This is a genomic window from Sphingomonas sp. FW306-1B-B10E (assembly GCF_058782005.1).
The window spans coordinates 110,632-192,774 of the sequence record NZ_JBYSXG010000001.1 but is presented as its reverse complement, the minus strand read 5'-3'; the positions used below and the strand labels follow the sequence as shown (position 1 = coordinate 192,774).

General features: G+C 67.4%; 81 protein-coding genes and 1 riboswitch (1 of these 82 only partly in view). Of the genes, 48 read left to right on the top strand and 33 right to left on the bottom strand.

The annotated features are described in order from the left end of the window. Positions 1–50 precede the first annotated feature (50 nt). The gene (locus AC3WJI_RS00965; protein ID WP_492755354.1) at positions 51–1,343 is read left to right on the top strand and encodes a homoserine dehydrogenase; all 1,293 of its coding nucleotides are present in this window, start codon (positions 51–53) and stop codon (positions 1,341–1,343) included. A gap of 113 nt (positions 1,344–1,456) precedes the next feature. Here the strand turns inward: AC3WJI_RS00965 and AC3WJI_RS00960 are convergent, their stop codons facing one another. After that, the gene (locus AC3WJI_RS00960) at positions 1,457–1,801 is read right to left on the bottom strand and encodes a hypothetical protein (RefSeq protein ID WP_492755353.1); all 345 of its coding nucleotides are present in this window, start codon (positions 1,799–1,801) and stop codon (positions 1,457–1,459) included. Positions 1,802–1,943: 142 nt separating this feature from the next. Between AC3WJI_RS00960 and glpX the strand changes: the two genes are divergently transcribed. After that, a complete protein-coding gene (gene glpX / locus AC3WJI_RS00955; RefSeq protein WP_492755352.1) occupies positions 1,944–2,912 on the top strand; it encodes a class II fructose-bisphosphatase in 969 nt (322 codons plus the stop codon). A gap of 282 nt (positions 2,913–3,194) precedes the next feature. Further along, complete coding sequence (locus tag AC3WJI_RS00950; RefSeq protein WP_492755351.1) at positions 3,195–5,048, top strand: CocE/NonD family hydrolase; 1,854 nt, start codon at positions 3,195–3,197, stop codon at positions 5,046–5,048. A 174-nt stretch (positions 5,049–5,222) separates the two neighbouring features. Here AC3WJI_RS00950 and AC3WJI_RS00945 read toward each other — a convergent pair whose 3' ends face one another. From AC3WJI_RS00945 to AC3WJI_RS00925, 5 genes are all read right to left on the bottom strand, one after another. Next, positions 5,223–5,474 carry a GNAT family N-acetyltransferase gene (locus AC3WJI_RS00945; RefSeq protein WP_492755350.1) on the bottom strand — a complete coding sequence of 84 codons (252 nt, stop codon included), beginning with the start codon at positions 5,472–5,474 and terminating at the stop codon, positions 5,223–5,225. Between the two features lie 379 nt (positions 5,475–5,853). Continuing rightward, positions 5,854–6,624 (bottom strand): ABC transporter permease, encoded by a 771-nt coding sequence (locus AC3WJI_RS00940; RefSeq protein WP_492755349.1) that lies wholly within the window; start codon positions 6,622–6,624, stop codon positions 5,854–5,856. After that, positions 6,621–7,571, bottom strand: coding sequence for an ABC transporter ATP-binding protein (locus AC3WJI_RS00935; protein ID WP_492755348.1), 951 nt, complete (start codon positions 7,569–7,571; stop codon positions 6,621–6,623). The genes AC3WJI_RS00940 and AC3WJI_RS00935 overlap by 4 nt, the downstream gene beginning before the upstream one ends. Before the next feature lie 205 nt (positions 7,572–7,776). Continuing rightward, complete coding sequence (locus AC3WJI_RS00930) at positions 7,777–8,535, bottom strand: DsbA family protein (RefSeq protein WP_492755347.1); 759 nt, start codon at positions 8,533–8,535, stop codon at positions 7,777–7,779. Next, a complete protein-coding gene (locus AC3WJI_RS00925) occupies positions 8,532–9,884 on the bottom strand; it encodes a M48 family metalloprotease (RefSeq protein WP_492755346.1) in 1,353 nt (450 codons plus the stop codon). Before AC3WJI_RS00925 ends, AC3WJI_RS00930 begins: the two co-directional genes overlap by 4 nt. A 105-nt stretch (positions 9,885–9,989) precedes the next feature. Here AC3WJI_RS00925 and AC3WJI_RS00920 point away from each other — a divergent pair, with 105 nt between their 5' ends. Beyond that, on the top strand, positions 9,990–10,766 hold the full coding sequence (locus AC3WJI_RS00920; protein WP_492755345.1) for a hypothetical protein: 777 nt from the start codon (positions 9,990–9,992) through the stop codon (positions 10,764–10,766). A gap of 54 nt (positions 10,767–10,820) precedes the next feature. Here AC3WJI_RS00920 and AC3WJI_RS00915 read toward each other — a convergent pair whose 3' ends face one another. Then, positions 10,821–13,484, bottom strand: coding sequence for an Rne/Rng family ribonuclease (locus tag AC3WJI_RS00915; RefSeq protein WP_492755344.1), 2,664 nt, complete (start codon positions 13,482–13,484; stop codon positions 10,821–10,823). A 492-nt stretch (positions 13,485–13,976) separates the two neighbouring features. Here AC3WJI_RS00915 and AC3WJI_RS00910 point away from each other — a divergent pair, with 492 nt between their 5' ends. The 4 genes from AC3WJI_RS00910 to AC3WJI_RS00895 all read left to right on the top strand — a co-directional run bounded on the left by AC3WJI_RS00910 (position 13,977) and on the right by AC3WJI_RS00895 (position 19,832). Further along, complete coding sequence (locus AC3WJI_RS00910) at positions 13,977–15,224, top strand: N-acetylmuramoyl-L-alanine amidase (protein ID WP_492755343.1); 1,248 nt, start codon at positions 13,977–13,979, stop codon at positions 15,222–15,224. A 116-nt stretch (positions 15,225–15,340) separates the two neighbouring features. Next, positions 15,341–17,866, top strand: a complete 2,526-nt coding sequence (locus AC3WJI_RS00905; RefSeq protein ID WP_492755342.1) for a penicillin-binding protein 1A — start codon at positions 15,341–15,343, stop codon at positions 17,864–17,866. Positions 17,867–17,940: 74 nt separating this feature from the next. Continuing rightward, positions 17,941–19,068, top strand: coding sequence for a peptide chain release factor 2 (gene prfB / locus AC3WJI_RS00900; RefSeq protein WP_492755341.1), 1,128 nt, complete (start codon positions 17,941–17,943; stop codon positions 19,066–19,068). Continuing rightward, positions 19,065–19,832, top strand: coding sequence for a class I SAM-dependent methyltransferase (locus AC3WJI_RS00895; protein ID WP_492755340.1), 768 nt, complete (start codon positions 19,065–19,067; stop codon positions 19,830–19,832). Before prfB ends, AC3WJI_RS00895 begins: the two co-directional genes overlap by 4 nt. Here the strand turns inward: AC3WJI_RS00895 and AC3WJI_RS00890 are convergent. Beyond that, complete coding sequence (locus AC3WJI_RS00890) at positions 19,824–20,222, bottom strand: JAB domain-containing protein (RefSeq protein WP_492755339.1); 399 nt, start codon at positions 20,220–20,222, stop codon at positions 19,824–19,826. The genes AC3WJI_RS00895 and AC3WJI_RS00890 overlap by 9 nt on opposite strands. 663 nt (positions 20,223–20,885) lie before the next feature. Here AC3WJI_RS00890 and AC3WJI_RS00885 point away from each other — a divergent pair. From AC3WJI_RS00885 to AC3WJI_RS00865, 5 genes are all read left to right on the top strand, one after another. Next, positions 20,886–21,680 carry a thymidylate synthase gene (locus AC3WJI_RS00885; RefSeq protein ID WP_492755338.1) on the top strand — a complete coding sequence of 265 codons (795 nt, stop codon included), beginning with the start codon at positions 20,886–20,888 and terminating at the stop codon, positions 21,678–21,680. Continuing rightward, complete coding sequence (locus AC3WJI_RS00880) at positions 21,680–22,489, top strand: glutaminyl-peptide cyclotransferase (RefSeq protein ID WP_492755337.1); 810 nt, start codon at positions 21,680–21,682, stop codon at positions 22,487–22,489. The genes AC3WJI_RS00885 and AC3WJI_RS00880 overlap by 1 nt, the downstream gene beginning before the upstream one ends. Continuing rightward, the gene (locus AC3WJI_RS00875; protein WP_492755336.1) at positions 22,489–22,977 is read left to right on the top strand and encodes a dihydrofolate reductase; all 489 of its coding nucleotides are present in this window, start codon (positions 22,489–22,491) and stop codon (positions 22,975–22,977) included. The genes AC3WJI_RS00880 and AC3WJI_RS00875 overlap by 1 nt, the downstream gene beginning before the upstream one ends. Continuing rightward, the gene (locus AC3WJI_RS00870) at positions 22,974–24,140 is read left to right on the top strand and encodes a dipeptidase (protein WP_492755335.1); all 1,167 of its coding nucleotides are present in this window, start codon (positions 22,974–22,976) and stop codon (positions 24,138–24,140) included. Before AC3WJI_RS00875 ends, AC3WJI_RS00870 begins: the two co-directional genes overlap by 4 nt. Positions 24,141–24,318: 178 nt before the next feature. Further along, the gene (locus AC3WJI_RS00865) at positions 24,319–25,245 is read left to right on the top strand and encodes a bifunctional riboflavin kinase/FAD synthetase (RefSeq protein ID WP_492755334.1); all 927 of its coding nucleotides are present in this window, start codon (positions 24,319–24,321) and stop codon (positions 25,243–25,245) included. 85 nt (positions 25,246–25,330) lie between these two features. Here AC3WJI_RS00865 and AC3WJI_RS00860 read toward each other — a convergent pair whose 3' ends face one another. Further along, positions 25,331–25,501 (bottom strand): hypothetical protein, encoded by a 171-nt coding sequence (locus AC3WJI_RS00860; protein WP_492755333.1) that lies wholly within the window; start codon positions 25,499–25,501, stop codon positions 25,331–25,333. A gap of 126 nt (positions 25,502–25,627) precedes the next feature. On the opposite strand from AC3WJI_RS00860, the gene ileS reads away from it, so the two are divergent. The 3 genes from ileS to AC3WJI_RS00845 are packed head-to-tail and all read left to right on the top strand — an operon-like array spanning position 25,628 to position 29,629. Continuing rightward, positions 25,628–28,702 carry an isoleucine--tRNA ligase gene (ileS, locus tag AC3WJI_RS00855; RefSeq protein WP_492755332.1) on the top strand — a complete coding sequence of 1,025 codons (3,075 nt, stop codon included), beginning with the start codon at positions 25,628–25,630 and terminating at the stop codon, positions 28,700–28,702. After that, entirely contained in the window at positions 28,702–29,220 is a 519-nt protein-coding gene (gene lspA / locus AC3WJI_RS00850) for a signal peptidase II (RefSeq protein WP_492755361.1), read from the top strand. Before ileS ends, lspA begins: the two co-directional genes overlap by 1 nt. Further along, positions 29,213–29,629 carry a DUF3035 domain-containing protein gene (locus AC3WJI_RS00845; protein ID WP_492755331.1) on the top strand — a complete coding sequence of 139 codons (417 nt, stop codon included), beginning with the start codon at positions 29,213–29,215 and terminating at the stop codon, positions 29,627–29,629. The genes lspA and AC3WJI_RS00845 overlap by 8 nt, the downstream gene beginning before the upstream one ends. 59 nt (positions 29,630–29,688) lie before the next feature. Here the strand turns inward: AC3WJI_RS00845 and AC3WJI_RS00840 are convergent, their stop codons facing one another. The 4 genes from AC3WJI_RS00840 to AC3WJI_RS00825 form a co-directional block, all read right to left on the bottom strand. Continuing rightward, positions 29,689–30,480 (bottom strand): TorF family putative porin, encoded by a 792-nt coding sequence (locus AC3WJI_RS00840; protein WP_492755330.1) that lies wholly within the window; start codon positions 30,478–30,480, stop codon positions 29,689–29,691. A gap of 188 nt (positions 30,481–30,668) precedes the next feature. Beyond that, a complete protein-coding gene (locus AC3WJI_RS00835; protein WP_492755329.1) occupies positions 30,669–31,136 on the bottom strand; it encodes a RidA family protein in 468 nt (155 codons plus the stop codon). A 7-nt stretch (positions 31,137–31,143) separates the two neighbouring features. After that, positions 31,144–31,779 carry an HAD family hydrolase gene (locus tag AC3WJI_RS00830; RefSeq protein ID WP_492755328.1) on the bottom strand — a complete coding sequence of 212 codons (636 nt, stop codon included), beginning with the start codon at positions 31,777–31,779 and terminating at the stop codon, positions 31,144–31,146. Further along, positions 31,776–32,042: a DUF3572 domain-containing protein gene (locus AC3WJI_RS00825; RefSeq protein ID WP_492755327.1), complete on the bottom strand. Its 267-nt coding sequence runs from the start codon at positions 32,040–32,042 to the stop codon at positions 31,776–31,778. Before AC3WJI_RS00825 ends, AC3WJI_RS00830 begins: the two co-directional genes overlap by 4 nt. Positions 32,043–32,078: 36 nt before the next feature. On the opposite strand from AC3WJI_RS00825, the gene AC3WJI_RS00820 reads away from it, so the two are divergent. Both AC3WJI_RS00820 and AC3WJI_RS00815 read left to right on the top strand, forming a co-directional pair. After that, complete coding sequence (locus AC3WJI_RS00820; protein WP_492755326.1) at positions 32,079–32,516, top strand: response regulator; 438 nt, start codon at positions 32,079–32,081, stop codon at positions 32,514–32,516. 52 nt (positions 32,517–32,568) lie between these two features. Continuing rightward, positions 32,569–33,084: an EF-hand domain-containing protein gene (locus AC3WJI_RS00815; protein WP_492755325.1), complete on the top strand. Its 516-nt coding sequence runs from the start codon at positions 32,569–32,571 to the stop codon at positions 33,082–33,084. A gap of 80 nt (positions 33,085–33,164) precedes the next feature. On the opposite strand, the gene AC3WJI_RS00810 is transcribed toward AC3WJI_RS00815, so the two are convergent. Genes AC3WJI_RS00810 through AC3WJI_RS00800 form a run of 3 tightly spaced genes read right to left on the bottom strand, consistent with a single transcriptional unit; the run spans position 33,165 to position 36,084 of the window. After that, a complete protein-coding gene (locus tag AC3WJI_RS00810; RefSeq protein WP_492755324.1) occupies positions 33,165–34,607 on the bottom strand; it encodes a S41 family peptidase in 1,443 nt (480 codons plus the stop codon). Between the two features lie 60 nt (positions 34,608–34,667). Then, a complete protein-coding gene (ung, locus tag AC3WJI_RS00805; RefSeq protein ID WP_492755323.1) occupies positions 34,668–35,366 on the bottom strand; it encodes a uracil-DNA glycosylase in 699 nt (232 codons plus the stop codon). Between the two features lie 31 nt (positions 35,367–35,397). Next, complete coding sequence (locus AC3WJI_RS00800) at positions 35,398–36,084, bottom strand: endonuclease III domain-containing protein (protein WP_492755322.1); 687 nt, start codon at positions 36,082–36,084, stop codon at positions 35,398–35,400. A gap of 84 nt (positions 36,085–36,168) precedes the next feature. Between AC3WJI_RS00800 and AC3WJI_RS00795 the strand changes: the two genes are divergently transcribed. Beyond that, complete coding sequence (locus tag AC3WJI_RS00795) at positions 36,169–36,516, top strand: GFA family protein (protein WP_492755321.1); 348 nt, start codon at positions 36,169–36,171, stop codon at positions 36,514–36,516. On the opposite strand, the gene AC3WJI_RS00790 is transcribed toward AC3WJI_RS00795, so the two are convergent. Beyond that, positions 36,495–36,920 carry a DUF1810 domain-containing protein gene (locus AC3WJI_RS00790; protein WP_492755320.1) on the bottom strand — a complete coding sequence of 142 codons (426 nt, stop codon included), beginning with the start codon at positions 36,918–36,920 and terminating at the stop codon, positions 36,495–36,497. The genes AC3WJI_RS00795 and AC3WJI_RS00790 overlap by 22 nt on opposite strands. 43 nt (positions 36,921–36,963) lie before the next feature. Here AC3WJI_RS00790 and AC3WJI_RS00785 point away from each other — a divergent pair, with 43 nt between their 5' ends. Together AC3WJI_RS00785 and AC3WJI_RS00780 are read left to right on the top strand one after the other, a co-directional pair. Continuing rightward, positions 36,964–37,977: an ATP-dependent DNA ligase gene (locus AC3WJI_RS00785; protein WP_492755319.1), complete on the top strand. Its 1,014-nt coding sequence runs from the start codon at positions 36,964–36,966 to the stop codon at positions 37,975–37,977. 157 nt (positions 37,978–38,134) lie between these two features. After that, positions 38,135–38,506, top strand: a complete 372-nt coding sequence (locus AC3WJI_RS00780; protein ID WP_492755360.1) for a tRNA-binding protein — start codon at positions 38,135–38,137, stop codon at positions 38,504–38,506. Positions 38,507–38,560: 54 nt separating this feature from the next. Here the strand turns inward: AC3WJI_RS00780 and ubiG are convergent, their stop codons facing one another. Next, on the bottom strand, positions 38,561–39,292 hold the full coding sequence (gene ubiG, locus AC3WJI_RS00775) for a bifunctional 2-polyprenyl-6-hydroxyphenol methylase/3-demethylubiquinol 3-O-methyltransferase UbiG (RefSeq protein ID WP_492755318.1): 732 nt from the start codon (positions 39,290–39,292) through the stop codon (positions 38,561–38,563). Between the two features lie 57 nt (positions 39,293–39,349). Between ubiG and AC3WJI_RS00770 the strand changes: the two genes are divergently transcribed. Genes AC3WJI_RS00770 through AC3WJI_RS00755 form a run of 4 tightly spaced genes read left to right on the top strand, consistent with a single transcriptional unit; the run spans position 39,350 to position 43,420 of the window. Continuing rightward, positions 39,350–40,630, top strand: a complete 1,281-nt coding sequence (locus AC3WJI_RS00770) for an aspartate kinase (RefSeq protein ID WP_492755317.1) — start codon at positions 39,350–39,352, stop codon at positions 40,628–40,630. Positions 40,631–40,683: 53 nt separating this feature from the next. Beyond that, complete coding sequence (locus AC3WJI_RS00765; protein ID WP_492755316.1) at positions 40,684–41,490, top strand: transporter; 807 nt, start codon at positions 40,684–40,686, stop codon at positions 41,488–41,490. Positions 41,491–41,542: 52 nt separating this feature from the next. Continuing rightward, positions 41,543–42,337 (top strand): hypothetical protein, encoded by a 795-nt coding sequence (locus tag AC3WJI_RS00760; RefSeq protein ID WP_492755315.1) that lies wholly within the window; start codon positions 41,543–41,545, stop codon positions 42,335–42,337. Positions 42,338–42,388: 51 nt separating this feature from the next. After that, entirely contained in the window at positions 42,389–43,420 is a 1,032-nt protein-coding gene (locus AC3WJI_RS00755; protein WP_492755314.1) for an NAD(P)H-dependent flavin oxidoreductase, read from the top strand. Between the two features lie 2 nt (positions 43,421–43,422). Here AC3WJI_RS00755 and AC3WJI_RS00750 read toward each other — a convergent pair whose 3' ends face one another. Both AC3WJI_RS00750 and AC3WJI_RS00745 read right to left on the bottom strand, forming a co-directional pair. Then, positions 43,423–44,379 carry a hypothetical protein gene (locus AC3WJI_RS00750; protein ID WP_492755313.1) on the bottom strand — a complete coding sequence of 319 codons (957 nt, stop codon included), beginning with the start codon at positions 44,377–44,379 and terminating at the stop codon, positions 43,423–43,425. Then, positions 44,379–44,720 (bottom strand): PadR family transcriptional regulator, encoded by a 342-nt coding sequence (locus tag AC3WJI_RS00745; RefSeq protein WP_492755312.1) that lies wholly within the window; start codon positions 44,718–44,720, stop codon positions 44,379–44,381. Before AC3WJI_RS00745 ends, AC3WJI_RS00750 begins: the two co-directional genes overlap by 1 nt. A gap of 171 nt (positions 44,721–44,891) precedes the next feature. Here AC3WJI_RS00745 and AC3WJI_RS00740 point away from each other — a divergent pair, with 171 nt between their 5' ends. From AC3WJI_RS00740 to AC3WJI_RS00710, 7 genes are all read left to right on the top strand, one after another. After that, positions 44,892–45,554: a hypothetical protein gene (locus tag AC3WJI_RS00740; protein ID WP_492755311.1), complete on the top strand. Its 663-nt coding sequence runs from the start codon at positions 44,892–44,894 to the stop codon at positions 45,552–45,554. A gap of 59 nt (positions 45,555–45,613) precedes the next feature. Further along, positions 45,614–47,890 carry a phosphoenolpyruvate--protein phosphotransferase gene (gene ptsP / locus AC3WJI_RS00735; protein ID WP_492755310.1) on the top strand — a complete coding sequence of 759 codons (2,277 nt, stop codon included), beginning with the start codon at positions 45,614–45,616 and terminating at the stop codon, positions 47,888–47,890. A gap of 108 nt (positions 47,891–47,998) precedes the next feature. Further along, positions 47,999–48,850 (top strand): helix-turn-helix domain-containing protein, encoded by an 852-nt coding sequence (locus tag AC3WJI_RS00730; RefSeq protein ID WP_492755309.1) that lies wholly within the window; start codon positions 47,999–48,001, stop codon positions 48,848–48,850. A 75-nt stretch (positions 48,851–48,925) separates the two neighbouring features. Next, on the top strand, positions 48,926–49,870 hold the full coding sequence (locus tag AC3WJI_RS00725) for a hypothetical protein (RefSeq protein ID WP_492755308.1): 945 nt from the start codon (positions 48,926–48,928) through the stop codon (positions 49,868–49,870). After that, positions 49,848–50,957 carry a tRNA lysidine(34) synthetase TilS gene (tilS, locus tag AC3WJI_RS00720; protein ID WP_492755307.1) on the top strand — a complete coding sequence of 370 codons (1,110 nt, stop codon included), beginning with the start codon at positions 49,848–49,850 and terminating at the stop codon, positions 50,955–50,957. Before AC3WJI_RS00725 ends, tilS begins: the two co-directional genes overlap by 23 nt. Before the next feature lie 78 nt (positions 50,958–51,035). Beyond that, a complete protein-coding gene (gene ftsH / locus AC3WJI_RS00715) occupies positions 51,036–53,009 on the top strand; it encodes an ATP-dependent zinc metalloprotease FtsH (protein WP_492755306.1) in 1,974 nt (657 codons plus the stop codon). A gap of 65 nt (positions 53,010–53,074) precedes the next feature. Then, a complete protein-coding gene (locus AC3WJI_RS00710; RefSeq protein ID WP_492755305.1) occupies positions 53,075–53,446 on the top strand; it encodes a hypothetical protein in 372 nt (123 codons plus the stop codon). Between the two features lie 135 nt (positions 53,447–53,581). Here AC3WJI_RS00710 and AC3WJI_RS00705 read toward each other — a convergent pair whose 3' ends face one another. After that, positions 53,582–54,646 carry a DUF3667 domain-containing protein gene (locus AC3WJI_RS00705; protein ID WP_492755304.1) on the bottom strand — a complete coding sequence of 355 codons (1,065 nt, stop codon included), beginning with the start codon at positions 54,644–54,646 and terminating at the stop codon, positions 53,582–53,584. 46 nt (positions 54,647–54,692) lie between these two features. On the opposite strand from AC3WJI_RS00705, the gene AC3WJI_RS00700 reads away from it, so the two are divergent. The 11 genes from AC3WJI_RS00700 to AC3WJI_RS00650 all read left to right on the top strand — a co-directional run bounded on the left by AC3WJI_RS00700 (position 54,693) and on the right by AC3WJI_RS00650 (position 62,040). Further along, positions 54,693–55,952 (top strand): glutamate-5-semialdehyde dehydrogenase, encoded by a 1,260-nt coding sequence (locus AC3WJI_RS00700; protein WP_492755303.1) that lies wholly within the window; start codon positions 54,693–54,695, stop codon positions 55,950–55,952. Positions 55,953–55,983: 31 nt separating this feature from the next. Further along, entirely contained in the window at positions 55,984–56,235 is a 252-nt protein-coding gene (locus tag AC3WJI_RS00695) for a CopG family ribbon-helix-helix protein (protein ID WP_492755302.1), read from the top strand. After that, positions 56,232–56,510, top strand: a complete 279-nt coding sequence (locus AC3WJI_RS00690) for a type II toxin-antitoxin system RelE/ParE family toxin (protein WP_492755301.1) — start codon at positions 56,232–56,234, stop codon at positions 56,508–56,510. Before AC3WJI_RS00695 ends, AC3WJI_RS00690 begins: the two co-directional genes overlap by 4 nt. Continuing rightward, a complete protein-coding gene (locus tag AC3WJI_RS00685; protein ID WP_492755300.1) occupies positions 56,507–57,166 on the top strand; it encodes a nicotinate-nucleotide adenylyltransferase in 660 nt (219 codons plus the stop codon). Before AC3WJI_RS00690 ends, AC3WJI_RS00685 begins: the two co-directional genes overlap by 4 nt. 9 nt (positions 57,167–57,175) lie before the next feature. Continuing rightward, positions 57,176–57,556 (top strand): ribosome silencing factor, encoded by a 381-nt coding sequence (gene rsfS / locus AC3WJI_RS00680; protein ID WP_492755299.1) that lies wholly within the window; start codon positions 57,176–57,178, stop codon positions 57,554–57,556. A 17-nt stretch (positions 57,557–57,573) separates the two neighbouring features. Beyond that, complete coding sequence (locus AC3WJI_RS00675) at positions 57,574–57,996, top strand: 23S rRNA (pseudouridine(1915)-N(3))-methyltransferase RlmH (protein WP_492755298.1); 423 nt, start codon at positions 57,574–57,576, stop codon at positions 57,994–57,996. A gap of 3 nt (positions 57,997–57,999) precedes the next feature. Further along, a complete protein-coding gene (locus tag AC3WJI_RS00670) occupies positions 58,000–59,169 on the top strand; it encodes a murein hydrolase activator EnvC family protein (protein ID WP_492755297.1) in 1,170 nt (389 codons plus the stop codon). A 65-nt stretch (positions 59,170–59,234) separates the two neighbouring features. Continuing rightward, complete coding sequence (locus AC3WJI_RS00665; protein WP_492755359.1) at positions 59,235–60,566, top strand: S41 family peptidase; 1,332 nt, start codon at positions 59,235–59,237, stop codon at positions 60,564–60,566. 3 nt (positions 60,567–60,569) lie between these two features. Then, the gene (locus tag AC3WJI_RS00660) at positions 60,570–61,055 is read left to right on the top strand and encodes a disulfide bond formation protein B (protein ID WP_492755296.1); all 486 of its coding nucleotides are present in this window, start codon (positions 60,570–60,572) and stop codon (positions 61,053–61,055) included. Continuing rightward, positions 61,052–61,585 (top strand): demethoxyubiquinone hydroxylase family protein, encoded by a 534-nt coding sequence (locus tag AC3WJI_RS00655; protein WP_492755295.1) that lies wholly within the window; start codon positions 61,052–61,054, stop codon positions 61,583–61,585. The genes AC3WJI_RS00660 and AC3WJI_RS00655 overlap by 4 nt, the downstream gene beginning before the upstream one ends. Positions 61,586–61,635: 50 nt before the next feature. Next, positions 61,636–62,040: a hypothetical protein gene (locus tag AC3WJI_RS00650; RefSeq protein WP_492755294.1), complete on the top strand. Its 405-nt coding sequence runs from the start codon at positions 61,636–61,638 to the stop codon at positions 62,038–62,040. A gap of 67 nt (positions 62,041–62,107) precedes the next feature. On the opposite strand, the gene AC3WJI_RS00645 is transcribed toward AC3WJI_RS00650, so the two are convergent. Beyond that, the gene (locus AC3WJI_RS00645; RefSeq protein WP_492755293.1) at positions 62,108–63,376 is read right to left on the bottom strand and encodes a hypothetical protein; all 1,269 of its coding nucleotides are present in this window, start codon (positions 63,374–63,376) and stop codon (positions 62,108–62,110) included. Between the two features lie 77 nt (positions 63,377–63,453). Here AC3WJI_RS00645 and AC3WJI_RS00640 point away from each other — a divergent pair, with 77 nt between their 5' ends. The 3 genes from AC3WJI_RS00640 (at position 63,454) to AC3WJI_RS00630 (ending at position 66,632) form a co-directional block, all read left to right on the top strand. After that, on the top strand, positions 63,454–64,701 hold the full coding sequence (locus tag AC3WJI_RS00640; RefSeq protein WP_492755292.1) for a putative DNA modification/repair radical SAM protein: 1,248 nt from the start codon (positions 63,454–63,456) through the stop codon (positions 64,699–64,701). Between the two features lie 62 nt (positions 64,702–64,763). Continuing rightward, entirely contained in the window at positions 64,764–65,246 is a 483-nt protein-coding gene (locus AC3WJI_RS00635; RefSeq protein ID WP_492755291.1) for a hemerythrin domain-containing protein, read from the top strand. A 3-nt stretch (positions 65,247–65,249) separates the two neighbouring features. Beyond that, a complete protein-coding gene (locus AC3WJI_RS00630; protein ID WP_492755290.1) occupies positions 65,250–66,632 on the top strand; it encodes a UdgX family uracil-DNA binding protein in 1,383 nt (460 codons plus the stop codon). 162 nt (positions 66,633–66,794) lie between these two features. Here the strand turns inward: AC3WJI_RS00630 and AC3WJI_RS00625 are convergent, their stop codons facing one another. From AC3WJI_RS00625 to AC3WJI_RS00590, 8 genes are all read right to left on the bottom strand, one after another. Beyond that, the gene (locus tag AC3WJI_RS00625; protein WP_492755289.1) at positions 66,795–67,601 is read right to left on the bottom strand and encodes an aldo/keto reductase; all 807 of its coding nucleotides are present in this window, start codon (positions 67,599–67,601) and stop codon (positions 66,795–66,797) included. A 29-nt stretch (positions 67,602–67,630) separates the two neighbouring features. Then, positions 67,631–67,909, bottom strand: coding sequence for a hypothetical protein (locus tag AC3WJI_RS00620; protein ID WP_492755288.1), 279 nt, complete (start codon positions 67,907–67,909; stop codon positions 67,631–67,633). Then, a complete protein-coding gene (locus AC3WJI_RS00615; protein WP_492755287.1) occupies positions 67,843–68,340 on the bottom strand; it encodes a DJ-1/PfpI family protein in 498 nt (165 codons plus the stop codon). The genes AC3WJI_RS00620 and AC3WJI_RS00615 overlap by 67 nt, the downstream gene beginning before the upstream one ends. A gap of 18 nt (positions 68,341–68,358) precedes the next feature. Continuing rightward, positions 68,359–68,439, bottom strand: a riboswitch (ZMP/ZTP riboswitch). A 33-nt stretch (positions 68,440–68,472) separates the two neighbouring features. Next, positions 68,473–69,255, bottom strand: a complete 783-nt coding sequence (locus tag AC3WJI_RS00610; RefSeq protein WP_492755286.1) for an N-acetylmuramidase domain-containing protein — start codon at positions 69,253–69,255, stop codon at positions 68,473–68,475. A gap of 99 nt (positions 69,256–69,354) precedes the next feature. Next, positions 69,355–70,968, bottom strand: coding sequence for an alpha-amylase family glycosyl hydrolase (locus tag AC3WJI_RS00605; RefSeq protein WP_492755285.1), 1,614 nt, complete (start codon positions 70,966–70,968; stop codon positions 69,355–69,357). Then, complete coding sequence (locus AC3WJI_RS00600; protein ID WP_492755284.1) at positions 70,965–72,755, bottom strand: alpha-amylase family glycosyl hydrolase; 1,791 nt, start codon at positions 72,753–72,755, stop codon at positions 70,965–70,967. Before AC3WJI_RS00600 ends, AC3WJI_RS00605 begins: the two co-directional genes overlap by 4 nt. Continuing rightward, a complete protein-coding gene (locus tag AC3WJI_RS00595; RefSeq protein ID WP_492755283.1) occupies positions 72,752–74,263 on the bottom strand; it encodes a tryptophan halogenase family protein in 1,512 nt (503 codons plus the stop codon). The genes AC3WJI_RS00600 and AC3WJI_RS00595 overlap by 4 nt, the downstream gene beginning before the upstream one ends. 24 nt (positions 74,264–74,287) lie before the next feature. Continuing rightward, the gene (locus AC3WJI_RS00590) at positions 74,288–77,104 is read right to left on the bottom strand and encodes a TonB-dependent receptor (protein WP_492755282.1); all 2,817 of its coding nucleotides are present in this window, start codon (positions 77,102–77,104) and stop codon (positions 74,288–74,290) included. A 274-nt stretch (positions 77,105–77,378) separates the two neighbouring features. Here AC3WJI_RS00590 and AC3WJI_RS00585 point away from each other — a divergent pair, with 274 nt between their 5' ends. Together AC3WJI_RS00585 and AC3WJI_RS00580 are read left to right on the top strand one after the other, a co-directional pair. After that, positions 77,379–78,407, top strand: a complete 1,029-nt coding sequence (locus AC3WJI_RS00585; protein WP_492755281.1) for a LacI family DNA-binding transcriptional regulator — start codon at positions 77,379–77,381, stop codon at positions 78,405–78,407. Between the two features lie 155 nt (positions 78,408–78,562). Next, on the top strand, positions 78,563–80,056 hold the full coding sequence (locus AC3WJI_RS00580) for an MFS transporter (protein ID WP_492755280.1): 1,494 nt from the start codon (positions 78,563–78,565) through the stop codon (positions 80,054–80,056). Here AC3WJI_RS00580 and AC3WJI_RS00575 read toward each other — a convergent pair. The 3 genes from AC3WJI_RS00575 to thiD form a co-directional block, all read right to left on the bottom strand. Beyond that, positions 80,053–80,886 carry a TIGR00266 family protein gene (locus tag AC3WJI_RS00575; RefSeq protein ID WP_492755279.1) on the bottom strand — a complete coding sequence of 278 codons (834 nt, stop codon included), beginning with the start codon at positions 80,884–80,886 and terminating at the stop codon, positions 80,053–80,055. The genes AC3WJI_RS00580 and AC3WJI_RS00575 overlap by 4 nt on opposite strands. Positions 80,887–80,987: 101 nt before the next feature. Further along, positions 80,988–81,632, bottom strand: a complete 645-nt coding sequence (gene rnhB, locus AC3WJI_RS00570; protein ID WP_492755278.1) for a ribonuclease HII — start codon at positions 81,630–81,632, stop codon at positions 80,988–80,990. Continuing rightward, positions 81,625–82,143, bottom strand: partial view of a bifunctional hydroxymethylpyrimidine kinase/phosphomethylpyrimidine kinase gene (gene thiD, locus AC3WJI_RS00565; protein WP_492755358.1) — the final stretch only. 639 nt of this gene lie beyond the right edge of the window; the window shows 519 of its 1,158 coding nt (coding positions 640–1,158); its start codon lies beyond the right edge, outside the window — the gene reads right to left on this strand; it ends in the stop codon at positions 81,625–81,627. The genes rnhB and thiD overlap by 8 nt, the downstream gene beginning before the upstream one ends.

The following is an 82,143-nucleotide window of genomic DNA, read 5'->3' as shown; positions in this document are numbered from 1 at the left end:
CCCCCAACCCCTCCCCTGAAGGGGAGGGGCTTTTTCATGCCGAGGATTGAATGACCGAACCGCTTCGTATCGCACTTGCCGGCCTGGGAACCGTGGGCGCGGGGGTGATTCGTCTGCTCGACGCGAACGGCGCGCTCATCGCCCGGCGTGCGGGGCGGCCGATCGAGGTCGTCGCGGTCTCGGCACGCGACCGCACCAAGGACCGCGGCGTCGACATCACGCGCTTCGACTGGATCGACGACCCCGCCGAGCTGGCGCGGCACCCCCAGGCCGATGTCGTGGTCGAACTGGTCGGCGGCTCCGACGGCCCCGCGCTCGCGCTCGCCCGCGGCACGCTCGCTGCCGGCAAGAGCCTGGTCACCGCCAACAAGGCAATGATCGCGCATCACGGGCTCGAGCTCGCGCGCGTTGCCGAGGCCGCCAATCTCGCGCTCAAGTTCGAGGCCGCGGTAGCGGGCGGAGTCCCCGTGATCAAGGGGCTGCGCGAAGGCGCCGCCGCCAACGAGATCGCCCGCGTCTACGGCATCCTCAACGGCACCTGCAATTTCATCCTCTCCAAGATGGAAGCCGAGGGTCGCGACTTTGCCGAGATCCTCAGCGAGGCGCAGGCACTGGGCTATGCCGAGGCGGATCCCAGCTTCGACATCGACGGCGTCGACGCCGCGCACAAGCTCTCGATCCTGGCCAGCGTCGCGTTCGGCGCGCAGCCGGCATTCGATGACGTCGCGATCACCGGCGTCCGCCACGTCATCGCCGCCGACATCGCCGAGGCGGCGGCGCTCGGTTACCGAATCCGCCTGCTCGGCGTCGCCGATGCCGGCCCGCACGGGCTTTTCCAGCGCGTCCATCCGCACCTCGTTCCCTTGAGCCACCCGCTCGCACACGTCCTCGGCTCGACCAACGCCGTCGTCGCCGAGGGCAATTTCGTCGGCCGGCTGCTGTTCCAGGGCGCCGGCGCGGGCGACGGCCCGACCGCGAGCGCGGTCGTCGCCGACCTGATCGACATCGCCCGCGGCGAGTTCGGCCCGCCCTACGCGATGCCCGCGGATGCACTCGCCAAACAGATCGCCGCCGACAGCGGCGAGCGCAGGGCGCGCGCCTATGTCCGGCTGACCGTCGCGGACAAGGTCGGGGTGCTCGCCGAGATCGCCGCGGCGATGCGCGATGCCGGGGTGTCGATCGAGAGCCTGATCCAGCGCGGCGCCCAGCCCGACGGCAGCGTCCTCGTCGCGATCGTCACCCATGAAGGCCCCGAACGCAGCGTCGCCCAGGCGCTGGAAAAGCTGCGCGGCTCGCAGAGCCTCGTCGGCGAACCGATGTGGATGCACATTCTGGGGGAGTAAAACCCGCCGCCTCCACCCGTTCGTGCTGAGCTTGTCGAAGCACGGCTCTCCCCAAGCAGATCGCTCGCGGCGCGCCGCCCTTCGACAAGCTCAGGGCGAACCGGGGGGAAGGATCACGGCGCCAGTTCGCGCTTGACCCATTTGAGCCCGCGGCCGCCGCCCGCCGAGACGCTGACTCCCACCGACCCGCAATGCGCAGTGAAGGCGCCCTTGCCGCATTCGGGCTCGGTCCGCCCGCCCACCAGCCGCGCGACGCGCTGGTCAGGCAATTCCTGGCGCGACGGCGGCACGAACGGCACGCGGTAGCGATCGGCATCGCGGAGCGCGCAGATCACGACCTCGTCCGAATCCGCCGCAGCCTTGCACTGGACGTCGCCCGCGGTCCTGGCGCGATATTCGGCGATCGCCGCGGCCACCGCGGGCGCCTCCTGCGCAAGCAACAAAAGGGGCAGCAGCATCCACGGATCCTTTCGCTTGCGACGAAGCGAGGCTGGCGCACGGTTGTAGCAGAATTACGAAAGGCCTGACAGCGCTAGCAGCCTCGACAGTGCAACATCGGGCCCCTATCGCGACCGCAACATGTAAGGGGATTACCAGCCGATGACGACCGCCAGCACCGTTCTCGATCGTGTCCTCGTGCTCGAGATGGTGCGCGTCACCGAGGCCGCGGCGATCGCCGCCTCCAGCCTGGTCGGGCGCGGCGACGAGAAGGCGGCTGACCATGTCGCGGTCGAGGCGATGCGCGAGGCGCTCAACTCGCTCTACATGGACGGCACCGTGGTGATCGGCGAGGGCGAGCGCGACGAGGCACCGATGCTCTATATCGGCGAGAAGGTCGGCAGCGCGATCGGCAAGGGCCCCAAGATCGACATCGCGCTCGATCCGCTCGAGGGCACGACGATCTGCGCTAAGGCCGGCCCCAATGCGCTCGCGGTGCTCGCGGTCGCCGAGCATGGCGGGCTGCTCAATGCCCCCGACGTCTATATGGACAAGATCGCGGTCGGACCCGGCTATCCCGACGGCGTGATCGACCTCGCCAAGTCGCCGAGCGACAATGTGCGCGCGCTCGCCGCAGCGAAGGGCGTCGCGCCCAACGAGATCATCGTCTGTGTGCTCGATCGCCCGCGCCACGAGAAGATGATCGCCGAGCTCCGCGCGCTGGGCTGCGGCATCGTGCTGATCGGCGACGGCGACGTCGCGGGGGTGATCGCCACCACCAACCCGGACACCACGATCGACATCTATATGGGCTCGGGCGGCGCCCCCGAGGGCGTGCTCGCCTGCGCGGCTTTGCGTTGCGTCGGCGGCCAGTTCAAGGGCCGGCTGGTGTTCCGCAACGACGACGAGCGCGCCCGCGCGCGCAAATGGGGGATCGAGGATCTCGACAAGATCTACGACCTCACCGAGCTTGCCCGCGGCGACTGCATCTTCGCGGCGACCGGGGTGACCGACGGCTCGCTGCTCGAAGGCGTCAAGCGCGTTCGCGGCAAGATGACCACCGAGAGCGTGGTGATGCGCGCCAGCTCGGGCACCGTGCGCTGGGTCAAGGGCGAGCACCGGCTGGGCTGAGCGGCGACGCATAGTGCTCCTGCGAAAGCAGGAGCCCAGGGTAGTGCAGTACTCCGTCATCCTGGGCTCCTGCTTTCGCAGGAGCACTGGAGGTCCGGTGTTCGCCGGGATGACGATGATATCCCCACCCCGTTCGCCCTGAGCTTGTCGAAGGGCCGTTCTTCTCTTCCACAGCGGGAGAAGAAAGGACGGTGCTTCGACAAGCTCAGCACGAACGGAGGGAGACGCTTGCCCCTTCATCCCTAGCGCCTTACCCCTCCCGGCATCATTCGGGAGGACGGCATGCGCAGGTTGGGTTTCGTGGCTCTGGCGGCGCTTGCCGTCCCGCTCTCCGCTGCGCCCGCACGCCAGCAAGCAACCGCCCCCGCCGACTCCCCCTTCACCTACGAAGAGATTTTGGTGCCGATGCGCGACGGCGCCAAGCTGCAGACCGTGATCCTCCGCCCGCGCGGCCAGGCCGGCAAGCTGCCGATCCTGCTTCAGCGCACGCCGTACGGCGTCCCCGGCCAGGCACCCGCGAGCGTCCCCGCCTCGATGCGCTTCCTGATGCAGGACGGGTATATCCTCGTCTTTCAGAACATGCGCGGCCAGTTCAAATCGGACGGCGACTTCAACATGTCGATGGCGCTCGACGCCAAGGGCGCGAAGGGCGTCGACGAGGCCACCGACGCCTATGACACGGTCGACTGGCTGGTGAAGAACGTCGCGGACAACAACGGCAAGGTCGGCATGTTCGGCGTTTCCTATCCAGGCTACGCCTCGGCGGTAGCGCTCGCCCGCCCGCACCCGGCGCTCAAGGCGGTCAGCCCGCAGGCAGCGTGGAACGACTGGTGGATCAACGACGATCTTCACCGCTACGGCGCGATGCGGCTGTCCTACGCGACCGACTGGCTGTTCAGCCTCCAGAATAACGATCAGGGCAACGACTTCGACTATGGCGGCAAGGCCCCGGTCGACAGCTACGACTGGTTCCTCAAGCTGGGCCCCGTAGCCAATCTCGACAAGCTCTACTTCAAGGGCTCGGTGCCGCAGCTCACCGCGATGATCGAGCATCCCGATTATGACGCTTTCTGGAAGGGCCAGCGCTGGACCGAACGGCTTGGCCGCACCACCGTGCCGACGCTCCACGTCGCCGGTTTCTGGGACCAGGAAGATCCGCTCGGCACTTGGAAGATCTACGAGAAGATGGAAGCGCAGGACCCCGACCATCTCAACATGATCGTCGCCGGCCCCTGGGCGCACGGCACCTGGCACACCAATGCCAGCGATGTCGGCTATCTCAAGTTCGGCAAGGACAGCGGCGTCGATTTCATGCGCGACATCGAGGCGCCGTTCTTCGCTTATTGGCTCCATGGCAAGGGGACCAAGCCGACCGGCGAGGCGCGGATGTTCCAGAGCGGCTCGTGGGAATGGAAAAGCTACGCCAAATGGCCCGCGCCGGGCGCGACGCTGACCAACCTTTATCTGCAGGCCGACGGCACGCTCTCCTTCACCCCGCCCGCCGAGCCGGGCCAGTGCCGCGAGTACGTCTCCGACCCCGCCAATCCGGTGCCCTTCCGCGAGCGCCCGATCTCGCGCACCTATCCCTCGCTCGAATGGCGCTGGTGGGAGGCGGCCGACCAGCGCTTCGCCGATCACCGCCCCGACGTGCTGAGCTATACCAGTGCGCCGCTCGACACCGACCTCACCGTGACCGGCGAAATCGCGGCGAAGCTGATGGCCTCGACCTCGGGCACCGACAGCGACTTCGTCGTCAAGCTGATCGACGTGCTTCCCGACGATTACGAGCCCGCGCGCGGCGGTGCGCTGGGCGAATATCCGCGCACGATGAACGGCTATCAGTTCCCGATCGCGATGGAGATCCGCCGCGGTCGCTACCTGCGGAGCTTCGAGAAGGCGACGCCGCTGACGCCCAACCAAGTGGTTGCCTGGGACGTGCCGCTGCGCAGCCACGACCATGTCTTCAAGAAGGGCCACCGCATCATGGTCCAGGTCCAGTCGAGCTGGTTCCCGGTAATAGACCGCAACCCACAGAAGTTTGTGCCGAATATCTACAAGGCGGCGCCCGAGGACTTCGTCAAGGCGACCCAGCGGGTGTGCGGCGGATCGCTGGTCGCGCTGCCGGTGATGCGCTAATCGCGCGCGGCAAAGTTTAGAAAGTTGCGGTCCTGGCGCGGGTCCGCAACTTTGCCGCCCAAGACGCGCGGCGGGGACGCCGCCGGGCGCGCAATCGCGGCGTTGACGGAGAACCAGCTGGCGCATCGGCCAGGGTAGATCAGACCAAATCCTACATTGGAAGAGGGCGCGCGGTCAGCTTGGGAGAACCGCGCCGAGCATCAGGTACGCGCCGTCGCCATAGGACGGGTCGACCGTCCGCGGAACGTAAGCAAAGCCCTGGGCGGTCCAGTATCGATCGGCGCCGCCGACCGCCATCAGCGCGATGTCGGACAGGCCGAGCGCACGCGCCTGCGCCCTGACGAAGTCGAGCGCCGCCTTGCCCGCCCCGCTCCCGCGCGCGGCGGGCAACAAAGCGATGTCGTGGAGATAATAGGGCGTCTGCATCGGGCGGGATCGCGCCGAGCATCGCGCCCAGCTTGGGCGGGTCTTCGCGATGCCAGGGGTGGCTGATCAGATAGCCGACGACGGCGCCACCCTGTTCGAACACGCGGCAGCCTTCGGAATATAGCGCCAGCCGCTCGGCATAGACCGCCATCGGTTCGGTAAAGCGGCCATGCACCGCGTCCGAGATCGCCGAGACCGCGGGGAGATCGCCTTCGCGCATCGGCCGCCAGGCGCCGGTCAACAAAATGTGCCCTGTTCCCCGGCGAAGGCCGGGGCCCAGTTGCAACTGCTCTCCAGGACAGCACGCGCTCTCGACTTCGTCGATACTGGGCCCCGGCCTCCGCCGGGGAACAAGCGGGTTCTGGCCAACGGGAGATCCCTAGTTCTTCAGCCGGTACCCCGTCCGGAAGATCGCGACGATCAGCCCGAGGCACAGCACCAGGAACAGCCCCGTCACCCCGAGGCTCCACCCCACGCTGACGTCGCCCGCGCCGAAGAAGCTCCAGCGAAAGCCGCTCACCAGATACACGACCGGATTGAACAGGCTCACCGTGTGCCAGGGCTCCGGGAGCATGTCGATCGAGTAGAAGGCGCCGCCCAGGAAGGTCAGCGGCGTCACTAGCAAGGCCGGCACGATGTTCAATTGCTCGAAGCCCTTGGCCCAGATGCCGATGATGAAGCCGAACATGCTGAACGTCACTGAGGTCAGCATTAAGAACGCCAGCATCGCCGCCGGGTGGTCGATCCGCAGCGGCACGAAGAAGGCCGAGGTGACCAGAATGATCAGCCCGATCACGATCGACTTGGTCGCCGCCGCACCGACGAAACCGATCACCATCTCGACCGCGGAGATCGGCGCCGACAGCAGTTCGAACACCGTGCCGGTGAATTTCGGGAAATAGATGCCGATCGAGGCATTGGCGATGCTCTGGGTGAGCAGCGACAGCATGATCAGCCCGGGCACGAGGAAGCTGCCGTAATTGACGTCGCCGATCGACTGGATCCGGCTGCCGATCGCCCCGCCGAACACGATGAAATAGAGCGACGTGGTGATCACCGGCGTCGCGACGCTCTGCCACAGCGTGCGCAGCGTGCGCGCCATCTCGAACTTGTAGATCGCCCAGATGCCGTGGAAATTGACGCCGGTCATGCCGCGGCTCCTTCGTTCGACGCGTGCTTGGTTTCGACAAGGTCGACGAAGATATCCTCGAGGCTCGACTTGCTAGTGTCGAGATCCTTGAACGCGATCCCCAGCTCGGAGAGCTTGCGAAGCAGCGACGGAATGCCGGTGCGCTCGGCCTGTGCGTCGAACACGTAGCGCAGGCGGTGTCCCTCATCCTCGAGGCTGAGATGCCATTCGTCGAGCTCGGCGGGCACCGCGGTCATCGGCTCGACCAAAGCGATGTCCATCTCGCGCTTGCCGAGCTTCTTCATCAGCGCGGCCTTTTCCTCGACGAGCAGCAGCTGGCCCTTGTTGATCACGCCCACCCGGTCGGCCATTTCCTCGGCCTCCTCGATATAGTGCGTGGTGAGGATGATCGTGGTGCCGCGCTCGCGCAGCTTGCCGATCATCTTCCACATGTCGCGGCGGAGCGACACGTCGACCCCCGCGGTGGGCTCGTCGAGGAAGAGCACGTCGGGCTCGTGGCTGAGCGCCTTGGCGATCATCACGCGGCGCTTCATGCCCCCGGACAATTCCATGATCTTGGCGTCGCGCTTGTCCCACAGCGACAGGTCCTTGAGCACCTGGTCGAGATGCGCCTGGTCGGGCTTCTTGCCGAACAGCCCGCGCGAGAAGCGCAAGGTCGAACCCACGCTCGAGAACATGTCGACCGCGATCTCCTGCGGCACCAGCCCGATCCGGCTGCGCGCCTCGCGCGGATGGGTGATCGCGTCATGCCCGTCGACGAGGATCGTGCCGCTGCTCGGCGTGACGATCCCGCAGATGATACTGATCAGCGTGGTCTTGCCCGCGCCGTTCGGCCCGAGAAGTGCGAAGATCTCGCCGCGGCGGATTTCGAGATCGACATGGTCGAGCGCCTTGTGGCCCGACCCATAGGTCTTGCTGACCTGGGAAACCGACAGGATGGATTGCATTCGGGATGGCCCCCGGAAACGGAACGGAGCCGTTACGTAGGAGCGGGGGTGCCGCGGGACAAGCGGGGGGCTGCAAATCCTCCCCCGGAGGGGGAGGGGGACCGCGAAGCGGTGGAGGGGTAGTTGCCCCAAAGGTTGAACCATCGCCCGTGGAGACTACCCCTCCACCAGCTTCGCTGGTTCCCTCCGGGGGAGGATTGGGGAGCTACTTCCCCGCCCGTACCGCCGCCACCGCCTCCGCGAGCCCGGCATAATCGCGCGCGCCGGACATCAGCTTGCCGCCGATCACCCAGGCCGGCGTCCCCGTCATCGCCAGCGTCTCGCCGAGCTTGTGGTTGGCGGTGATCTCCTGCTCGACCGGCTCGGCCGCGATCGCCTTCGCGGCCAGCGCCTTGTCGAGCCCGGCCTTGTCGGCGGCACCCGCGATGTTCTCCGCGCTCAATTGCCCGGCGGCATAGAGCGCATCGTGGAACGCGCGGAACTTGCCCTGTTCGGCGGCGGCCAGCGCCCAGCGCGCCGCGGTGACGCTCTCGGGCCCGAGCACCGGGAATTCGCGATAGACCACGCGCACCCCCGGATCCTTGGCGAGCAGCTCCTCGAGCCCCGGCAGGCTGGCGCGGCAATAGCCGCACGCATAATCCATGAACGCCACCACGGTGACGTCGCCCTTGGGATTGCCCGCCCAGGCGCCGGCATAGGGCTTTTGCAATTCGCCGAGATGCTGCGGCACGGCCGCCTGCGCTCCCTGCTGGACCTTTTCGTAGCGCGCATTCTCGCGCGCCTGGAGCCGGTCCATCGCCTCGGGCAGTATTTCGGGATGCTCGAGCAGATAGCCGCGGATCGCGGGTCCGGCGAGCCCGGGCATCCAAGCCAGCAACAGCGCGAACACCCCCGCGCCGAGCAACGCGGACGCCAGCATCGCGCCGGCGAGCGCCAGCGGGCTGCGCAACAGTCGCTCGCTCATCGCCGCCGCTTCTTCTCTTCGTCCATCGCGGTCTGCGCGACCATCGAAATGTCCTGCGCGCGGACCCAGTCGACCGAGCCCTGCGGCAGGTTCGCCATCGCCGAGCGCGCGCTGATCAATGCCGTCCGCATGTCGCCCATCAGGTGCGCGCGTTCGGCCGTGGCGAGCGCGGTGCGCGGCTCGTCGCCCTTGCGCTCATAGACGGTGCCGAGCTGCATCCACGCGAACGGATTCTCCTTGTCGCGCGCGACTGCCTGACGCAGCACGCTCTCGGCCTCGGCGAGGTTGGCCTTGTCCTCGGTCGCGAGCAGCGCATGGCCGAAGGTCGCGGCGATCAAGGGCGAATTGTTCGAACGCCGCGTCGCTTCGCGCAAGGGCGCGATCGATTCGGCGGGCTTGCCCGATTCGAGCAGGATCTGCCCTTCGAGCTCGAGGAAATAGGGATCGTCGGGCGCGGTCTTGACCAGAGCCGCGGTCTCCGCCGCTGCCTGATCGGGATAGCCCGATTTGTGATAGGCATAGGCTCGCGCATAATGCGCCGGTGCCGACTGGTCGGTCGTCGGATAGCGGCGCAAGGTCGTCTCGGGCTCGGCGACATAGCCGCGCAGCTTGGCCTGGACGCGCTTGAAGCGCCGCTCGATATTCTGGTCGATCGGCTTGCTCCACGACGGCGCCGATTGCAGGTCCGCCTTGAGGTTCTCGACGCGATCCTGCGACATCGGGTGGGTTTGCGCGAACGGATCGACCTCGGGATTGGTCGAATAATAGCCGTAGCGGTGCATCTGCGCGGTGAGCTTGTCGAAGAAGCTGAGCATGCCGCGGCCGCTGATCCCGGCGCCGTTGATGAAGCGTGCGCCGGCGGCGTCAGCCGAGGATTCCTGGATGCGGCTGAACGCGAGATACTTCCCGATCGCGGCGCGCTGGCCCATCATGAGCAGCCCGGTGCCCGCCTCGCCCGCGCCCGCCGCCATCGCCGCGGCGCCGAGCAACAGGCTGAGGATCGAGATGTTGGTATAGCCGCCGTCATTCTGGAATACGGCATGGCCGCCGACGATATGGCCGATCTCGTGCGCGATCACGCCCTGGACTTCGTTGGCGGTGTCCGCCGCGTCGATCAGCCCCGAATGGACATAGACGATCTGCCCGCCCGCGACGAAGGCGTTGATCGACGGATCGTTGATCAGCACGACGCGGACATTGTTGGGCGACAGGCCCGCCGCGATGATGATCGGCCGCGACATGTCGGCGAGCAAAGCCTCGGTCTCGGCATCGCGCAGGATCGACTGCGCGACGGCAGGCTGGACCCAGAGCAGCAGGGCCGCCGACAGCAGGACGAGGATGCGCTTCATGGCAGTTCGTATCCCCCGATTCCCGACGGCGATCAATGGCGTTGGCCGTGCCGCTGCCCCGATGAACCGCTGGTGAAGGCGAGGATCACGCGATAGCATCCGATCATGCGATGGATGCTGCTGGCTGCAATATTGGCGCTTCCCGCGGGTGCGGAGGCACAGCAACGTATGCGCGCCGGCGAATTCCGCGCGCTGGCGCCGCAACGGATCGCCGAAGCACTGCTGCCGGCGGATCATATGCCGATCGCAGCGGTCGTCTTTGAGCGGATGGGCGAGCCGAGATTGCCGGCGCCGTACAACGCGATCCACCATGTGCGCTTCCTGAGCGCATCGTCGCCCCTCGCTGCCGACTTCTGCGTGCAGGATGAGATCGTCGCCGAGATCACCCCGATGCCAGATGCCGACGGCGCCTGGCTCGACAGCCCGCCTCGGCTGGTGCGCGCAAACCCGGCACCCAGGCTGTACCGCTATCGCCAGCCCGGCGCGGCTTGCGACGGCACGCAAAGTCACTTCGGCATCTACGACATCTCGGTCGAGCAGGGGCTCGGGGCGTTCCGCGCATTGGTCGGCGCAGTGCGTCTGGCCGAGGCACGACCACGCCGGCCGCTGCCCTTCACCGTCTCGTGCGATGCGATGCGGTGCGGCGGCGCCCATGCCGTGCTAGGTGCCTTGAATTACAGCGAAATCGTCTCCGTCGAGGCCCTGCGTGACAGCGACATAACCGGACGAGATACATTCAGCCGATGGGGGCGCTTGCCGAACCGCGTCGCGGTGAGGTTCAGCCTGCCAATCTCGGGGACGAACCAGACGGCCGTTCGCGCCATCGTCTTCCGGGGCCGCATCGAGCATCTCGCCGTGGAAGAACACAACATCGTCTTCTGAACGAAAAAGGGCGCCGGTCCATCGGACCGACGCCCCTTTTCTCAGGCCTTTGGATCAGGCGCCGAAGGTGCGCTGCCACCAGCCGCGGCGCGGTTCGCCTTCAGGCGCGGCCTCGGCTTCGGCTTCGCCAGCCTCGGGCGCGAGGTCCTGCGTCACGGGCTCGGCGGCGGGCGGCGCTTCGGCTGCGACATCGGCCTTCTTGCGGCGGCTGCGCTTGGGCTTTTCGGCCGGCGCTTCCACGACGGCTTCCGGCGCAGGAGCGGCAGGCTCGGCCGGCGCGGCTTCGGCATCGGCCTTCTTGCGGCGGCTGCGCTTGGGTGCCGGCGCGGGTTCGGCTTCGGCGGCCGCCTCGACCGCCGGAGCCTCGGGCGCTGCTTCGGCGACGACCTCGGCATCGGCCTTCTTGCGCCGCGTGCGCTTGGGCTTTGCCGGGGCTTCGACTGCCTCAGGCGCCGGCTCGGCTTCGGCCTCGACCGGTGCGGCGACCTCTGCGACCGGCTCGGCCGCTTCGTCGTCGCCCACCGTCTCGGCATTGGCCTCGTCGGCATGGCCGCGGCGTCCGCCACGGCGACCGCGCCGGCGCCGCTTGCGGCCGCCTTCGCCCTCGCCGCCTTCGCTGCGCTCCTCGCCGGCATGCTCGACGGCCTCGGTCTCGGCGATCGCCTCTTCGCCTTCGCCTTCGCTCTCGTCGTCACGACCGGCTTCGGCGTTCGCGGCGCCCTCGCCCTCATGCTCGCGACCGCGACGGCCGCGACCGCGACGGCGGCGGCGCCGCTTGCCGCGGCCTTCGCCCTCGCCTTCGTCGCGCTCGCGCGCTTCGCGCGGCTGGCGATCGCGCGGCGCCTCGGCCTCTTCCTCCTCGGCCTCTTCCTCTTCGTCGACCTCCTCGACATAATCGTCTTCGGGCTCTTCGACGAGGCGCTCGAACTTCGGGGCATAGGCCGGCGGCGGTCCGCCCGCCTCGACCGACATGCGCGCGCCCTCGAGCTCGCCGTCCGAGGCGATCTCGATCGTCACGCCATAGCGCTCCTCGATCTCGGCCAGCTCGGCGCGCTTGCGGTTGAGCACGTAGAAAGCGGCTTCCTGGCTGGCGCGGAGCAGCAGTTGCGAGCCGCGGCCGCGCGCGGCCTCGTCCTCGATCATACGCAGCGCCGACAGGCCGGCCGACGAGGCGGTGCGGACCAGGCCGGTACCCTCGCAATGCGGGCACTGGACGGTCGACGCTTCGAGCACGCCGGTGCGCAGGCGCTGGCGGCTCATCTCCATCAGGCCGAAGGCCGAGATGCGGCCGACCTGGATGCGCGCGCGATCGTTCTTGAGCGCCTCCTTCATCGCCTTCTCGACCTTACGGACGTTCGATCCGTGATCCATGTCGATGAAGTCGATGACGACCAGGCCCGCCATGTCGCGCAGGCGCAGCTGGCGTGCGATCTCGTGCGCCGCTTCGAGGTTGGTCTGCGTCGCGGTCTGCTCGATATTGTGCTCGCGCGTCGAACGGCCCGAGTTGATGTCGATCGAGACGAGCGCCTCGGTCGGGTTGATCACCAGATAGCCGCCGCTCTTCAGCTGGACGACCGGATTGTACATCGCCGAGAGCTGGTCCTCGACGCCGGCGCGCTGGAACAGCGGCACCGCGTCGGCATATTGCTTCACCTTCTTGGCGTGGCTCGGCATCAGGAGCTTCATGAAGTCCTTGGCCTGGCGATAGCCGTCCTCGCCTTCGACGATCACTTCGTCGATGTCGCGATTGTAGATGTCGCGGATCGCGCGCTTGAGCAGGTCGCTGTCGCCATAGACCAAAGCCGGCGCCGAGGAGCGCAAGGTCTCCTCGCGGATTCCGTCCCACAGCCGGGCGAGATAGTCGAAGTCGCGCTTGATCTCGGTCTTGGTGCGCTGGAGCCCCGCGGTGCGGACGATGCAGCCCATCGTCGGCGGCAGCTTGAGGTCCGCCATGATCGTCTTGAGGCGCTTGCGGTCGGCAGCCGAGCTGATCTTGCGCGAGATGCCGCCGCCATGCGCGGTGTTGGGCATCAGCACGCAGTAACGGCCGGCGAGGCTGAGATAGGTGGTCAGCGCCGCGCCCTTGTTGCCGCGCTCTTCCTTGACGACCTGAACCAGCAGCACCTGGCGGCGGCGGATCACGTCCTGGATCTTGTAGCGGCGGCGCAGGTTCATGCGGCGCTGGCGCAGCGCCTCGGCCTCGTCTTCCTTGCCGCCGCGCCCGCGACGACGGCCGCGCCCACGGCTGCGCCCACCGTCGCCTTCGCCTTCGCTGCCTTCGTCCTCGGCAGTCTCGCCGTCGGACTCTTCGTCATGTTCGTGATCGTCGTCGTCGTGCGGACGCTCGAGCACCTCGACGCCGTCCTCGCCTTCGAGATGATCCTCGTCGTCGCCGTCGTCCTGCGCGCGCAGCGCGGCTTCCTCGGCGGCGTGCTCGGCCTCTTCGCGCAGCAGCGCTTCGCGGTCTTCCTTGGGGATCTGGTAGTAATCGGGGTGGATTTCGCTGAAAGCGAGGAAGCCGTGGCGGTTCCCGCCGTAATCGACGAACGCCGCCTGCAGCGACGGCTCGACACGGGTGACCTTGGCTAGATAGATATTGCCCTTGAGCTGCTTGCGCTCGGCGGACTCGAAATCAAACTCCTCGATCCGGTTTCCCTTGACGACGGCAACGCGGGTTTCCTCCCGGTGCCGTGCGTCGATCAGCATACGCATGGTCATTTATTAGTCTCCGGGCGCGCCGGCCTGGACCCCTGAAGGCAGTAACCCTGAAGGGCTGGAGCGCGAGCGCGCGATACAAATTGCGGCCTGGGCCGGCGGCGCCGGCTGTGGTCTCGCAGGTTTCGAAAAATGCTGCTGCTCGCAGGGCACGCCCGGACGCGTGGTCCGGAAGCTCCGCCATCGTCACGCGGCCGGCCGCAAGGGCCTGGCGGGTGGGACGATGGGGAAATTGCCTCATGCAAGCGTCAACCTGAACTGTCGCGGCAGATGTGGCCGCGAAACCCGTCCGATACAAGGATCGGAGCACAGGCTTGCTAGCACCCCCCGCGCCACGCGGCAACCGCACCCGATACGAATAACGCAGCGTCTTCGCGGCGGGAATTTGCCGGCAACCGGCAAATTTATGCCGATTAACCAAGCTGTTTCACCGAGACTTGAGGCGCGCTGCCTAAAAGGGACTCGTCAGCGAAGACGTGTCTCAGAGTTAGGATCATGCATTTGGGCTGGACCCCTCATGGCCCGGCGCGGCATATCGCGCGGGTGCTATTCCTGCTTGCCCTCCTCTCCGGCTGGTTGACCGGAGTGCCGAGCTGGGCGGGCGTGGTGCAGGATGTGCGCGTGCAGGGCGACCGTGTCGTCGTCCGCTTCGACGCTCCGGTGACCCAGGCCAGCGCGTTCGTGCTCGCCGGGCCGCAGCGCATCGCGCTCGACCTGCGCGGTGCCGAGCCGGGCCGCGTCGCGACCGCGGGCGGCGTCGTCGCCAATATCCGCCAGGGTGCGCAGGGCGACGGCGCGCGCGTCGTCTTCGATCTGGCGCGCCCGGCGATCGTCATCGAGGGCAGCTTCGCCAAGGACGGCCGCACCCTGACGCTGCAGCTCAAGACCGTCGACGACGAGCGTTTCGCGCAGGCCGCGGCGGAGAACCGGATGCGCTTCCTGCCGCCGTTCAACTATGTCCAGCCGGCGCGTCGCCCGAGCTATAGCGTGTCGATGAAGCTGCCGGCGCGCACCGCGCGCGCGCCATTGCCGCGCATCTATGGCGATTCCGGCCGACCCCTGGTGGTGATCGACGCAGGCCATGGCGGGCATGATCCCGGCGCGATCTCCGCCGACGGGACGCTGCGCGAGAAGGAAGTCACGCTCGAAGTCGCTGAAGCGATCAAGAACGCGCTGCTCGCCTCGGGCCGCGTCCGCGTCGCGCTCACTCGCGAGGACGATCGCTTTCTGATCCTTCAGGAGCGCTACGGGCTCGCCCGCCGCCTCAAGGCCGACCTGTTCATCTCGGTGCATTGCGACAGCGCGGGCAATCCCGAGGCGACCGGCGCGACGGTCTATACTTTGTCCGAAGTCGCCTCCGACAAGGAAGCCGCGCGCTTGGCGGCACGCGAGAACAAGGCCGACATCCTCGCCGGGGTCGATCTCGGTGTCGCCAGCCCCGACATCTCGTCGATCCTGATCGATCTCACCCAGCGCGAGACGATGAACATGTCGGCGAATTTCGCGCGGCTGCTCGGCCGCGAGGCGCAGCCGCTGATCCCGATCAAGGCCAATTACCACCGCATGGCCTCACTGATGGTCTTGAAGGCGCCCGACATGCCCTCGGTGCTGTTCGAGACCGGCTATATCTCCAACCTCGCCGACGCCGCGTTCCTCGCTTCCAACGAAGGGCAGCAGAAGGTCGCGCAGAGCGTGCGCAAAGCGGTCGAGATCCACTTCGCCACGCGCCTGGCCTCCCGCTGACTGCATCTTTCCGGCCACGCTCATGCGATCATTATAGACGCGAAACGGACGAGTTGATTTCGCACGCGTTTTGATCGGGTTTCATCGTGCCAGAAACTTGCTACACCGCACCCCGCATGGCGGACGGCAGCATTTCTAGCGAGAAAGTGACGATCAAGCGCGGGGCCGGGGGAGTCCGCGGCTGGTTCGGCCGTATCCGCCGGCGCTGGTGGTTCCGCATCCTCGCCTGGCTGGCCTTGCTCGCTGGGTTGTTCTGGCTGGCGATCTGGGCGCTGATCGCGCGCAACCTGCCGTCGGTCGACACGCTGCGCGCCTATGAGCCGCCGCTGCCGACCAACGTCCGCTCGGCCGAAGGCCTGCCGATCCACTCTTATGCCCGCGAGCGCCGCGTCCAGCTGAGCTACGCCGAATATCCCAAGCAGCTGGTCGAGGCGTTCCTCTCGGCCGAGGACAAGACCTTCTTCAGCCACCACGGCGTCGACATCCCCGGCACCGCCGGCGCGGTGGTGGATTACGTCACCAAGATGGGCAGCGGCCAGCGCGCCCGCGGCGGATCGACGATCACGCAGCAGGTCGCCAAGAACCTGCTGATCGGCAACGAATATTCGGCGACGCGCAAGATCAAGGAGGCGATCCTCGCCTACAAGATCGAGAGCACGCTCTCCAAGCCGCAGATCCTCGAGCTCTACCTCAACTCGATCGAGCTCGGCCGCAACGCCGGCGGGGTCGAGGCGGCGAGCCAGGCCTATTTCGGCAAGGAGCTCGACCAGCTCACCTTGCCGCAAATGGCCTATCTCGCGATCCTGCCCAAGGGTCCGTCCAACTACGATCCCGACCGCAACACCGAGCGCGCGCTCGAGCGCCGCAATTGGGTGCTCGGCGAGATGCACGACAACGGCTTCATCAGCCTGGCCGAGCGCGACGCCGCGCGTGCCGAGCCGCTCGGCACGGTGCCGCGCCAGACGCCCAAGTTCGAGCGCGTCGGCGGCTATTTCATCGAGGAAGTCCGCCGCCAGCTGATCGACAAGTTCGGCGAGAAGGCCGAGGACGGTCCCAACAGCGTCTATGGCGGCGGCCTGTGGGTGCGCACCTCGCTCGACCCCCGCCTCCAGCAATATGCCCAGAAGGCACTGCGCGACGGCCTGCTCCGCTACGATCGCGGGCGCGGCTGGAGCGGCCCGCTCGATCACAAGGACATCGGCAGTTCCTGGCAGCAGACGCTGCTCAACACCAATATCGGCGTCGATTACGAGGATTGGCGCGCCGCGATCGCGATTTCGCGCAATGGCGGCAGCTGGGAGATCGGCTTCGACAACGGCCAGACCGGCACCTTGCCGCGCAGCCTCGCGTCGATGCCGGTGCGCGGCAAGGGCGGCGAGGCGTTCGCGGCGATCGAGCCCGGCGACATCATCGCCGTCGCGCCCGAGGGCAGCGCCTTCGCGCTCCGCTCGGTCCCCAGGGTCTCGGGTGGGATGGTCGTCGAGGATCCGCGCAACGGCCGCGTGCTGGCGATGCAGGGCGGCTTCGATTCGCGCATCTCGGCGCTCAACCGCGCCACCCAGGCGTTCCGCCAGCCCGGCTCGACGATCAAGCCTTTGGTCTATGCAGCAGCAATGGAGCAGGGCCTGACCCCCGCGACGATCGTCGTCGACGGTCCCTTCTGCGTGTGGCAGGGCGCCGGGCTCGGCAACAAATGCTTCAAGAATTTCGGCAACATGCGCAGCGCCGGCCCCAAGACCTTGCGCTGGGGCGTCGAGCAGTCGCGCAACCTGATGACCGTGCAGGTCGCCAACCAGATCGGCATGGACAAGGTCGTCGACCTGATCCAGCGCGTCGGCATCTCGCGCCAGAAATTCCCGCCTTATCTGAGCTACGCGCTCGGCGCCGGCGAGACCACGGTGATGCGGATGGTCAATGCCTATTCGATCCTGGTCAATCACGGCCGCGCGCTCGATCCGACCGTGATCGACTTCGTCCAGGACCGCCGCGGCGCGGTGGTCTGGCCCGAGAATTGGCGCGCCTGCGACCGCTGCAATGCGCGCGACTATGACGGCGGCGCGATGCCCCGCCCGATCACGCGCGCCCGCCAGCTGATTGATCCGCTCTCGGCCTATCAGATCGTCCACATCACCGAAGGCGTGATCCAGCGCGGCACCGCGGTGGTGCTACGCGATCTCGGCCGCCCGATCATGGGCAAGACCGGCACCACCAATGGGCCGACCGACGTGTGGTTCGTCGGCGGCACCCCGCAGATGATCGGCGGGCTCTATCTCGGCTATGACAGCCCGACCAATCTCGGCGGCTATGCCCAGGGCGGATCGATCGCCGCGCCGATCTTCAAGCAGTTCGCGATCCCCGCGTTCAAGGACATGGAGGTCCTGCCCTTCACCGCCCCCGCCGGCATCCGCATGATCCGCATCGATCGCGCCAGCGGGCGACCGGTCACCGGCGGCTGGCCGACCAATGATCCGCTCGCCTCGGTGATCTGGGAGGCGTTCAAGCCCGAAGTCGAGCCGCAGCGCCGCCGCCGCACCGGCGAGGACGATGCGGTCGAGACCAAGGCGATCCAGAAAAAGGCCGCGCCGGCGACGCAGGCGCCGAGCGACAGCGACTTCTTGCAACGCGAGGGCGGAATCTACTAGCGCGCCCGCTTCGTTCCTATCTTGCACTTGCGTGGCCAGTGATCGGCCCGCCGATGGTAGTTTTGGAGAATATCATGCGCGCCGAAGCGCAGGCTCATGTCGACAAGATCAAGGCGGCGCTGGCGCTGCTGCGCCGCTTCCTCGATTGGGACCGCGCGCTGCGCCGACTCGACGAACTCAACGCGCGCGTCGAGGACCCGACTCTGTGGAACGACGCCAAGCAGGCGCAGGACGTGATGCGCGAACGCCGCCGCCTCGACGAGGCGGTGACGGCGACGCGCGCGATCGAGACCGAGCTCAACGACACCGCCGAGCTGATCGAGATGGCCGAGGCCGAGGGCGACGAGGAGATGGCCAGCGAAGGCACCGCCGCGCTCGCCGCGCTGGCGGAGCGCGCCGAAGTCGACAAGGTCAAGGCGCTGCTTTCGGGCGAGGCCGACCCCAACGACACCTATATCGAGATCAATTCGGGCGCCGGCGGCACCGAGAGCCAGGACTGGGCGGGCATGCTCCAGCGCATGTACACGCGCTGGGCCGAGCGCCATGGCCTCAAGGTCGAGCTGATCGACTATCATGCCGGCGAGCAGGCCGGGATCAAGTCGGCGACCCTGCTGGTCAAGGGCGAGAACGCCTATGGCTATGCCAAGACCGAGAGCGGCGTCCACCGGCTCGTCCGCATCTCGCCCTATGACAGCGCCGCGCGCCGCCACACCAGCTTCTCGTCGGTATGGGTCTATCCGGTGATCGATGACGACATCCAGGTCGAGTATAATGAGAGCGACCTGCGCATCGACACCTACCGCGCCTCGGGCGCCGGTGGGCAGCACATCAACACTACCGATTCGGCGGTGCGCATCACCCACATCCCGACGGGGATCGTCGTGCAGTGCCAGAACCAGCGCAGCCAGCACAAGAACAAGGCGGAGGCCTATAATCAGCTCCGCGCCCGCCTCTACGAACGCGAGCTGGCGATCCGCGAGCAGGCTGCCAATGCCGAGAACGCGACCAAGACCGATATCGGTTGGGGCCACCAGATCCGCTCTTACGTCCTCCAGCCCTATCAGTTGGTCAAGGACCTGCGCACCGGCGTTACCTCGACTGCGCCGGGCGACGTGCTCGACGGGGATCTCGACGCCTTCATGGCGGCTGCGCTATCGCAGCGCGTGACCGGCGAGACGGTCGAAGTGGAGGATGTCGATTGAGAGCTGCCCTCGCACTGGGCATTGCCGGGCTGCTCCTCGCCGGTTGCGACGGCGGCAGCGCCGTGCCGCGCGAGCGCAAGGTGCAGACCAAGAATACCGGCTTCCCCGCTGCCGACCGCCCGGTCGCGACGATCGTCTCGGCGCGCTGGTCGACCGAGGAAGCACGCGACCGCCTGAACGAGGCGGGCCAGGTGATGAATCTCGCCGGGATCAAGCCGGGGATGACCGTCGCCGATATCGGCGCGGGCGAGGGCTATTACACGATTCGGCTCGGCCAGCGCGTCGGCAAGGAGGGCCGCGTCGTTGCCGAGGACATCGTCCCCGAGGTTCGCGACGCACTGGCGACGCGCGTCGTGCGCGAGCGGCTTGACAATGTCAGCGTCCGGCTCGGCCTCCCCGCAGATCCGCGCCTGCCCGAAGCGAGCTTCGATCGCGTGCTGATGGTCCACATGTACCATGAGATCGAGAGCCCCTACGAATTCCTGTGGCGACTGCGCCCGTCGCTGCGCCCCGACGGGCAGGTCATCGTGGTCGATGCCGACCGGCCGACCGAGCATCACGGCACCCCGCCCGACCTGCTCAAATGCGAGTTCGCCGCGGTCGGCTATGCGATGGTGTCGATGCGGCCGATGCCCTCGGCGGGCGGTTATATCGCCATGTTCCGCGCCGTCGGCCAGCCGCCCGAGCCCGGCATGATCAAGGCATGCAAGAGCGGCGCGCGCGCCACCCCCGCGGCGGTCCAGCACGGCCAGGGGTCAGAGTAGACCGAGCCGGCGAAAGCTGGTGACGCCGTCCCGCGCGACAACGAGATGGTCGACCAGCCGCATCTCGAGCGTCGCGAGCGCCCGCGCCAGCAGCCGCGTCGCCTCGCGGTCGGCGATGCTCGGGGTCGGATCGCCGCTCGGATGGTTGTGCGCGATCACCACCGCCGCCGCGCCGAACGCCAGCGCGTCGGCAGCGATCGCGCGAATCGGCAGGATCAGCCGGTCGATCGCGCCGGAACGGGAATGCCGCATGCCGAGCACGCGCTGATCGCCGTCGAGATAGGCGAAGGCCATCACTTCGGTGGACTCGTCGGCAAGACACGCGAACAGCGCGACCGCGGCATCGGGATCGGCAAGGCGGCGCGGCGCATCGAGGGCCTCCAGCGGCATCGCCGCGTGCTGCCAGCTGATCGTCGCCGGTCGAAGCGCTTGCTTATCGGAAACGGACGCATCGTCGTCGCGCGCCGCGTCAGTTCGAGAGCAGTCATCGCCTTCTAGCCCTCTCCCGCTTTCGCGGGAGAGGGTTGGGTGAGGGTCTTCTTTTCTTTTACTTCTTACTACATGCGACGCCCGTCTCCGGCAGACAAATCGTCATGCGTCGCAGCTCCGCAGGATGCGACTGATGCCGAGCGCCTGCTCTGGGCTTCGCCGCGCAATCGAGGGCTGGCCGGATACAAGTTCCGCTTCCCACCCCATCGAATTGGTCGGCAGCCAACATGATGTTGAAGTCGATGCCCGGCGCACGCAGTTCTGGCGAGCTGAAGCTATCGGGTCCTGCGTTTTGGAACAACGAGGTTCGGGCGAATCTGGAAGGCGTCTGCAGCTCGTCACAGCTGCGCTGGACGCGGATCTGCTTAGCTAATGAAGCAAAAGGAAGAAGACCCTCACCCAACCCTCTCCCGCGAAGACGGGAGAGGGCTCGAAGAAGAGCCGGCCGCCATTGGGGCGCTTGCGGACGGGCCGCTTCGGAGGTTGACCGCCCACTGCGGCCAATCGCAAACCGCATGCCGCGCGTCCTTGCCGCGCCCCCGTTCCTGCCGCTAGGCTGACGCAATGCGTCAATATCTAGACCTTATGGAACGCGCGCTCACCCACGGCGCGGAGACGATGGACCGCACCGGCACCGGCACCCGCTCGGTGTTCGGGCACCAGATGCGCTTCGATCTCGCCGCGGGGTTCCCGCTGCTGACCACCAAGAAGCTCCATATCCGATCGATCATCATCGAATTGCTGTGGTTCCTGCGCGGCGACACCAATGTCCGCTGGCTGCAGGAGCGCAAGGTCAGCATCTGGGATGAATGGGCCGACGAGGCGGGCGATCTCGGCCCGGTCTACGGCAAGCAGTGGCGCCGCTGGGAGACCGCCGACGGCAAGGAGATCGACCAGATCGCCGAGCTGCTCGACACGATCCGCACCAACCCGGGCTCGCGCCGCCAGATCGTCAGCGCCTGGAATCCCGGCGAGCTCCACGCGATGGCCTTGGCGCCGTGCCATTGCCTGTTCCAGACCTATGTCGCCAACGGCAAGCTCAGCCTCCAGCTTTACCAGCGCAGCGCCGACATCTTCTTGGGCGTCCCCTTCAACATCGCCAGCTATGCGCTGCTCACGCATCTCCTCGCCCAGCAGGCCGGCCTCGACGTCGGCGAGTTCGTGTGGACCGGCGGCGACTGCCACCTCTATTCGAACCATCTCGACCAGGCCCGCGAACAACTCGGCCGCGACCCCGGCCCGCTCCCCCGGCTCGAGATTCTGCGCCACGCCCCTTCGATCCATGCCTATGACTATGAGGATTTCGTGATCCACGACTATCAAGCCCAGCCGCACATCAAGGCGGCGGTGGCGGTCTGATGCGCACGCTGACCACGCTCGCGCTGCTCGCCCTCGCCGGTTGCGGCGCGCAAGAGGAGATGCCCAAGGTCCAGACCGTCGAGGTGGTAAAGAGCTACCCGCACGATTCGCAGGCCTTCACCGAGGGCCTGTTCCTCGACAATGGCACCTTGTTCGAGAGCACCGGCGAGGAGGGCACGTCGGGCTTCCGCAAGGTCGATCTCGCCACCGGCCAGGTCACTGCGCAGGTGCCGCTGCCGCCGCCTTATTTCGGCGAGGGGATCATCGGCTGGAAGGACAAGATCTATCAGCTGACCTGGAAGGACCAGAAGGGCTTCATCTACAACCGCGCCGACTTCAAGCCCCTGGGCGAATTCGCGTACAAGGGCGAAGGCTGGGGCCTCACCCATGACGGCAAGTCGGTGATCATGAGCGACGGCACCGACAAGCTTCGCTTTCTCGATCCCGAGACGATGGCACAGAAATCGACGCTGGCGGTCACCGCCAATGGCTGCCCGGTCAAGGACCTCAACGAGCTCGAATATATCCAGGGCGAGATCTGGGCGAACATCTGGCGCACCGATCTGATCGCGCGGATCGATCCCGCCACCGGCAAGGTCAAGGGCTTTGTCGACGTCTCGGCGCTCGGCCCGCCCAATCCGAGCGAGGACGAGGTCCCCAACGGCATCGCCTACGACGCGCAGGCCAAGCGCATCTTCGTCACCGGCAAGATGTGGCCGCAGCTCTACGAAGTGAAGCTCGCCGACGGCCCGGCCAACGGTTCCGCGCAGGACGCCGCCGCCGCCCTGATGCGCTGCCAGCCGAGCTGATGGCGCGCGTCACCTTCCACCTCGCCCGCGCCGACAACGGCGTGATCGGCAGGCAAGGCAAGCTCCCCTGGCACCTCCCCGCCGACCTCAAGCGCTTCAAGGCGCAGACGATGGGCAAGCCGATGGTGATGGGGCGCAAGACCTTCGAGAGCTTCCCCAGCCCTCTCCCCGGCCGCCGCCACATCGTGCTCACCCGCGATCGCACCTGGTCGGCCGCGGGCGCCGAAGTCGCGCATTCGCCGGACGAGGCGCTTGCGCTCGCCGGCGACGAGGCCGCGGTGATCGGCGGCGCCGAGATCTTCGCGCTGCTGCTCGACCGCGCCGATGCGATCGAACTCACCGAAGTCCATCTCAACGCCGAGGGCGACGCCACCGTCCCCGCCTTCACCGGCTGGCGCGAGACCGCGCGCGAGGATCACCCGAGCGAAGCCGGGCGTCCCGCCTACAGCTTCGTCACCCTCGAACGGAGCGGAGCGCGCACCGCATGAAGAAATGGCTCTGGGGGCTAGCCATCGTCCTCCTCCTCGCCGGCATCGGCTTTTTCGGGATCACCCCGCCGATCGTCGAGGCGGGGATGAACAAGGTCGTCCGCACGCCGCTTCCCAAGGTCACCGCGCAGACCCGCCAGCTCCACGCCTCGCTCCAGATCGTCGACATGCACGGCGACACGCTGCTCTGGCGCCGCAGCCTGCTCGACCATGCCGAGCGCGGCCAGGTCGACCTGCCGCGGCTGGCTGAGGGCAATGTCGCGCTGCAGGTCTTCTCGTCGGTGACCAAGACCCCCAAGGGCCAGAATTACGATTCGAACGGCGCCGACACCGACAACATCACCCTGCTGACGATCGCGCAGCTCCAGCCGCCGCGGACCTGGACCTCGCTGCTCCAGCGCTCTTTGTGGCATGCCGAGAAGCTCGACCGTGCGGCGGCGGGGTCGGCGGGCAAGCTGCGCGTGATCCGCTCCGCGCCCGAGCTCGACCGCCTCCTCGCCGATCGCGCCGCGGGCAAGCCGGTGGTCGGCGGAATGCTCTCGATCGAGGGCCTCCAGGACATGGAGGGCAAGCTCGCCAATCTCGACCGGCTCTATGCCGCGGGCTTCCGCATGGCCGGCCCGGCCCATTTCTTCGACAACGAGATCGCCGGATCGATGCACGGCGTCCGGAAAGGCGGGCTCACCCCGCTCGGCGTCCAGACCATCCAGCGGATGGAGAAGCTCGGCATGATCGTCGACATCGCGCATTCGAGCCACCAGACCATCGCCGAGATAGTGAAGATGGCCCGGCGCCCGGTGGTGTCGAGCCATGGCGGCGTCCAGGCGACGTGCAAGGTCAACCGCAATCTGACCGACGACGAGATCCGCGGCGTCGCCCGGACCGGCGGCGTCGTCGGCATCGGCTATTGGGACGCGGCGATCTGCTCGACCGCGCCCGAGGCCATCGCCCGCGCGATCGAGCATGTCCGCGACCTGGTCGGGATCGACCATGTCGGGCTCGGCTCGGACTTTGACGGCGCGGTCACCACCGGGTTCGACACCTCCCAGCTCGCCGCGGTCACCCAGGCGCTGGCCGATCGCGGCTTTTCGTTGGAGGAGATCCGCAAGGTCATGGGCGGCAACGCACTGCGCCTGATCAGGGCCGGGATCGTGCCGCAATAATCCCTCTCCCACCGGGAGAGGGAGGGAGCCGACGCAGTCGGCGGAAGGGTGAGGGCGAGTGGGATGCCTTCGCCTCACCCTCACCCTTCCCACCGCCTTCGGCGGCGGGCCCCTTCCCTCTCCCGATGGGAGAGGGAGTTTGTTGGCATCGGCCCCTCCCCTCCCTATAGCCCACCCGATGGAGCGTCTGGACAACGGCTCGCCGGTGCCGGCGCAGCTTCGCGGCGGGATCGTCGCGCTCGGCAATTTCGACGGGTTTCACCTCGGCCACCAGGCCGTGGTCGGCCGGGCGATCGCGCGCGCGCGCGCCGAGGGCCGCCCGGCGATCGTCGCGACCTTCGATCCGCATCCCAAGCGCTTCTTCCAGCCCCACACCGACCATTTCCGCCTGACCACGCTCGACCAGCGCGCGCGGCTGTTCGCCGCCGCGGGCGCCGACGCGATGCTGGTCTTCCGGTTCGACGCGGGGCTGGCAGGCCTGTCCGCGCGTGCATTCGCCGAGCGCCAATTGGTCGAGATCATCGGCGCCGGCGGGGTGGTGACCGGCAACGACTTCACCTTCGGCAAGGGCCGCGAGGGCGACGTCGCGACGCTCGCCGCTTTGGGCGAGGAACTCGGCTATGCGGCCGAGATCGTAGCGCCGGTGACGCTGGATGGCGACACCGTCTCGTCGAGCCGCATCCGCGAATTGCTCCGCGCCGGCGATCCGCGCGGCGCGGCGCGGCTGCTCACCCGGCCCTTCGCGATCCAGGGCCCGGTCCAGCACGGCGCCAAGCTCGGCCGCCAGCTCGGCTATCCGACCGCCAACATGGACCTCGCCCATTATCTGCGCCCGGCCTACGGCATCTACGCGGTGCGCGGCCGGCTCGCCGACGGCCGCGTGTTCGACGGCGTCGCCAATTGCGGCATCCGCCCGAGCATCGAGCCGCCCGAGGAACTGCTCGAAAGCTTCTTCTTCGATTTCCAGGGCAACCTGTACGACCAGGTGATCGAAGTCGCGCTGATCGACTATCTCCGCCCCGAGGCCAAGTTCGATGATCTCGACACGCTCAAGCTCCAGATGGACGCGGACTCGGTGGCGGCGCGCGCGGCGCTGACGCGGTAACCTGCTGTTCCCCGGCGGCCACCTTTCAAAATAGGATTTCGTCTGATCTAGTCTGGTCGATGATCCCCTGCCCCGCCCCAATCGATCAAACCCATGTCGCGCCGTCGCCGCGTCGTCGACGCGCGCGCGTCGCCCAGGCGGCGCTCGCCTGGCGCGCCAGTGTCGCGCAGCCGGCGCCGGACAGGCGCGCCGGTGTCGCGTCGGCGGCGCGCGCCTGTCGCGTCGATGCGGCGTCGGTGGCGCTTCGATGGCGCATCCCAGGCGCAAAGGGCGCAACGCCGCGCCAAGCCCACAACTTTCTAAACTTCGCATGCCGCCCAGGGCCCCCGACGAGCAAAGCCGCTTCCCGATTCGCTTCGCACCCGCTACTCCCCGCCGCCAAATGACCGACACAACCGACTCCACGCGCGACTGGCGCGACACCGTCTTCCTGCCGAAGACCGATTTCCCGATGAAGGCCGGGCTCGCCGCCAAGGAACCGGCGATCCTCGAGCGCTGGGCGAAGATCGACCTCTACCGCAAGCTCCGCGAGGCCCGGCAGGGTCGCGAGACCTTCCTGCTCCATGACGGCCCGCCTTATGCGAATGGCGACATTCACATGGGCCATGCGATGAACAAGATCCTCAAGGACATCGTCGTGCGCAGCCAGACCCTGCTCGGCAAGGACGCGCCCTACGTCCCCGGCTGGGACTGCCACGGCCTGCCGATCGAGTGGAAGGTCGAGGAAGCCTATCGCGCCAAGAAGCTCAACAAGGACGAAGTCGACCCCGTCGCGTTCCGCGCCGAATGCCGTGCCTATGCCGAGAAATGGGTCGCGGTGCAGCGCGGCCAGTTCGAGCGGCTCGGGGTGATGGGCGACTGGGACACGCCCTATCTCACGATGAACTATCAGAGCGAGGCGATCATCGCCGGCGAGCTCTTGAAGTTCGCAGAGAGCGGCCAGCTCTATCGCGGCGCCAAGCCGGTGATGTGGTCGCCGGTCGAGAAGACCGCGCTGGCCGAGGCCGAGGTCGAGTATGAGGACGTCGTCTCGACCCAGATCGACGTGGCGTTCGAGATCGTCGAGGCGCCGAACGCGCCCGAACTGGTCGGCGCGCATGCGGTGATCTGGACGACTACGCCGTGGACGATCCCGGTGAACCAGGCGCTCGCTTATGGGCCCGAGGTTGAGTACGCGGTCTTCGAAGCCATCACCGTAGTTCGTAGCGTCGATCCCATCGATCCGTTCGAGAACCCTGCGTTCAAGTTCTTCAAGCCTCGAAAATTTCTGATCGCCAATGATCCAACTCTGCTCCGTAACGTCGAAGCGAGACTTACCCGTGCATGGAGCGAGTTCGGCGTTGGCATTCACCTGAACGAAAAGCGGGTGATCAAAGCTTCCGACCTCGCCGGCGCCGTAGCCCGCCACCCGATGCACAAGCTCGGCGGCTTCTTCGCCAAGCCGCGCCCGTTTCTGCCCGGCGAGTTCGTCACCACCGATGCCGGCACCGGTCTCGTCCACATGGCGCCCGATCACGGCGAGGACGACTTCCTGCTCTGCAAGGCGCACGGCATCGATCCGGTGTTCGCGGTCGACGGCGCGGGGATGTACCGCGCCGACTGGCTGTGGCTCGGCGGCCAAGGTTCGGTGATCAACAAGAAGTTCGTCGCCAGCGACGGCCCGATCTGCACCGACCTGCGCGAAGCGGGCGCATTGCTCGCCGCCTCGGACGACTTCGCTCACAGCTATCCCCACAGCTGGCGGAGCAAGGCCAAGATCATCTTCCGCGCGACCCCGCAATGGTTCATCCCGATGGACGTGCCCAATGCGCTCCCCTTCCGCTTGCGGGAGGGGTCGGGGGAGGGGCCGGCCGTAGGCGCTGAACTCGGTGAGACACCTTCCCCTCCCCTAACCCCTCCCGCAAGCGGGAGGGGAATTGAAGGCAATGGCGCCACCCTGCGCGGCATCGCGCTCGACGCGATCGAGAACACCCGCTGGGTGCCCGAGCGCTCGAAGAACCGCATCCGCTCGATGGTCGAGGGCCGCCCCGACTGGGTGATCAGCCGCCAGCGCGCCTGGGGCGTGCCCATCGCGCTCTACGTCAACCGCGCCACCGGCGACTATCTCCGCGATCCGGAAGTCAACGCCCGCATCCTCCAGGCCTTCACCAATGGCGGCGCCGACGCCTGGTTCCAGGCCGACCACCAGGCGCTGCTCGGCGAGCGCTACAACCTCGCCGATTACGAGGTGATCACCGACATCCTCGATGTCTGGTTCGACAGCGGCTCGACCCACGCCTTCGTCATCGAGGCGCGCTACGGCCAGGACGCCCGCGCCGACCTCTATCTCGAAGGCTCGGACCAGCATCGCGGCTGGTTCCAGTCGTCGCTGCTCGAGAGCTGCGGCACCCGCGGCCGTGCCCCTTACGGCGCCGTGCTCACCCACGGCTTCGCGCTCGACGGCAACGGCCGGAAAATGTCGAAGAGCCTCGGCAACGTCGTCGATCCGCTCAAGATCATCGGCGAGAGCGGCGCCGACATCCTCCGCCTCTGGGTCGCGCAGACCGATTATTTCGAGGACGTCCGCATCGGCAAGGAAGTGCTCGCCGGCACCGGCGACACTTACCGGAAGCTCCGCAACACCTTCCGCTATCTGCTCGGCGCGCTCGACGGGTTCGAGGACAGCGAGAAGGTCCCGGTCGCCGACATGCCCGAGCTCGAGCGCTACGTGCTCGCCAAGCTCGCCGAGCTCGACGCCGAGTTGAAGGCCGCAGCGAACGATTTCGAATTCAACCGCTACAGCCGCGCGCTGACCGACTTCGCCAATGAGGATCTCTCGGCCTTCTTCTTCGATATCCGCAAGGATTGCCTCTATTGCGAGGCGCCCTCGTCGACGAAGCGCCGCGCCTATCGCACAGTCCTCGACACCTTGTTCCACGCGCTCGTCCGCTACGCCGCGCCGATCCTCGCCTTCACCGCCGAGGAAGTCTGGCAGGCGCGTTTCCCGAGCGAGGACGGCTCGGTTCACCTGCTCGAATGGCCTGTGCTGCCCGAGGTGGAGGCCAACGGGCTCGCGAGTAGGTGGGAACGCCTTCGCTATTATCGGCGGCAAGTTACCGAGGCCATCGAGCCCTATCGTCGTGAGAAGACCATTCGATCCAGCTTGGAGGCCGAAATCGGATTCAGCTTCGTGCAAAACCACGACATTGAGACCGCTCTTCCTGACGAACTCGCTGAATACTTCATCGTTTCCAAGGTCACGCATGGCCGGGTCGATGCTGACAACACCGCTCCAGCGGGATCACCGCCGCAGCTTGTCCCGCATCACCCGTCGAATGCGTCGGTTTCGCCCGACTCGGCTCTCGGCGTCACGGTGACGCCTACCGATCGCCACAAATGCGGCCGATGCTGGCGCCATCTTCCCGAGGTTGCGGAAGACGGTCTGCTGTGCGACCGCTGCGCCGGGGTGGTGAAGTGATGAATGTGCGTGTGCTCGGGCTGCTCGTCGCAGCCGCGGTGTTCCTGGTCGATCAGGGCATGAAATATTGGGTGACCGGTCCGCTCGGGCTCAACGTGCAGGACGCGTCGCTCACCGTGCTGCCGATCTTCGACCTGCGCTTCGTCAAGAATGTCGGTGTGTCGCTGGGCCTGCTGCCGGCGAGCGGCGCGACGATGCGCTGGCTGCTGGTGCTGCTCACCGGCGCGATCGCCGTCGGCGTGCTCTGGTGGATGCTGCGCGAGAAGAAGCGCCCCGACGTGATCGCTTTGGGCCTCGTCCTCGGCGGCGCGCTCGGCAACATCCTCGATCGCACCCGGCTCGGCTATGTCGTCGATTTCGCCGACCTGCATTTCGGCGAGTGGCGCCCTTTTTTGGTCTTCAATGTAGCCGATGCGGCGATTACCATCGGCGTGCTGATCCTGTTGATCCGCGCCCTGTTCGTGCGCGATAAGCAGGCCGGGACGCCTGCTCCTGTGGAGAATGAAGTCAATGCGTAAGTTGGTTCTGATCGCTACGGGCGTCGCGCTCGTCGGCTCGCTCTCCGCCTGCGGCAAGAACGGCTATGATCGCGCGCGTCCCGACGAATTCGCCGTCGCGCGCGCCGCGCCGCTGGTGATCCCGCCCGATTTTGCGCTCGTGCCGCCGCGTCCCGGCGCGCCGCGTCCGCAGGACACCTCGCCCTCGGCACAGGCGCTCGACGCTTTGTTCGGCGGCTCGCAGGCGCGCAGTGCGTCGGAGAATGCGACGCTCGACGCCGCTGGGCGCACCACTGCCGAACCCGGCGCGCGTAGCACCGTAGGCAGCCCGACCACGAACGTCGTCGACAAGGGCACCACGACGCGCGACATCATCGCCGCCCCCGAAGGCGACGGCCAGACCGCGCGCACCAGCGCCACGCCCAAGTAACAGGCAATAAAAAGGCCGGCCGCTCGACTTGAGCGGCCGGCCTTTTTGATTTCAGAGGGTTAGAAAGCGAAGGTCAGGTAACCGAGAAGGGTCTGGTTCCCACCGACGAGTCCGTTGAACCGATCGCCACCGACCCGCTGCGACGTGATGTCGGTGTCGACATATTGCAGGCCGAGGGTGAAGCCCTTCTGGGTGACTTCGGCACCGAGCGACCAGTCAACATAGCTGTCGTCATCGGCGTCGAGGTTGAATGCGCCGAGTGCACCCTTCGAACGGCCGACATGGCCGAGTAGCTTGACCGGGGTGTTGGGAATCGTCGCGGCGACATTGCCGTAGAGGTAGAGGCTATCGTCGTCGCCGAGTCCCGCTTGGCCGCTCCAAGCGTAGTTGCCACCAACCTTCACGTTCACCGGCCCGAGCGTGTAGTTCACCGAGGCATAGGGCTCGAAGAAGTCGGTATTGTTCTTTGCGCCGGCAATACGGTTGGGCGCGTCGACATAGTAATAATAGAGAAGGCCAGCGTCGAAGCCGAAACCATTGTCGAGCGTCTTGGTGAAGCCACCATAGAGGTCAACCTCGGCATCGCCATAACCGGGCAGCGAGGTCTGGTCATCGAGCGTCGACACCCAAGTGCCGACATACAGGCCCGATTCGTGATTGATGTTGATGCTGGCCTGCGCCGCCGGATCCTTGTTGGTCTGGCTGAGCCCGCGGAAGCGGTAGTCGGTCGTGGCACTCACGCTGCCCGTCACCGTGATGGCGGGTGCCGGCGCGGTCTCGCTGCTATCCTGCGCCATTGCTGGCGCCGCAGTGGCGAGCAGGAGCGCGCCGAGGCTGATCATTGTGCGCATGGAAATCCCTTTCAATTCAAACCAAAGGGTCCCCACCTGCTGTCGTCGGTATCGCGTCTATGGGGGCATCGCGTGCCGGCACGACTTCGAACGACGACCGAACATTGCCGGACGACGCTGCGCCGCACAACATTATTTGCTGGTTTGTTGCTCGTTCGTGACGAACTGTGGCTGTGCCGCCACAGCGATCAGCTGCGGATGGCGACCACCGCGTCGACTTCAACGACCGCGCCGAGCGGCAGCGTCGGCACGCCGACCGCGCTGCGGGCATGCCGCCCCGCCTCGCCGAACAGCGCCTGCATCAGTTCCGACGCGCCGTTCGCGACCTTGGGCTGATCGGTGAAATCGCCCGCCGAATTGACGAACACGCCGAGCTTGACGATCCGCTCAACCCGGCCGAGATCGCCGCCGAGCGCCTTCTTGATCTGCGCGACCAGCATCAGCCCGCAGCGCTGCGCCGCCTCCTGGCCGAATTCGAGGTCGCGATCCTCGCCTAGCCGGCCGGTCATCAGCTGGCCGTCCTTGAACGGAAGCTGCCCCGAGACGTGGAGCAGCCCGCCGGCCTCGACCACGGGGACATAGGCTGCGACGGGCGCCGCGGCTTCGGGGAGGGACAGGCCGAGCTCGGCCAGCTTCGCGTCGATTGCTTGGGTCATGCTGCGATCAACCACCGGCAGCATCGGCGGTCAACCCCGCCGCGAAGCGCGCTTCGATCCACGCCTGGGCCTCGCGCCAATCGTCGATGCGGGCATGGGCGTGCGGCGCGGGCGGAGCCTGCACGGCGATATCGGGCTCGGCGACCATGTGCAGGCGGTGGACCGCCGGCGCATGGCGCGCGACCGATTCGTGGTGCTGCTCGAGATCGTCGACGAACACCGTCACCGGATTGCCGAACTCGGCGACGAGCCGCGCCACCGGCTGACCCTTGCCGCCCTGGTTGCACTCCACCCGGTGCGCGATGCCGTGCGTGGCGAGCTGCGCAATGCGGTGGCTGCGGCAATGGTCCCTGAGGTTGGTCAGCACGACGATGTCGGCCTTCTCGGCCAAGGCAGCGAGCGCCTCGCGAGCGTGCGGCACCAGGGTTTGGCGCCCCATCTCGCCAGGGAAGAAGCCGTCGAGATAGGACCACATGACCTCGGGCTCGACCAGGCTGTCGTCGCCGCGCCGGCGCATCGAATCGGTGAAGTTGGTGCCGTTGGGCCGAAAGTCGATGTCGTGCGCCTCGCCGAGCCAGGTCCCGAAATGGCGGACCATATGGAGCAAGACTTCGTCGCAATCGGTGATCAGCAGCGGCCTCATGCGCGTTCGAGCTCCGCACGCGCGGCGACCAAGGCGGCCGGGGTGACGTCGAGTGCCTCGGCGCAGGCGATCAGATCGGGCTCGTGCGCTTCGAGAAAGCCGAGCGTCGCGGCGAGCAGTGCCGGCTCGCCCGCCCGCGCCCGCAGCTCGGCCGGATCGAGCCCGGTCAGGTCGAGCAGCCGCGTCGCGCGGGTAGGATCCCCCAGGGTCCAGACCAATGCCTGGAGCGCAACCGCCTCCGCGTTTGTTTCCATCGCAGGCATCGCCTAAACAATCTCCAACTTCATGAGGCTGAGCGCGTGACAAAAAGGGTGTTGGTTGTCGAGGATAACGAGCTCAATCTGAAGCTGTTCTGCGACTTGCTGCGCGCGCACGACTTCGCCGTGGCGCCGCTCAGCGACGGCCGCGAGGCGGTGGCCAAGGCCCGCGAATTCGCCCCCGACCTGATCGTCATGGACATCCAGATGCCGCACGTCACCGGCTACGACCTGATCCGCGAGATGAAGGGCGATCCCGAATTACGCGCGATCCCGATCATGGCGGTAACGGCTTATGCCGGGCGCGAGGACGAGGAGCGCATCCGCTCGGCCGGCGCCAACGCCTATGTCTCCAAGCCGATCTCGCTCGCGCGCTTCATGGAGGAAGTGCGTGCCCTGGTGCCCGCCGACCCCGTGGTCGAAAGCGAGCCCGACGCGACCGAAACGGAAACGCCGCCCGAGACCAATCCCGAACCGTGAAGCCGCGCTAGGTCATGAACTTCTAAACGTCCGCTGTCCGCAGGGCGCCCGAATGTCCAAGATCGGGCGGAACCTGTCATTGTATGGACGCGCCCGAAAGTGCACTATCGGCACCATGGCACCGACTTTCGGCACGCGAACGCCCTTAATCTTCAGCGGGCTGTCTCTCATTCTGGTTGCATGCAGCACACCGCTGCAGGGCCAAGCTCTCAATGGCAAGACAAGGAGTGGAGTTGTCTCCGGCACAGAACAGACTCTGGCGTCGTGGGACAAGGACAAGGACGAGAAGCTCAGCCGTGCAGAGTGGAAGGCGATGGCTAATCAAGCCATCGGATCAAACGCCGCCGATGGCGGCCGTGGGCTTCGTTCGACAGCCGACAAGTACTTCAGAGCGGACGACGCAAACGGCGACGGCTACCTTTCCAAAGAGGAGCTCTTACGGCCCGCACTAGCCACGTTCGATTGCATGGACGTAGACCGAAGTGGGGACCTCAGCGACGCCGAAGTTGGCGCGGCGATCAATTCCGGTTGCCCGAGTTACGATATGCAAGACGGCTCGCTTCGCTAAGGTCCCCGGGTGCGCAAACCCGTTCGAGCATGTCCGTTATCGGCGCGTTTCCTGCCAGTCCGCTCTTGGGACTCTACGACCTAGAACGCCCCCGGCACTTCGCGCTGGACCGTGCTCGGCCGGTCGGGCGTCAGCAGCTCGCGCACCGTGGCGGTGGTGCGTAACGCCAGCGTACTCTGCCCGCCCGCGCTGATCGCAGTGCAGCTACGCCCGGCGAGGAAATCGAGCGCCGCCTTGGTCGAGGCTTCACGCGGATCGCCGAGTGGATAAGCGACGTCGTCGCCCGCGCGGCAGCTCGCCTCGACCGTCCCTGCCAGCCCGTTGAAATAATTGCCCTGTCGCGCCGCATTCTGCGTGGCGAAGGCGATCACGCGCAGGCGATCGTCGCACGCCGCCTTGTCGACCGCGATCTGCCCCACCGGCTTGCCATAGGTGTTGGTGCCGATCAGCCCGGCATTGGCGTGGAGATAGGGGATGAAGGCATTGACGACGAGCTCGCTAGCCGACGCCGTGCCGCCGGTGCCGATGAACGCGATCCTGGTCGGCGCGATCGATTCGGCCTTGGGCTGGAAGAAGCGCGCTTCGTTCTCCGCCGATTTCTCGGGTCGGAAAACCATGTAATCGAACACGTCGCTGGCCGCGCGATTGGCGCCCATCAAATCGCCCATCAGTTGCGCGATCGAGACGAGGCCGCCGCCATTGTAGCGCAGGTCGACGATCACCTGGGTCACGCCCGCCGCCTTGAACTGGGCGAAGGCGGCGCGCAGCGCGGGATCGGCGGTGTCGATGAAGGTGCGCAGATTGACATAGCCGACCTTGCGCCCGCCATCGTCGAGCACCTTGGCGCCGTAGCGCGACGAGACCGGGGTCAGCGCATAATCGGCCTTGGCGACGGTAAGGTCGCGCGTCCCACTGGCGTCGGTCACGCGCAGCACCCGCGTCGTTCCCGCCGTCGTCGGCCCCAGCGCATCGGTGACCCCGGCCGCGCCGCTGCTCGCCATGATCGACGCCACGGTGCGCAGGTCGCCGGCGCTGGTGCCGATCGCGACGATCTCGGCGCCGCGGTCGATCCCGGCAGCCAGCGCCGGCGTGCCTTCGAACGATTCGGCGACGAACACGCGCCCCGCGGCCGGATCGGTGGAAAGCCGGAAGCCGAAGCCCGCGCTCGATCCCGACGCATAATACGCATTCTCTTCGGCAATCGAGGTCAGATAGGTGAAATAGCGGTCGCGCCCCTGCCCGCGCGCCGTGGCAGTGAGCGCGTCGATATAGTCTTCCACCGTCGCATAGGGCGTCGGGCTGAGGCTCGCTGGCAGCGTCTCGGGGAAGAGATACCATTCCTTGAGCTGCGCCGACGCCCAGTTCTGCCGGTCGCGCAGCGAACAGCCTGCGGCCACGGGCGTCGGAGTCGGCGCGCTGCCCGTCGCCGGCGGCGTCACCACCGATCCGCTGCCGCCGCCACCGCCGCCGCACGCGGTCAGCACCATCGACAGGCTCAGCAGCGTAGTGATCGTCTTGCGCATCTTCGACTCTTTGTCCGCTAGCTCAGAGGCTTAGAAGTGTGCGCGGTCGCTTGCGCCGCGTCAATCGAGCGCGGGGAGCGCCCAGTCGATCGGCTTCTGACCGCGGCTGGCAAGGAATGCGTTGGCTTTCGAGAAATGCCGGCAGCCGAAGAACCCCGAATGCGCCGATAAAGGCGACGGGTGCGGCGCCTTGAGCACGAGATGCCGCCCGCCTTTGTCGATCGAATCGACGAATGCCGCCTTTTTCTGCGCATGGCTGCCCCACAGCAGGAACACCACCGGATCGGGCTTCGCATTTACCAGCCGGATCACCGCGTCGGTGAAGCGCTCCCAGCCGCGCCCCTGATGCGACGCGGCCATGCTCATCTGGACGGTGAGCACCGCGTTGAGCAGCAGCACGCCCTGTTCGGCCCAATGTTCGAGAAAGCCGTGGCGCGCGCGCGGGATGCCGAGATCAGCCTCCATCTCCTTGTAGATGTTGACCAGGCTCGGCGGGGTGCGCGTGCCTGGGCGCACCGAGAAGCACAGCCCGTGCGCCTGCCCCTCGCCATGATAGGGATCCTGGCCGAGGATGACGACGCGGACCTCCTCGAGCGGGGTAAGGTCGAGCGCGCGGAACCACTCGCCGCCCGGCGGGAAGACGCGCTTGCCCGCCGCTTTCTCGGCGACGAGGAACTGGCGCAGCGCCGCCATATACGGATCGTCGAACTCGCCCTGCAGCGGTTCGCGCCAGCTCGGATGCAGTTTGACGTCGCCCATGGCCCTCGTGTCGGAAAGCAGGGCGGCGCTGTCAACGCGGGCGCGACGAACAATCGCCGCGGAGCGGGCATCGCGCGCAATCGGGCGCGTCGAACCGACAGATGCTCTGGCCGAGCGCCTTGGTGGCGACATGGAGATCGAGGAAGTCGCTGCCACTCCATTCGGGTATCGCCGCGGTCGCCGCCTCGCTCGCCGCACGCGCATCGGCATGCCGAGCAACGAACCCCAGCCGCTGGAGCACGCGCAAGACATGACCGTCGACGATCAGCACCGGCCGGTCGAGCGTGCTGCCGTTGAGTGTTGCCGCCGCGACCTTGCGTCCGACGCCAGGCAGGCGCTCGAGCCAGCCCAGCGCCTCGCCGATCGGCGGCGTGGCGAGGAAGGAAAGATCGAACCCGCGGCGCTCGGCGGCGATCCGGCCGAGCGCGCCGACGACATAGCCCGCCTTGTCCTCGGCATGCGTCACGCCGGCGATACAACGGAGCACCTCGCCGCGTCCCGCCGCGAGCACCCGCCCCGGCGTTCCGAATGCCGCGACCAGCTGGTCATAGGCGGCGAGCGACACCGCGTCGCGCGTCCGTCCGCTGATCATCGACTTCACCAATGCCCCGATCGGCGACCGACGCGGCAGCGGTGCGACTTGCGCGCGCACCGGCACCAGTGCCTTCTGCCAGCGGAGCAAATCGTCACGCCCCGAAAAGCCGAAACCCGATTGCATAGCATCGCATTAGAACATTAGAAGAACATTCGCAAGCGCGCAGGTACGATATACGGTGCCCGCGCTCAGAGAGAGGAGAGGGAAATGCCGTTCACCGGAAGCTGCCATTGCGGCGCGATCGCTTATACCGTCGACGAGGAGATGCCTGCCAAGGCGCTGGCGTGCAATTGCTCGATCTGCCGGCGCAAGGCGCCCCTCCACCACTTCACCACGCCCGACAAGTTCACGCTGCACACGCCGCGCGACGCCGTCGCGACCTACCGGTTCAACCATCACGCCATCGACCATCATTTCTGCACGACCTGCGGGATCGCGCCGTTTGCCGAGGGCAAGGGGCCGCAGGGACCGATGGTCGAGATCAACCTGCGCTGCGCCGACGGTGTCGACCTGGAGGCGCTGGAGATCCAGCACTATGACGGCGCGAGCCGCTGAAGCGTCTCGGGATCGCGCGACCCGCCGTAGAAATGGTCGAGCACGGCTCCGAAGCGCGCCTCGTCCGGCGCCGCGGCTTCGAACAAGGTCATCGACGAGCGCAACTTGACCGCGTCGATCCCGCCGAGGATCGCCTCTGCGCTCGCGCGGCCGGCATGGCTCAGCACCGCGTCGGCCGCCGCAATCAGTCGCGGCCCGAGCAGCGGATGCGTCAGATAGGCGCGCGCTTCGGCGAGGTCCGCGATCGCGTAGAAGCGCGCGGTCTCGCTGCGCCCCAACCCCGCGATCTGCGGGAAGACGAACCACATCCAATGGCTCCGCTTCTGCCCCGCACGCAGCTCGGCGAGCGCCTGCGGATAGGTCGATCCTTGTGCGTCTACGAACCGCTCCAGGTGCAACGCCATTGCCGTCCTCGAACCAAATGCGGCGACCCCGCGTTGCCGCAGCATGACGATCGAACCGATGGAAGCCCAGCTGGTTGCCGAACTGCCCGACGGGCCGGGCTGGCAGTTCGAGCCCAAATGGGACGGCTTCCGCTGCCTCGCCTTCAAGCAGGGCGACGAGGTCGAGCTCCAGTCCAAATCGGGTAAGCCGCTCGCACGCTATTTTCCCGAGGTCGTGGCGGCGGTCGCCGCATTGTCCGTCGAGCGCGTAGTGCTTGACGGCGAGCTTCTCATCCCGGTCGGCAACAGCCTGTCGTTCGACGCACTGCAGATGCGGCTGCATCCCGCCGAGAGCCGGATCCGCAAGCTCTCGGCCGAGACCCCGGCGCGGCTGATGCTGTTCGACTGCCTGTGGTCCGGGGGGTCCCTGGCCGAGCGTCCGCTGGTCGAGCGGCGCGCGGCGCTCGAGGCGTTCTACGCGCGGCACCGCTCGGCGACCCTGCGCCTGTCGCCGCTGACCGAGGATCCCAGGGTCGCGCATAAATGGCTAGATGCCGCGGGCGGCGCGCTCGACGGGGTGATCGCCAAGCGCCGCGACGAGGCATACCAGCCCGGCGAGCGCGCGATGCGCAAGGTCAAGCGCCTGCGCACCGCCGACTGCGTCGTCGGCGGCTTCCGCTACGCGACCAAGAAGCGCGAGGTCGGTTCGCTGCTGCTCGGGCTCTATGACGAGGCCGGGCTGCTCCACCATGTCGGCTTCACTTCGGCGATCGCCGCGGCCGACCGCCCCGAACTGACAAAGCGGCTCGAGGCGCTGGTCGAGGCGCCCGGCTTCACCGGCGACGCCCCCGGCGGGCCGAGCCGCTGGTCGACCGAGCGCAGTGCCGAATGGCAGCCGCTGCGCCCGGAGCTGATCGCCGAGGTGCGCTACGATCACGTCACCGGCCACCGCTTCCGCCACGGCACCGGCTTCTTGCGCTGGCGCCCCGACAAGGCGCCGCGGCAATGCACAATGGAACAACTCGGCGAGGAAGCACGGCCAGCAGTGGTCGAGGCGGCGTTGAAGGCGGCGGATTGAGTAATCTGTTCCCCGGCGAAGGCCGGGGCCCAGTATCGACGAACGCGGCGCGTGCAGACCGACCTCTCGAACCCTTGGCAACTGGGCCCCGGCCTTCGCCGGGGAACAAGTGGGTGCGCCTTGATTCCTGCGCCACCCCTCCGCCATGAAGCGCAGCATGCACGTCACCCATGACCCCGCCGCCCTCCCCGCCGAGACGATCGGCTTCGACCAGTTTCTCGCGGTCGACATCCGCGTCGGCACGATCGTCGAGGCCCTGCCCTTCCCCGAGGCACGCAAGCCGGCGTACAAATTGCTGATCGATTTCGGCCCGGCGATCGGGCGCAAGCGCTCCTCGGCGCAGATCACCGAACATTATACACTGGAGGAACTCGTCGGCACCCAGGTCGCCGCAGTGGTCAATTTCCCGCCGCGCCAGATCGGGCCGGTCAGGTCCGAAGTGCTGACGCTCGGCTTTCCCGACGAAGCCGGAAAGGTCGTGCTGTTCCGGCCGACCACGCCCGTCCCCAATGGCGGCCGGCTATTCTGACAGCCGCCCCGCGCCGCACCCTGTTCCCCGGCCTTCGCCGGGGAACAGGATGGTCTAACCCCGTCGCGCAGTGACCAGATAGTCGAGGCTTGTATCCTCGCTCAGCACGAACCCCCGCGCCGGCGAGAAGCCGAGCCCGCGCAGGTCGGACACCACCAGCCCTGCGCCTTCGAGCAACGCCGTGAGCTCGGCCGGCGTCAGGAACTGGCTCCAGTCGTGCGTGCCCTTGGGAATCGCGCCGCCGCCTTCGCCGAAGGTGATCATCGCCAGCCGCGACAGCGCGGTGCGGTTCGGCGTCGACAGGATCATCAGCCCACCCGGCGCGAGCGCGTCGGCGAGACCCGCGACGAACGCCGCCGGGTTCGAGACATGCTCGATCACTTCCATCGACGTGACCAGATCGAAGCGCCGTCCGGGCAGATCCTCGATCCCGCCCGCGACATATTCCACGTCGAGCCCGATCGCCGCGGCATGCGCCCGCGCCGCGCCGATATTCTCGGGCGCGGCATCGAGCCCAGTGACCTTCGCCCCCAGCCGCGCCAGCGGCTCGGCGAGCAGCCCGGCGCCGCAGCCGACATCGAGCGCGGTCCTGCCGGCCAGCGGCGCGAACGACATCCCGTCGCCATCGAAATGCGCGTCGACGACCTCGCGAACATAAGCCAGCCGCGCCGGATTGAGCCGGTGGAGCATCGCCGAGCTGCCCTTGGGATTCCACCAATCCGCGGCGAGCTTGCCGAAATGCTCAGCTTCACCGGGGTCAATAGTTGCTTTGGTTGCGTTCGCCATGGCCGCCTCCTATCAGGCCGGTCCATCCTACCCAAGGCCCGGAAACAAGCACCCGACATGGCACGCATCGTGATGAAGTTCGGCGGCACCTCGATGGCCGGGATCGAGCGCATCCGAAGCGTCGCCGCGCGGGTCAAGCGCGAATGGGATGCGGGCAACCAGGTCGCCGTCGTGGTTTCGGCAATGGCCGGCGAGACCGACCGGCTGGTCAATTTCTGCCGCGAGGCGAGCTCGCTCTACGATCCGCGCGAATATGACGTGGTGGTGTCGAGCGGCGAGCAGGTCACCAGCGGGCTGCTCGCGATGACGCTCCAGGCGATCGGCGTGCCGGCGCGCTCGTGGCTGGGGTCGCAGGTCGCGATCCAGACCGACGCCGCACATGCCAAGGCACGCATCCAGTCGATCGATTCGGACGGGCTCGAAGAAGGCTGGGCGCGCGGCGAAGTCGCGGTGATTCCAGGCTTCCAGGGCGTGACCAGCGACGGCAGCGACCGCATCACCACGCTCGGCCGCGGCGGATCGGACACCTCGGCGGTTGCGGTGGCGGCGGCGGTCAAGGCCGATCGCTGCGACATCTACACCGATGTCGACGGCGTCTACACCACCGACCCGCGCATCGTCCCGCGCGCGCGCAAGCTCAAGAAGGTGACCTACGAAGAGATGCTCGAGCTCGCCAGCGTCGGGGCCAAGGTGCTCCAGACGCGCTCGGTTGGGCTCGCGATGAAGGAAAAGGTCCGTGTCCAGGTGCTGTCGTCGTTCACCGGCGACACCGCGCCGATGGCGGACACGTTGCCCGGCACGATGATCGTCGGCGAAGAGGAGATTCAGGACGTGGAAAGCCAGCTCATCACCGGCATCGCGCACGACAAGAACGAAGCCAAGATCACGCTGACCGCGGTGCCCGACAAGCCCGGCGCCGTCGCGTCGATCTTCACCCCGCTGGCCGACGCCAACATCAACGTCGACATGATCATCCAGAACATCGCGCACCAGAGCACGGGTTCGGCGAGCGCCACCGACGTGACCTTCACCGTGCCCGCGGCCGACCTGGCGCGCTCGATCGAGACGCTCAACCAGTCCAAGCCGGCGATCGGCTTTGCCGAGCTGATCCAGGACACCCGCGTCGCCAAGATTTCGGTGGTCGGCGTGGGCATGCGCAGCCATGCCGGCGTCGCCGCGACGATGTTCACCACGCTGGGTGCGCGCGGGATCAACGTCCAGGCGATCACCACCAGCGAGATCAAGGTTTCGGTGCTGATCGACGAGGACGAGACCGAGCTCGCGGTGCGCGTACTCCACACCGCCTACGGCCTCGACGCCGAAGACGCCGCCGCCTGAGCAACTATTTGGCGCGTGCGGACTTTTGCTTCCGGATCGTGACGGGAGCGCGCATGCGGATTGCACTCAAACTCGCGGCGGGCTGGCTGCTCGCCATCGGCACCGTCAGCATGGCGCAGGCGCAGGAACTGCGCGAATTCTGCGCCGACCGGCCCGGGCTCGGCACGCCGAGCTGCACCGTCGATGCGGGACATGTCGTAGTCGAGGCAGGCGGGGTCGACTGGACGCTTGAACGCGATTCGGACACCCGCACTGACACGATCACTGCTGGCGACCTCCTTGTCCGCGCCGGACTGACTCCCACGCTCGAGGCGCAGATCGGCTGGACCGCGTTCGGCCATGTCCGCGAGCGCGACGCCACCGGCGGGGTCTCGCGGATCAGCGGGGTCGGCGACATTCGCGTCGCGCTGCGCCAGAATCTCGTCAATCCCGACGGATCGGGCTTCTCGGTCGCGGTGATGCCCTACGCGACATTGCCCGTCGGCGGCGCGGCGATCGGCGCGGGCGATTGGGGCGCCGGGGTGATCGCGCCCGTGCATTTCGACCTCACCGACAAGATCGGCCTCTCGCTGACCCCGCAGGTCGAGGCCGCGGTCGACGAGGACCGGCACGGCCGCCATCTCGCTTATGGCAGCGTCGTCGGGCTCGACACCGATCTGTCGGATGCGCTGAGCGCCGCGCTCGAAGTCCAGCTGACCCGCGACGACGATCCGCTGGAAGCGCATACCGAGGCGCTGGCCAGCCTTTCGTTCGCGCTCCAGTCCGGCGAGAACCTGCAGTTCGACGCCGGCGCGGTCGCCGGGCTCAACCGGGACAGCCCCGACCTCGAGCTCTATGTCGGCGTGGCGCGCCGATTCTAGCGAGCGCGCCTGACATTTTTCCGCCGCATCCGCGCGGCATCGCTCGCCTGCCTTGTCACTAGCCGATTCCATCGAACCGCGCCCGAGCGCCTCCGCCCGGCTGCGCGCTTCGCTCGGCCAGCGCGGCATTGCCTTTGCGCTCGCGCTCGCGGTCGAATTGCTGGTCGCGCTGCTGCTCTGGTTCGTCGCGCCCGCGCTCACCGAGAAGAAGCCGCCGCCCACCACAAAGACCTTCGGGATCGACACCGCGCCGGGCGACACCGAGCAGCCTGCGCGCACCGAGCAGAAAAAGGCCGCGGCGAAGAGCGACGGCCGCGAAAAAGCGCGCCCCGAGCCGCCCAAGCCGGTCCCGCCCCCACCCGAGCCCAAGCCGCCGACCGAGCCTGTCCCGCAAACCTTCATCCGGATGACGCGGCGCGATTATGCCGCAGCCGACATCGCCGGGATGAAGTCCACCGCCCCCGCCGCGCCCAGCGAAGGCGAGGCGAGCGCCACCTTGGGCAGCCGCGCCGGCGACACTGCGATCGTCGGCAAGGCGCCCAATGGCGAGCCGCTCTACGCCGCTGAATGGTACCGCCGACCGACGCATGCGGAGCTCCAGACTTATATTTCTGCGCGCGCCCGTGGCCCCGGCTGGGGGCTGATCGCCTGCCGCACCGCCGAGGGCCACCGCGTCGAAGACTGCCAGGAAGTCGCCGAAGGCCCGCGCGGATCGGGCTATGCCGGATCGGTGCGCCAGGCCGCCTGGCAGTTCCGCGTCCGCGCGCCGCGGGTCGGCGGCAAGGAGCTGACCGGCACCTGGGTCAGCATCCGCATCACGTATGGCACTGTCGCCGACGACGACTGAGCCGCGTTCGCGCTTGCCCCAATGTAGCCGACACGGCTACGTCCTGCCGCCATGACGACTGACAGCAGTATCGGCGCCGAGCGCCTGGCCCGCCGGATGGCGCGCGGATGCGAGTTCCTGGGCAGCGAGGTCGCGATCCTATGCGGCGCGATGTCGTGGGTGAGTGAGCGCAATCTGGTCGCGGCGATCTCGAACGCCGGCGGCTTCGGGCTGATCGCCTGTGGCGCGATGACGCCCGAGTTGCTCGATAAGGAGATCGCCGGCACCAAGGCGCTGACCAGCAAGCCCTTCGGCGTGAATCTGATCACGATGCACCCGCAGCTGCTCGAGCTGATCGACGTGTGCAAGAAGCACGCCGTCACCCATGTCGTGCTCGCGGGCGGCCTGCCCCCGGCCGGCAGCCTCGATGCGATCAAGGCGTTCGGCGCCAAATTGATCTGCTTCGCCCCCGCGCTCAGCCTCGCCAAGAAGCTGATCCGCAGCGGCGTCGACGCCCTGGTGGTCGAGGGCATGGAAGCCGGCGGGCATATCGGCCCGGTCTCGACCAGCGTGCTCGCGCAAGAGATCCTGCCCGAGGTCGCGAGCGAGGTCCCGGTCTTCGTCGCCGGCGGGATCGGTCGCGGCGAGGCGATCGCCGGCTATCTCGACATGGGCGCCGCCGGGGTCCAGCTCGGCACCCGCTTCGTCTGCGCGACCGAGAGCATCGCGCACGCCAATTTCAAGAAGGCGTTCATCCGCGCCTCGGCCCGCGACGCCACCGCGAGCGTCCAGATCGACCCGCGCCTTCCCGTCATTCCGGTGCGCGCGCTCAAGAATGCCGGCGGCGAGCTGTTCACCGCCAAGCAGCGCGAAGTCGCGCAACTGCTCGACGAGGGCAAGGTCGAGATGGTCGAGGCCCAGCTCCAGATCGAGCATTATTGGGCCGGAGCGCTGCGCCGCGCGGTGATCGAGGGCGATGTCGAGCATGGCAGCGTGATGGCCGGCCAGTCGGTCGGCATGGTCAAGAAGGAAGAGCCCGTCGCCGAGATCATCGCGACCCTGATGGCCGAAGCCGCGCACGCGCTGGAGAAGCGCGCCGCCTGAGCTCAGCGCGGCTCCCTGTACAGCTGCCAGAGTTCCTTCGCACATTCGAAGACCGTCAGCGCCGCGACGGCGATCACCGCCACCGCGAACCCCTTGTCGAGGCCGTGCTGCAGCCGCGCGACCTGGTGCGCGTCGGTGCCGGTGACGAGGACGATCCGCCCCGCCTCGTGCAGGACCTTGGCGATGGCGAGCGTACCGGCGACGCAGCCGAGGATCACCGCCGCACGCAACGGCTTCCACGACGGACGCAGCAGCCCGATCATGTCGTTGAGGATCCTTGCCGAGACCAACGCGATCACCGGCCAATGAAGCGGCGTCCACACCGGCGCGGCGACGACGTTCAACGGCACATCCTTGGGCACGAACACGATCGGAAAGGCGCCGGCCCACCAGGCAAGGAACGCCAGGCCGAAGGCAATTGCGAACACCGGCTCCCAGCGCTTGCGCGGCGGCAGGTCGAGCCGGAGCTTTGTCAGGTCGGGCAGGTCCTTGGGCTTCCATTCTGCCAGATAGTCGTCGAGCCAGCCGGTCCGCTCGATCACGGCAAAAGCCAGCGTGACCAGCGCCGCGTTGAGGAGGAGCGATGACCCGGCACCGACGGCGCCCTGCCACAGCACGCGCATCAGTGGCTGGCCGACCAAGAAGCGTCCGCCGATCTGCACTGCCTCGGTCACGGCGACCACCGCGAGCACGATCCGCAGGATGAACCAGTAAAAGGGGAAGACCTCCGCCCCGATCAGCGCGCGCTGGCCGTGATATTGGCCGGCGACCGTCAGCGGATGGCCGAATTCGCGCAGCAGATCGCTGACCTCGTCGCTGCTCAGCGGGCGACCGAGCGCCTCCTCGCGATCTTCGACGCGCGCGGCGATCAGATCCGCCAGTTCGGCGACGATGTCGTCCGCCTTGGCGGCGGGCAGGTTCCAGCGCACCGCGCCGAGATAGCGTTCGACCAGGTCCATCACTTGTCTCCCTCGGTAAGGCGGAGGATCGATTCGGAGATCGCATTCCATTCGGCGAGCAGCTGGCCGAGGATCGCGAGCCCGTCGGGCGAGAGCCGGTAGAAGCGCTTGTTGCGCTTGCCCTCCTCGCGCCACTCGCTGGTCAGCAGGCCCTGCGCCTCGAGCCGGCGCAGCAGCGGGTAGAGCGCGCCTTCGTCGATCGGCAGCCCGGCATCCTCCAGGCTCGTGCGCAGCGTGTAGCCGTAGCGCTCCTCGCGCAGCGCCCCGAGCACCGCCAGCACCAGCGAGCCGCGTCGCAGCTCGACGCGCAGCTTTTCGAACAGATCTTCCTCGGTCGGCACTGCAGTGTCTCACATGGTATGTGTTACACACTGTATGACAAACAGTACGTACAAATGCAATAGGCTGCAGGGACGATTCCTGAGCCCGACTAACCGCCTGAGTTATCCCAGCTTTCTATAATGAAGAGCCGAGGCGCGTGGCTCCTCACGTCGATCGGCGGGGTGGGTTCCATGAAGCTTCTTGCACGAGTCCTTTTGTCGTTTTCCGGCGCGACGCTGATTGCGGCGCCGGCTGCAGCACAGCGTTTCGATGCGCCGCCGGCGCCGCCCGCGGGTGCCGCGCCGAATCAGATGATCCCGGCGCATGACGCGCAGGGCCGTTACGCCACCCCCAACCGCGATCTCAGCCGCGACGAGGCGAGCTGGCACGTCCGTGCCGCGCTCAACGTCGCCGCGCTCGGCTGCCGCGACGCCGCCGAGCCCGAGACCGTCGCCGCCTACAACCGCCTGCTCCGCGCGCAGCAAGCGAGCCTCGCCGCGGCCGATGCCGCAGTGAAGGACCTGTACCGCGCGCGCCACGGCGCCGGCTGGGAAGACGTGCACGATCGCCAGATGACTCGTGTCTATAATTTCTTCGCGCAGCCGACCGCGCATGACGGCTTCTGCGTCGCGGCGCGCGAAGTGCTCGCCCGAGCAGAGACTGTCGAACCCGTCCAATTCGCCGCTTTTGCTGCCGAGGCGCTGCCGCGGCTCGAGGCGCCGTTCACCGATTTCTACGATCGCTACGAGAGCTACCGCGTCGCTTATGCCGCGTGGCAGCGCGGCGATTCGGCGCCGGTCGCGATGGCGGCGGTGAACACCGCGCCGCGTCAGCTGGGCGCGCTGGTTCCGTAACGGCGATACGACCTCGGGGAGAATAGCGCGGGCGAACGCAATCTGTTAGCGCGGGCGGCATGGCCCTCACTGCCGCTGCCTCCGCCCGCGAGATCCTGACCCGCCTTCACGACGTGATGGCGAAGCGGCTCCCCGCCCAGTCCAAGCTCAATTCGGTCGTCGAGATCATCGGCACTTCGCTCGATAGCGAAGTCTGCTCGATCTACCTGTTGCGCGAAGGGTTGCTCGAACTGTTCGCCACCCGCGGCCTCGCGCAGGAGGCCGTCCACGTCACCAAGCTCGCAATGGGCGAGGGTCTGGTCGGCACGATCGCCAAGAATGTCGAGACGCTCAACCTCGACGAGGCGGCGACCCATCCCGATTTCGCCTATCGGCCCGAGACCGACGAAGACCGCTTCCACAGCTTTGCCGGCGTGCCGATCATCCGCCGCGAACGCGCCGTCGGCGTGCTCGCAGTCCAGCATGTCGAGCCGCGCCGTTATGCCGATGTCGAGATCGAGGCGCTGCAGACCGTCGCGATGGTGCTCTCCGAGCTGATCGCCAATGCCGATTTGATCGACGCGGCAGGCGCGACGTCGACGCGCCCGCAGCCGACCGCGGCGGCGCATGCCCACGGCTTCAAGCTGGTCGACGGCATGGCCGCGGGCGTCGCGGTGTTTCACCAGCCGCGCATCACGATCGAGCATACCGTCGCCGAGGATGTCGAGGTCGAGCGCCACCGCGTCTATGCCGCGTTCGACAAGATGCGCGACCAGATCGAACGCATGGCGAGCCAGGCGGAATTCGGCGGCGGCGGCGAGCATGACGAGGTGCTCGCGACCTACAAGATGTTCGCCTATGACGAAGGCTGGAGCCGCCGGATCAACGAGGCGATCGATTCCGGACTGACCGCCGAGGCCGCGATCGAGCGCGTCCAGCAGCGCACCCGTCAGCGCATGCGCGAGATCGACGACGCGCTGCTGCGCGATCGGATGCACGATCTCGAAGACCTGTCCAACCGGCTGCTCCGCATCGTCTCGGGGCAGTTGGGCACCGCCGCGCAGATGGGCTTGCGCCACGATTCGATCCTGATCGCGCGCAACCTCGGCCCCGCCGAGCTGCTCGAATATGACCGCCGCCGGTTGAAGGGCGTGATCCTCGAGGAAGGCTCCCTCACCGCGCACGTGACGATCGTCGCGCGGGCGATGGGTGTCCCCGTGCTTGGCCGCGTCCGCGACATCCGCCGGCTGATCGCCGAAGGCGACATGCTGCTGCTCGACACCGGCGAGGAGAGCGTATTCATCCGCCCGAGTTCCGCGATGCTCGAGGCGTTCGAAGCCAAGCTCGCGCTCAATCAGAAGCGCCGCGCCGCCTTCGCCCAGTTGCGCGGCGAAGTGCCGGTGACCAAGGACGGGCACCGCATCACCGTGATGGTCAATGCCGGGCTGCGCGACGATCTTGCCGCGCTCGATTTGACCGGCGCCGACGGGATCGGATTGTTCCGCACCGAATTCCAGTTCCTCGTCTCGGCGACCTTGCCGCAGCGCGAGGCGCAACGCCGGCTCTACAAGGACGTGCTCGAATCCGCCGGCGACCGGCCGGTGACCTTCCGCACCGTCGATATCGGCGGTGACAAGGCGCTGCCGTACCTCAACCATGACGAGGACGGCGAGGAAGAGAATCCTGCGATGGGCTGGCGCGCGCTGCGGCTCGCGCTCGACCGCGACGGCCTGATGAAGGCGCAGGCGCGCGCGCTGATCGAGGCCGGCGCGGGCAAGACGCTCAACATCATGTTCCCGATGGTCTCCGAGCCCTGGGAGTTCGACGCAGCGCGCGAACTGTTCGAGGCACAGCGCACTTGGCTCGCCGCGCGCGGCAAGAAGCTGCCGACCGAGATCCGCTACGGCGCGATGCTCGAAGTGCCTGCGCTCGCCGAAGTGCTCGACATCCTGCTGCCCAAGATCGACTTCCTGTCGATCGGCACCAACGACCTCACCCAATTCCTGTTCGCCGCCGATCGCGCGCATCCCAAGCTGGCGCTGCGCTACGATTGGCTGAGCCCGTCGATCCTGCGCTTCCTCAAGCGCGTGCTCGATCAGGCGCAGGCGGCTGGTGTTCCCATCGGCGTCTGCGGCGAGATGGGCGGGCGGCCGTTGGAGGCGATGGCGCTGATCGGGCTCGGCATAGACCGGCTGTCGATCACCCCCGCCGCGGTCGGCCCGATCAAGGCGATGGTGCGCTCGCTCGACCGCGCCGCACTGATCGCCGCGACCCAGGCCTGGCTCGCCGACCCGCGCGAGTCGCTGCGCGTTTCGCTCGCCGAATGGGCGCGGCAGCATTCGGTCGAACTGGCCTGATCTTTCGCCCAATTCGCGGACGTCAGCGTTGACACGCGCATTCTGCTGGGAGACACCCGCGCAAAGGCGGGAGCGCTTCGGGCCGCAACCCTTCCGCCGGAGATAAGAATGGATGGCGAACCCGCCGACAACGCAACGCTGTTTCCCGCTACCGTGGGCGAAAAACTGCGTGCGGCGCGCGAGGCACAGAAGCTCGAGCTGAGCGAGATCGCCAGCCGCACCCGCATCCCCCAGCGCCATCTCGAGGCGATCGAGAGCGGCAATTATTCGGGCCTGCCCTCGGTCACCTATGCGATGGGGTTCGCCAAGGCCTATGCCCGCGCTGTCGGCGCCGACGAAGTTGCGATCGGCCGCGAGTTGCGCGCCGAACTGGGCGACCGGCCCGAACGGCCCGCCCCGCCGCCATCCTATGATTTCAACGAGCGCTCGCGCGTGCCATCGGCCGGCATCGCCTGGGCCGGCGCGATCGTCGCGATCCTCGTCCTGATCGGGGTCGGGCTCTGGTACGGCACCAATCTCTTCCGCGGCACGGCGCCGGCCGAGGAAACCGTCGCGATCGAGAATAGCGAGGCCGGCAATGCCGCCGCAACGACTGCGACCGCGGCGCCGACCCCCGCGCCGGTTACCGGCGGTCAGGTGACGCTCGTCGCGACCGACACCGTCTGGCTGCGCGTCACCGACGCGAGCGGCAAGCGGCTGTTCGAGAAGGAAATGGCCGCGGGCGAGCGCTATGACGTGCCCGCCGACGCCGACCGCCCCAAGGTCCGCACCGGCCGTCCCGACCATCTCCAGGTGCTACTCAACGGCTCGAACGTCGCGCCGCTCGGCACCGGCGTCGAGACGGTCGAGGCCGAAGTGAGCGCCGCAGCGCTGCAAGCGCGCGGGTCGTCCGCCGCACCCGCGGCGCCGGCCGGCGCACCCGGCGAAGCCCCGGCTGGCAACACGATAGCGAACCCTTAAGGCTGGCGACAGGCGCGGCGTGTCAGCTATACCGCGCTCCTATATCCCTAAATCCTGCACCGGGGGGTGTGACGAATGCGTATTTTGATGGCTGCGGCGGCTTTGTCGGCTTTACTCGCGGGGACCGGCAGCGCCTATGCGCAGTCGACCGCGGTCGAGGGCCGGGTCGACCGGCTCGAGCGCGAGATGCGCGCGGTGCAGCGCAAGGTGTTCCCGGGCGGCGCCGGCCAGACGGTCGAGCCGCAGATCGTCCCCGAGACCAACCCCGAGATTTCGGGCACCCCGGCGGGCACGCCGATCGCCGATCTCACCCAGCGCGTTGCCGCGCTCGAGAACCAGGTCCAGACGCTGACGGGTCAGGTCGAGCAGGACGGCTATCGCCTCAAGCAGCTCGAGGACGGGTTCAGTGCCTATAAGCGCGCGACCGACGCGCGGCTGAAGGCCCTGGAGGCGGGCGGCAGCGCGGGTACCGACGCTTCGGGCGGCGATCCGGTGATCGCGCCGGTCGATCTCGGCGGCGGCGCCCCCGCCCGGCCTACCCGTCCCGCTGCCGACGACAAGCCTGTGGCCAAGCCGAATGGTACGCGCGCCCAGCAGGTCGCCGCAGTCGAGAAGCCCAATAGCGGCGACCCTGCCGAGGACGGCTATACCTATGGCTACCGGCTGTGGCAGGCCAAGCTCTATCCCGAAGCGCGTCGCGAACTCGAGGGCGTGGTCACAAAATATCCCAATCACCGCCGCGCGAGCTTCTCGCAGAACCTGCTCGGCCGCGCCTATCTCGACGCCGGCGCGCCGAGCCTCGCCGCGGTCGCGTTCTACGAGAATTACAAGAAGAACCCCAATGGCGAGCGCGCGCCCGACAGCCTCTATTATCTCGCCCAGGCGCTGACCAAGCTCAAGAAGCCGGCGAGCGAGGTGTGCAAGGTCTACACCGAACTCGACCAGCTCTACGGCGCCCGCCTCTCCCCCGAAATGAAGGCCGGCATGGCCGAGGGACGTGCTGCGCAAAAGTGCAAATGAGCTGACGCCGGCGGCGGAGCTCGTCGCGCGCTTTAGGCGCGACGTGGAGGCGATCACCGGTGCGGCGCCCGAGGCCGAACGCTCGCTGGGCGTCGCGGTTTCGGGTGGTCCGGACAGTCTGGCGCTGTTGCTGCTCGCCGCGGCCGCCTATCCGGGAAAGGTGATTGCGGCGACCGTCGACCACGGCCTGCGCCCCGAGGCTGCCGATGAAGCGCGCGACGTCGGCGAGATTTGCAGCGCGCTCGGCGTGCCGCACGACATCCTCAGCGGCACGATTCCCGAGGGCAATCTCCAGGAAAGCGCCCGCACCTTGCGCTACGCGCTGCTCGCCGCGTGGATCACGGGCCGCGCCCAGTGGCTCGCCACCGCGCACCAACAGGATGATCTCGCCGAAACCTTCCTGATGCGCGCCCGCCGCGGCGCGGGCGTAGGCGGGCTTGCCGCGATGCGCGCCACGCGTCCATTGACGCAACACGCACTAGACTTGGAATCCGGTCCGAGCGAAGGCCGGGGCCCGACTTCGGGCAGCAGCGAAGCGCGTGCGGGCGCCGCAGCAACTGTGTCGCAACTGGGCCCCGGCCCTCGCCGGGGTCGGATGCTGATCCGCCCCTTGCTCAGCTGGTCGCGCACCGAACTCGAAGCGATCGTCACGGCGGCAGGGATTTCGCCCGCGCACGACCCGTCGAACGCCGACCCACGCTTCGATCGGGCACGTATCCGCCAGTTGCTCGCCAACGCGCCCGACTTGCCGGCCGAACGCCTCGCGCTCGCCGCGCGCAACCTGCGCCATGCCGAAGACGCGCTCCTTTGGGCTGCCGAGCGCGAATGGCAGGCGCGCAGCCGAAGTGAGTCGGCTGCCGTCTGCCTCGATCCGGTGGGCTTGCCCTATGAATTGCTGCGGCGCCTGGTCGAGCGGGCGATCCACTATGTCCGATCCAACGCGGCCCCACCCCTGCGCGGCGAAAGCCTCGATCGCCTCCTCGCCACGCTCGACGCCGGCGGTACCGGTACGATTGCGGGGGTGAAAGCGAGTGCAAAACATGCTGAATGGCGTTTCAGCGCAGCTCCGGCGCGCCGATCACACTGATCGACCCAATTCCGCGTTGTTCCATTGCCATTAACTTGGCCGTGCCTATCTTGATGGGCGAAAGGGTTCGAGCTCGATATGAACGACAACAACAAGCCGCAGGGTCCCGAGAACGGCGGCGGCAATCCCTGGATGAAAAGCCTGCTGATCTGGGTGGGCATCCTCGCCGCGCTGGCATTGTTCGTCACGATGTTCGATCGACCCGCCGGCCAGGCCGCGGGCGACGCGATGTCCTATTCGAGCTTCCTCGACAAGGTGCAGGCCGGCGAGGTCAAGTCGGTCAACATCGCGGCGGGCTCGGCGGGCACCAGCCTCGTCTCGGGCACGCTTTCCAGCGACGCCAAGTTCCGTACCAACGCGCCCAACGATCCGCAGCTGATCTCGACGCTGCGCGAGAAGGGCGTCGCGATCAACGCGCGTCCCGAGGAGCAGCCGTCGGTCTGGTTCTACATCCTCTATCAGTCACTCCCCTTCCTGCTCTTCCTCGGCATCGCCTTCTTCGTGCTGCGCCAGATGCAGAAGAATTCGGGCTCGGGCGCGATGGGCTTCGGCAAGAGCCGCGCCAAGCTGCTGACCCAGAAGGAAGGCAAGGTCACCTTCGACGACGTCGCCGGCATCGACGAGGCGCGTGAGGAGCTCCAGGAGATCGTCGAGTTCCTCAAGGACCCGACCAAGTTCGCCCGGCTGGGCGGTAAGATCCCCAAGGGCGCCCTGCTCGTCGGCTCGCCCGGCACCGGCAAGACTCTGCTCGCCCGTGCAATTGCTGGTGAGGCGGGCGTGCCCTTCTTCACCATCTCGGGCTCCGACTTCGTCGAGATGTTCGTCGGCGTCGGCGCCAGCCGCGTCCGCGACATGTTCGAACAGGCCAAGAAGTCGGCACCGTGCATCGTCTTCATCGACGAAATCGATGCCGTGGGTCGTTCGCGCGGCGCGGGCCTGGGCAACCAGAATGACGAGCGCGAGCAGACGCTCAACCAGCTGCTCGTCGAGATGGACGGCTTCGAGGCCAACGAAGGCATCATCATCATCGCGGCGACCAACCGCCCCGACGTGCTCGATCCCGCGTTGCTCCGCCCGGGCCGCTTCGACCGCCAGGTCGTGGTGCCGCGCCCGGACATCGAGGGCCGCGTCAAGATCCTCTCGGTGCACATGAAGAAGGTGCCGCTGGCGCCCGACGTCGATCCGCGCGTCATCGCGCGCGGCACGCCGGGCTTCTCGGGCGCCGATCTCGCCAACCTGGTCAACGAGGCGGCATTGCTCGCGGCGCGCCGCGGCAAGCGCCTCGTCGCGATGAGCGAGTTCGAGGACGCCAAGGACAAGGTCATGATGGGCGCCGAGCGCAAGTCGATGCTGATGACCGAGGACGAGAAGCGCATGACCGCCTATCACGAGGCCGGTCACGCGATCGTCGCGCTCCACGAGCCTGCATCGGACCCGATCCATAAGGCAACGATCATCCCGCGCGGCCGCGCCCTCGGTATGGTGATGCGCCTGCCCGAGCGCGACCAGAACTCGATGCACCGCGACCAGATGTATGCGCATCTCTCGATCGCGATGGGCGGCCGTGTCGCGGAGGAACTGATCTTCGGCTATGACCGAGTCAGCTCGGGCGCCTCGTCGGACATCCAGTCGGCCACCCGCCTGGCGCGCTCGATGGTGACGAAATGGGGCATGTCCGAAGCGGTCGGTCCGCTCGAATATGCCGAGGACGAGCAGAGCTATCTCGGCTATGGCGGTGCCCGCTCGGCACCGATGTCGAACGAGACCGCGCAGCTGATCGACGCCGAGATCAAGAAGCTGGTCGAGGGCGGCCTCAACCGCGCCAAGCAGGTGCTGACCGACCATGTCGACCAGCTCCACAGCCTCGCGCTCGCCTTGCTCGAATATGAGACGCTGACCGGCGACGAGATCAAGCGGCTGATCGCCGGCGAGGATCTCGATCGCGAGGATCCGGGTGCCAAGGTCGCGCCGGTCGCGACTGCGGGCACCTCGATCCCCAAGATCCGCAAGCCCAAGGGTCCGTTCGGCAATCCCGCACCCCAGGGTGCGTAAGTTCAGTTGACGTTAAACGCGTCGCGGCTAGGCCCTCCCCGAGCGATCGTGGAGGGCTTTTTCGTATGCGGCGTCTGATGTTTGCGGCGGTGGCGGCGAGCCTGATCGCGCCGACGGCGGCACAGGCGATGAGCGTCGCGCAATTCCTCGCCAAAGCGAAAGCCCTGCAGTCGCAGGGTGCGCTCGCCATCCTTTCGCCCGATGCCGAACTGCTCAAACGCGAAGTCGCCGCGATCCGCGCCGCCTACACCGCCGACCTGCGCGCCGCGCGCGCCGCCGGACGCACCCCGCCGGGCTGCCCGCCCGAAACCGGCAAGCCCAAGCTCACGCCGCGTCAGATGCTCGCCGAGCTTGAGAAGATCCCGCCGGCCAAGCGCGGGATGAGCATGAAGGCGGCGGTCTACGCCTATATGAAGCGCACCTATCCCTGCCGCTGACGATATCGGGCTCGCTATCTTAAGCTTTTCCCCGGCGAAGGCCGGGGCCCAGTAACGGCGCAAATGCGGCGACACCCGCCGTCGCGACTCCGGGGTTCCTGGACCCCGGCCTTCGCCGGGGAACAGATATGCGCGTCAACCCGTCATCCCCATGCCGACCAGGATCAGCACGAATAGCACCAGGATGAGCGAGATGAACTGGCTGAGCACCACCGCACGCAGCAGCGCCGACCACCAGCGCAGCCGATAGGCCTGCTGGAGCTGCCGGGTGATGTGGACGAAGGGGATGGCCAGCCCCGCGATCGCCACCCATCCACGGGACAGGCCCAGCGCTGCGGCGATGGTCAGCACGATAAACAGCAGCGACATGAACGCGATCGAGTAGATGATGAAGACTGCGTGGTCGTATAATTTGTATTCGCGCTTCCAGAAGAACAACAGCCACAGGAAGGGCAACGACAAGGGGATCAGCAGCCAGGAGAATTTGTAGCCACTCGACTGCAGCTTGTAGAGCATCAGCGAGGGGTTCTTCTTCCACTTCTCGATGCCGTGATCGAGCGTGTACCAGCCGGTATGCACCTCCATCGAAGGGTCCGCTTCGCCGGGCGCGACATATTTCGCGGCCTGATTGAGACTGGCCAGCTCGCGCTCCGCGGCCGCGACGCGTTCCTCGTATCTGGCACGCTTGGGACTGTCTGCAGCGAGCTCGCCGAGCTGCTCCCGCGCCTCCGCGCGCTTCTCCTCCGCGTCCTTGCGCGCCTGCTCGATCGCCGCGGCCGGCTTGGCCGACAATCCGCCAAAGTCGGTCGGTGCCGATATCCCCGCGAAGGAGAACACCGCGAACATCGCGAAGATCGAGAACAGGAAGATTGCCATCGGCGAGACGAAGCGCGCGCGCTCGCCGGCAACGTAGCGCCGGGTCAGGTCGCCAGGTCGCCAGGTGAGCAGCGGCAGCGTCCGCCAGAACTTGCCCTCGAAATGGAACACGCCGTGGACGATCTCGTGCCCGATCGCATGCAGCGAGCGATGGACATGCCCCGCCTGCCCGCATTGATAGCAATGCGGGCCAATCAGCGCGGTCCCGCAGTTGAGGCACATGCTGTCGTGCCCGTGCGATTGCCCCTCGCCCGTCCGCGGCTCGATCGCGCGGCCGAGCAACCCTCCGGTGACGAGCTCACCCGCTGCTTCGAATTCCCCCATGGGGCATGGCCTATCAGCTTGCGCGAAGCCGTGCTAGCGGGTCGCCATGGCCGACGCCGACATCCCGACGCTGATCGCCGACATGACCACGCGCGCACGCAGCGCCGCTCGATCGCTCGCCGCAATGACGCGCGAGGAGAAGAGCGCCGCTTTGCGCGCCGCCGCCGCCGCGATCCGCGCGGACAGCGACGCGATCGGCGCCGCTAACGCCGAGGACATGGCCGCGGCCGAGGCGTCGGGTCTGTCGGGCGCGTTGCTCGACCGGCTCCGGCTCGACGCCGCTCGAGTCGAGGCGACCGCCGCGGGGGTCGAGGCCGTCGCCGGCCTCGACGATCCGGTCGGCAAGGTGATCGAGCGCGTCGACCGCCCCAATGGGCTGGTGCTGACCCGCGTGCGCATCCCGATCGGCGTGATCGGCATCATCTACGAGAGCCGTCCCAACGTCACCGCCGATGCCGGGGCGCTGTGCGCGATGTCGGGCAATGCCGCGATCCTGCGCGGCGGCTCCGAGGCGATTCGCAGCAACCGCGCGATCCACGCCGCGCTTGCCCGCGGCCTCGAAGCCGGCGGCATGCCCGCCGACGCGATCCAGCTCGTCCCCGTCACCGATCGCGCCGCGGTCGGCGCGATGCTCACCGCCGAGGGCGCGATCGACATGATCGTCCCACGCGGCGGCAAGAGCCTCGTCGCGCGCGTCCAGGCCGAGGCGCGCGTGCCCGTGCTCGCGCATCTCGATGGTCTCAACCACACGTATATCGATCGCGCCGCCGACCCTGCTATGGCGCGTGATCTCGCGCTCAACGCCAAGATGCGCCGCACCGGCATCTGCGGCGCGACCGAGACCCTGCTGATCGACCGCGGCTTCGCCGATCCCGCGCCGGTGCTCGCCGCACTCGCCGATGCCGGCTGTGAGCTGCGCGGCGACGCCGAGATCCGCGCGCTCGAACCCCGCGTCACGCCGGCCAGCGCCGAGGATTGGGACACCGAATATCTCGATTCGATCCTTTCGGTGAAACTGGTCGACGGTGTCGATACCGCGATGGCGCACATCGCCGCGCACGGATCGCACCATACGGACGCGATCGTCACCGAGGACGAAGCCACCGCCGAGGCCTTCCTCGCTCAGGTCGACAGCGCGATCGTGATGTGGAACGCCTCGACGCAATTCGCCGACGGCGGCGAGTTCGGCCTCGGCGCCGAGATCGGCATCTCAACCGGCCGCCTCCACGCCCGCGGCCCGGTCGCGCTGGAGGGGCTCACCACGTACAAATGGGTCGTCCGCGGCACCGGCCAGGCACGGCCTTGATCGCTACGTTACAATTGTATACATCCGTAGCATGAAGACATCGGTTGTAACGGCGCGTCTCGACCCGGAAACGTTGGCGGCGCTGGATAAGCTCGCTGAATATCATGAGCGCTCACGCGCTTGGCTCGTTGCAAAAGCGGTGACCCGGTACGTCGAGGAGGAGAGCGAGTTCTTTGCATTCCTTCAGCAAGGAGAAGACGAGATCGCGCGCGGGGAATACGTCTCGCATGAGGATCTCGTCGCGGAGATCCAGGCGATGCGGCTCAAGAAAGACGCTGCTTGAAGCACCTGATCTGGTCGAAGACTGCGCGCAAGGAGCTCTTCGAAATTGCGGGCTATTACAACCAGCTCGACCCCGATCTTCCAGACGTATTGCTCAGCCGCATCGAGCAGGCGCCGCTGGCGTTGCTCGATTATCCTGGGATCGGTAGTCCCACCGCGCGACGCGGCGTCCGCAAGTGGCGCGTGCGCCACACCCCATTTCTCTTATTCTATGCGACGCAGGGCGACACGATCGAAATTCGCCGGGTACGGCACGTGCGGTCCGAGCCCTCATGAAACGCATCGGTCTCCTCGGCGGCTCGTTCAACCCTGCGCATCGCGGTCACCGCAAGCTCTCGCTCCACGCGATCCGCGCGCTGGGGCTCGACGAAGTGTGGTGGCTGGTCTCGCCGGGCAATCCCCTGAAGCCGGTCGAAGGCATGGCGCCCTTCGCCGCGCGGCTCGCCTCGGCGCGGCGGATGGCGCGCCACGCCCCGATCCGGGTCAGCGACATCGAGGCGCGGCTGCACACCCGCTTCACCGCCGACACCCTCGCCAAGCTGCCCCCGCTCTATCCGCGGCACCGCTTCATCTGGCTGATGGGCGCCGACAATCTCGCCCAGTTCGATCAATGGGAGCGCTGGCGCGACATCGCGCGGCAGGTTCCGATTGCGGTGATCGCGCGTCCGGGCTATGATGCTCGCGCTCACGCTAGTCCCGCGATGAGTTGGCTGCGGCGCGCTGTGCGGCCCGCAGGCCAGGCGAAGAAATGGACGAGTTGGAGATTGCCCGGCCTCGTGCTGTTGCGCTTCCGCCCCGATCCGACTTCGGCGACCGCCATTCGCGCCGCCGATCCTGCCTGGCACCGGCACTTTCCGGACGTGCGCGGGATGCCCATATCCCCGCCGTCGGTGCCGTCTCCACCGCCGCGCACAGACTGCCTGCAACCCTGAGGAACGAACTTGGCAACATCCCCCAATGTGCAGCATGCCCCCGGTGCCGATGGCGTCGAGGCGCTGCACGCGCTCGTGATGGCTTCGCTCGACGACGATCAGGCGGTCGAGACCGTCTCGATCCCGCTCGCCGGCAAGAGCAGCATCGCCGATTACATGGTCGTCGCCTCGGGCCGCTCGACCCGGCAAGTCGCGTCGATGGCCGCCAAGCTCGCCGAGAAGATCAAGGCCGAGTTCGGCCGCAGCCCGCGCATCGAAGGCCTGCCGACCGCCGATTGGGTGCTGATCGACGCAGGCGACGTCATCGTCCATCTGTTCCGCCCCGAAGTGCGCACCTTCTACAATCTCGAGCGCATGTGGTCGTTCGGCGAAACCGCAGGCCAGGCCTGACCGGCTAAAGGCAGCGCATGCTGCTCCACATCGTCGCGCGCGGCCGGATCGGGCGCAGTCCCGAGGCCGAATTGGTCGAGCGCTACCTGAAGCGCGTCGCCTGGCCGACGCGAATCACCGAGCTTCCCGATGCCGGCGGCAAGATGCCCGAGCAGCCGCCCGGCACGCGCCTCGTGATGCTCGACGAGACCGGCGAGAACCTGCCCTCGCGCACCTTCGCCGAGCGGCTCGGCCGCTGGCGCGACGACGGGGTGCGCGAGGCGCGGTTCCTGATCGGCGCGGCCGACGGCTTCGACGACGCCCAGCGCGCCCAGGCCGACATGCTGCTGTCGTTCGGCCGCGCGACCTGGCCGCACATGATGGCACGCGCGATGCTCGCCGAGCAATTGTGGCGCGCCACCGCGATCCTTGCCAATCATCCCTATCACCGCGAAGGGTGAGCGATGGGACCCGCGCGGAGCATCGCCTTGGCCGCTGCCTTGCTGGCGATGCTCGCCGCGGGCAGCATGGCGCCGGCGCAGCAATTGCGCGAGCAGCAGGCGCGGCTGAAGTCCGCCACCGCCGAATCCGCCGCCGCCGAAGCCCGCGCGCGCGCGCTCGAGGCCGCCGCCGCCAATGAGCGCGACCGCGCCGCCCAGGCGCGCGGCCAGGAAGCCGCCGCCGCCGAACGAGTAAAGGCTGCCCAGGCCGACATCGCCGCCGCCGAGGCGCGGATCGCGATCGTCGACAGACTGCTCGCGGCGCAGCGCCTCCAGGTCGCCGAGCGCCAGGGCCCGATCGTCCGGCTGATCGCCGCGCTGCAATCGATGGCGCGCCGCCCCGCGGTGCTCGGGCTCATCCAACCCGGCTCGACCGAGGACATCGTCCATGTCCGGGCCGTGCTCGGCACGACGCTGCCGATCGTCGCGCGGCGCACCGCCGAGGTCCGCGCCGAGCTCGCCCGCGTCCAGCGGCTGCGCGCCAACGCCGCAGCGGCGGTGACCAGCCTGCGCGACGGCCGCGCCCGGCTCGAGGCCGAACGCATCGGCCTGGTCCGGCTCGAGGCCAGCCACCGCGCCCGCTCGCAGGCGCTTGGGCGCAGCGCCCTGGTCGAATCGGACCGGGCGCTCGCGCTTGGCGAACGCGCCCGCGACATCGTCGACCAGATGCAGTCGCAGGGCGAGGCGAGCCAAGTCCAGCGCGAGTTGCTGGCGCTGCCCGGTCCGCTGCCGCGCCCTGACGACGAAACCGCGCCGCCGCCCAGCCGCGCCGCCGCTTATCGCTTGCCGGTCGCCGGCCAGCTCGTCACCGGCCTGGGCGAACTCTCCGCCACCGGGGTGCGCGCCCGCGGCCTCACCCTCGCCACCGCCGTCAACGCCCGCGCGGTCGCCCCCGCCGCCGGGCGCGTCGTCTATGCCGCGCCGTTCCGTGGCTATGACGGCGTCGTCATCCTCGATCACGGCGAAGGCTGGACGACGCTCGTCGCCGGGCTAGGCGGGCTCGCAGTGCGGGTCGGCGACCAGGTCTCGCAGGGGCAGCTGATCGGCCGCGCCTGGAAGAGCGGCGAGCCGCGCGTCACCGTCGAGCTGCGCCGCCGCGGGCAGCCGATGGACCTCGCGCAATTGCTGAACTGACAGGCCGTGTAAATGCCGTTATCCTGCACTAAATCACGCTAAGCCGTTTTGTCGAAAGTCGTATGATGCTGCGTCCGCTTCTCCAGGTCACTGCCGCCGTCAGCGCAATTGCGCTCGTGCCCGTCGCATCGGGGGCGATGGCCGGGGTCGACACCAACAGCTACCGCGAACTCGACACCTTCATGGAAGTCTACAACCAGGTGAAGGCGAACTATGTCGACAAGGTAGACGACAAGACGCTGGTCAAGGGCGCGATCGCCGGCATGCTCGCCGCGCTCGATCCGCATTCCTCGTTCGCCGACGGTCTCGACTTCGACAATCTCAAGATTCAGACCGAGGGCAATTATGGCGGGCTCGGCCTGACGGTGACGCAGGAGGAAGGCGCGGTGAAGGTCATCGCGCCGACCGAGGACACTCCCGCAGCGCGTGCCGGCATCAAGTCGGGCGACTTCATCACCCATATCGACGGCAAGTTCATCGTCGGCGGCAGCCTCGACGAGGCGATCGAGCAGATGCGCGGCCAGCCCGGCACCAAGATCAACCTGACGATCGTGCGCCCCGGCGCCGACAAGCCGCTCCAGCTCACCCTCGTGCGCGAGATCATCGTCCAGAAGCCGGTGAAGTGGGAGGTCAAGGACGGCGTCGGCTACATCAACATCAACACCTTCACCGCGCAGACCGGCGCCGACACGATTCGGGCGATCCAGGAGATCGACAAGAAGCTCGGCCACAAGCCGCTCGGCTATGTCGTCGATCTGCGCGAGAATGGCGGCGGCCTGCTCAGCGAGGCGATCGCCGTCTCGGACGTGTTCCTCGGGCACGGCGAGATCGTCTCGCAGCGCGGCCGTGAGAAGAACGATATCGAGCGTTATTATGCCGAATCGATGGTCCCGGGCGATCTCGCGCGGGGGCTGCCGGTGATCGTGCTGGTCGATTCGGGCACCGCCTCGGCCTCCGAAATCGTCGCCGGCGCGCTCCAGGACCATCATCGCGCGCTGGTGATGGGTGTGCGCAGCTTCGGCAAGGGCTCGGTCCAGACGATCCTGCCGATGGGGTCGCGCGCCGCCTTGCGCCTCACCACCGCGCGCTATTTCACCCCGTCGGGTCATTCGGTCCAGGAGGGCGGAATCAAGCCCGACCTGCTCGTGCCGCAGCTGTCCGACCCCGATTACAAGGATCGCACGGTGATCCGCGAGGCCGATCTGCGCAAGCACCTGATCAACGCCGAGAAGGTCGACGACGCGACGCTCGAGCAGGACGCCCGCACCGATCCGCGCTTCGCGGCGACCGCCGATCAGCTCAAGAAGCAGGGGATCGACGACTTCCAGCTCCATTATGCGCTGCAGACGATCGCGCGCTCGGGCGGCAAGCCCCAGGTCGCGGTCAAGGGCCGCTGAGGCATGCGCAGCGACGGGCTCCGCACCGCACGTTGGATCGCGCTCCTGCTCCCGGCGGCATTGCTTGCCGGTGCCTGGGGATCGCAACTGTTCGGCGGGCTGTTCCCCTGCGAGATGTGCCATTGGCAACGCTGGCCGCATTACGCGGCGGTCGTGGTCGCGGCCCTGTCCTTCGCGCCACTGCCGCGCCCGGTGCAGATGCTGTTCGTATTGTTCGCCGGGGTGCTGATCGCAGTCAGTGGGGCGATCGGGGTATTCCATGTCGGAGTAGAACATCATTGGTGGCAGGGGATCACTGCCTGCACCGCTCCGGTTGGGCATGGTGACGCGATGGACCTGCTCAACCAAGCGCTGCGTCGTCCGCTGATCCGCTGCGACGTGCCGCAATGGACTTTGTTCGGGATCAGTCTCGCCGGGTTCAATGCGATCCTCTCGCTCGGCGGCGCGATCGCGATCTTCGCGCTGGCGCCGCGAAAGGCGCGGCGATGAGCTGGAAGCCCGGCGACCCCCGCGAAGGCACGGACGCGATGGTCCGCGTCGACCAGGCGGGCGAATATGGCGCGACGCGGATCTATGCCGGTCAACTCGCGATGATGGGTGATCGCACACCCACGGCGCGGATGATCAACGGGATGGCCAACCAGGAAGAGCGCCACCGCGCCTTTTTCGACGCGATGATCGCGAACCGCGGCGTACGCCCGACCGCGCTCCAGCCGTTCTGGGACGTCGCCGGCTTCGCCTTGGGCGCGGTCACCGCCGCGATCGGCCCCGCCGCCGCGATGGCCTGCACCGCGGCGGTCGAGACCGAGATCGACCTGCACTATCAGCGCCAGCTTGCCGAACTGGGCGACAAGGACCCCGAGCTCAGCCACGCCGTCGCCGAATTCCGCGACGAGGAGCTCGAGCATCGCGACACCGCGCTCGCGCACGGCGCCGAGACCGCGGTCGCCTATCCTTTGCTGTCCGGGCTTATTCGGCTGGGCTGCCGCGCTGCCATTGCGGTTTCGAAACGGATATGACAGCCAAGTCGCGCGTTGACGCGCGACAGGTTGCGCAAGGAGAAGCCGGGATGCTCAAGCGGATCGTGATCATGGCAGGGCTGGCGGCAATGCCGCTGCTGGTGCCCGCCGCGCAGGCGCAGAACGCCGCGCAGAGCGGCGTCCTGGTCATATACGGCAACGACAAATGTCCGACCAATGACAATGGCGAGGAAATCGTCATCTGCCAGCGCCTCGACGAGGCCGACCGCTATCGCATCCCCCAGACCCTCCGTCAGCCCTCTAGCCGCCCGCAGGCGAATGAAAGCTGGGCAGTGCGCTCGCAGGATGCGCTCGACGCCGGCCGGATGGGCACTGGCAGCTGCTCGACCGTTGGCCCGGGCGGCCAGACCGGCTGCTTCGTCCGCCAGGCTACCCAGGCCCGCGCCGAATCCCGCGCCCGCCGCCAGGAACAGACCGACCTGCCGCTGCCCTAATCCTGTTCCCCGGCGAAGGCCGGGGCCCAGTCGCAGTGCAGTCGCGGGGCAGTTCTCGCTCGCCAGTTCATTGAAACAGGTCCCCGGCCTTCGCCGGGGAACATTGCGTTAGCCCTGTGGCTTGCTCGCGATCCCGCAACCACGTCGGCGGCGCCCGCAACACGCACTCCCCGATGATCCACAGCATCGCCGCGCCGCGTACCCCCGCGGCGATTGCGACGTCGGTAGGCGTCGCGGTCGGCCAGCCGTGCTCCATCGATCCCAGCCACCAGAATTCGGCGAAATAGGCCGCCACCCCGCCCATTACGAATAGCGCCACCGGCCACAGCCGCGGTGCGGTCATCAGCAGCAGCGGGTAAAGCCACAAATCGAATTGCGGCGAATAGACTTTGTTGGTCAGCATGAACCAGGCGAGCACCGGGGTGAACAGCACCCACAGATGGTCGCGATGCCTGCGCCAGCCCAGCGCGACGATCACCGCGAAGCCGATCAGGAAGGCGAGCGCGGCGTAGCGATTGCGCGCCTCGGTCGAGGTGATCCACCAGCCCATATTGGCGAAGACGTCCCAGGTCGCGGCAATGGTCCCTGGGCGAACCTGCGAGAAGCGGTAGAATTCGCTCCAATTCTCGCGCGCGAACAGCGCCACCGGCACATTGACCAGCAGCCACACGCCGATCGCCGCCACCGAGAGCCCGGCCGCGCGCACCAGCCGGTCGCGCCACGGCCTCGCGTCGCCAAATAGCGCGCTCAAGCCGATCAGCGGAAGCGCGAGCACCGGAAACAGCTTGGCCGCCGTCCCCAACCCTGCCGCCATCGCGCCGGTCACCAACCGGCCCTGCCGCGCGAGGAGCAGCGCGCCGACCGCGAGCGCCGTCGCCGCCATGTCCCAATTATGCCCGAGATAAAGCACCAGCGGCGGCGCCAGCGCCCAGCCCCATAGGCGGCGCGCGTCCATCCCGGCGGCGAGAAACCATTTCAGGACCAGCGCCGCGAGCAGCGCGTTGGCCACCACCACCACGCCGAGAAAATGCCCGTTGCGCGCGCGGGGGCCGAACAGCAGCCGCGTGGCGCTGCCCTCGACCCAGATCTGCGCGCCGGTGAGCACCGGATATTCCATCTGCGCCTGGAAATAGGGGACCCTGCCCTCGGCGACGCCGCGGGCCGACCAGAAAGGCATGACGTCGTTGTAGCAGCCGGTGTTGTATTGCTCGGCGTGGGTCCAGCCGCCGGGCACGCAATGGCCCTTGAACAGCCAGCCGGCGCCGCACGTTGCCCAGAAAGCTAGCCACAGCGCGAACAGGCGCCAGTTCACGTCTCGCGGAAGAGCCCAGCCCATGCTGGCTGCTTATCGCCTGCGACGAGTAGCGTCCATCATCGCTGGACTTTGCGATATCAAGAACATAGATGGAACACATGGCCAAGCTGGATGTACGCGAAAAGCTGGAAATCCTTGCCGACGCGGCGAAATACGATGCGTCCTGCGCCTCGTCGGGAACCGCGAAGCGCAACTCCGCCGGCGGCAAGGGCATCGGTTCGACCGAAGGCATGGGCATTTGCCATGCTTATGCCCCAGACGGCCGCTGCATCAGCCTGCTCAAGATCTTGCTGACCAACAGCTGCATCTTCGACTGCCATTATTGCATCAACCGCAAAAGCTCGAACGTCCGCCGCGCGCGCTTCACCCCCGAGGAGGTCGTCGATCTCACGCTGAGCTTCTACAAACGCAATTATATCGAAGGGCTGTTCCTGTCCTCGGGCATTATTCGCTCGTCCAACTATACGATGGAGCAGATCGTCCGGGTCGCCCAATTGCTCCGAGAAGTGCATGATTTCAGGGGATATATTCACCTGAAAACCATCCCCGACGCCGACCCTGAGCTGGTCCACCAGGCAGGGCTCTACGCCGATCGCGTCTCGATCAACGTCGAACTGCCCACCGTCGCCGGGCTCCAGCGCCTCGCGCCCGAGAAGTCGGCGCCGCGGATCGAGGCCGCTATGGGCAATGTTCGCCACGATCTCGACAGTTCGGCCGATGCCGGCAAGCGCTTCAAGTCCGCGCCGAAGTTCGCCCCCGCCGGCCAGTCGACCCAGATGATCGTCGGCGCCGATGCCGCGACCGACGGCGACATCATTACCCGCGCCGCCGGGCTCTACGACCGCTTCGCGCTGCGCCGTGTCTATTATTCGGCGTTCAGCCCGATCCCCGACGCCAGCGCGGTGCTGCCGCTCCAGCGCCCGCCGCTGATGCGCGAGCACCGTCTCTATCAATCCGATTGGCTGATGCGCTTTTACGAGTTCCAGCCCAAGGAAGTCGCGCAGGCCGCCGACCCGGCGACGGGGATGCTCCCGCTCGACATGGATCCCAAGCTCGCCTGGGCGCTGCGCTTCCGCGATCGCTTCCCGGTCGACGTCAACCGCGCCCCGCGCGAGGCGCTGCTCCGCGTGCCGGGGCTGGGCGTGAAGGCAGTCGACGCAATTCTCGCAACGCGGCGCTGGCGGCGTCTGCGCCTCGCCGACGTCGCGCGGCTAACCGCGTCGATCACCAAGGTCCGCCCGTTCCTCGTTGCCGAAGACTGGAAGCCGGTGGCACTCGCCGACCGCGCCGATCTCCGCCCGCTCGTCGCGCCCAAGCGCGAGCAGCTCGAATTGTTCGCCGCCTGAGAATGACTCGCGGCTGAAACAAGGCCCCGGCTCGCCGGTTGGAGCGGGCGAAGGAGATCCCCATGGCCGACGCACGCATCTTCGAAGACCTCAAGGCCGATCACGACCGGCAGCGCGCCTTGCTCAAGCGCGTCGGCGACCATCCCGGCACCGATGAGCCGCGCCGCGAGGCGTTCGAAACGCTGCGGCTCGAATTGCAGGCGCATGCCGCGGCGGAGGAGGAATCGCTCTATGCGACGATGCTCGCCGATCCCGAGTTGCGCGAGGACGCGCGCCATTCGGTCTCGGAGCATAAGGAAGTCGACGATTTCCTCGGCGAATTGCTCGATCTCGAATTCGGCGCGCCCGAATGGGATGAGAAGTTCGGCGAGATGCGCCACCGTTACGAACATCATATCGACGAGGAAGAAGAGGAGATGTTTCCCACCGCGGCCGAACATCTGCCCGCCGAGGTCGAGGAAAAGCTCGCCCGCGTCTTCGAGGAGCGCAAGCCCGCCGAGCTCGAGCGCGCCGAGGAACATGCACCGGGTGACGAACGCGAATAAGCGATGCGCGTAGTCGCGCTCGCCGCCGAGGACGATTTCGAGGGGTGGCGCGACGCGGCGCGCGCACTCGCCGGCGCGCGGGTGCCGCCGTCGGAACTGGTCTGGCAGGTCGGCGATGCGCCTGTCGACCTGTTCGGCGACGAGGCGGTGCTCGCCCCCGTCGCGCCCGCCGCGTTCCGCGTGCCACGCCCCTTTCTCGATCTCGCGCAGAGCGTGGTCCTTCACGCCGATCCGCAGCGCTTCGCCTTGCTCTACACCCTGCTCGTCGGACTGATCGCCGAGCCGCGCCGGATCGACGACGCTGCCGACCCGCTCGTCCGCCGGCTCGAAGAGATGGCCAAGGCCGTGCGCCGCGACATCCACAAGATGCGCGCTTTCGTGCGCTTCCGCGAAGTCCAGGACGAGGCAGGCGTGCGCTACGTCGCCTGGTTCGAGCCCGAACATCACATCGTCCGCGCAAATGCCCGCTTTTTCGTCGATCGCTTCGCCAATATGCGCTGGTCGATCCTCACACCCGAGCTCTCGCTCCACTGGGACTGCGAGACGCTCGCCGAGGGTCCGGGCGCAACCAAGGCCGACGCGCCAGGCGACGATCCGGTCGAGGACGTCTGGAGGACCTATTACGCGTCGATCTTCAATCCGGCGCGGCTCAAGACCGGCATGATGCTCAAGGAGATGCCGCGCAAATATTGGAAAAACATGCCCGAGACCGCGTTGGTCAAGGAGCTGGTCGCGACGGCGCGGCAGCGGGAGACCGGAATGGTGGCAAAGGCGCGAGCCGCGATCGGCGGCAATATCGAGGCGGCATGGGCGGCGCTGCGCGACGAGGCGGCGGGGTGCACGCGCTGCCACCTCTACAAACATGCGACGCAGACCGTTTTCGGCGAAGGGCCGGTCGACGCGCGGATGATGTTCGTCGGCGAGCAGCCCGGCGACCAGGAGGACCTCGCCGGCAAGCCGTTCGTCGGCCCGGCCGGACAGATGTTCGACAAGGCGATCGGCCAGGCCGGGATCGATCGCGCGGGCGTCTACGTCACCAATGCGGTCAAGCATTTCAAGTTCGAGCCGCGCGGCAAGCGCCGGATCCACTCCAAGCCGGACGCCGGCGAGATCAGCGCGTGCCGCTGGTGGTACGAGCAGGAACGGCTGCTGGTGAAGCCCGAGATGACCGTCGCGCTCGGCGCCACCGCCGCGCGGCAGATGCTCGGCAAGGTGGTGACGATCAGCGCTACCCGCGGTCGCCCGATCGAGCTTGCCGAGGGCGGCACCGGCTGGGTGACGATCCACCCGAGCTTTCTGCTCCGCATGCCCGACAAGAGCCGCGCCGAAGACGAGTTTGCTGCGTTCGTCGAGGATTTGAAGAGCGCGGCGAAGGCATTGGGTTAACCGCGGGCCATGTTCACATTCCACTTATCCCGTAATGAATCCCACCCCGGCGAAGGCCGGGGCCCAGTTGCAATGTCGTTCGAGAGGGTGGCCCGACTTCAATGCGTTCGTCGAACCTGGTCCCCGGCCTTCGCCGGGGTGGGTTAAGAGCGGATATATCAGTCAGAAACTCTCGGGATCCGGCCCCAGGCGTCCCGCCGGATCGTCGAGCGCATCGATCGCCCCGATGTCCGCCGCCTCGAGCCGCACCTCCCCGGCGGCCAGGTTCGCCGCGAGCCGCTCGCGTGCCGACGCCTTGGGGATCACTGCCAGCCCGTGGTGCAAATGCCAGGCGAGGATCGCCTGTGCCGGCGTGCAGCCGTGCGCCTCGGCGATGCGAACGATCGCGTCGTTGGCGAGCAAAGTCCCCTGCCCCAACGGTGCCCAACTCTGCGTGAGGATTCCCCGCTCGGCATGGAATTCGCGCAACGCGCGCTGCTGGAAGCCGGGATGGAGCTCAACCTGGTTGAGCGCCGGAGCCACCCCGGTCGCCTCGATGATCGCGCGCAGATGCTCGGCATTGAAGTTCGACACGCCGATCGACTTGGCCCGCCCCTCGTCGCGCAGCCGCACCAGCACCTTCCACGCCTCGACATATTTGCCGAGCGATGGCATCGGCCAGTGGATCAGATAGAGGTCCACGTGGTCGCGGCCGAGCTGTTCGAGGCTATGGTCGAACGCCCGCAACGCCGCATCAGGATCGAGCGAATCGCGCCACAATTTGGTCGTGACGAACACGTCCTGGCGCCCGCCCAGCCCCTCGGCGACGCCGCGTTCGTTGCCGTACAAGGACGCGGTGTCGACCAGCGCATAGCCGAGCTCGACCGCCTCGCGGGTGATCCGCGGCGCTTCGTCGTTCGGCACGAGATAGGTGCCGAAGCCGATCGCGGGGATGGCGCGGCCGTCGTTCATCGTCAGCGTGGCGGGCATCAGCAACTCCTCTTGGCAGGCCCGCCCGTCTAATCGCCCCTGGCCGCCTCCGCCAGACGCGCGGCGATCGCCCGCACCCTATCCGCGCGCCCGGGCGCAAGCCTGTCGACCATCGTCCGATAGCGCGCCAAGGTCTCTGCTTCGGCGCGTTCGGGTGCGCCGCTGTCGAACGGCGGTGCCGGATCATATTCTAGGCTGAGTTGGACGAGGCGGGCATGTTCCTCGCCGCGGATCGCCGCGGTCAGCGCCAGCGCAAAGTCGATCCCCGCGGTGACGCCGCCCCCGCTGACCCGGTTGCGATCGAACACGACGCGCTCGCCGACGGGTTCGGCGCCGAACCAGGCGAGCTGCTCGCGCGACGCCAATGGCAGGCGGCGCGATAGCCGGTGAGCAGCCCCGCCGCGGCGAGGATCAGCGAGCCGGTGCAGACGCTGGTCACCCACTGCGCGCTATCGGCGACCTGGCGCACCCAGGCGAGCGTCTCGGGATCCTCCATTACCGCGACGGTGCCGAAGCCGCCGGGGACGCAGAGGATGTCGGCGCGCGGCACCTCGGAGAAGCTGGCGGTCGGGTGCAGCGCGAACTGCGCATCGGTCGGCACTGGATCGCGCGTCTTCGCCGCCAGATCGAGCCGGACATTGCCAAGGCGGGAAAGGACCTGGGCGGGCCCGGTCAAGTCGAGCTGGGTAACGTCGGGAAACAGCAGGAAGACGATATGGAGCGGCGCGGCTTCGGGCATGTTTCCTCCGGCAAGTTGCGAGGGTGCCCAGGCGATGCGGCGGCTATCCCTGCGCTTCCCGATGGTGCTCCATCCCGGTCGCCAGTCACGCAGATGCGCCTAGTTTAGGTCCCGCACGCACCCCGCGCAACCTTAGAGCCCGAGCGCCTGCCGCGTCTTCGCGCCGACGATGCCGTCATTGCCCAGCGCGTGCGACTTCTGAAACGCGACCACAGCCGCCTTGGTCGCGGGCCCGAAATCGCCGTCCGGGATCAGGCCCAGCTTCTTCTGGAGCAAGGCTACATCGGCACCGTCATCGCCCATCTTAAGCGTGCGCTGGATCGCGTCGGTCCGCGGCGGCGAGATCGCGTGCAGCGTATAGGCGGCGGCGAGCTTGGTATCGTAGCGGTTCTTGAGGAAGGCCGGGCCATTATAGCCGCGCGCGAACCCCGCCCAGTCGCGCCGGCACAGTTCGTCGTCGAGCTTGTTGAGCTTCACGAAGCGAACGAATGCCGCGAGATGGTCGTCCTCCGAACGGCACATGCCGCGGCAGAAATCCTCGACATCGGGCGTGCCGAGCGATTCATGGTGATAGCCCATGATCTGGAACGCGCCCCAGCTCGCCGATTCGAGCGCGGCCTTGCGATCCAGCGCGATCGCCTGGGCGAGCCGGTCATATTCGGCGGCCCCGCCCTGATAGCCGCCGGGCTCGCTCGACGAGATGTCGGGGTGCGACTGGTCGAACCGCCCGCCGGTGCGCTTGCTGAAAACATGGCGCTCGAACAGGATCTTGGGGCGCGTATCGGAGAGGAAGCCGCCGCGGCTCTCGACGTCGATCACGGCCTTCACCGCGGCGACGTCGCAGCCGATTGCGTCGGCCGCCTTCTGGATCGCGTCGGGACTGAAAGCAGTCGCAGGTCCGGAGAATTCGAGCATTGCGCACTCCTCATACGGAAGCCAGACGGCCGGCAGTTTCCGGAAAGGATGCGATTCCCTGCAGCTATTCTATGGCAGCCCCGCCGCGGAGGCAATTCGCTATTCGGCGATCAGCCCGGCAAAGGGCGGCAGCTGCGCCGGCGTGGCGCCGTTGACTGCCTCGACCACGCGCTTGCCGCGCCAATCCTGAGGCAGGGTGACCGTCTCTTCGCCGAGATTGAATGCGCAGAACAGCGTCTGGCCCTCCGCCCTACGCTCGAGCACCAATAGCGCCGCCCCGGCTTCGCGGATCGTGATCGACCCGGTCATCAGTGCCGGGCGCGAATGGCGCAGCGCGATCAGCCGCCGGGTCAGATTGAGCAGCGAGCCGGGATCGGCCTGCTGGCGATCGACCGCAAGCGCGGCGTGATCGCCGCCGACCGGAAGCCAGGGCTTGCCGGTGGTGAAGCCCAAGGCAGGCGCGTCGGCCTGCCACGGCAGCGGGGTGCGCACGCCGTCGCGGCTGAGCGTCAGCGGCCAATTGGCGATCGCCTCGGGATCCTGCAGGTCGGCGAAGCCGATCTCGACCTGGGTCAGTCCCAATTCCTCGCCTTGGAACAGGATGGCGTTGCCGCGTAGCGCGAGCAGCAACAGCATCTTCACTCGCGCGAACGCGGCGCGATGCGCATCGCCCACCCAGCGCGAAACCGCACGCGGCGCGTCATGATTCTCGAAGGCCCAACTCGGCCAGCCCATCCCCGGTTCGGCAGGCCAGCCCGCCGCGGCATCGCGCACCAATGCGGGCGTCAGCCGATCGGCATAGAGGAAGGCGAAGCTGTACGCCGAGTTGAGCCGCGTCTCGCCCGCGGTGAACGCGTGCATCTCGGCCTCCGGGTGCGGCCCGCCGACTTCGGCGACGGTGAAGCGGCCGCCATAGCTGTCGGTCAGCGCGCGAATCCGCTCGAGGAAGCGCGGGATGTCGGCATGGCTCTGATTGTAGAGATGCTGCTGAAAGTCGAAGCTTCGCGTGCGGGGCCTGCCGGTGTCGGGCGCGGGCGGGTTATCGCGCAGCTCGGGATCGTGCATCGAGAAGTTGAGCGCGTCGAGCCGGAACCCGTCGACGCCGCGGTCGAGCCAGAATTTCGCGGTGGCGAGCGTCGCCTCCTGCACTTCCGGATTGTGGAAATTGAGGTCGGGCTGCTCGCGCAGGAAGTTGTGCAGATAATATTGCCCGCGGCGCGCGTCCCAGGTCCAGGCCGGGCCGCCGAACACCGACTGCCAGTTGGTCGGCGGACTGCCGTCAGCCTTGGGATCGGCCCAGACATACCAATCGGCTTTCGAATTGTCGCGCGACGACCGGCTTTCCTTGAACCAGAGATGCTGATCCGAGCTGTGCGAATAGACCTGGTCGATGAGCACCCGCAGGCCGAGCTGGTGCGCGCGTGCGATCAAGGCATCGAAGTCGGCCAGCGTGCCGAAGATCGGGTCTACGTCGCAGAAATCGGCGATATCGTAACCGAAGTCGCGCATCGGCGAAGTGAAGAAGGGCGACAGCCAGATCGCATCGACGCCGAGCGCGGCGACATGATCGAGATGCGCGGTGATTCCGGCGAGATCACCGACCCCGTCGCCGTTCGAATCGGCGAAGCTGCGCGGATAGATCTGGTAGATCACCGCGCCACGCCACCAATCGCGCGTGTCGGCTTCGGGATGCTGGGCGAGCAGTTCGTTCATTGCGGCTTTCCGGCGGCGCAGACGGCGTAGCCGAACGCGGGTACTGACAGAGTGAGGCTTCCCGGCGCGGCTGCGGCTGCGGGGCAGCTTCCGGCGAGCGCGGTGAACGCCGTGGAAGCGGTCTCGACCGCGACATTGCCGGTCCAGGGCTGCCCGCTCGAATTGAACGCGATCAGGACTTCGTGGCCGTCGGCGGGATCGAAGCGCGAGACCGCGAACAGCCCGGGCTTGTCGCCGGCGAAGCGCGTCACCTGGCGGCCGCGGGTGAGCGCGGGCTGTGCGCGGCGGAGCTTGGCCAGCGTCGCGATCTCGCGGAACAACGGGTGCTCGGGATTGAAGTTGGCGACCGCGTTGGTGCGGTCGGTGCCGAGCAGCTGGTTGTCGGTGTAGCTCGCGACCTTGCTGGCGAACATGTCCTCGCGCGCGTCCTGATCGGCGCCGTCGCCGACGAAGCCCTGCTCGTCGCCCGAATAGATCGTCGGCACGCCGCGCAGCAGCAACAGCATCGCATGCGCGAGCCGGTCGCGCGCGAGCAATTCCGATGCGCTCGCCTTCGGATTGGCCTCGCGGAGGAAAAAGGCGGCACGGCCCTGGTCGTGGTTGCCGAGGAAGGTCGGCAGCGTATGCGCCATTGCCTCACCGCCCTCGTAGAGCGGATCGGCGGCGAACACCGCGGCAAGCTTGTCGGTCCCGGCCGTACCAGCGCTGACTGCATTGACCGCGCGCGCAAAGGCGAAGTCGAGCACCGCCGGCAATTTGTCGACGCGGGTGTGCCGTGCGAGCGCCGACGTGTCGGGATCGGCGACCTCGCCGAAAATATGGAAGTTGGGAATGCCCTTGGCCTTGGCGCGGGTCAGCATCGCGGGGACGAAGGTCTGCCAGAATTCGGGGTTCACGTGCCGCGCGGTGTCGATGCGGAAGCCGTCGATCCCGAACCGGTCGATCCAGCTACCGAAGATATCGATCATCCCGCTGACCACCCGCGGATTTTCGGTCATCACGTCGTCGAGCCCGACGAAATCGCCCATCGTCGAACTCTCGCCGGCGAAGGTCGAGTTGCCGCGATTATGGTAGTAGATCGGATCGTTGAGCCAGGCCGGGACCTTCACGGCCTTCTCCGCGGCGGGGACGAACGGCGTGTAGGCGTAATCGGGCCTGGTCAGCTTGGCGAAATTCTCGGGCGTCGCGATGCCGTCGCCGGCGAAGTCCTTATTGATCGCCTCGCCGGCGACGCCCCCTTTGCGGCCGTACGGAAAATCGGCACGAGACCGATAGGTACAGTCGCCGCACTCGCGATACTGGATCACGTCCGCGGTGTGATTGACGATGATATCCATATAGACCTTGATCCCGCGGGCATGCGCCGCGTCGACCAGGGCCTTGAAGTTGGCATCGGTGCCGAGATGCGGATCGACCCGCGTGAAATCGGTCACCCAATAGCCGTGATAGCCCGCCGATTCCTGGCCCTTGGGGCCCTGCACCGGCTTGTTCTTGAAAATTGGACCGACCCAGATCGCGGTCGCGCCGAGCGCCTCGACATAATCGAGCCGCTGGAGCAGCCCCTTGAGGTCGCCGCCGTGATAGAAGCCCTTGGCCGCGGGATCGAAGCCAGTGACCAGCCGGTCGCCCTTCAGCCCGCCGTGATCATTGGCGGCGTCGCCATTCTCGAAGCGATCGGGAAGAAGGAAATACAGGACCTCATCCTCGGGCAACCGATCGCGATAGCTCTGCGCGGCGGCGGGCGTGGCAAGCAGCCCGGCGAGAAAGGCGAAGGCGGCGAGCTTCATGCGGCAATATCCTCGCGCGCGGCGCAATGCCGGCGAATGAAGGCGGCGTGATCGGGCATCTGCGCCACCTCGCGCGCAGTGAGCTGCGCCAGCAGATCGAGATATTCGGCGAGTTCGGCCGGGACAGGCTGGTCGGCCAGCGGATGATGCCCCGCCGCCGCGACGCCCTGCCCGGCGAGCACCTGGAGCCACGCCACTTCGCTGAACAGATCGCCCTCGTCGCGAACGATCTGCCCGGCGGTGCGCCACAAGTCGATCTTGTGCGCCAATCCCTCGGGAAGCGGCGTCTCGCGCCGGGCGCGCCAGAACTGCGCGTCGCGATCGTTGGCCCAATAATGGAGAATCAGGAAGTCGCGGATGCGATCGACTTCGCGATGGGCCTGACGGTCATATTCGGCGCGCTGGGCCTCGCTGATCCGCCGCCCGGGGAGCAGCTTGAGCACGCGCTCCACCGCCGACTGGATCAGATGGATGCTGGTCGATTCGAGCGGCTCGAGGAACCCGCTCGCAAGCCCGACCGCGATGACGTTGGCGCGCCAGAACGCGTGTCGCTTGCCCGCGGTGAAGCGCAGCGGCCGCGGCTCGGCGAGCGCCGGGCCGTCGAGATTGGCCAGCAGCCGCGCTGCCGCCTCGTCGTCCGAAAGCGCATCGCTCGCATAGATGATGCCGTTGCCGGTGCGGTGCTGGAGCGGGATCCGCCACTGCCAGCCCGCGTCATGCGCGGTGGCGCGGGTATAGGGCGTGAAGTCATCGGCCCGCGCGCTCGGCACCGCCAGCGCGCGGTCGCAGGGCAGCCAGTACGACCAATCCTCATATCCGACGCCCAGCGTCTCGCCGATCAGCAGCGCGCGAAACCCGGTGCAATCGATGAACAGATCGCCGGCGATCGAGCGTTCGCCGTCGAGCCGCAGCGCCGCGATATCGCCATTCTCACCGTTGCGGGATACCTCGACGATCCTGCCTTCGATGCGGGTGACGCCTCTCGCCTCGGCGTAGTTTCGCAGGAAGCGTGCATAAAGCGCGGCGTCGAAGTGAAATGCATAGGGCATCTCGGGCAGCATTGCCGAGGTCCGCGCCGGGCCGCGTTGCATCCGGTTCGCCCGCGCCGCAACCTCGTTGAGCGAATAGACGCCGAGCGGCTGGGCCACCCCCTCGGCCTGCCCGCGCAGCCAGCTATGCTGGAATGCTACGCCTCCGCTCTCGCGCCCGACCTCGCCGAACGCGTGCATGTAGCGCCCGCCCTGCGTCCAGCCGACGAACTCGATCCCGAGCTTGAAGCTTGCCTGGGTCGCCGCGACGAAGGCGTTCTCATCGATCCCCAGTGCGGCGTTGAACTGGCGGATCTGCGGGATCGTCGCCTCGCCGACCCCGACCGTCCCGATCGCATCGGACTCGACCAGGGTCACTGCGAAGCCGGCGCCGAGGAAGCGCGCCAGCGCTGCCGCGGTCATCCATCCCGCGGTGCCGCCGCCCGCAATGACGATGCGATAGGGTTCGGCCGACGCCACGTTACGCTTCCTCGGAAAGTCGCCTCAGAACTTGTACGTGATGCCGAGATAGTAATCGCGGCCGTAGCGCTGATATTCGCGCGCGAGCCGCGTATCGCCCGCTTCGGTGGTCACGAACGGCGCGTCGGTGAGGTTCTTCGCCTGGGCGAGGATCGAGAAGCCCGCAAGCGGGCCGCTCCGAAACTCGTAGCCGATCTGGGCATCGAGCACGCCCTCGGCCTTGCCGGTGCGGTATTCGGGATTGGCCGAGAGCCCCGCCAGCTCGGCGAGGAACTCGTCGCGCCAGCGATAGGTCGCCCGCGCCTGGAAGCCGTTCTTCTCGAAATAGGCCGTGCCCGAGCCGATCCACTTCGACTGACCGGGCAAGGTCACCGCCGAATTGTCGGCATAGACGATCTTGCTGTCGACATAGGAGCCGCTGGCGAAGATGCCGAAGCCGTCGAGCGCCTGGCTGAACACGCTGAACGGCAGCGACGCCGTCGCCTCGAGCCCGAGAATGTCGCCCCGGCCGGTATTCGCCGGCGCCTTGACCAGCCCGAACTGCGCATTCTGCGCCACGACGATCGCGCGCTGCGCCGGCGGCAACACCGACAGCAGCGGCGAGAAATCATAGAGCACGCTGTTGTTGGGATCGACGAAGTCGGTGAGGCGCTTGTAGAAACCAGTCAGCGCCAGATAGCCGCCGCCGGCGAGGTATTTCTCGAACGAGATGTCGATGTTGCCCGATTTGTAGGGCTTCAGCGCGAAATTGCCGCCGTCCGAGCTGAACGGGCTGTTCTGCGGTGCGCTGCCGAGGCCGATCTTGGCGAAATCGATATTGACCGCCTGGGTGATGCGTTCCTGATCGAGGCGCGGGCGGACCATCGTCTGCGCGGCACCCAGCTTGATGAAGAAGCCGTCCTCCAACTCGAGGCTGAACGTCGCCGAGGGCAGGAAGTCGGTATAGGTCGTCTCGTCGGCGACCGGCGACGTCGTCACCACCCCGGCCTGAAGCGCGGCGATCGCCCCCGACGAGCCCTGCTTGGTGTGGACCACCTGGAGCCCTAGCGAACCCTTGAGCGCCTTGCCGCCGACGGTGCCGTCGATCGCCAATTTGGCATAGCCGGTCAGCACCTTTTCGGTGATGATATTGTCGCGGACCAGCGAGCCCGGCCGGCCGTCGAAATACGGCGCGAGCAACGAATAGACCTTCAGCGGATCATAGGTCAGCATCTTGGGCACGCCGAGATAATCGAGCGAGACTTGCTCATCGAGAATCGCATCGGCGGGCACAGGCACGCTGAGTGGCGTTCCGCTGGCGACGGTACAATTTGTGCCGCCGCCCTCGGGGCAGAGGAAGTACGACTTGTAGCGGCTCTGCTTCTCGCGGCGGCTGTAGTTCGCGCCGATTTCCCAACGGCTGAAGATGCTACCGCCGATCTCGCCGTTCAGGCTGGCGCGCAGTGCCTTGAGGTCGTCGGTGAAATCGGGCCGGTTGAGGAACCCCGCCTGCACCACCGTCTCGACGCCGTTGAATCCCCAGCCACGCGGGTCGGTCAGGCTGATGATCCCGGTATTGGTGTAATCGAGCGTCGGAACGATGTCGAAGGTGCCGTCATCGTTGTGGGTGATGTGAATCGTGTCCTTCGCGCCCGACTGGTTGTAGCCGGTGCCCGAATAGGTCTCGAGCAGGAAATCGGTGCGCGTCGCGCGGCTCCAGCTCGCATCGACGACGAAGTGGACCGTGTCGCTCAGGCGAAGATCGTTGTTCCAGCCGAGCGACAGGTTCTTGGCGGTGCGCTTGTTGTAATCGTTGCGCTGGACGCCGACGACGTTGGTGATGATCGCATCGGTGACCAGCCCGTTTTCAACGGTATAGCCCGGCTGGATCGTCGCGTTCGAACCGAAGGCAGGCGCGATCGGGAACTCGATCCCGCGCAGCCGCTGCACTTCCTCGAAGTTCGAATAGAGCGCGTCGAAGGTCGAGTGGAAATTTTCGCTCGGCGCCCATTCGACCGTGGCGACGCCGCCATAGCGCTTGAGCACGCTCGACTGGACATAGGGCTTGGCACCGCCGAGGAAGAGATTGCCGCCGGCGGCCGCCTCCGATGGGAAGCCCCAGGCGGCGTAGCGCTCGTTCTGCGTCGGCGTGCTCTGCGCCGAGACGCCGATCGCGATGCCGAGCGTGTCGTTGGCGAACTTGTCGACATAGGTCGCCGAGGCGCGATAGCCGTAGCGGCTGCCGTCGGGATTGAGCTTGTCCTTCTCGTTCATCTGGCCGCGCGCGGCGACGACGAAGGCTTGCTTCGATTCGAGCGGGCGCAGCATGCGCAGGTCGACCGTGCCGGCGATGCCCGCGGCGACCAGCGAGGCGTCGGCGGATTTGTAGACATTGACCGTCTTGAAGAATTCGGACGGATACTGGTCGTATTCGACGCCGCGATTGTCGCCGACGGTGACCTGCTCGCGGCCGTTGAGCAACGTCGTCGAGAAGTCCGGGCCGAGGCCGCGGATCGAAAGGCGCTGGTCGCGGCCCTCGAGGCGCTGCGCGGTGACGCCGGGCAGGCGCGCGAGCGAATCCGCGATCGAGACGTCGGGAAGCTTGCCGATATCCTCGGACGAGACCGAATCGACGATCATCGCCTCGTTGCGCTTGATGTTCGCCGAGGATTGCAGCGAAGCGCGGATGCCCGAGACGACGATTTCCTGGTCCGGAACGTCCTGCGTTCCCCGGTCGGGAACGTCGGCAGTCTGGACGTCCTGCGCCAGCGCCGGCGTGGCGGCGGCCACGAACAGGAGCGCCGCGGCAAGTGCGCGGCTGCTCGCCCCGAGCGCCACATGGCTACGCTTTTTGTCGATCAAAGTCCGTCTCCCCTAATCTGCGCTCCGTTTCCAGCTCTGGCGGCCGGTCGATCTCGGATGCGCAACATGTGCTGCGCAGAACTGCGCGTCGTCGCCGCGCCACATCTTCCGAAAGTGCCGGTTTGGACCAGCCGGCCACATACGTATTCAGTGGCGATCGCTGCCCGGCCGGGCTGATTTGCAGCGGCGGCGGCGTTGACGCGGCGGGCGATCTGGGCTGTCTGCATATTATGCGAAGCGGCGGACACGGCCGTGCGCCGGAGAGGAGGGGGGTATGCAACGCAAGCCGACATCATTCGATATCGCGCAGCTGGCGGGGGTCTCCCAGCCGACCGTGTCGCGCGCGCTGCGCGGCGAGCTGGGTGTCAATCCGGCGACCCGGCTGCGCATCGAATCAATTGCCAAGCAGCTCAACTACCGCGTCGACAAGGCCGCTTCGAACCTGCGCACCCGCCACTCCCAGACGCTGGCACTGCTGTTCTTCGAGGACCCGACCGCCGACGATTCGCTGATCAACCCGTTCTTCCACGCGATGCTCGCCTCGATCATCCGCGCCTGCGCCGAGCACGACCATGATCTGCTGATCAGCTTCCAGCAGCTGTCGAGCGACTGGCACAACGACTATGAGGATTCGCGCAAGGCCGATGGGATCATCCTGCTCGGCTATGGCGATTACGAGCTCTATCGCAGCCGGTTGCGCGCGCTCGAGGATGCGGGCACGCATTTCGTGCGCTGGGGCTCGGTCCAGTCCGAGGCGTCGGGCCTGACCGTCGGCTGCGACAATCGCGGCGGCGGCCGCGAGGCGACCCGCCATTTGCTGTCGCTCGGGCGCCGCAACATCGCGTTCCTGGGCAGTGCGTCGAGCCATTATCCCGAATTCCACGATCGCTATCGCGGGCATGTCGCGGCGCTCAAGCAGGCCGGGGTGATCCCGCGGCCCAGGCTGCAGTTCGACGCCATCACTACCGAGGAAGCGGGTGCCGCGGCTGCCAACGCGCTGCTCGCCAGCGGGGAGAAGTTCGACGCGGTCCTAGCGGCAAGCGACCTGATCGCGATCGGCGCGATGCGCGCGCTCGCGGCGGCAGGGCTCAACGTGCCCGGGGACGTCGCGGTGGTTGGGTTCGACGACATTCCCGCAGCAAGCTCGGCCAGTCCGCCGCTCACCACCGTGATGCAAGACCCTCGGCTCGCCGGACGCAAGCTGGTCGAGACCCTGATCGGCCGCATCCGCGAGCAGCCGGTCGGCTCGGCGCTGCTCCCGACCAGGCTGGTGGTGCGGCAATCCTGCGGATCGGCGAGCTAGACAACGCGCTTGCTGTCGCACTCCTTCCCTCACCCCGGCCCTGTGCCGGGGTCCACCGCGCGGCTTGGCGAGAAGCTAATGCCGCTTGTCCTTCGTTCGCGGCGCCGTGGAACCCGGCACAAGGTCGGGATGACGAGTAAAATATGAGGCGCCCCATGACCGAAAAGCCGCGCCAGTCCTTTGCCGGCCTTTGGAACATCAGCTTCGGCTTTTTCGGCATCCAGATCGGTTTCGCGCTGCAGAACGCCAATATGAGCCGGATCTTCCAGACTTTCGGCGCCAAGATCGACGACCTGTCCTGGCTGTGGGTGGCGGCGCCGCTGACCGGGCTGCTCGTCCAGCCGATAATCGGACATTTGAGCGACCGCACCTGGCTCGGCCGGCTGGGCCGGCGGCGGCCCTATTTCTTCGCCGGCGCCCTGCTTGCGGCGCTGTCGCTGATCGCGATGCCGCTCGCGCCGGCTTTGCTGTTCGCCGCGGTGATGCTGTGGGTGCTCGACGCCTCGCTCAACGTCTCGATGGAGCCGTTCCGCGCGTTCGTCGGCGATATGCTGCGCAAGGACCAGCACGCCGCCGGCTATGCCGTGCAGACCGCATTCATTGGCGCGGGCGCGGTGGTCGGATCCATCTTCCCCTGGGCGCTCGAACATTTCGGCGTGTCGAACCTCGCCACCGGCGGCGGCATTCCCGACACCGTCCGCTACGCCTTCTGGTTCGGCGGCGCCGCGTTGTTCCTCTCGGTGCTGTGGACCGTGGTGACGACACGCGAATATGCGCCCGAAGCAATGGCGGCATTCGATGGCGCGCCCACCGAGCCGATCGACGAGACGCCAAGCCTGGCGACACGCAGCTACACCACCAGCCTGGTCTGGCTGGCGGCCGGCGCGGCGGTGATCGGGGCGGTCGGGCAGTTTGGGCTCGAGAAGGAAGTGTATCTGCTCGGCGCGCTGCTCGCCGGCTACGGCCTCGCCAGCGCCGCGGCGATCGCCCTTGCCCGAGCCGGATCGACCGCCAACATGCTCAGCAGCATCGTCGGCGATTTCGCGGGCATGCCGGTGCTGATGAAGCGGCTCGCGGTGGCCCAGTTCTTCAGCTGGTCGGCGCTGTTCATCATGTGGATCAACACCACCCCGATCGTCACCCAGGACTTTTTCGGCGCGGACAGCGCAGCGAGCCCGCTCTACCAGAAGGGCGCCAATTGGGTCGACGTGCTGTTCGCCACCTATAACGGCGTCGCCGCGGTGGCCGCGCTGACCCTGCTCCCGCTCCTCGCCCGCCGCATCGGCCAGGCCCGCACGCATATCGTCGGGCTGCTGTGCGGCGCAGCGGGCTATGCCAGCTTCTTCGCGATGCCCGATCCGCGCTGGCTGCTGCTGAGCGAGATCGGCATCGGCGTCGCCTGGGCGTCGATCCTGGCAATGCCTTATGCGATCCTCGCCTCGAGCCTGCCCCAGTCCAAGCTCGGCATCTATATGGGGCTGTTCAACGTCTTCGTCGTCGTGCCGCAATTGCTCGTCGCCACGGCGATGGGGTCGGTGATGAAGCGCTTCTTCCCCGGCGAGCCGATCTGGACGATGGCCTTCGCCGCGGGAACCCTCTTGGTCGCTGCCTTGGCGATGACGCGCGTCGTCCGGCTGACGCGCGCCTAGTCCCCGCCGAGCAAATCGCCGAGCGGGCCGAGCACCGAGCCTTCGCCGCGATTCTGCCCGCCGTACGGCCGCGCCGCCGCGAGCATCCGCCCGGCGAGTCGCGAGAAGGGCAGCGACTGGATCCAGACATGGCCCGGCCCGGTGAGCCGCGCGAAGAACACGCCCTCCCCGCCGAACAACATGCTCTTGACCCCGCCCGCCGCGACCACGTCGAAATCCACCGTCGATGTGAACGCGGCGACGCAGCCGGTATCGACATGGAGTTGCTCGCCCGGCGCCAGTTGGCGCTCGACCACGGTGCCGCCCATCTGGACGAACACCCAGCCGTCGCCGTCGAGCTTCTGCATGATGAAGCCTTCGCCGCCGAACAATCCGGTCATCATCTTGCGCTGAAAGGCCACGCCGATCGAGACGCCGCGCGCCGCTGCGAGGAACGCATCCTTCTGGCAGATCAATTGCCCGCCATAATCGGCGAGCCGCAGCGGCAGGATCGCGCCGGGGATCGGCGCGGCGAAGGCAACGCGCGCCTTGCCGCTGCCCTGGTGGGTGAACACGGTGGTGAACAGGCTCTCGCCGGTGACCAGCCTTTTGCCCGCGCCGAGCAGCTTGCCCATGAAGCCGCCGCCCTGCCCGCCCGAGCCGTCGCCGAATACCGTGGTCATCTCGACATGCGCGTCCTTCCAGACCATCGCCCCGGCCTCGGCGACCGCGCTCTCGCCCGGATCGAGCTCGATCTCGACGAACTGGAGCTCCTGCCCCTTGATCTCGAAGTCGATATCGTCGGCGACGCTCGCCGAGCGGTGATGCTGCCATGGGCTATTCGGTGCCATCTACGTTCTCCCCCGTTAGTGCTCCTGCGAAAGCAGGAGCCTAGAGCCAAGAAGCGTATCGCCTGTGACTCTGGACTCCTGCTTTCGCAGGAGCACTGAAGTTATTCAGCGGCCTCCACCACCGGCCCGAAATCGAGTTCGGCCTGCGCGACGCGCCAGAAGCTGCGCCGGTGGTGCGGCGTCGGGCCGAGCGTGCGCAGCGCTTCCTGGTGGACCTTGGCCGAATAGCCCTTGTTGCTCGCCCAGCCATAGCCGGGATGCGCCGCGTCCAGCGCCTCCATCATGCAGTCGCGCTTGTGCTTGGCGACGATCGACGCCGCGGCGATCGACAGGCAAAGCGCGTCGCCGCCGACCACCGCGTGGCTCTGGTGATCCCAATCGGGGCAGCGATTGCCGTCTACCAGCACGAAAGCCGGCGCGAAGCCGAGCGCGTCGACCGCGCGCGACATCGCCAGCATCGACGCCCAGAAGATGTTGAGCGTGTCGATCTCCTCGACGCTCGCCATCCCCACGCCGACCTTGGCGCACTTCAGCAATTCTCCGCAGAGCCGTTCGCGCTTGGCGGCGGTCAGCACCTTCGAATCGTCGATGCCCTCGGGGATGCATTTCGGGTCGAGCACCACCGCGGCGGCGACCACCGGACCCGCAAGCGGCCCGCGGCCCGCTTCGTCGACGCCCGCAACCGGCCCTTTGTGGAGGCGCTTGTAGCGGCGTTCGAACTTCAGATCAGGCCCGGTCTTAAGCATCGTCGAGCCGCCATGGCGGAAAGCGCCGCATCTCGCCAGCCTGATAGAGACGAATCGCATTGCCCGCCGGATCGCGCAGCCGCGCCTCGCGCCAGCCCCATTGCTCGTCCTTCGGCTCCGCCTCGAACTTGACTCCCTGCTGCTGGAGATAGGCGACGGTGACGTCGAGATCGCCGCATTCGAAATAGACCACCGGCGCGGTATACGCCTCGTCGGTCGCGACCGAGAAGGTGGCGCCGCCTTCGGTCTCGAAGCGCGCATAGCGCGGGCTGGCGCGCACCACCTGGCGCAGCCCGAGCAGCCGGTAGAAGCGCTCACTCGCGACGAGATCCTGCGCGGGCACGGTGACCTGGTTGAGCATCGGCTCGAAGAAGCTCATGTTGAGATCGAGCCGCACCGCCTGCTGCCCCATCGGGCCGTGGCCGCGGCCCAGCCCCGGCGCCTCGCGCATCGCGATCCGCACGAAGCGGCGCCCGCGCGCAACGGCCTCGGGCAAATCCCATTCCTGTGC

Coding starts and splice junctions, on each gene's coding strand:
- AC3WJI_RS00965 (WP_492755354.1), top strand. CDS start 51: ATGACCGAACCGCTTCGTATCGCACTTGCCGGCCTGGGAACCGTGGGC.
- AC3WJI_RS00960 (WP_492755353.1), bottom strand. CDS start 1,801: ATGCTGCTGCCCCTTTTGTTGCTTGCGCAGGAGGCGCCCGCGGTGGCC.
- glpX (WP_492755352.1), top strand. CDS start 1,944: ATGACGACCGCCAGCACCGTTCTCGATCGTGTCCTCGTGCTCGAGATG.
- AC3WJI_RS00950 (WP_492755351.1), top strand. CDS start 3,195: ATGCGCAGGTTGGGTTTCGTGGCTCTGGCGGCGCTTGCCGTCCCGCTC.
- AC3WJI_RS00945 (WP_492755350.1), bottom strand. CDS start 5,474: ATGCAGACGCCCTATTATCTCCACGACATCGCTTTGTTGCCCGCCGCG.
- AC3WJI_RS00940 (WP_492755349.1), bottom strand. CDS start 6,624: ATGACCGGCGTCAATTTCCACGGCATCTGGGCGATCTACAAGTTCGAG.
- AC3WJI_RS00935 (WP_492755348.1), bottom strand. CDS start 7,571: ATGCAATCCATCCTGTCGGTTTCCCAGGTCAGCAAGACCTATGGGTCG.
- AC3WJI_RS00930 (WP_492755347.1), bottom strand. CDS start 8,535: ATGAGCGAGCGACTGTTGCGCAGCCCGCTGGCGCTCGCCGGCGCGATG.
- AC3WJI_RS00925 (WP_492755346.1), bottom strand. CDS start 9,884: ATGAAGCGCATCCTCGTCCTGCTGTCGGCGGCCCTGCTGCTCTGGGTC.
- AC3WJI_RS00920 (WP_492755345.1), top strand. CDS start 9,990: ATGCGATGGATGCTGCTGGCTGCAATATTGGCGCTTCCCGCGGGTGCG.
- AC3WJI_RS00915 (WP_492755344.1), bottom strand. CDS start 13,484: ATGACCATGCGTATGCTGATCGACGCACGGCACCGGGAGGAAACCCGC.
- AC3WJI_RS00910 (WP_492755343.1), top strand. CDS start 13,977: ATGCATTTGGGCTGGACCCCTCATGGCCCGGCGCGGCATATCGCGCGG.
- AC3WJI_RS00905 (WP_492755342.1), top strand. CDS start 15,341: ATGGCGGACGGCAGCATTTCTAGCGAGAAAGTGACGATCAAGCGCGGG.
- prfB (WP_492755341.1), top strand. CDS start 17,941: ATGCGCGCCGAAGCGCAGGCTCATGTCGACAAGATCAAGGCGGCGCTG.
- AC3WJI_RS00890 (WP_492755339.1), bottom strand. CDS start 20,222: ATGCCGCTGGAGGCCCTCGATGCGCCGCGCCGCCTTGCCGATCCCGAT.
- AC3WJI_RS00885 (WP_492755338.1), top strand. CDS start 20,886: ATGCGTCAATATCTAGACCTTATGGAACGCGCGCTCACCCACGGCGCG.
- AC3WJI_RS00880 (WP_492755337.1), top strand. CDS start 21,680: ATGCGCACGCTGACCACGCTCGCGCTGCTCGCCCTCGCCGGTTGCGGC.
- AC3WJI_RS00875 (WP_492755336.1), top strand. CDS start 22,489: ATGGCGCGCGTCACCTTCCACCTCGCCCGCGCCGACAACGGCGTGATC.
- AC3WJI_RS00870 (WP_492755335.1), top strand. CDS start 22,974: ATGAAGAAATGGCTCTGGGGGCTAGCCATCGTCCTCCTCCTCGCCGGC.
- AC3WJI_RS00865 (WP_492755334.1), top strand. CDS start 24,319: ATGGAGCGTCTGGACAACGGCTCGCCGGTGCCGGCGCAGCTTCGCGGC.
- AC3WJI_RS00860 (WP_492755333.1), bottom strand. CDS start 25,501: ATGCGCCATCGAAGCGCCACCGACGCCGCATCGACGCGACAGGCGCGC.
- ileS (WP_492755332.1), top strand. CDS start 25,628: ATGACCGACACAACCGACTCCACGCGCGACTGGCGCGACACCGTCTTC.
- lspA (WP_492755361.1), top strand. CDS start 28,702: ATGAATGTGCGTGTGCTCGGGCTGCTCGTCGCAGCCGCGGTGTTCCTG.
- AC3WJI_RS00845 (WP_492755331.1), top strand. CDS start 29,213: ATGCGTAAGTTGGTTCTGATCGCTACGGGCGTCGCGCTCGTCGGCTCG.
- AC3WJI_RS00840 (WP_492755330.1), bottom strand. CDS start 30,480: ATGCGCACAATGATCAGCCTCGGCGCGCTCCTGCTCGCCACTGCGGCG.
- AC3WJI_RS00835 (WP_492755329.1), bottom strand. CDS start 31,136: ATGACCCAAGCAATCGACGCGAAGCTGGCCGAGCTCGGCCTGTCCCTC.
- AC3WJI_RS00830 (WP_492755328.1), bottom strand. CDS start 31,779: ATGAGGCCGCTGCTGATCACCGATTGCGACGAAGTCTTGCTCCATATG.
- AC3WJI_RS00825 (WP_492755327.1), bottom strand. CDS start 32,042: ATGCCTGCGATGGAAACAAACGCGGAGGCGGTTGCGCTCCAGGCATTG.
- AC3WJI_RS00815 (WP_492755325.1), top strand. CDS start 32,569: ATGTCCAAGATCGGGCGGAACCTGTCATTGTATGGACGCGCCCGAAAG.
- AC3WJI_RS00810 (WP_492755324.1), bottom strand. CDS start 34,607: ATGCGCAAGACGATCACTACGCTGCTGAGCCTGTCGATGGTGCTGACC.
- ung (WP_492755323.1), bottom strand. CDS start 35,366: ATGGGCGACGTCAAACTGCATCCGAGCTGGCGCGAACCGCTGCAGGGC.
- AC3WJI_RS00800 (WP_492755322.1), bottom strand. CDS start 36,084: ATGCAATCGGGTTTCGGCTTTTCGGGGCGTGACGATTTGCTCCGCTGG.
- AC3WJI_RS00795 (WP_492755321.1), top strand. CDS start 36,169: ATGCCGTTCACCGGAAGCTGCCATTGCGGCGCGATCGCTTATACCGTC.
- AC3WJI_RS00790 (WP_492755320.1), bottom strand. CDS start 36,920: ATGGCGTTGCACCTGGAGCGGTTCGTAGACGCACAAGGATCGACCTAT.
- AC3WJI_RS00785 (WP_492755319.1), top strand. CDS start 36,964: ATGACGATCGAACCGATGGAAGCCCAGCTGGTTGCCGAACTGCCCGAC.
- AC3WJI_RS00780 (WP_492755360.1), top strand. CDS start 38,135: ATGCACGTCACCCATGACCCCGCCGCCCTCCCCGCCGAGACGATCGGC.
- ubiG (WP_492755318.1), bottom strand. CDS start 39,292: ATGGCGAACGCAACCAAAGCAACTATTGACCCCGGTGAAGCTGAGCAT.
- AC3WJI_RS00770 (WP_492755317.1), top strand. CDS start 39,350: ATGGCACGCATCGTGATGAAGTTCGGCGGCACCTCGATGGCCGGGATC.
- AC3WJI_RS00765 (WP_492755316.1), top strand. CDS start 40,684: ATGCGGATTGCACTCAAACTCGCGGCGGGCTGGCTGCTCGCCATCGGC.
- AC3WJI_RS00755 (WP_492755314.1), top strand. CDS start 42,389: ATGACGACTGACAGCAGTATCGGCGCCGAGCGCCTGGCCCGCCGGATG.
- AC3WJI_RS00750 (WP_492755313.1), bottom strand. CDS start 44,379: ATGGACCTGGTCGAACGCTATCTCGGCGCGGTGCGCTGGAACCTGCCC.
- AC3WJI_RS00740 (WP_492755311.1), top strand. CDS start 44,892: ATGAAGCTTCTTGCACGAGTCCTTTTGTCGTTTTCCGGCGCGACGCTG.
- ptsP (WP_492755310.1), top strand. CDS start 45,614: ATGGCCCTCACTGCCGCTGCCTCCGCCCGCGAGATCCTGACCCGCCTT.
- AC3WJI_RS00730 (WP_492755309.1), top strand. CDS start 47,999: ATGGATGGCGAACCCGCCGACAACGCAACGCTGTTTCCCGCTACCGTG.
- AC3WJI_RS00725 (WP_492755308.1), top strand. CDS start 48,926: ATGCGTATTTTGATGGCTGCGGCGGCTTTGTCGGCTTTACTCGCGGGG.
- ftsH (WP_492755306.1), top strand. CDS start 51,036: ATGAACGACAACAACAAGCCGCAGGGTCCCGAGAACGGCGGCGGCAAT.
- AC3WJI_RS00710 (WP_492755305.1), top strand. CDS start 53,075: ATGCGGCGTCTGATGTTTGCGGCGGTGGCGGCGAGCCTGATCGCGCCG.
- AC3WJI_RS00705 (WP_492755304.1), bottom strand. CDS start 54,646: ATGGGGGAATTCGAAGCAGCGGGTGAGCTCGTCACCGGAGGGTTGCTC.
- AC3WJI_RS00700 (WP_492755303.1), top strand. CDS start 54,693: ATGGCCGACGCCGACATCCCGACGCTGATCGCCGACATGACCACGCGC.
- AC3WJI_RS00695 (WP_492755302.1), top strand. CDS start 55,984: ATGAAGACATCGGTTGTAACGGCGCGTCTCGACCCGGAAACGTTGGCG.
- AC3WJI_RS00685 (WP_492755300.1), top strand. CDS start 56,507: ATGAAACGCATCGGTCTCCTCGGCGGCTCGTTCAACCCTGCGCATCGC.
- AC3WJI_RS00675 (WP_492755298.1), top strand. CDS start 57,574: ATGCTGCTCCACATCGTCGCGCGCGGCCGGATCGGGCGCAGTCCCGAG.
- AC3WJI_RS00670 (WP_492755297.1), top strand. CDS start 58,000: ATGGGACCCGCGCGGAGCATCGCCTTGGCCGCTGCCTTGCTGGCGATG.
- AC3WJI_RS00665 (WP_492755359.1), top strand. CDS start 59,235: ATGCTGCGTCCGCTTCTCCAGGTCACTGCCGCCGTCAGCGCAATTGCG.
- AC3WJI_RS00660 (WP_492755296.1), top strand. CDS start 60,570: ATGCGCAGCGACGGGCTCCGCACCGCACGTTGGATCGCGCTCCTGCTC.
- AC3WJI_RS00655 (WP_492755295.1), top strand. CDS start 61,052: ATGAGCTGGAAGCCCGGCGACCCCCGCGAAGGCACGGACGCGATGGTC.
- AC3WJI_RS00650 (WP_492755294.1), top strand. CDS start 61,636: ATGCTCAAGCGGATCGTGATCATGGCAGGGCTGGCGGCAATGCCGCTG.
- AC3WJI_RS00645 (WP_492755293.1), bottom strand. CDS start 63,376: ATGGGCTGGGCTCTTCCGCGAGACGTGAACTGGCGCCTGTTCGCGCTG.
- AC3WJI_RS00640 (WP_492755292.1), top strand. CDS start 63,454: ATGGCCAAGCTGGATGTACGCGAAAAGCTGGAAATCCTTGCCGACGCG.
- AC3WJI_RS00635 (WP_492755291.1), top strand. CDS start 64,764: ATGGCCGACGCACGCATCTTCGAAGACCTCAAGGCCGATCACGACCGG.
- AC3WJI_RS00630 (WP_492755290.1), top strand. CDS start 65,250: ATGCGCGTAGTCGCGCTCGCCGCCGAGGACGATTTCGAGGGGTGGCGC.
- AC3WJI_RS00625 (WP_492755289.1), bottom strand. CDS start 67,601: ATGCCCGCCACGCTGACGATGAACGACGGCCGCGCCATCCCCGCGATC.
- AC3WJI_RS00615 (WP_492755287.1), bottom strand. CDS start 68,340: ATGCCCGAAGCCGCGCCGCTCCATATCGTCTTCCTGCTGTTTCCCGAC.
- AC3WJI_RS00610 (WP_492755286.1), bottom strand. CDS start 69,255: ATGCTCGAATTCTCCGGACCTGCGACTGCTTTCAGTCCCGACGCGATC.
- AC3WJI_RS00605 (WP_492755285.1), bottom strand. CDS start 70,968: ATGAACGAACTGCTCGCCCAGCATCCCGAAGCCGACACGCGCGATTGG.
- AC3WJI_RS00600 (WP_492755284.1), bottom strand. CDS start 72,755: ATGAAGCTCGCCGCCTTCGCCTTTCTCGCCGGGCTGCTTGCCACGCCC.
- AC3WJI_RS00585 (WP_492755281.1), top strand. CDS start 77,379: ATGCAACGCAAGCCGACATCATTCGATATCGCGCAGCTGGCGGGGGTC.
- AC3WJI_RS00580 (WP_492755280.1), top strand. CDS start 78,563: ATGACCGAAAAGCCGCGCCAGTCCTTTGCCGGCCTTTGGAACATCAGC.
- AC3WJI_RS00575 (WP_492755279.1), bottom strand. CDS start 80,886: ATGGCACCGAATAGCCCATGGCAGCATCACCGCTCGGCGAGCGTCGCC.
- rnhB (WP_492755278.1), bottom strand. CDS start 81,632: ATGCTTAAGACCGGGCCTGATCTGAAGTTCGAACGCCGCTACAAGCGC.